This is a genomic window from Devosia sp., from assembly GCF_036406155.1.
Taxonomy (GTDB): domain Bacteria; phylum Pseudomonadota; class Alphaproteobacteria; order Rhizobiales; family Devosiaceae; genus Devosia_A.
The window spans coordinates 1-100,780 of record NZ_DASWVV010000202.1; the positions used below are offsets into that span (position 1 = coordinate 1).

A 100,780-nucleotide genomic window follows, 5' to 3' on the forward strand; every position below is an offset into this window, starting at 1 on the left:
CGACGCCGTCAAGTCGGCCAGCCAGGCGCACCACTTCCTCGCCGTCACCAAAAGCGGCAAGTCTGCCATCGCCTCGACCACCGGCAACGACGATTGCCACATCATCCTGCGCGGCGGAAAGTCGACCAACTATGACGCGTCGAGCATCGAGGCCGCCTGCGCCGAAGCGACGAAATCGGGATCACGGCCGGTCGTGATGGTCGATGCCAGCCACGCCAACTCGTCGAAGCAGCCGGAGAATCAGCCGCTCGTGGCCGAGGCGATCGCCGCGCAAATGGAGGCCGGCGACCGGCGCATCATCGGCGTCATGATCGAGAGCAACCTGGTGGCCGGCCGGCAGGACTTGGTCCCCGGCCGCCCCCTGACCTATGGCCAGTCGATCACCGACGGCTGCATCGACTGGGAAACATCCGTCGCCGTCCTCGACCGGCTGGCGGCCGCGGTCGCCGGCCGCCGTCGCGCGACCGGCCAACTCGTCGCCTGAGAGGTCAGTCGAAGCGGTTGGCGGCCGGGGGATCGCTGGCCGGGAACGACTCGTCCGCGGCCTCGTCGACCTTGTCCCAGTGGCGCGGCTTCTTGCGCTGCGCACTGGGCCCCGCCGGCCGGACCTGCACATCGGCCTCGGGCGGACCGGCCGGCTCGCCGTTCTTGAAGGCGGCCGCCCCTGCCCGCCGCGGCGGCTGTTTCGGATTTGCCTGATGCTGGGCATTACGGATCATGGGAATCCTCCTGTCGAAGCGGAGAAACCCCCGCGCCCCCCGAGTGGTTCCGCTTGACCTGTCGGTGCGGTTCCTGTTCCCTCGCTGCATGCCCGCCTCCACCGTCACATCGCTGCCCAATCTCATCACGATCGGCCGCATCCTGCTGATTCCGGTGATCTGCTGGCTGCTCGCCGGCGACGACCCATCGCTGCGCGCCACAGCCCTCGGGCTCTACGCCCTCGCTGCAGTCAGCGACTGGCTGGATGGCTACCTCGCCCGCCGGCTCAAGCTGGGTTCGCCGCTCGGCCGCATGCTCGATCCTATCGCCGACAAGCTCCTGGTCGGCGCCCTCCTCATCATGCTGGCGTGGAATGGCAGCTTCTCCGGGCTCGACCTCATCCCGGCGGTGGCCATCCTGCTGCGCGAGGTCTTCGTTTCCGGCCTGCGCGAGTTCCTCGGGCCGCGCAATGTGATCGTGCACGTCACCAGGCTGGCGAAATGGAAGACCACGGTGCAACTCGTGGCTCTCGCCATCGTGATGCTCGAAACCCTGGCTCCGGGCTGGCAACTGGTGAGCGATGCCGTGCTGTGGCTGGCCGGCCTGCTGACGGTGTGGACCGGCATCCAGTATTTCCGGGGCGCATGGCCCCACCTCAAGGGTGACGCGACGTGAAGATCCTGTATTTCGCCTGGCTGCGGGAACGCCTCAACCTCAGCGAGGAGGAGGTGGCGCCGCCCCCCGAAATCGTGACGGTGGGCGACCTGATTCAGTGGCTGAGGAGCCGCAACGAAGCGGCTGAACTGGCAATGGAAAAGCCGGAACTCGTGCGCGCCGCCGTCGACGCGCGGATCGTCGATCATGACGCGGCCCTGGCAGGCGCTGCGGTCGTCGCGCTCTTCCCGCCGATGACCGGCGGCTGACATGTCGATCCGGCTGCAGCAGGCCCCCTTCGATCCGGGCGGCGAGACCAACGCCTTCCTCGCCGGCTCCGATGGCGCCGGTGCGGCGGTGACCTTCACCGGCCTCGTCCGCTCCGCGCCGGATGATCCGATAGAGACGCTGACGCTCGAGTGCTACGAGGACCTGGCACAGGCCCAGATTTCACGGATGGTGGCGGAGGCGACCGCGCGCTTCGGGCTGATCAAGGTGACCGTGATCCACCGTTTCGGCACTTTGCGGCGGGGCGAGCCGATCGTCCAGGTGATGACCCTCGCACCGCACCGCGAGGCCGCCTTCGCGGGCGCCGAATACCTCATGGACTACCTGAAGACGGACGCCCCCTTCTGGAAGCGCGAGACGACGCCCGCGGGCGCGCGCTGGGTCGCCGCCAAGCCGGAGGACGACCGCGCGCGAGACCGCTGGACGAGGCAAGGCTGACGCTGGCCGCTCCCGCCCTCACGGAGGGCGGGCCGCCAGCGTTGCCGCCGCTACTCCGCCGCCACCTGCTGGGGCGTCACCGCCGCGCTGTAGGCCTCGATCAGGGTCTGGCAGGCCTTGCCCGGGGTGAAACGGAAATCGCCGACCTGGGAGACCGGGGTCACTTCCGCGGCGGTGCCGGTGAGGAAGCACTCCTCGAAGTCCGCCAGTTCCTCCGGCCGGATGTGGCGCTCGACCACGCGATAGCCGTTCTCCTTGGCCAGCCCGACGAGGGTCTGGCGGGTGATGCCGTTGAGGAAGCAGTCGGGCGTCGGGGTGTGGACCTCGTCGCCCTTGACGAAGAAGACGTTCGCCCCGGTCGCCTCGGCCACGTAGCCGCGGTAGTCGAGCATCAGGGCGTCGGCATAACCCTCAGCCATGGCTGCATCTTTCGAGAGAGTGCAGATCATGTAGAGGCCGGCGGCCTTGGCCTTGCAGGGGATGGTTTCGGGGCTCGGGCGCTTCCACTTGCTCCACTGCAGCCGGATGCCCTTGAGCTTCTCCTCGACCGAGAAGTAGCTGGGCCAGACCCAGGCGGCGATCGCCAGGTGCACCGTGTTGTTGCGTGCCGGCACGCTCAGTTCCTCCGAACCGCGCCAGGCGATGGGCCGCATATAGGCATCGACCAAGTTGTTGCTGGCCAGCACCTGCCGGCAGGCCGCGTCGATCTCGTCGGCGGAATACGGAATGGTGAAGTCGAGGGTCTTGCCGCTCTCGATCAGCCGGTTGGTGTGCTCGCGCAGCTTGAACACCTCGCCGCCATAGGCCCGCTGCCCCTCGAACACGGCGCTCGCATAGTGCAGCCCGTGCGTCAGCACGTGGATCTTGGCTTCACGCCAGGGTTTGAGTTCACCGTCGAACCAGATCCAGCCATCACGCTGGTCCATCGGCACTGCCATTTCGTTCTCCCATTCTCTTCGCGACGGTCCGCCCGGGCCGCTGTCCTTAGGGCGATCTTGCCTCACCCGCATGCGCGTGGCAAACCGGAACGGCGCTGCGGCGAGACGTTCGTGATCAACGGTAGGACAATGGCACCGAGCAAAATAAATGTCAACAAGACTGACATAAATACGCCTCCGGAAAACCCTTCGGCCATGCCCCTCGACGTCATGGGGTTGTTCTTCTTCGCCTATCGCGACTTCGTCGGCGACGCCGACGCCCTGCTCGAGCGCCAGGGTTTCGGCAGGGCGCACCACCGCGTGCTGTACTTCGTCAACCTCAAGCCGGGAATGCCGGTGGCCGACATCCTCGACATCCTCAAGATCACCAAGCAGAGCCTGGCCCGCGTGCTGCGCCAACTGATCGACAACGGCTATATCGAGCAGAAGACCGGGCGGGCCGACCGCCGCCAACGCCTGCTCTACGCCACGGCCAAGGGCCGGGAGCTCTTCGAAACGCTCTCGGCGACACAGACGAGTCGCATCGACGCCGCCATCGCCGCCCTGCCGCCGGCCGGGCGCAGAACCGTGCTCAAATTCTTCGTCGGCATGGTCGAGCCGGCGGACCGGCCGCTCCTCGACCGCCTCAAGCTCACCGAGAATCTCTAGCCTAGATCAGCCGCTTGCCGTTCGGCACCGGGACGTCGACGCCGGCAAGGACGATGGCCCCCGCGGCATCCTCGAATCCCAGCGTCAGCACCTCGGACCGCATCGGCCCGATCTGGCGCGGCGGGAAGTTGACCACCGCCATCACCTGCCTGCCGACCAGCGCGTCCGGCTGATAGTGCGTCGTGATCTGGGCCGACGATTTCCGGACGCCGAGCTCCGGCCCGAAATCGACCACGAGGATGATCGCCGGCTTGCGCGCCTCGGGAAACGGCCGGGCCTCGATGACGGTCCCTACCCTGATGTCGACCTTGAGGAAGTCGTCGTAGCTGATCGTTTCAGTCACGCCCCAGTTCCTCGCTGCGCAGGCGCGCCGCCATGACGGCGCGATCCAGCAGCCGTTCGAGGCCGTCCGGGGCCATCAGCACCTGCAGCGCCGCCGCCGTCGTGCCCTTGGGCGAGGTGACGTTCTCACGCAGGACCGAGGCGGGCTGCGGATCGGCCTCCAGCAGCGCCGCGGCGCCGATCACCGTCTGGCGGGCGAGTTGCATCGCCTGCCCGGCCTCGAGCCCCTGGCGCACGCCCGCGAGGGCGAGCGCCTCGACGAGATAGAAGACGTAGGCGGGGCCCGATCCCGACACTGCGGTGACGGCGTCCAGCTGGGTCTCCGCGTCGAACCACAGCACCTCGCCCGCCGCACCCAGCAGCGTGTTGGCCACCTCCCGGTCGGCATCGGAGATCTGCAGGCCGACGGCCCCGGAGATGCCCTTGCCGATCTGGGCAGGCGTGTTGGGCATGGCGCGCACGATCCGCCGGGTCTGCAGCCCGGCAGCGAGTGTGGCGAGAGAGACGCCCGCGGCGATCGACACGACCAGGGTATGGGCCCCGACCGCGGGCTGGATCTCGGCCATGACCGGCTTCATCACCTGGGGCTTGACGGCCAGCACCATGACATGCGTCAGCACGCCCAGTGGCGACTGCAACATCCGGATGCCATGTTCCTGCGCGAATGCGCGCGCCGCTGCGCCGGGCTCCGGATCGACAAGCACCAGGTCGCTGCCCGCAAGCCCGCCTGCCACCCAGCCGCGGGCCAGGGCCAACCCCATCTTGCCGGCGCCGACAACGACGACCGGCCCGATACCCGCGAACGTCACGCTTCCCCCACCGTCTCGAACATCACCTGGCTCAGCGCCTCGCCCGCATTCTTGCCGGCCCACACCACGAACTGGAAGGCCTGGTAGTAGAGATCGCAGCTGTCCGTCGCCGAGCGCAGCAGCGCTTCGCATTGCTGCGGGGAGACTTCCGCCCCGCCCGAGAGCAGATGCGAGTTGCGGAACAGCACGACGCCCTCGTGGTTCCACATGTCGAAATGGCCAATCCACAGCTGCTCGTTGATGAGCGCCACAAGTTGCCTCACTTCGCTGCGCCGGGCCTCCGGCACCCTCAGGTCGAACGCACAGGCGATGTGCAGGGACTCGAGGTCCGACATCCAGTTGAACGAGACATGGTAGTCGCTCCAGGACCCACGCACCGAGATGGAAATCTCATCATCGTCCTGGCGTTCGAAACTCCAGTCGTTGATGGAAGCGATGTGCTCGATGATATCGACCGGATGAACCGTACGGTCCGCTTCGATCTGCAGAAGTGCCATGGAATCGGAATCCTGCTTTGGCAACATGTGGGAGTCCGGGCGACAGTGAGGCTGTGCCGCGAACGCTATACTCTTGAGAACTTGCCGCACGCAGAAAAGCCTACGAATCGTCCCGTGGCGGCGACCCTACACCGGGTCTTCGATTCCGGGGACCGCGCCGCCGCCGCATCCAAGGCTTTCTTCTGTGGATGATCGGTCTTGTAGAGTTAACAAGTCCTTAACCTGCCGAGTCTGTCCACCGCCACATTGGCCGATTGTGGCACAACTCGGCGCGTGCTCAGGACGCCGGCTTCTTCTTGTCCTGCGCCGCCGCGAGCTCGCGGCGCAACTGGGCGATTTCCTCGCCCTGCGCCTGCACCAGTTCGCGCAGGGCATCGAAATCCTCGCGCTTCACCAGGTCCATGTCGGCGACAAGCCGCTCGGCCTGGGACTTTACCGCGGTTTCGACCTCGCGCCGCACACCGTCGGCCACGCCGGCCGCGTCGTTCATCAGGCGGCCGATATCGTCGAAAATCCTGCTGGTGGTGCTCATCGCGCGGTCCTCGCAATCTCCTGGCCGGTTGCCGGCACTGCTGCGACTATGTAGGAGCTTGCGACTGGCTTGACCAGAGCCGGACCGTGCCTACATGGTCGCGGAACTTCCCGCCGGAGCGTCACCGCGTGCCTTTCCCCGACATCGATCCCGTCGCCTTCGCCATCGGCCCCTTCGTCGTGCGCTGGTACGCGCTGGCCTATCTGGGCGGGGTCGTGCTCGGCGCCGCCTACGGCAGGACGCTGCTCGCCCAGAACGCCCTGTGGAAGGACGGCAAGCCGCCGTTCGAGGCCGCCGCGATCTGGGATTTCGCCTTCTGGGCGGTCATCGGCATCGTCCTGGGGGGACGCCTCGGCTACGTGCTGTTCTACAACCTGCCCCATTACGCCGCGAACCCCGGCGAGATCCTTGCCCTGTGGGACGGCGGCATGGCCTATCACGGCGGCATGGTCGGCCTCATGACGGCGATGGCGCTGTTCACGCGCTCCAAGGGCGGCAACATCCTGTCCGCGCTGGACCTGCTGGGCGCCATCGCCACGATCGGCCTGTTCCTCGGGCGGCTGGCCAACTTCGTCAACGCCGAACTGTACGGCGCTCCGACCAGCCTGCCATGGGGTGTCGTGTTCCCCACCGACCCCGAACAATTGCCGCGCCACCCGAGCCAGCTCTACGAGGCGGCGCTCGAGGGGTTGCTGCTGTTCATCATCATTCGCTACGTGACCCACGTCGCCCATGGCCTGCGGCGGCCGGGACTGACCGCCGGCATTTTCGGCATCGGCTATGCCGTGAGCCGGATCGCCGTCGAGTTCGTGCGCCTGCCCGATCCACAACTGGGCTATCTGTGGGGCGGCTGGCTGACCATGGGCATGGTGCTCAGCCTGCCGATCCTGGTCGCCGGCATCGCCCTCGTCTTCTATGCCGGCAGGCGTGCACCGTGACCGGGGACCCGGGCCTGCCTGAGTTGATCGACGCTCAGATCCGCGCCAACGGCCCCATGTCCATCGCCAGCTACATGGCGCTCTGCCTCACCCATCCGCGCCGCGGCTACTACAAGCAGGACGACCCGCTCGGCGCCGGGGGCGACTTCATCACCGCCCCCGAGATCAGCCAGATGTTCGGCGAACTCATCGGTTTCTTCTTCGTCAACCTCTGGCAGCAGAAGGGCGAGCCGCGCTCCTTCACCCTGCTCGAACTGGGCCCGGGCCGCGGCACGCTCATGCAGGACGCGCTGCGCGTCGCGACGCGCGCCCCCGGCTTCGGCGACGCGCTGCACCTGCAACTCTACGAGACCAACGAGGACCTGAAACGGCAGCAGGCGGCCCGCCTCCGCCAGTACCACCCCTACTGGGCCGAGGAGATCGACGCCGTCGGCGACGGCCCGCTGCTCGTCGTCGCCAACGAGTTCTTCGATGCCATGCCCATCCGGCAGTTCGTCAGGGGTACAGCGGGCTGGCACGAGCGGCTGGTCGGCCTGCGCGACGGCAAACGCATTTTCGGACTGTCGCCCACGCCGATCCCCGACGGCGCCGTGCCCGAAACGCTGCGCGGGGCCGGGCCGGGCGCGGTCTACGAAATGTCCCTCGCGGCGCGCGACGTCATGCAACGCCTCGGCCAGGCCGTCGCGCGGCTGGGCGGCGCCATCCTCGCCATCGACTACGGCCACGGCGAGACGCAGGCCGGCGAGACGCTGCAGGCCGTGCGCCGGCACGCCTACGCCGACCCGCTGGATGCGCCCGGGCAGGCCGATCTCTCCGCCCATGTCGATTTCGGCGCCTTGGCCACTGCCGCCACGGATGCCGGGCTGATCGCGCAGCCCCTCGCAACGCAGGGCGACTTCCTGCGCCGGCTGGGTATCGGCGAGCGCGCGCGGATGCTGGCCGATGCCAATCCCGGCGAAGCGGCGACGATCGCGGCCGCGCTCGAGCGCCTGACGGGGGCGGAGCAGATGGGCAGGCTGTTCAAGGTCTTCTGCGCGACCAGCCCTGGCCTCGTCCCCGCGGGGTTCTCGTGATGCCCGTCCCTTTCGAGCAGAGCGACGCGCTCGCCGGCCTGGCCGGCCTGCGGCACGGATTCTTCGGCCGGCAGGGGGGAAGCTCTGCGGGGGTCTTTGCCACCCTCAACATGTCGGAAAGCACCGGGGACAGCCGGGAAGCCGTCGCCGGGAACCGGGCCCGTGCCATGGCGACACTGGGCTTCGCCTCCCCCGCGCTGGCGCTTGCGAGGCAGGTGCATTCCGCCACGGTCGTCACCCTGGCCGGGCCGCCCGACTGGCGGACGCCGCCGGAAGCGGACGCGCTCGTCACCAGCGTGCCCGGCGTCGTGCTCGGCGTCCTCACCGCCGACTGCGCCCCGATCCTGCTGGCCGATCCCGCGGCCGGCGTCGTCGGCGCCGCCCATGCGGGCTGGAAAGGCGCCGTGGGTGGCATTGTCGGCGCAACCGTCGACGCCATGGTGGCGCTCGGTGCCAAGCCGCCGAGGATCGTCGCCGCCGTCGGGCCGACCATATCGTCCGCCAACTACGAGGTCGGCCCCGAGTTTGCCGCCGACCTCATTGCCAGGCACGGCGACGCGGCGCGGCACGTGGTCCGCCCGCCAGGCGGGCGCGAGCACTTCGACCTGCCCGGCTTCGTGGTCGGGCAATTGCGGCGAGCCGGGGTGGGCTCGGTGTTTGATCTCGGCCTTTGCACCTATGCCGATCCCGCACGCTATTTCTCGCATCGCCGCGCCACCCACGAGGGCACGACGACCGGGCGGCAGATCGCGCTGATCGGGCGCACCTGAGGCCGGTCGATTCTTTGCACCCTTTGGCGGATTGCGCCGCAGGGGCGCGCGCTATAAACGTGCGCGCCAACGGGCCACCGGCGCGCACGCGGCACACTATCGGGATAGCGAAATGAAACTGGTCACTGGCAATTCCAACGTCGCCTTGGCCGAAGCCGTGTCCAGCTATCTCGAGATCCCGCTCACCGACTGTACGGTGAAACGCTTCGCCGACCACGAGGTCTATGTCGAGGTCCACGAGAACGTGCGCGGCGAGGATGTGTTCATCCTGCAGTCGACCTCGTTCCCGGCCAACGACCATCTGATGGAACTGCTCATCCTGACCGATGCCTTGCGCCGTTCCTCCGCGCGCCGCATCACCGCGGTGGTTCCGTATTTCGGCTACGCCCGCCAGGACCGGCGCTCGGCCGGCCGCACGCCGATCTCCGCCAAGCTGGTGTCCAACCTCATCACCGAAGCCGGCGTCAACCGGGTCATCACCCTCGACCTGCACGCGGCCCAGATCCAGGGCTTCTTCGACATCCCCACGGACAACCTCTACTCCGCCCCGGTCATGACCCGGGACATCAGTGAACACTACGACACCTCAGAACTGATGATCGTCTCGCCCGACGTCGGCGGCGTCGCCCGCGCCCGCGCCATTGCGCAGCGGATCGGCGCCGACCTCGCCATCGTCGACAAGCGTCGCCCCCGTGCCGGCGTGTCCGAGGTGATGAACATCATCGGCGACGTCGCGGGCCACGCCTGCGTCATGATCGACGACATCGTCGATTCCGGCGGCACCCTCGTCAACGCCGCCGAGGCGCTGCTGAAATCCGGCGCGCGGGAAGTGTCGGCCTATATCACCCATGGCGTGCTCTCGGCCGGGGCGGCGGAGCGCATCGCCGCCTCCAAGCTCAAGGAACTGGTGATCACCGATTCCATCGCCGAGACCGACGGCGTCCGCTCCGCCCCGAACATCCGCCGTATCTCCATCGCTCCGCTGATCGGCGAGGCCATCGCCCGCACGGCCAGCGAACAGAGCGTCTCGAGCCTGTTCGACTGACGCTTCGGCTGTCGCCATCCAGGCCGGGAAGCGCACTTGCCCGGCACCGGCCTTTCCTCTATATCCCGGCGCCATGAAGCGCCTGTCACCCCTGGAGGACGGGCGCGCGAGCTATGATGAACATGGTTCGCACCAACCCATGAATGGAACATTGCATGGCTGCTACCGAGCTCAAGGCTCAGGCGCGGACCGGAGTGGGCAAGGGGGCCGCTCGGGCACTGCGTCGCGAAGGTCTCATCCCCGCCGTCATCTACGGTGACAAGAAGCCCCCGCTTCCCGTCTCCATTTCCTATAACGAAGCGCTGAAGCGCATCTATGCCGGCGGCTTCCTGTCGCACGTCATCACGCTCGACGTCGACGGCGAGAAGCACAAGGTCATCCCGCGCGACTACCAGCTCGATCCGGTCAAGGACAAGCCGCTGCACGTCGACTTCCTGCGCGTCGGCGCAGGGGCACGCATCAATGTGCAGGTCGCTGTCCACTTCGTCGGCGAGGACAAGAGCCCCGGCATCAAGCGCGGCGGCGTGCTCAACATCGTGCACCACACGCTGGAACTCAGCTGCCCTGCCGACGCCATCCCCGAGCAAGTGACGGTCGATCTCGCCGGCCTCGATATCGGCGATCCCATCCACCTCGATGCGGTGCAGCTGCCGACGGGCGTGCAGTTGCATGGCCATGAGATCGATCCCACCGTGGCCACCATCGTCGCTCCCTCCGGCATGCGCGCCGAAGAGGCCGAGGCCGGCGCCGCCGAGAGCGCGGCTCCCGCGGGCGAGACCAAGGAGTAACCTTTGGTCGGGGCGGCCAACAGGTCGCCCCCGCCATCGGAGTCATCGCCATGCAGCTGCTGGTCGGCCTCGGCAATCCCGGGGACAAATATCGCAACAACCGGCACAATATCGGCTTCATGGCGATCGACGCGATCGCCCGCCGGCATGGATTCGCCCCGTTCCGCAACAAGTTCGCCGGACTCCTCTCCGAGGGGACCATCGCCGGCGAGAAGCTGCTGCTGCTCAAGCCGCAGACCTTCATGAACAACTCCGGCGAAAGCGTGCTGGCGGCGATGAGCTTTTACAAGCTCGCGCCGGAGGCGATCACCGTCATCTATGACGAGATCGACCTGGCGGCGGGCAAGGTCAGGATCAAGCGCGGCGGCGGCAATGGCGGTCACAACGGACTGCGCTCGATCGACCCCAGGATCGGCACCGCCTACCGCCGGGTGCGGCTCGGCATCGGCCATCCAGGCAACAAGGATCTGGTGATGCCGCACGTCCTCGGCGATTTCTCCAAGGCCGAGATGGGCTGGCTCACCCCGTTGCTCGAGGCCCTCGCCGAGAATGCCGGCCTGCTGGTCGGCGGCGACGACAACACGTTGATGAACCGTCTCGCCATTGCCGTCGGCGGCGATGGCGCCGAGCGGCCGCAGCGCCCGGAATCGGCGGACCCGGCGCGGCCCAAGGCGCAAAGCCACGTCCGCGCTGCCCGGCGCCCGCCCGCGCCGGCCGAGGTCCCGGAGACGGGCCCGATGGCGGCGATGCTCAGGAAGCTCCTCGGCGGCAAGGACGGCTGAGACGGCAGCAACGCGATTGACATCGTCCCCCTTCCGCACGATGTGGGGACCAGCATTCTTCCGGAGACGGTCATGAGTTTGAAGATGGGCATCGTCGGCCTGCCCAACGTGGGCAAATCGACGCTTTTCAATGCCCTCACCCGCACCGCCGCCGCGCAGGCCGCGAACTTCCCGTTCTGCACCATCGAGCCGAATGTGGGCGAGGTCGCCGTGCCCGACGAGCGCCTCGAGGCCATCGCCAGGATCGGCAAGTCCGCAACCACCATTCCGGCACGCATGAGCTTCGTCGACATTGCCGGGCTGGTGAAGGGTGCCAGCAAGGGCGAGGGATTGGGCAACCAGTTCCTAGCCAATATCCGCGAATGCGACGCCGTGGTCTACGTGCTGCGCTGCTTCGAGGACGACAACATCGTGCACGTCGCCGGTCGCGTCGACCCCATCGCCGATGCCGAGGTGGTCGAGACCGAACTCATGCTGGCCGACCTCGAGAGCCTCGAAAAGCGCGCGCCCAACCTCGAAAAGCGTGCCAAGCAGGGCGACAAGGACGCCAAACTGGCCTTCGACCTGGTCGAGCGGGCCCGCCGTCTGCTTTACGAGGGCAAGCCGGCACGCCACCTCGCACTTGGCTCGCCCGATGAGGAGAAGGCCTTCCAGCAGCTGCAACTGCTGACCGCCAAGCCGGTGCTGTATGTGTGCAACGTCGACGAGGCGCACGCCGCGACCGGCAATGCCTGGACGGAAAAGGTGGCCGAGTACGCCAAGGGCCACAATGCCGGGACGGTGGTCATCTCGGCGGAGATCGAGAGCCAGCTGGCACAACTGCCCAACGCGGAGCAGCGCGAGTTCCTCGCCGCCCTCGGGCTCGAAGAAGCCGGGCTCAACCGGCTGATCCGGGAAGGCTACCAGCTGCTCGGCCTGCAGACCTATTTCACCGTCGGGCCGAAGGAGGCGCGCGCCTGGACCATCCACAAGGGCGACAAGGCTCCCCAGGCTGCCGGCGTCATCCATTCGGACTTCGAGCGCGGCTTCATCCGGGCCCAGACCATCGCCTATGACGACTTCGTCGCCCTGGGCGGCGAAGTGGCTGCCCGCGAAGCGGGCAAGGCGCGCGACGAAGGCAAGGACTACGTCGTCAAGGACGGCGACATCATGCTGTTCAAGTTCAATACCTAGCTCATGCCCAACAATCCCGTCACCGCCGATCGCCGCCATTTTGAAGACCTCGCCGTCGGGGAGGTCATCGCGCTCGGCCGCATCACGGTGACGAAAGAGATGATCTTCACCTTCGCCCGCGAATTCGATCCGTTTCCCTTCCATCTCGACGAAAGAGCCGCCAAGGCGTCGCTCCTGGGCGGTCTCGCCGCCAGCGGCTGGCAAACGGCCGGGCTGAGCCTGAGGATGCTGGCCGACGCCTTCCTCACCACCATCGCCTCCATGGGGGGCCTCGGCTTTTCCGACCTCAAGTGGAAGCGGCCGGTCATGGTTGGCGACAGCATCGGCGGCACCGTCACCATCTCCGCCCTGAGGCGTTCCCGCGGCCATCCCGAGCGCGGCATCGTGACCCTCGACTTCGACATCCGCAATCAGCGCGCCGAGCCGGTGATGTCGATGCGGCTGGCCAACCTCATCGAGTTGCGCGACCCCACCCTGCCCATCACCGAGGCCGCCGAATGACGCGCTGGTTCGAGGACATCGTGGTGGGCGACAGCTTTCCCCTCGGCAGCCACACCTTTTCGGCCGAGGAGATCATCCGCTTCGGCCAGCTCTACGACCCGCAATACTTCCACACCGATCCCGAGGCCGCCCGGCACAGCCATTTCGGCGGGCTGATCGCCTCGGGCTGGCACACGGTCAGCGTCGGCCAGCGCAAGATGGTGGACGCGCTCTTCGCCGAGGAGGAGCAGTTGCGCCGCGACGGCCGCAAGCCTGGCGTCTCCGGCCCCTCCCCCGGGGTCAACCGCATGGATTTCAAGGCGCCGGTGCGCCCCGGCGACACCGTTGCCTACACCCTTACGGTCACCGGCAAGCGCCCGTCCAGGTCCTTCCCCGGCTGGGGCCTGCTGTTCAACACGCTCGAGGCGGTGAACCAGGACGGGGCGCTGGTCTATCATGCCGAGCTGGTCGGCTTTTCCAAGCTGCGCGACTATCGCATGCCGTTGCGGCAGAGGACGCTTCTGGCGTTGACCCGACTCCCCGTATTGGGGAGATTGCTGCTGTCTTCGCGCTGACCAGACACGGGACGTTCCGCCGATGCGCTCGCTTCCAATTGCCGCCCTGCTGCTGCTTGCCGCCACCGGCGGCGGCCTTGCCCAGGTCAGCCCGGCCGAGGGCAACTGGGCCTGCATCGCCAATATCGACGGCGCCAGGGCCGGCATGCTGACCATCTTTTCGGGGAGCTACGGCTACGCCTCGGCAACGTTCGGCTCGACCGCCTCCGGCACGGGCAACGTCCAGCTGGCGACCGACGGCGCCACCTTCCTCGACGGCAATCTGCTGACCAATGCCGGCATCACCGTGGCGCTGCTCAGCTTCGACGACCAGGGGCGCGACGTGCTCACGCTCCACACGCCCGAAAAGCCGGTCCTCACCTGCCGGCCGCGCTGACCGCGCCGCCGCGCGCCGGGCTGGAGCGCCGGTGCGGGCAGTCGGGCCTCAATGCCCTTCGAAATCGATGAGCTTGAACACCTCGACGCCGGCGTGGCGCAGTTTTTCCGCGCCGCCCAGATCGAACAGGTCGATGACGACGCCGGCGTGCTCGACCTCCGCGCCCGTGCGGCGCAGCAGGCTGACGGCGGCCAACGCGGTGCCGCCGGTGGCGATTAGATCGTCGATCAGCAGCACCTTGTCGCCCGGCCCCAGCACGTCGGCGTGGATTTCGATAGTGTCGGCCCCGTATTCGAGGGCGTAGTTCTGCCCGATGGTCTCGCCCGGCAGCTTGCCGCTCTTGCGGATCGGCACGAACCCCACGCCCATGGCGATGGCGACGCCCGCTCCGAAGATGAAACCGCGGGCCTCGATGCCGGCGACATGGGTGATGCCGAGCCCGCCATGCGCCTTGGCGAGGCGTTCCACGCTCTCGCGGAAACCGGCCGGATCCTCGATCAGCGTGGTGATGTCCCGGAACAGGATGCCCTTGCGGGGATAGTCGGGGATCGAGCGGACAAGGGCTTTGAGATCGAGCGGCATGAGTGATGCCCGGCTGTTGCTGGGGGAGAAAGGCGGGGGGACGGAAATGGCGTCAGGCGCTGCCGTCGCTCTCCTCGTCGTGCCTGCGGGGCACGAGGCGCCGCGCCGCCACGCCGGCCTTGTAGGCCGTCGACAGCACCGCCTCGGTCGCCGTTTCCCGCATCCTGGGCGTGATCAGCAGTGGCGCCGCCCGGATGCCGGCGCGCACGGCGGGGTGGCGGGCGATCGTCGCGGCAACGCCGACGGCGGTGACGGCGATACGAAGCACTGACATCCCTGCCCTCCATTCTCTTGCCGATATTGGCGGCTTTGCCGCCAAAGGCAAGCGCCGCGCCGCCGCCCGGAAACGGAAAGTGATGGGCAGCGATGGCGAGAAGACCCTATGGTCCCCCGACGCGCCTCAGGTGTCCGCCGGGACGGCACAGGCGCCGTCCCGGGAAGGGTCCTAGTGCTCGACCTTGCTCCACAGGCGCCGCTTCACCGCCCACATCAGTCCCGCGAACAGGAACAGGAAGACGATGACCTTGAAGCCGGTCTCCTTGCGGTCGACCAGGTGCGGCTCGGCGACCCACATCAGGAAGGCGGAGACGTCACGGGCATACTGCTCGACGGTCATCGGCGGCGTCACCCCGTTGGCGTCGGCCTCGTAGGTGATCGACTCGTCCGCCAGCGGCGGCGCCATGCCGATGGCGTTACCCGGGAAGTAGTGGTTGTAGTACTTGTCGGCCGGGAAGTCGGCAACGCCTTCGGGCGCCGCCTCCTCGTAGCCCGTGAGCAGGGCGTAGATGTAGTCCGGGCCACCTTCCGAGTAGGCCGTGAAATAGTTGAGGATCCACCACGGGAAGGGCTGCGTGGTGCCGCGCGCCTTGGCGATCACCGAGAAATCCGGGGGCAGCGCACCGCCATTGGCGTCGCGGGCCTCCTGCTCGCTGGCGAACGGCGACGGCCAGCGGTCGGCCGCGACGCCCGGTCGCGTGCCGCCCTCGACCTCGGCGTCGGCGATCTCATACTCGGCCGCCAGCGCCTTGACCTGCTCTTCCGAATAGCCCGGCCCGCCGGGCTCGGACAGGTTGCGGAAGGCCATGAGCCGCGCCGAATGGCAGCTCGCGCAGATTTCGCGGAATACCTGGAAGCCGCGCTGCAACTGGTTCTGGTCGTAGGTGCCGAAGATACCCGCAAACGTCCAGGGCTGCTTCTCGATCGTCGGCGCGTGGGTGGCGTCCTGCGCGAGCGCGGGGGAGGCCACCAGTGCAATGGCCATCAGGGCGGCAGCAAGAATGCTCTTGTTCTTGATCATCTCAGCGGTCCCGATGGCTCAATGCGATTTGGAGAGTACGGCTTCCGAAATGGATGCCGGCAGTGGCCGGGGGCTTTCGATGCGCCCGAGCAGCGGCAGGACCACGAGGAAGTAGATGAAGTAGTAGGCGGTGGCGATCTTGGCCAGCAGCACGTAGATGCCTTCGGCCGGAGCCGCGCCGAGATAGGCGAGGAACACGAAGTTGGCGACGAACAGCCAGTAGAACCACTTGAACATCGGCCGGAAATTGCCCGAACGCACCTTCGAGCTGTCGAGCCACGGCACGAAGAACAGGATCAGGATCGACCCGGCGAAGGCGATGACGCCGCCCAGCTTGCTGTCGATGAACAGCACGTTGAAATCGATGGCCCGGAGGATCGCGTAGAACGGCAGGAAGTACCATTCGGGAACGATATGGGCCGGGGTCACCTGGCTGTTGGCCTGGATGTAGTTGTCGGGGTGCCCGAGAATGTCAGGGGCAAAGAACACGAACCAGGCGAACGGGATCAGGAACACCACGATCGCGAAGGCGTCCTTCATCGTGTAGTACGGATGGAACGGCACCGTATCGCGGCTGGCCTTCACCTCCACACCGATCGGGTTGTTGTTGCCCGGCACGTGCAGCGCCCAGATGTGCAGCGCCACGACCGCCGCGATCACGAAGGGCAGCAGGTAGTGCAGCGAGAAGAAGCGGTTGAGCGTGGCGTTGTCCACGGTGAAGCCGCCGCGCAGCAGCAGCAGGATGGGGTCGCCCACCACCGGCACCGCGCCCAGGATGTTGGTGATCACCTGCGCCGCCCAGAAGCTCATCTGGCCCCACGGCAGCACGTAGCCCATAAAGGCGGTGGCCATCATCAGGGCGAAGATCAGCACGCCCAGGATCCACAGCACCTCGCGCGGCGCCTTGTAGGAGCCGTAATAGAGGCCGCGGAAGATGTGCATGTACACCGCAGCGAAGAACATCGACGCGCCGACCGCGTGCACCGCCTGGATGATGCGGCCGCCGTTGACGTCGCGGCGGATGTGCTCGACCGAGTCGAACGCCAGCGCCACGTTGGGCGCATAGTGCATGGCCAGCACGATGCCGGTGACGATCTGTACGGCCAGCATGAGCGCGAGGATGGCGCCGCCCGTCCACCAGTAGTTGAGGTTCTTCGGGGTCGGGTAGTCCATCAGGTGTTCCTTGGACCACCGGATGATCGGCAGGCGATCGTCGAGCCATTTCTCGAGCGCCGAACCGGGGGTGTAGCTGGAAGCGTGACTGGCCATGTAGAAGGTTCCCCCTTAACCGATCTGCACGAGCGAATCGGAAATGAACTCATAGGGCGGCAGCACCAGGTTCTTGGGCGCCGGGCCTTTGCGGATGCGTCCCGCCGTGTCGTAGTGCGAGCCGTGGCACGGGCAGAACCAGCCGTCGAAATCCCCTGCCTCGCCGACCGGGACGCACCCCAGATGCGTGCAGTTGGCGATCATGATCAGCCACTGCTCATGGCCGGGCTTGGTACGCTGCTCGTCGGTCTCGGGATCCTTGAGGTCGCTCAGCGGCACCGCCTTGGCCTCCTCGATCTCGGCCGCCGTGCGGTGGCGCACGAAGACCGGCATGCCGCGCCACTTGATGGTGACCGACTGGCCTTCCTCGATCGAGGACAGGTCGAACTCGATGGAGGCGAGGGCGAGCACCGAGGCGTCCGGGTTCATCTGGTCGATCAGCGGCCAGACGGCCCCGGCGACGCCGACCGCGGCGACCGCCCCCGTCGCGACGTAAAGGAAATCCCGTCTCGTGGACTGGGGGGCGGCCGGATGTGACAGATTGGATTGCGTCGCCAAGGTTAAGCTTCCGTGTCTCGAGCCCTGATCCGCGCCCCATCGCCGGAACTGCCTCGCCAAAGGCACCCGGCACCGTCTTCAACGGCGCGTGATTTTGCGGTTCTTTTTGCACTCTCCTCCGCGCTTGTCCAGCCTACCAAAAGGTGACTCCGGAAAGTTGCGACACTATACCCACAACCAATGCCCCCAATTCGCCGCGCGGAGCCGCAAATCCCTGTAGAACTCGCCCTCTACCAGCCCGAGATCGCGCCCAACGCGGGCGCCATGCTGCGGCTGGGCGCCTGTCTGGGGGTGCCCGTCCATATCATCCACCCCACCGGATTCGCCTTCTCCCGGCGCGCGCTGCGGCGCGGCGGGCTCGATTATGTCGAGCACGCCGACATCATCGAGCACGACAGCTACGCGCACTTCGCCGACTGGCTGCGCGCCGGCAGCAGGCGGCTCGTGCTGCTCAGCACCAAGGCCGGCACGTCGGCCTATGTCTGCCGCTACGCGCCCGGCGACGTGCTGCTGGTAGGGCGCGAAAGCGCCGGCGTCCCCGCCGCCATTGCCGCCGCCGCCGATCTCGCGGTGCGCATCCCCATGCGGCAAGATCGCCGCTCGCTGAACGTCGCCACGGCGGCCAGCCTCGTGCTAGGGGAAGCGCTGAGACAGACCGGAGGCTTCCTGACGCTGAAATGACCCTGCCCGCCGATATCGCCCACAAGCAAGACAAGGCCAGCGCCTGGTTCCGTCAGCTGCGCGACGGCATCTGCGCCGAGTTCGAGACCCTGGAGCGCCAGGTGAAGGGCCCCCTGGCCGACCGGGCGCCGGGCAAATTCGTGCGCGAGCCGTGGCGGCGTGCCGACCACGGCGGCGGCGAAGGCGGCGGCGGCGAGATGTCGATGCTGCACGGCCGGGTTTTCGAGAAGGTGGGCGTCCATATCTCCACAGTGCACGGCCAGCTCTCCCCCGAGTTCGCGCGGCAGATCCCGGGGACGGAGGAGCATGCCGGCTTCTGGGCCTCGGGCATCTCGCTCATCGCCCACCCGTGGAACCCCAACGTGCCGGCCGTGCACATGAATACCCGCATGGTGGTGACGTCGAAGTGGTGGTTCGGCGGCGGCGCCGACCTGACCCCGGTGCTCGACCGGCGGCGCACCCAGGACGACCCCGATTCGGTGGATTTCCACGCCGCCATGCGCGCCGCCTGCGCGGCGCATGGGCAGGTCGACTACCAGCGCTACAAGACCTGGTGCGACGAATATTTCTACCTCGCCCACCGCAAGGAGCCGCGCGGCATCGGCGGCATTTTCTACGACCATCACAATTCGGGCGACTGGGAGGCGGATTTCGCCTTCACGCAGGACGTCGGCCGCGCCTTCCGCGACATCTACCCGACGCTGGTACGGCGCAATTTCGAGACGCCGTGGACCGAGGCCGACCGCAACGAACAACTCATCCGCCGCGGCCGCTATGTCGAGTTCAACCTGCTCTACGACCGCGGCACCACCTTCGGGCTCAAGACCGGCGGCAATGTCGACTCGATCCTGTCCTCGATGCCGCCGGAGGTCCGCTGGCCGTAGCTGGCACTACTCGGCGGCCGGCCGCGAGGGAGAAGCGCCCTGCGGTTCGGCGGCGTGGGTGAGATTGGGCGCCCTGGCACCGACCAGCGGATGAAAGAACCGCCCCCCGGCGACCAGCAGCGCGGGCAGGATGAAGACGTCGCCGATCAGCGCCAGGCCGAGCGTGATCACGAACAGCGTGCCGAACAGGGCGACCTGTGGCAGGTCCGAGGTCATCACGATGCCGGTGCCCGTGCACAGGATGATCGTGGTCGCGACGATGGCGCCGCCGATGCGGCTCATGGTGTGGCGGATGGCGTCGAGATGCGGCCGCCCTTCGGCACGCCGCGAATGCAGGTAGTGCGACAGGAAGTGCGTCGTGTCGTCGACCGCGATGCCGAAGGCGATGGTGAGCGAGATCACCGTGGTCAATTGCAGCCCCTGCCCGGTGAAATACAGGTACGCTTCCGTCCCCAGCACGGGGAACAGATTGGGGATGGCCGTCGCCAGCGCCACGCGGATGGAGGAAAAGGCGAAGCCGATCAGGAACAAATTGACCAGCACCGAGACCGTGAGATCGAGCTGCAGGCTGCGCACGATGTCGTCGGTGGCAAAGGTGGTGAGGATGCGGAAGCCGCCGATCTCGGCGTTGGTGATCCCCGCCGCATTGAGATCCGCCTGCGTTTCGGTGACGAAGGCCTTGAGGCTGTCCGAGTCGATCACCGTCGGCATGAAGCCGGTGACCAGCGCCTGGCTGGCGTCGTCCGTGATGAAGCGGCGCCTCAGGAAGGAGCCGACCGCCTCGAAGATCTGCTCGCGGCTGAAGCCGGAGTCGGCATAGTGGGTGAAGCTCGCCGCCGAGATCACCTTGTTCTCGCCCAGGTGCTTCTCGAGGATCTCGTGCACGGTCTTGATGGTGGCGAAATCGGCGTCGGTGACGTCGGCGACCTTGTCCTTGAGCGGCACGCGGATGTAGAGCGGCGCCACGCCGCCCACGCCCTGGTCGATCTGCTCCGCGGCCGTCAGCGCCGTCGAATCCTTGGCCACCATCTCCTCGAAGGAAAAGTGCGGCTGGATCAGCGCATAGGGGATGAACAGCAGGATGGTGATCGCGATGGCGCCGCCCGCCAGCAGACGGCTGAAGCGGGTCGCGAGGAACCACGACAGCTTCATCGGCGAGGTGAGGACGATGCCCGACGGCTTGGGCAGCCTGAAGCCGAAACGCACGGCCGCCTTGAGCAGCAGCGGCAGGAACGTCATCAGGCAGGTGAAATTGAGCAGCGAGGCCAGCGTGCCGGCCATCGAGAATTCCTGGATGCCCTGGCCGGGGGTCATGCTCAGCGAGGCGAACGAAACCAGCGTCGTCAGCATGGTCAGCGCGGAGGCGGGACCGACCACCTTCACGGTTTCGTCCACCGCCCGGTAGGGGTCCATGCCGTCCCGCCAGTAGGCGAGCCAGTTGAACACGAAGAACAGGCTCTCGGCAAACGCGATCACCAGCACCAGGGTGGTGACGATGATGGTGAGGAAGCTGAACGAGCCGAAGAACAGCAGCACGCCGCCCATCGTCCACATCACGGCAACGAACGGCGTCGCCGCCACGATCAGCGCCCCCCAGAACGAGCGCAGGCTGAACAGGGCGATCAGGGCGCCCAGGGCGAAGCCGTAGACCGTGAATTTCACCTGGTCGCCGACGGCGGCGTTGAGCATCTCCGACGTCCAGATCGGCGGCCCGGTAAGTTCGACGTGCAGGTCCGCGCTCTCGTAGGAGGCGGCGAGTTCCCTGAGTTGGGCGATCATGGTCTTGACCCCGGCGCCACGGGTCAGCTCGGGATTGGGGAACATGATCATCACGATCCCGGACAGGTCGGGATTGATGAGGTTCCGCATCATGGGGTCGTTCTGCTGCAGGTCGGACAGCGCGGCGGCTACCTGCGCAGGCTCGGTCATGCCCTCGGGCACGGCGGGCACCGTGCCGCCGTCGCCGGAGGGCTTGCGCAGCGAGAATGGCGACAGCGTGCCGGCGGCGAAGTCGCTGAGCTCGAGGTCGAATGCCAGTTCGCGCATGCGCTCCAGCACCTGCGGATCGGTCAGCCGCGGCGAGGTGACCAGCAGGTAGATGTCGTTCTCGAAGGTGCCGAAGGTATCGGCCAGACGCTTGTAGGCTTCGTACTCGTGGCCGGAATCGGCATAGACGCGCAGCAGGTCGCCGTCGACATTGGCGCGCGGCACCTGCGACGCGGCCAGGACGCTGAGCGCGATGACCAGGATCGCGACGGCCTTGGGAAATCTGAGGGTGAGGTAACCGAGACGTTCGAGGCCGAAACCGATGGACCGCTTGTGGGTAAGCCATTCCCAGAATCGCTTACCTGCTGACGCACCTCTCATGCGGCACTTCCCTCATTGCGCGCCCGTTGCCATGGCGGCCGGGCCCTCACCACAGCGCCCGGCGTCCCACCCCGTTGCGCCCTCCTATGAACCGGAACAGGGCTTTTGCCAAGTCATTCCCCATCCGGTTGCCCTTGCCTGGCCCCAATGTCATGGTCCGATAAGGACCCGCTGCGGAAGGAGGAAACCATGAAGCAGTTCGAGTGTGGATCTCTCGTTCCCGGCTGCACCTGGCACACCGAGGCAGAGGAGGAGGCCGAGGTCGTGCGCCGCGCCACCGAACATCTGCGCGAGGCTCATGGCGAAACCGTGATCCGCCCCTCGATCGTCGAACAGATCAAGGCCCGCATGCACGACGCGCCGCGTCGCGGTCAGGCCCCCTCCTGACCGGCCGCCGGGCGCTGCGCCTGGGCCAGCAGACCGGCGCGGTCGAGGCTGAAGCGGCTCCCGATCCACAGCTGCTCGAGGCGTTCGAGTTCCGCGCCCAGGGCCGGGCCCGGCTGCATGCCGAGACGCAACAGGTCGCCCCCGGTGACCGGGAATCGCGGCACGTCGAGCTGGTGCAACTGCTCGGTGACGGCGGCCCTGCCGGCGTCGGACCAATCCGCCAGCACCGTCGCCACCTCGACGCCGTCGGCCAGCGCCGCGGGATGGCGGTAGGCGGCCTCGCACAGCTGGTAGTCGCGCAACAGCTCGGCCACGGTCAACACCGCGCGGGCGGTGGCAACGTCATCGTTGGACAGGCGCCACATGGCCTGCACCTGCCGGTCGCCGGCCTCGGCGATGATGAGGGCCAGCCGCGCGGCCAAGTCCGGCCGGCGGGCCCGGCGCTCGTAGGCGTGCAGCAGCCGCAGGCTGGCCGGACCCAGGCCGAGGATGCCCGCCTCAACCATCGCCTTGAGCGTTGCGGCGATGCGCGGCAGCGCCAGCATCTTCTTGATTTCCGCGCCGATGCGCTCGGCCGAAACGGTCCCGAGCGTCCCGGCCGCGGCGCGGCAGGCCGCGAGCCCCGCGGGGTCGAGTACCTGGCCCCCATGGCTCGCCGAGAAGCGGAAGAACCGGTACACGCGCAGCCGGTCTTCGACGATGCGCTGGCCGGGGTCGCCAATGAACCGCACGCGACCGGCGAGGCAGTCGTCGAGCCCGCCGAGGGGATCGAACAGCTCGCCATCGATTGTGGCGTAAAGCGCGTTGAGCGTGAAGTCGCGGCGTCCGGCGTCGCGAGCCCAGTCGGTGCCGAACCGGACGACGGCACGCCGGCCGTCGGTCTCGACGTCCTCGCGCAACGTCGTCACTTCCGCCACGAGGTCGCCCAGCCGCAACGTCACCGTGCCGTGGTCGATGCCGGTGGGGTAAAGGGTAACGCCCCCCTGCCCGGCCCTGCGGCCGATTTCTTCCGGCAGCAGTTCGGTGGCGAAATCGATGTCGGTGCGCTCGCGCGGCCGGCCCAGCAGCGTATCGCGCACGATCCCGCCCACCGCCCTCGTGCGCCCCTCCCGGCCGCCGAGCAGCGCCCAGAGCGCCTGCGTGTCCTCGCGCCGCAGCCAGTCGGCGGTGCTGAGGCGCGCCACGTAATCCGCCGGCTTCACCAGACCGACTCCCCGATCAGCGCCATGTCGTGGAACCGGCGCGTCAGGTTGGCGGTGATGCCCCAGATGGTGAGCTCGCCGTGTTCGATCTTCCAGCTCGAATGCTGCCGCTCGCCGCGCATGACGCTGAACGTACCATAGCTTTCGTCGCGCATCAGCCGCTCCAGCGGCACCTCGAACACGGACCGCACCTCCTGCGGGTTGGGAATGAACGGCCGGCTCGGGGCGATCACCGCCACCACCGGCGTGATGAGGTAGTTGGTGCCGGTATAGTAGCGCGGCATGTAGCCCAGGACGCGCGCGTCGTGCCGGTCCAGCGCCACCTCCTCGCCGGCCTCGCGCAGTGCCGCGTCGGCGGCGCCGGCGTCACCGGGATCGATGCGCCCGCCCGGAAAGGACACCTGCCCCGAATGCGCCCGCAGCGCCGGCGACCGTTCGGTATAGAGAACGCTGAACCCCGCGGGCCGCTGCACCAGCGCGATGAGCACCGCAGCCGGTACCGGCGGCCCGCCCACCGGCTCCGACGGCAGCCAGTCGGGGACCAGCTCGCTCTCTGTCGGGGCCGGCTGGGGTTCCGGCAGCAGCCGTCCGGCTATGCGTTCGATCAGTGCGTCGTCGGTGGCCAAACGACCTCTCTCTAGACCCGCTTGCGCGCTCCGAACGCGGCGATGGGTCCGGAGAGCCGCAGCGCCAGCGTCGGATCCGCAGAGTGCAGGAGCACCCGGTTCGGATCAACTGGGCCGGGAAACTGGACGGCGCCGGGGGTGGTCGCGGCGAAGCCGAGCGGCCCATAATAGGGCGCATCGCCGACCAGCATCACGAAGCTGCCCTCGCCGCGCGCCAGGGCCCGCCGCGTCACCTCCCTGACGAGAAGCTTGCCGGCACCGCGGCCGCGATAGGCCGGATCGGTCGCCAGCGGGCCAAGCAGGTAGCCGTCGATGCCGCCGACGCTGATCGGGGTCATCCACACCGACGCCACCCGCTGCCCGTCGATCTCGGCGATGAGGCTCAGGCTCTTGTCGATGGGAAAGCGCTCGCGCACGCGGAACGCCGTGCGCGCAAAGCGCCCGGGCCCGAAGGCAAGCGCTTGCAGCTCTTCGACAAAGGCATCATCGGCGGCGGTCGCCGGGCGGACCGAAGGCTGGCCGGGTTGCGGAGGCGCAGCCGGTTCGGCCGGGTGAACAGACGAGGCTATCATGTGACGGGTCCCAGAAGCGTACCAAGGACTAACGCACCAACCGCCAAAGGGTTGGGCCACGACCGGCTAGGGTCGTCGGGTCACGTGATATACCTTCTCCATCCTGGACGCCTCCTGACGCCTGTGTGCGCCATTAGCACCGTGCGAAAGGCGCGTCCATTGCGATTCGTGCACATGCCGAGTTTTTCGCGTAAGGAGCGTGCATTCCCCCGGCACGCATGGAAGGATCCGCATCTTGGGACGATTGATCGACGGGCGCTGGTCTACTGACTGGTATGACACGCGCAGTACGGGCGGACGCTTCGTGCGCTCCGACGCGAGCTTCCGCAACTGGGTGACGCCCGATGGCAGCCCCGGCCCCACCGGCGAGGGCGGCTTTCCGGCCGAGGCCGGACGCTATCACCTCATCGTCTCCTATGCCTGCCCCTGGGCCCACCGAACCCTGCTCTTCCGCCTCCTCAAGGGCCTTGAGCAGTTGATTTCGGTCGCCGTCGTTGCCCCGCAGATGCCCGCCGAAACCGGCTGGACCTTCACGCTCGAGGGCGCCGAGCCCGACCCAGCGGAAGCCGCTGAACATCTGTGGCAGATCTATACCGAGGTCGTACCGGACTATACCGGCCGCGTCACCGTGCCGGTGCTGTGGGATCGCAAGCTGCGAACCATCGTGTCGAACGAGAGCGCCGACATCATCCGCATGCTCAATTCCGCCTTCGACGACCTGACCGGCAATGGCGAAGACTTCTATCCCGAGGCCTTGCGGGAGCGTATCGACGCCGTCAACAAGCGCGTCTACCGCAGCATCAACAACGGCGTCTACCGCGCCGGCTTCGCGACCACGCAGGAAGCCTACGACGAGGCGGTGGTGGACCTGTTCGAGGCCCTCGACTGGGTCGAAGGGCTGTTGGGCGAATCGGCATATCTCTGTGGCGAGGCGGCGACGGAGGCCGACTGGCGCCTGTTCACCACGCTGGCCCGGTTCGACGCCGTGTACTATTCCCACTTCAAGTGTAACCTGAAGCAGATCGCCGACTACCCAAATATCTCACACTATCTCAAGGGGCTGTATCACGTGCCCGGCGTCGCGGAGACGTTCCACCTCGATCACGTCAAGACGCACTACTACTGGAGCCACGACCAGATCAATCCGACCCGCATCGTGCCGCGGGGGCCCATTCCCGCCTTCATGCGTTGACGCTGTCGCACAATCTTGCACGCTCGCCGTATGGCGCCGGTAACCACGCGCCCGATGGTACCGGTTTTTTCCATTTCCCTGCCGCGCTCGCCGTGGCAAGAGGCTCGCGATGATCACCCTTGCCCATATGTCCGATGTGCACCTGGCGCCCCTGCCGCCGGTCCGGGCCAGGGACCTGCTCAACAAGCGGCTCATCGGCTTCATCAACTGGAAGCTGAAGCGCCAGCACACGCTCGGCGGCGAGGGGCTGGCGTCGCTGGTGCAGCACATGCACGAGCAGGCCCCCGACTTCGTCGCCATCACGGGCGACCTCGTCAACCTCGCCCTCGATGCCGAGATCAGCGCGGCCCATGACTGGCTGCAAACGGTGGGCGGACCGGAGCGGGTCTGCATCTGCCCGGGCAATCACGACGCCTACGTGCCGGGCCAGCTGGAGAAGGCGCTGGCACACTGGCATACCTACGCGCTCGGCGAGACTCTGGATACGTGCCGGTTTCCCTTCGTTCGGCGCATCGGCGAAGTGGCCGTCGTCTCGTGCAACAGTGCCGTTCCCACGCCGCCCTTCCTCGCCGCCGGACGCTTCGACGAGCAGCAGCAGGCACGGCTTACGCGCGTGCTGCACATGCTCGGCGAGGCCGGCTATTTCCGGGTGGTCATGATCCACCACCCGCCCAACCAGGAGGCCTCGCACCCGCGCTACGGGCTGTGGGGGGCGCGCAATTTCCGCAGGGCGGTGGCGGCGGCCGGGGCCGAACTGATCCTCCACGGGCACACGCACAAATCCACGATCTACGCCATCCCCGGCAAGGGCGGCGACGTCCCGGTCATCGGCGTCGCGGCGGCTGGCACGGCGCAATCCGATACCGGCGGGCACGATCCCGCCCGCTACAATCTGTTCCGGATCGAGCGGCTGGGCAGTCGCTGGGAATGCACCCTGCGCGAGTACGGATTCCAGCGACTCAGCCCGGACATCGTGCTGCGGCTGAGCGTGCGCATTTACTAGGCGCCGCCGGTCGCCTATCTACAGCGTCGTCCGCCGCGCTGGAAAGAATCGGTCCTTGCGTCCAGAATTCCTCATCGACAAGCCGCACTTCGATGCGGCCAGCGGAACCGCAAGGTTCAGCTACGGCCTCGATGGCAGGCGCTTCACCGAGACCCTGCAGTTCCCCCCCGGCTGGGAGGGGCGCATCCTGGGCACGGACGTCTTCGACAAGCTGCTCGACCTCGCCGCGATGGTGCTGGGGGTAAGCTACTACAAGCTGCAGGCGCCGTTCGTCATCGCGGCTCCCGACATCGCGCTGCGCGACGCCGAGAAAGCCTTCGTGCTCGACGTCTACGAGAACGGCATGGGCGAGTTCTTCGCCCGCAACGATCTGAAGCGTTTCGGCCGGCTCAGCATCGAGACGCCCGTCGATGCGCGGCCGTCACTGCCCGCGCCGGTGCTGCGCGGGCGGACGCTGCTGCCCATCGGCGGCGGCAAGGACTCGCTGGTGAGCGTGCAACTGCTGGAGGCCGCCGGCGTTCAGTTCACGCCCTTCGCGGTCAACCCCAGGGGCCCGATCCTGTCTTCCATTGGCGAGATCGGGCGCGAACCGCTCTATGTCACGCGCACCCTCGATCCCGAGATGCTGCGCCTGGGCAAGGAACCCGGCTACTACAACGGCCACGTGCCCATGACCGCCATCAATTCGCTGATCGCGGCGCTTTGCGCCCTGCTCTACTCCTACGACCGCATCGTACTCTCCAACGAGCGCTCCGCCAGCGAGGGCAATGTCAGCTACGACGGCCGCGAGGTGAACCACCAATACTCGAAGTCGCTCGCCTTCGAGGCGCTGCTGGCCGATACGCTTGCCGGCGCGACCGGCGGGGCGCTGGGCTATTTCTCGCTGCTGCGGCCGTTCTCGGAGGCGAAGATCGCGCGCCTGTTCGCGCGCCAGACCCGCTTCGACCACGTCTTCTCGAGCTGCAACCGCAATTTCCGGTACGATGGCCACACCGGCCCGCTGTGGTGCGGCGAGTGCCCCAAGTGCCACTTCGTCTTCCTGATCCTCGCCCCGGAGATGGAAAAGGCGCGCCTGGTTAGCATCTTCGGCCGGAATCTTCTCGCGATCATTGAGAATGAGGCCTCGTTCCGCGAACTCACCGGTCTCGCCGGGCAGAAGCCGTGGGAGTGCGTGGGGGAGATCCTCGAGGCAGCCGCCTGCCTCTACGCGCTGACGGAGCGCCCCGAATGGGCGGAAGACGCAATCGTTGCAAGGCTCAAGGGCGATCTGGTGACTCAATATGGCAGCGGCCGGCTGGTAGCGGCGCTGGAGGACTTGATGGCCGACGACGACCACCACCGCATCCCGCCCGACATCGCCGAAAGGGTCATGAACCATGCAGTTTGAGGAACCGGTCCTGCTCTACGGTGCCGGCCGCGAGGCCCGCTCGACACGCGCCTATATCAAGGCGCAATCGCCCGCGACCCCGGTCTATGTGACCGTCGACAGCGGCGAGGCGGCGATCGAAGACACCGAGATCATCGCCCCGGTCGACCTGCCGGCCGCGGTCGCGCAGCGCCGCTTCGGCACCATCGTCAAGAGCCCGGGCGTATCGCGCTATCGCCCGATCTTCGCGGTGGCGCGCGAGGCCGGCATCGCCGTCACCTCCAACCTCAATCTGTGGGGCGAGGCCTATCGCGCCGGCCGCACCGTCATCGCCATCTCCGGCACCAAGGGCAAGTCGACGACGGCGACGCTGGTCCACCTGATGCTGGTCGAGTCCGGGCTCGATGCCGGGCTCGCCGGCAATGTCGGGCTCGCGCCACTGGACATCGCCGACCGCAATGCCATCGTGGTGTTCGAGCTGTCGAGCTACCAGACCGCCGACATGGCGTTCTCGCCCGACATCGCGGCCATCACCAACCTGACGCCCGAGCACACGGACTGGCACCGCGACGTCGAGCACTACTACGCCGACAAGCTCAACCTCATCGATCGCGACCAGCCCTTCCCGGTGGCGCTGGGCGCCCGGGCCGCCGACAACCCGCTGGTGCTGGCGGCGGTGCGCGACCGCAGCCGGCTGATCCCGCCGCTGGCCCCCTTCATCGAGGACCGCATCACCGCGGCGGTAGCCCGCTCGCGGCTCAAGGGCGAGCACAATCTCGACAATGCCATCCTCGCCGCGCAGATCGCCCTCAAGGCCGGCGCCGACCTCGAGGCGGTGGTCCGCGGCATCGCGAAATTCGTGCCGCTGCCGCACCGGCTCGAGGAGCACAGCTTCGGCGCGACGGTCTTCGTCGACGACTCCATTTCGACGACGCCGGAGGCGACCAAGGCGGCGCTCAATGCCTACAATGGGCAGCGCATCGCGCTGATCGCCGGCGGCCACGAGCGCCAGCAGGACTATGCCGAGCTGGCGACCCTGCTCGCGCCCTCGGGGGTCACCATCCTCGTCTGCCTGCCGGTCACGGGCGACCGCCTGGCGACCGCCACCTATGCCGCCGCCCCCGATATCGAGGTGCTGGAGGCGGCGACGCTGGAGGCCGCGATGCAGGCCCTGGCCACCCGTACCGCCCGCTTCGATACCGTCATCCTGTCGCCCGGGGCCCCGAGCTACGGTCAGCTCGAGCGCCCGGGCAAGGTGTTCCACAATTTCGAGGAACGCGGCGCCGCCTTCGTCCGGCTCGCCGGGGAACTGTTCGCGCCGCCCGCGGCGTGACGCGCCGTCAGCCCGCCGCGGCGGGATTGATGACGACGCGGCCCGCCACCTGGCCCTTGAGCATGCCGGCCGCGATGGCCGGCACCTCGTCGAGCCGCGCCTCGGTGACCAGCGGCTCGTAGGTGGCGGCGTCGTAGAGGTCGGTCAGCCTGTCCCAGGCGGCCAGTCGTGCCTCGTAGGGCGTCATGACGCTGTCGATGCCGAGCAGCGACACGCCGCGCAGGATGAACGGAATGACGCTGGCTTCCCAGGTGATGCCGCCGGCATTGCCGATCACGGCCACGGCCCCGCCATACCTGATCTTCTTGAGCACCTCGCCCAGCAGCGGGCCGCCCACGGCATCGACGGCCGCCGCCCACTGCTCCTTGTCCAGCGCCTTGCCGGACGGCCTGAGCAGCTCTTCGCGCGGCACAATCCGGCTGGCCCCGAGACGGGTCAGTTGCTGCTCGAGTTGCGGCCGGCCGGTAACGGCGGCCACGGTGTAGCCCAGGCGCGCCAGCAGCAGCACGGCCATGGTGCCGACGCCGCCGCCGGCCCCGGTGACCAGCACCTCGCCCCGGTCGGGCGCCGCCCCCTCCGCCTTCAGCCGGTTGGCGGCGAGCATGGCGGTGAGGCCGGCCGTGCCGATCACCATGGCGTCCCGCGTGGTCAGCTTCCTGGGCAGCGGCACCAGCCAATCGGCCTTGACCCGGGCGCGCTGCGCGAAGCCGCCCCAATGGATTTCGCCCACGCGCCAGCCGGTGAGGACCACCGCCTGGCCCGGATGGTAGCGCGCATCGCTGCTGTCGAGAACGCGGCCGGCGAAGTCGACGCCGCCGACATGGGGATAGACGCGCACCAGGTTGCCGAGGCCGTTGAGGCACAGGGCATCCTTGTAGTTGAGGCCGCTCCATTCGATCTCGACCAGCACCTCGCCGGGCGGCAGGCGCTCGTCGGCAAGCGTCTCGAGCCGATTGGCAACCGCGCCGGAATCATCTTTGCTGGTAACGAGCGCTTGGAACGGCATGGCGGCCTCGGGCTTGAGAAGTTTGCCCATGGCTACGTGCGCCGGACGGCTGCGTCAACGCCTTCCATGGTCGGAGCGCGGACCCGGGGTTGGGCGCGCAACCCTTCCTGCCGCCCGGCGTTGTTGCAGGATGTGCGCTGGGTCCCGGCCGGACGCGGCTTGCCGGCCCATGGAAGGGCAAACCCTGCGGCATCGCCGATCCTCCCTGCGGCGATGCGGCAGCGTGGTTGTCACCGCACCGGTGCGGCACAACCGCGGGGCCGGTCGCCGCACCCTCCGGCGGCGACCGGCCTGCCGGATCGGCCGCGGTGCGCATCGGCGTCAGCCGCCGACGATCTCGCCACCATTGGGATGCAGCACCTGCCCGGTCATGTACGAGCTGTCGTCGCTGGCGAGGAAGAGGTGGCACGGCGCCACCTCGTTGGGCTGGCCCGGTCGCCCCAGCGGCTGGCTGGTGCCGAATTCTCCCACCTTCCCGGCATCGAACGAGGCGGGGATCAGGGGTGTCCAGATGGGACCGGGGGCGACGGCGTTCACCCGGATCTGCCGTTCGGCCAGGGCCTGCGACAGCGAGCGGGTAAAGGCCACGATGGCGCCGCGCGTCGATGAATAGTCGATCAGCTCGGGCGAGCCGCGATAGGCGGTCACCGACGTAGTGTTGACGATCGAGGCGCCGGCCTCGAGGTGGGGCAACACCGCCTGCGTCAGGTAGAAATAGCCGAAGACGTTGGTCCTGAACGTCTGCTCGAGCTGTTCGGGGGAGATGCCGGTGAGATCCTCCTGCGGATGTTGCTCGGCGGCATTGTTGACGAGCACGTCGATCCTGCCGAAACGGGCCAGCGTCTCCGTCACCGCGTCCTCGCAGAAACTCTTGCTGCCGATGTCGCCGCGCAGCAACACCGCCTCGCTGCCTTCGGCCTCGACCCGCTCGGCGGTCGCCTCGGCGTCGCTATCCTCCTCGAGATAGATGATGGCGACGCGCGCGCCCTCACGGGCGAACAGCACCGAGCAGGCGCGGCCGATGCCGCTGTCGCCGCCGGAGATGATTGCGACCTTGTCCCGGAGCCGTCCGGAACCGGGGAAGCGCGGCTGGTAGAGCGGCGCCGGGAACATCTCGTCTTCGCTGCCGGGCTGGTGGTCCTGCTGCTGCGGGGGCAGGCGTTCGGGGCGCTCGTCCGGCATCAGCGCGAGTCCTTGTGCTCGGGCTTGCCCTTGTGGCTGGTGGCCGCGAAGTCCTCGAGCTGCTTCTCGGACATCGATTCGTACATGCTCTTCGAGGCGCCCTTGAGTTCGCTGACCTTGGTGTCGCCGCGCTTGGCGGAGAGCGCCGCGCCGGCGGCCTTCTGCTGGGCTTTGGATTTGGCTGGCATGGGAACCTCCCGTTCTGGGTTCCTGCCTCAACGTGGGGTGCGCCGATGCGTTCCGCCCCGCCGCCGCTTGTGATCGCGGGCGCTACCTGTCCTTGCCCACGACGCGATGGGCGAAGGCGCGGAGCGCCCCCAGGACGACGACGGCGAAAATCGCCACCACCGCACCGATCAGGTAGTAACCCAGCGCCGCGGTCACCCCCGCCGCCCCGGCCAGCCACATGCCGGCACCGGTGGTCAGGCCCTGGACGTTGCCGCGCTGCTGGAAGATGGCGCCGGCCCCGAGGAACGCAATGCCGGCCGTCACGGCTTCGACCGCGCGGATCGGGTCGCCCACGGTCGTGCCGGCAATGCCGGGGAGATGGAAAATCTCGAACGCCATGGTGGTGAACAGCGCCGCTGCGGCCGCTATCAAGATGTGCGTGCGCAGCCCTGCCGCCCCGGCGCTCAGTTCGCGCTCAAAGCCGATGACGGCGCCCAGGACGGCGGCGATGGCCAGCCGGATCAGGATGACGTGCTGCGGCGTGTGGGTCTCGATGTATCCTATGCTTTCGGCCCAATCCATGACGCTTCCCGTTGCCGTACGGGCATCAACGGGGGACCGCCGGCGAGGTTCCGCGCGTCGCAGGATGCACCCGGCTACACCGACCTCAGCCAGCCTCCATCGACGAAATAGGTCGACCCGGTGGAATAGGTGGCCTTGTCCGAGCACAGGAAGACAAAGAAATGCGCCAGCTCCTCGGGGCTGGCGAACCGCTTCATGCCGCCCGCCTCGTCGGCGACACCCTGCAGGTGCCCCTCCCAGTCGCCGCCGGTATCGGCGGTGAGCTGGCGCGCGGTCTTGATCCAGTCGGGGGTGAGCACGAGGCCCGGATTGACGCAGTTGACGCGGATATTGTCGCCGACCACCTCGTTGGCGAGGGTCTTGGAGAACATCATCAGCGCCGCCTTGGTGACGTTGTAGATCGGCTCGTACCAGAGCGGCTGCACGGCGCAGATGGAGGCGTTGTGCAGCACCACGCCGCCGCCCCTCGCCCGCATCTGCGGCACCAGCCCGCGCGCCAGGCGCACCGCCGCCATGACGTGCAGGTCCCAGTAATACTGCCACTTGTCGTCGCCGGCCTCTGCGATGGTCTCGTTGGAGCCGGTGCCGGCATTGTTGATGAGGATGTCGGCGCCGCCGAAGGCATCGGTGGATTCGACCAGGTCGCGGCAGCCATCCGCCGTTGCGACGTCGCAGGAGACCGGCAGCGTGCGCGCGCCGTATGCGTTCGCCACGCGCGTTGCTTCCTCGCTCAAGCGCTCGCCGCCACGCGCGGCCATCACGATGTTGGCCCCCTCCGCGGCCAGCCCCTCGGCCACGGCCAGACCGATGCCGACGCTGGCGCCGGTGATGACGGCGGTCTTGCCGGCAAGTCCCAGGTCCATCTAGGCCTCCACCCTGATCTGCAGCTTCACGTCCGCTGGCCGCCCTTCGGCGGCCCGGTCGAAGGCCTCGACGGCGCGCTCGAAGGGGAAAGTTGCCGAGATGAGCGGCTTGAGGTCCACCTTGCCCGAGGCGAGGAGCGCGATGGCCCGCTCGTACTGGTGCGCATAGCGGAACACCGAGGCGATGGTGAGTTCCTTCGTCGAGAGGCTGGAGATGTCGACCGCGACCGGGTCGACCGGCAGGCCGACGGCAACGATGGTGCCGCCCGGCCGCGCCAGCGCGGCGATCCCCTCCCACGCCCGCGGCGAGCCGGAGCATTCGAAGACGACGTCGGCGCCCCAGTCGCCGGTGAGCCGGTTCACCTCGTCCACGAGCGCCTTATCCCGGACGTTGACCGGGATGATCCCCTGGTAGCGCGCGGCGATGTCGAGCTTGGGCTGCGCCAGGTCGGCGACGATCACCCGCGCGCAGCCGCCCGCCAGCGCCGCCAGCGCCACCATGGTGCCGATGGGGCCGGCGCCGATGACGACGGCCGTGTCACCCGGCGCGATCCGCGCCTTGCTCGCCGCCTGCATGCCGACGGCGAAGGGCTCGACCATGGCGCCTTCGGCAAAGCTCACGTTGTCGGGCAGCCTGAACGTGTAGGTGGCGGGGTGCACCACGTAGGGCGTCAGCACCCCGTGCACCGGCGGCGTCGCCCAGAACGTCACCGCCGGGTCGACGTTGTACAGCCCGAGCCGAGCTGCCCGGGAATTCGGGTCCGGCACGCCCGGCTCCATGCACACCCGGTCGCTGACCGCGAGGTCGGTGACCCCCTCCCCGACCTCGATCACAGTGCCGGCCGCCTCATGCCCCAGCACCATCGGGGCGTCCACGACGAACGGTCCGATCCTGCCGTGGGTGTAGTAGTGCACATCGGAGCCGCAGACGCCGACGGTGTGGACCTTGATCTTCACCATGCCGGGGCCGACTTCGGTCGGCAATTCGATCTCCCGCAGCTTCAGTTCGTGCTGTTTTTCGAGCACGAGGGCACGCATTTTCGTCATTGCACCTGAGAGCTTTCCTCGCCGACCTTGTAGTGATGCGTCGGCCCGGTGGCGCCCTCGACCGGCGGCTTCATCGCCCCGGTCATGATCGCCACTGCGTCCGACATCGAGAATTCCTTGGGGTCGATGATCGCGATGCGCTTGCCGAGCCGATGGATGTGGATGCGGTCGGCCACCTCGAACACATGCGGCATGTTGTGCGAAATGAGGACGATCGGCAGGCCGCGTTTCTTCACATCGAGCATCAGCTCTAGCACGCGGCGGCTTTCCTTGACGCCGAGCGCCGCCGTCGGCTCGTCCATGATGACGACCCGGCTGCCGAACGCGGCGGCGCGCGCCACGGCCACGCCCTGGCGCTGCCCGCCGGACAGCGTTTCCACCGACTGGTGGATGTTCTGGATGGTGAGCAGGCCGAGTTCGCTCAGCTTGTCGCGGGCGATCCTGGCCATCCTGGTCCGGTCGATACGGCGGAACAGCGTGCCGGTCCAGCCCGGCTTGCGGAGTTCGCGCCCCAGAAACATGTTGTCGGCAATGGACAGCGCCGGGCTCAGAGCCAGGTTCTGGTAGACCGTCTCGATGCCGGCGCTGCGCGCGTCCATCGGCGAGCGGAAGTGGACCGGTTGGCCCTCGAGCAGGATCTCGCCCGCATCCGGAATCACCGCGCCGCAGAGCGCCTTGATCAGCGTCGACTTGCCGGCGCCGTTGTCGCCGATCACCGCGAGGATCTCGTTGCGGCGGAGATCGAAATCGGCATTGTCCAGCGCCACGACGCGGCCGTAGCGCTTGTTGAGCCCCCTGCCTTGAAGGACGATGTCGCTGCCGCTCATGCTGAAATCTTCCTGATCCACTGGTCGATGGTCACCGCCACGATGATCAGCACCCCAACCGCGAAATCTTGCCACAACAGGGCGAGGCCCGAGAGTGCGAGCCCGTTGCGGAACACGCCGACGATCAACGCGCCGAACAGCGTGCCCACGATCGAGCCACGGCCGCCGAACAGGCTCGTGCCGCCGATCACCACGGCGGTGATGGAATCGAGGTTGGCGGTCTGCCCGGCTTGCGGGCTGACGCCGCCGATGCGGCCGATCAGCACCCAGGCGGCGATGGCGCAGATCAACCCGGCGAGCGCGTAGACGGCAATCAGCACCCGGTTGGTGTCGATGCCCGAGAGCCGCGCCGCATCGGGATCGTCGCCGGTCGCATAGACGTGCCGGCCGAAGGCCGTACGCGACAGGATATAGGACAGGATCACCGCCACCACGATCATCAGCAGCGAGCCGTAGGTCACCACCCAGCCCCTGAGGAACGGCAGGTCGAAGCCGAAGAACAGCCCGATGTCGTGCAGCTTGAACAGCTTGCCCAGCCACAGGAGGAACGGCGCCGCCGCCTCCATGTCCTGCGAGCGGATAGTTTCGCTGTTGGAATAGAAGGTGTTGAGCGCTCCGAAGATGCTCCAGGTGCCCAGCGTCACGATGAACGGGGGTAGCCGCAGCATGGTGATGATGAGCCCGTTCAGCAGGCCGCAGGCAATGCCCGCCAGCAGCCCCAATGGGAAGGCGATGGCCACCGGCACGCCGTAGACCACGGCGGTGCGCCCCATGACCACCGAGCACAGGATCATGATCAGCCCGACACTGAGGTCGATGCCCGCCGTCAGGATGATCAGGGTCTGGGCCATGGCGAGGATGGCGACGATCGTCACCTGCTGCAGCACCACCGACAGATTGAGCGGCGAGAGGAACTTGCCGGGGGCTGCGACGGCGAAGATCACCACGCCGACCAGCAGCACGATCAGCGGGATGGACGTCGGGTACTGGTGCAGGAAGCCCTGCACGCGCCGCACGAACCCCCGGTCCGCCTCCTCGAAACTGACGACTTCCCCCGCCCCGCCCCTCAGTCCCCGTTCGGCTGCCGCCGAGCCGGCCGCGTCATCGCTCATCGTGTCCCCACTCCCCTCAGGAACCGCTCAGGATCGTCGGCCCCCGCGCCACGCGGAGCGCGGCGCGAAGACCGTGGTGGCTTCCGGGCCCGGTCAGCCCCAGCAGAGCTCGGCGCCCTTGGTGGTGTCGATCGACTCGACGCCGGCCACCGGCTTGTCGGTCACCAGCGTCGCGCCGGTGTCGAGGAAGCCCATCGCCGGGTCGATCGGGGGGATATTGCCGGAGGCGATCGCCTCAAGTGCCATCGACGCCATCTTCAGCGGGTACTGCTGGCTGGTCGCGCCGATGACGCCCGCCTTGACGTTGGCGACGCCCGGGCAGCCGCCGTCGACCGAGACGATCAGCACGCTGCCGTCATCCTTGCCGACGGCCTTCAAGGCCTCCCACGCACCGGCCGCTGCCGGCTCGTTGATGGTGTAGACCACGTTGACGTTCGGGCACTTCTGCAGCGCGTTCTCCATCGCCGTGCGCCCCTTTTCCTGGTCGCCCTGGCTGATTTCGTGCGTGCAGATGCGCGGATCATCCTCGTCGCCGTATTTGTTGGGGTCCTTCACGTCGATGCCGAAGCCTTGCATGAACCCCTGGTCGCGCAAGTAATCGACGGTGGGTTGGTTGGTGGCGAGGTCGAGGAACACGATCGAAGCGTCCTTGGCCTTGTCGCCCAGCGTTCCGGCGGCCCACTGGCCGATCAGCATGCCGGCCTTGCGGTTGTCGGTCGCGAAAGTCGCCGTTGCCGCATCCATCGGATCAAGCGGGGTATCGAGCACGATCACCATGAGGCCGGCATCCTTGGCCTTCTGGATGGTCGGCACGATCGCCTTGCTGTCCGACGGCACGATGGCGAAGCCCTTGGCGCCGGCCGAGATCAGGTTCTCGATGGCGGCGACCTGCGCGTCATTGTCGCCGTCGAACTTGCCTGCCGCGGTGATCAGCTTGAGCCCGAGCTCCTTGGCCTTGGCTTCGGCGCCTTCGCGCATCTTGACGAAGAACGGATTGGTCTCGGTCTTGGTGATGAGACCGACGGTGACCTCTTGCGCGTAGGCCGTTGTGGCCATCGCCGCGGCCACGACGGCACCCGCCAGCGCGACCTTCACAAAGTCGAGTCTTCCCATGTTGTCCTCCCTTGGAGTTGCACGACGTTGCCCGCCGGCCGACGCCGGACGCGAGCGCGCGGCAGTCCGGGGCGAACGAGGCCTTGCCCGTCCGTTCTCCCCGACCGCACCGGAGACTTCAGCGCATCGCCTGCGTCCTGTCAATAAATTAATCCAGTTGATTTATTAATTGACAGGGGGAAGGCATGGACGCAGGATGCTTCAAGCGAAATTACCAACCTGATGATTGTATTTCGCTTTTGTCGCAGGCAACGCAGATGGTGCGGCCGTCCGAAGCGTGCTTCATGCACAAAGGTAAAGATTTGGGGAGGAAGCGTCGGTGGCGATGGACGCGGGCGGCAAGGAGTTGAGCGCCAGGCCGGGAGCCTCGAGCCGGGGCACCAACCAGCTCGGCGTACGCCTCTATAACGAGAGGCTGGTGCTGTCGCTCATCCGCCTCCACGGCGGGCTGCCCAAGGCCGACATCGCGCGGCTCACCCGGCTCTCACCGCAGACCATCTCGATCATCATGAACCAGCTGACGGCCGACGGGCTTTTGCTCAAGGGCAGCCCGCAGCGCGGCCGCATCGGTCAGCCATCGGTGCCCTACTCCCTCAACCCCGAGGGGGCCCTCGCCTTCGGCCTGAAGATCGGCCGGCGCAGCGCCGATCTCTACCTCATCAACTTCACCGGCGAGGTGCTGCAGCTGCTGCACGAGACCTACGCCTATCCCAAGCCGGAGCGGGTCCTGGCCTTCGCCCGGGACGGGATCGAGCGCATGCTCGCGCAGCTGCCCGAGCGGCTGACCCGCCGCATCGCCGGGCTCGGCATCGCCATGCCCTACGAGATGTGGACCTGGCACGAGGAAATCGGCGCCCCCAAGGCCGAAATCGACGCCTGGCGCACCATCGACATCCGCGCCGACATCGCCGGGTTCTGCCCCTGGCCGGTGTATTTCGCCAACGACATCACGGCGGCCTGTGCCGCCGAGCTCATGTTCGGCGGCGGCGGCGACCACAGCGACTATCTCTACGTCTTCATCGGTTCGTTCATCGGCGGCGGCCTCGTGCTCGACGGCCACCTGTTCCCCGGACGCACGCAGAACGCCGCCGCTCTCGGCTCGATGCCGGCGCCGGGGGCGAGGCTGGGCGGCAGTGCCAAGACGCCGCAGTTGATGAACGTCGCCTCCATCTACGTGCTCGAGCGCAAGCTGCACGCCCGGGGCCGCAATGCCGACGTCCTCTGGCAGTCGCCCGACGACTGGGGCGACGCGCTGGGCCCGGTCCTCGACGAATGGATCGATGAGGTCGCCGAGAGCGTCGCCTTCGCCGTCGTCGCCGCCATTGCCGTGATCGACGTCGAGACGGTCATCATCGACGGCGCCTTCCCCATCGCGGTCCGCCGGCGCATCATCGCCCGCACGGAGGAGGCGATTTCCCGGGTCAACCGGCAGGGCCTGTCGCCTTTCCGGCTGGTCGAGGGCTCGATCGGCAACGCCGCCCGCGCCATGGGGGGCGCCAGCCTGCCGCTATTGGCCAATTTCACCCAGGACCGCGAGGTGCTGTTCAAGGAGGGCAGCTAGCCCGCCGCCGACAGGACCACGCCGAGCCGCATCTCGCGCTGCCGCAGGCCGTCGCGGCGCGGCGCGCCCTCCTGCCACAGCGGCGCCAGCCTGCCGCCCTCGAACAGGCGGAACAGGCACGGCGCGATGTAGCTCTGCCGGGTGATGGCTGGCGTGTTCTGCAGGAAGCCCGCCACCTGGCGCACCACGGCCGCCACCTGCCGCTTGCGTGCGGCGGGCGACGCCTCCGGCTCGAGCCGCGACAAGGCCTCCGCCGCCAGCGCGCTGGCATGGAGCGTGCGGAAATCCTTGGCCGTCACGGCGGCCCCGGAAATCTCGCGCAGATAGGCATTGAGGTCCTCGGCTCGCAGGCGGCGAGGCGCGCCGTCGGCACCGTGATAGGCCAGCAGGCGCCGGCCCGGCACCGACTTGAGCCGCTCGATGGCGCGGGCGAGCCGGGCATCGGAGACGACATAGGAGGCCCGCTTGCCGCTCTTGGCGGGAAAACGCAGGACCACGGTGTCGCCGGTCACGGCGACGTCGCGCGCGAACAGCGTACCGGCGCCGCGCGTGCCGTTGCTTTCGAGATACCGCTCGCGCCCCACCCGCATCGCCGTCCGGTCGATCAGCGCCACGCCGACCGCAAGCGCCAGTTCCTTGCTGCCCGATGGCGCCTCGAGGTCGCGCCGGACGCGACGGCGGATCCGCGGCAGCGCCGCGCTCAACGCCGCCAGTTGGCGCTGCTTGCGGCGCGTCCGCCTCGCTTCCCAGTCCGGATGGTAGATGTACTGGACGCGGCCGGCCTGATCGATGCCGCAGGCCTGGATGTGGGCGTTCGCTTGCGCTGCGATGCGCACCTGCTGCCACGCCGGCGGAATGGCCAGCGCCCGCACGCGCGCCCTGAATTCCGCATCGCCCACCGGCGCTCCCTCGGCGTCGAGGAAGGTGAACCCCCTGCCGCTGCGCCGCCGCGCGATCGTCAGATCGTCCCGGCGGACGCGTCGCAACCGTGCCATCCGTGTCCCCCCTCGCGCGCCGCAGGCGTCACAGCGCCGTGGGATTGGGCTGCAGGAAGTAGACGAGATAGATCAGCGCGAAGATGGCTACCACCAGCACCGTCGAGATCACCAGCACGCGCGTGTTCATCATCCGGCGGCTGCCCTGGCGGACCTCGGTCGTGCTCTTCTTGGCGTCATAGGTCTGCATCACAGGCTCCGTTCCGCATTGCTTGCCCGACTCAACGTGGCGTTTCCTTATGGGTTCCCGGGCGCTCTTGACCGCGACGCGCCGACGAACGACGCTGTGCCCAAAGGTTTCATGCGGTGGTGCAATGGTTTCCCCCCAGCTGCTTTCCAGGATGATCAAGGCCGGGACCGGGGCGGTGCCCGCCGACACCGTGATCAAGAACGTGCGGCTGCTCGACGTCATCACTGGCGCGGTGACCCATTCGGACATCGCCATCGTCGGCGACCGCATCGTGGGCACGCACGGCTATTACAGCGGCAACCGCATCGTCGATGGCGACGGCCGCTTCGCCGTGCCCGGCTTCATCGACACCCATCTGCATATCGAATCCTCGCTGATCACGCCCTTCGAGTTCGACCGCTGCGTGCTGCCGCACGGCATCACCACCGCCATCTGCGATCCGCACGAGATTGCCAACGTGCTCGGCGCCGACGGCATCCGCTACTTCCTCGAGTGCGCGGAACGCACGGTGATGGATATCCGCGTCAACCTCTCGTCCTGCGTGCCGGCGACCAGCCACGAGACGTCGGGTGCCCGTCTCGAAATCGCCGACCTGCTGCCGTTCCTCGCCCACCCCAAGGTCCTCGGCCTGGCCGAGGTCATGAATTTTCCCGGCGTGCTGGCGGCCGACGCCGATCTCCTCGCCAAGCTCGCCGCCTTCCAGGACCGCCATATCGACGGCCACGCGCCGCTGCTGTCCGACATGGCGCTCAACGGCTATCTCGCCGCCGGCATCCGCACCGACCACGAATGCACCACCGCACGGGAAGCGCGCGAGAAGCTGGCCAAGGGCATGGCCATCCTCATCCGCGAGGGCTCCTCGGCCAAGGACCTCGACGCCCTGGCCGAGATCCTCGACCACGACACCTCGAGCTTCGTCGCCCTGTGCACGGACGACATCAATCCGCTCGATATCGCCCATGAGGGCCATATCGAGGCCTCGATCCGCCGCCTGATCGCCAAGGGGCGCCCGCTCCACCACGTCTACCGCGCTGCCAGCCATTCGGCCGCGCGCATCTTCGGGCTCAGGGACCGGGGCCTCGTCGCCCCCGGATGGCGCGCCGACATCGTGCTGCTCGACGATTTGCAGGCCTGCTCCGTATCCGGCGTGTTCAGCGCGGGGCGCCTCGTCGACGACGAACTCTTCGCGATGCGCGACACCGTCGCGCCGGTGGGCCTCGCCTCGATGAAGGCACGGCCGGTGGCGGCAGCCGACTTCGCGGTCCCGGTGCGTGCGGGCCGCAACGCCACGCCGGTCATCGGGGTGACGCAGGGCCGGATCATCACCGAGCATCTCACGGCGACCCTGCCGGTCGCCGACGACCTGCTGCTGCCCGACACGGACGCCGACGTCGTCAAGGTCGCCGTCATCGAACGCCACGGCAGGAACGGCAATATCGGCCGCGCCTTCGTTTCCGGGTTCGGGGTCAAGGCCGGGGCGATGGCCACCTCGGTCGGCCACGACAGCCACAACATCACCGTCGTCGGCGTCTCCGACGATGACATGGCCGTGGCCGTCAACCGGCTGATCCAGCTCGGCGGCGGCTTCGCCGTGGTGCGCGACGGGGCCGTGCTGGCCGAACTGGCGCTGCCGCTCGCCGGCCTCATGAGCCTGCAGTCGTTCGAGACCGTGGCCGACAAGCTGCAGCGGCTGCGCGAGGCCGCGGCCGCGCTCGGCTGCACGCTGCCCGAACCGTTCCTGACCGCGGCCTTCCTCGCCCTGCCGGTCATTCCCCATCTCAAGCTCACCGACCGCGGGCTGTTCGATGTCGACGCCTTCACCTTCGTTGCCTAGCCGATGAGCCTGAGCAGCCGCCTCCTCGCCGAGTCCTGCGGGCTGCCCAAGCGCCAGTGCGCCGCCATCCGCCACCGCGGCCTGCGCGTGCCGATGCGCGACGGCGTGATGCTCGATACCGTCCACTACGCGCCCAAGGCGCCCGGCCGCCACCCCACCATCCTGATGCGGGTGCCGTATGGCCTGCGGGGCTTCAGCACCGTTGCCGAGGTCTATGCCGAGCGCGGCTTCAATGCCGTGCTGCAATCCTGCCGCGGCACCGGCGGTTCCGAAGGGGAACTCGATCCGCTGACCCACGAGCGCGAGGATGGCCTCGACACGCTCGACTGGATCAGTCGGCAACCCTGGTTCGACGGACGCCTCGGCACCTCCGGCCCAAGCTATCTGGGCTACGCGCAATGGGCCATCTGCGACGCCCTGCCCAAGGTTTCGGCGATGTCGACGAAGGTGACCAGCGCCGAGTTCCGCAGCGTGCTGTTTCCCGGCGGCGCGCCCGATCTCGGCCTGTGGCTGGGCTGGCTGCAGGTGGTGGAGGGGCTGAAGTCCAGCCCCGTGCTGCTCAGCCAGCGCATGTGGAGCGGCAGTATCGAGCGGCGCTCGCTGCGCGCCTCCATGAAGCTGCCGCTGCGCGATGCCGACAAGCGCGTCGTCGGCAAGCACATGGGTTTCTGGAAGCGCTGGCTGGACGGCGCCATCGGCAACGAGGCGTTCTGGGAGGCCATCGACCACACCCACCGGCTGGGGGTACGGACGCCGCCCAACCTGTTCATCTCCGGCTGGTACGATTTCATGATCGACCAGTTGCTGCGGGACTACCAGAGCCTGGTGGAAGCCGGGCACACCCCCTACCTGACGGTGGGCCCGTGGGTGCATGTCAGCGCCGAATTGCAGTGGCAGAGCATCCGCGACACGCTGACCTGGATGCGCGCCCACCTGCTGGACGATCGCTCGGGGCTGCGCGACAAGCCGGTGCGCCTGCATATTTCCGGGCTCGGGGAATGGCGCGAGTTCGAAACCTACCCCCCCGCCGTGCCCGATACGCAGATCTGGCACCTGCACCCCGACGGCGTACTGTCGCCGCGGCCGGTGAAGAATGCCGACCCTGATACCTACCGCTACGACCCGCGGCGTCCTACTCCCAATCTGGGTGGCGCCGTGTTCGCCTTCACCGGGGCCGGTCCGGTGGACAACGCCAAACTTGAGGGCCGCAACGACGTCCTCACCTTCACGTCCGAACCGCTGTTCACCCCGATCACCATCATCGGCAACGTCACGGTCACGCTCTACGCCCGCGCCAGCCTGCCCAATGCCGATTTCTTCGTCCGGCTGAGCGACGTCGACGAGAAGGGGGTCTCGACCAATATCTGCGACGGTTTCATCCGTATGACCTCAGCCTCGCCCGCAGTTCCCGACGATATCTGGAAGCTCAACATGAAGCTGCACGCCACCGCGCATTGCTTCAAGGAGAACCACCGGCTACGGCTGCTCGTGGCCAGCGGCGCCCATCCGCGCTACGCCCGTAACACCGGCACCGATGAGGCTTTCGGCGAGGCGACGACGCTGCTGCCGTGCGACATCGAGATCTTTCACGATCCGCAACGGCCCACGGCCATCCACCTGCCGGTGCAGGACATTCACTAGGCCGGGACGGATCGCGCCCGCCCCGGCGAGGATACGGCTCTCAGGCGATATCAGAGGAAGCCGGCTTCCCGGCACTGCTCGACGGTCAGGCTGGCGAGGATCTCGAGTTCGTGTTCCCTCGCAGCGAAGTCGCCCGAGGACTCGCCGGGCTCATCGATCGAGCCGGTTACGGTCTGGTCGGCGTCCTCGCTCAGGCTGCGGTTCTGCGCGACCTGCAGGGCCTGGCACTTCTGCGCGAACGTCGTCATGCTTTCTTCGGGCACCCGGTAGTTGTTGATCACGGCCTGGGCGGTCGCAGCCCCGGATACGGAAAGGAAAGCAGCCGCAGCCAGCGGAAATATCAGATTGCGAACGTGCATGATGGTCTCCTTGGATCAGGCCGGGAGTTCGTGGCCTGCCTGGAAAACGCGTTCGCGCCGGTGCGGGTTTCTTCGCGATATCGTGAACGCCGCGGCAGCGCATGCGAGCCGCCGCGGCATGAGAACCGGGATCCGGAGGTTCAGGCGTGCGCCTTGGCCTCGGCGCGGGCGGCGTGCAGGATCGGCTCGGTATAGCCGCTGGGCTGCGCCGCGCCCTCGACGGCCAATGCCAGGGCGGCGCGGAAGGCGACCGAATCCGGCCTGCCGGCCATGGGCACGTAGAGCGGGTCGCCGGCGTTCTGGGCATCCACCACCGCGGCCATGCGGCCGAAGATCTCGCTCACCTGCTCGCGGGTGACGACGCCATGGCGCAGCCAGTTGGCGATCGCCTGGGACGAGATGCGGCAGGTGGCGCGGTCTTCCATCAGCCCCACGTCGTTGATGTCCGGCACCTTCGAGCAGCCGACGCCCTGGTCGACCCAGCGCACGACGTAGCCGAGAATCCCCTGCGCGTTGTTCTCGACCTCGCGCGTGATCTCGTCCGCATCGAGCGTGGCGGGGTCGAGCACGGGCATCGAGAACAACTCGGCGAGCGGCGGCGTCGGCTGGTTGTGGCGGCGTTTCTGGGCCTCGAACACGTCCACCTGGTGGTAGTGCAGCGCGTGCAGCGTCGCCGCCGTCGGCGACGGCACCCAGGCCGTATTGGCGCCGGCGCTCGGATGGCCGATCTTGGCTTCGAGCATGGCCGCCATGTCGTCCGGCCGCGCCCACATGCCCTTGCCGATCTGCGCCCGTCCGGGCAGGCCGCAGGCAATGCCGATGAGGACGTTGCGGTCCTCGTAGGCCTGCAGCCAACGCTCCGACTTGATCTCGTCCTTGCGCAGCACCGGCCCCGCCTCCATGGAGGTGTGGATTTCGTCGCCGGTGCGGTCGAGGAAGCCGGTGTTGATGAAGAACAGGCGTTGCCGGGCGGCGTGGATGCAGGCCTTGAGATTGGCGGAGGTCCGCCGCTCCTCGTCCATGATGCCGATCTTGATGGTCAGCGGCGCCATGCCGAGCATCCGCTCCACGGCCGCGAAGATCTCGCAGGCGAAGGCCACCTCGGCCGGCCCATGCATCTTGGGCTTGACCACGTACAGGGCGCCGGTCGCCGAGTTGCCGGTGTCGTGCAGCGCGCACAGTGCCGTGACCGCGGCGTCGAGCAGGCCCTCCCCGATGGGCGCGCCCTCGGCGTCGCGCACGGCGTCGGTGGTCATCAGGTGGCCCACGTTGCGCACCAGTTGCAGCGCGCGGCCCTTGAGCACCAGCGGCTTGCCGTCGGCGCCGGTATAGGTCCTGTCGGCATTGAGCCGGCGGCGGACGGTCCGCCCGCCCTTCTCGAACGTCTCCTCGAGCGTGCCGTCCATGAGCCCGAGCCAGTTGCGGTAGACCCCGACCTTGTCCTCGGCGTCGACGGCCGCCACCGAATCCTCGCAATCCTGGATGGTGGTCAGCGCCGCCTCGATGATGACGTCGGCGAGCTTGGCCGGGTGGGTGCTGCCCACCGGATGGCTCGGATCGATGACCAGTTCGGCGTGCAGGCCATGGTGCCGCAGCAGGATGACGGCGCGCCCGCCGGCGCCGGAATGGCCGACGAACTGCGTCTTGTCCCTGAGCGCTGCCGGGCCGTTGACCGTCTCCATGGCCAGCGCGGCGCCGCCGGCCGTCTCGACCACCTCGTAGGAGATGACGGCCGCGTGGCTGGCCCCGGCAAGCGGGAACGCCTCGTCGAGGAAGGCCGCGACGCGGGCGAACACCGCCTCGCCGCGCCGGGGGTTGTAGGCCTTGCCCGGCGCCAGTTCGCCCTCCTGCGGGATGGCGTCGGTGCCGTAGAAGGCATCGTAGAGGCTGCCCCAGCGGGCATTGGCGGCGTTGAGCGCATAGCGGGCGTTGGAGACCGGCACCACCAGCTGCGGGCCGCACAAGGTCGCGATTTCCGGGTCGAGGCCGGTCGTCTCCACGGTAAAGTCGGCCGGCTCGTCGACGACATAGCCGATCCGGCGGAGGAAGGACTCGTAGCCCGCCGGGTCGGCCGCGACCGGCCCGTGCTGGCGGTGCCAGTCGTCGATCTGCCGCTGCAACCGCTCGCGGGTGGCCAGCAGTTGCCGGTTCTTCGGCATCAGCTCCCTGGCCACGCCGGCAAGCCCGGACCAGAACTGCGCCGCCGACACGCCGGTCCCGGGCAGCGCTTCGTCCTCGACAAACGCCGCCAGGACTGCAGCCACCTCGAGACCCGACCTGTCTACATAGTTGGACATCCCACCGCCTTTCTAGGTTCCGGACTGCGGCAGCGCCGATTTCATCGGCCTGCCCGCGACATAGGTTTCGACAACCGCCCGATCGTCGCCGCACGTCTGCAACAGGAACAGCTCCTGGGCAAGTGCTGAAATGGTCTCATGGCGCAGCGCCATCTGCGGCGTCGCCCGCGCATCCAGCACGACGAGGTCGGCCGCGGCCCCGGGAACCAGCGCGCCGATGCTGCCTTCGAGCCCGAGCGCCCGGGCATTGCCCAGCGTCGCGTGGTAGAAGGAGCGCAGCGGATTGAGGCGCTGCCCCCGCAACTGCAGCACCTTGTAGCCCTCGTCGAGCGTTCGCAGCAGCGAATAGCTGCTGCCGCCGCCGACGTCGGTCGCAACCGCGATGCGGGCGCCGCGGGCATGCAGCCTGTCGTAGTCGAATAGGCCCGAGCCGATGAACAGGTTCGAGGTGGGGCAGAACACCGCCACCGACCGCGTCCCGGCCACCACCTCGACCTCGCGGTGGGTGAGGTGGATGCAGTGTCCGAGGAGGGTGCGCGGGCCGAGCAGGCCGTACCGCTCGTAGATGCCCATGTAGTCGGGCGCGTCGGGATAGAGTTCGCGCGCGTATTCGATCTCGGCGAGGTTCTCAGAGACATGGGTCTGGATGTGGCAGTCCGGAAACTCGGCGGCGAGCGCCGCGGCCGCCTCGAGTTGCGCGGGCGAGGAGGTGATGGCAAAGCGCGGCGTGATGGCGTAGCGCGCCCGGCCCTTGCCGTGCCAGGTGTCGATCAGCCGCTTGCTGTCGTCGTAGCCCGCCTGCGCCGTGTCGAGCAACCCGGGTGGGGCGTTGCGGTCCATCATCACCTTGCCGCCGAGCACCAGCATGTCGCGCTTCGCCGCCTCGGTGAAGAAGGCGTCGACCGATTGCGCGTGCACCGAGCAATAGGCGGCGGCCGTCGTCGTGCCGTGCCGGATCAACTCGTCGAAGAAGCGCGAGGCGATCCGGGCGCAATGCCTCGCGTCGCCGAATTTCTGTTCTTCCACGAAGGTGTAGGTATTGAGCCATTCGAGCAGCGCGGCCGCGTAGGAGCCGATGACCTGCATCTGCGGGAAATGGATGTGCGGATCGATGAAGCCCGCCATGATCAGGTGCGGGCGGTGGTCGATGATGCGGGTGCCGGCATCCTGCGCGCCGTCGAACGGCCCGATGCTGACGACGCGACCGTCTGCGATCTCGACCTCGCCATCCTCGAAGTAGGCGTAACTGCTTGTATCGTCGAGGCTTTGCGGCTCGTCGAGGAAGCTGAGGACCCTGCCGCGCAGCAGCAGCCGCGTCATTCGCCCGATCCCTCGCGGTACCAGGCGACCAGCAGCGCCCGCTCCTCGTCGCTTATCTCGGTGATGTTGCCGGGCGGCATGGCATGGCTGTAGCCGGCCTGCAGGGCAATCTCCCGCGCCTGGTTGGCGATCACGACGTCGCCATCCAGATGCACGTTCTTTGGCGCTTGCTGGACGCCCTCCCACACCGGTTCGGCGGTGTGGCACATCGAGCAGCGCATCAGCACCGTATCGCGGGCTGCGGTAAAATGCTCGGCGGCGAGGAACGGCGCGGCGGCGGCCGAGGCCACGGCGTCGCGCGCGTCGCCCGGTTTTGGTGCCGACGACAGCCAGGCGATGACGAGGACGATGGCGACCGCCGCGGCCCAGGTCCAGTGCGGGTTGCCCTTGCGGGCGTGGCGGGTGTTGAACCAGTGCCGGATGATGGCGCCCTCGAGGAAGATGAGCGCGGCGATGACCCAGTTCCACTCCGTCGCGAAGGCGAGCGGATAGTGGATGGACAGCATGAAGAAGATGACCGGCAGCGTCAGGTAGTTGTTGTGCAGCGAGCGCTGCTTGGCGATGCGGCCATATCTGGCATCGGGCGTGCGTCCGGCCTTGAGGTCGGCGACCACCACCTTCTGGTTGGGAATGATGACGGCGACGACGTTGGCCGTCATGATGGTTGCGGTGAAGGCGCCCATGTGCAACAGCGCCGCCCGGCCGGTGAACACCTGGGTGTAGGCCCAGCCCATCGCCGTCAGCACCACGAACAGCGCCGCCATCAGACCGCCCGTCGAACGGCCGAGCGGCGAGCGGCACAGGGCGTCGTAGACGACCCAGCCGAGGCCGATCGACCCCATCGAGATGAGGATCGCCACCCAGTTGGGCACGTCCAGCACGTGCCGGTCGATGAGGAACAGGTCGGCGCCGAAATAGTAGACGATGACCAGCAGGACGAAGCCGGACAGCCAGGTGAAGTAGCTCTCCCACTTAAACCAGGTCAGGTGCTCGGGCAGGAAATCCGGGGCCACGAGATATTTCTGGATGTGGTAGAAGCCGCCGCCATGCACCTGCCACTCCTCGCCATGGGCGAGCGGCGGCAGGCTCGGCGTCTGGCGCAGGCCGAGGTCGAGCGCGATGAAGTAGAAGCTGGAGCCGATCCACGCGATGGCGGTGACCACGTGCGTCCAGCGCACCGCAAAGCTCAGCCATTCCCAGAAGATTGCGTAGTCGGTCATTCGGTGCCTCGGGCTCCCCTCACCCGCCCTTCGGGCGCCCTCTCCCACGAGGGGAGAGGGCGACAGAGCGGCGATATCTCACTTGGCGCCTTCTCCCGGTGGGAGAAGGTGGGCGAAGCCCGGATGAGGGTGGGGCCACGCCCACGACGGGAGGCAGGCCGGGCCTGCCCCCGGCGTAGTACGGGCCCCTATGCCTGCACGCCTTCGACGTAGGTCTGCAGGCCGAGGAGGAACCCGTCGTCCGGCGTCTGGCCGGCGGCGACCATCTCGTTGCCGTCCTTGTCCTTGATCGGGCCGGTGAAGATGTGCAGCGAACCGTCGATCTGGCCCTGCTTGACCGCGTCGGCCGCCGCCGCCACCTCGGCCGGCACCTTGGCGTTGTACGGGGTGACGAGGACGACGCCCTCCTTGAGCCCTTCCCACGGCTGCGCCGACACCCACGTGCCATCGAGCACGGCCTGGGTGGCGCGAATGTAGTGCGGGCCCCAGTTGTCCACGATCGAGGTCAGGCACGCGTTCGGCCCGAACGAAGCCATGTCGGAGGCCTGGCCGAAGCAGATGGCGCCGCGCTCCTCGCACACCTGCACGGGGGCCGGGCTGTCGGTGTGCTGGGTGATGACGTCGACGCCCTGGTCGAGCAAGGCACGGGCGGCGTCGGCTTCCTTGGCCGGGTCGAACCAGGTGTTGAGCCAGATCACCTTGAGCGTGAAGTTCGGGTTGACCTTGCGGGCGGCGAGGCAGAAGGCGTCTATGCCCATCACTACTTCGGGGATCGGGAACGAGGCGAGATAGCCGCCGACGCCGGCCTTCGACATGTGCCCGGCGATGGTGCCGATGACGGCGCGGCCTTCGTAGAAGCGGGCATTGTAGGTGCCGAGATTGGGGGCGGTCTTGAAGCCGGTGCAGTGCTCGAAGATCACGTCGGGGAACTCGGCCGAAACCTTCACCGCCGCTTCCATGTGGCCGAACGTGGTGGCGAAGATCAGCTTGTTGCCCTGCTGCGCCAGTTCGCGCAGCACGCGCTCGACGTTCGGGCCGCTCTCGCCGACATTCTCGACCTTGGTGACCTCGATCTTGTCGCCGAGCGCCTTGATGAGGTCGTTGGCGCCCTGGTCGTGGGCGTAGGTCCAGCCGTAGTCGCCGGGGACGGCCAGGTAGGCGAAGCCGACCTTGAGCTTTTCCTGGCCCAGCGCGATGCCGCTGAGGGCGGGCATGGCGGCAAGCGCAATGCCGCCCTTCAGGATCGTGCGACGGGGTAGCATGGTCATGATGGTTCTCCCTGAGACCGGTTATGCCGTTGGTAGGAAGGGCTTGCCGAGGCAAGCCGGTGCACTCGTGCTGCCGCTGCGCCGCATGGAAATGGCCACCAGCACGAAGATTGTCGCGAGGTATGGCAGCGCCGCCCATGCCTCCGGGGGGACGACCGAGAACCAGCCACCCGCCGCCTTGGCATGCAGCTCCAGCGTCATCACCGCCCCGAAGAGATAGGCCCCGGCCAGCAGCCGGTACGGCCGCCAGGCGGCGAACACCACCAGCGCCAGCGCGATCCAGCCGCGCCCCGCGGTGAGGTTCTCCGCCCACATCGGCGTGCCGACCATGGAAAAATAGGCGCCGGCAACGCCGGCCATGGCGCCGCCGAAGGCCACCGCGCCGTAGCGCACCCCGACCACCGAATAGCCGATGGAATGGGCCGAGGCGTCGTTCTCGCCCACGGCCCTCAGGATCAGGCCGGCGCGCGTGCGGGTGAGGAACCACCAGACCGCCACCACCATGAACAGCGAGAAATAGACGATCGGCGAGTAGCCGAAGAACACGCGCCCGAACGGGTGCTGCGCCAGTTCCGGTGGAAACACGGCGCCGAACACGGGGATCGTCTTGCCCAGGAAGGCCTTGCCGGCGAGCGCGGAGAAGCCGGTGCCGAAAATGGTGAGCGCGAGGCCGGTGGCCACCTGGTTGGCTGACAGGCTGAGCGTGAGGAAGCCGAAGATCAGGGCGCCCAGCGCCGCCGCGACGGCGGCCGCGAGCACGCCGAGCCAGGGGTTGCCGGTGCTGGCGGCCATGGCGAAGCCGATGACCGCCCCCATCAGCATCATGCCCTCGACGCCGAGGTTGAGGACGCCCGCCTTCTCCACCACCAGTTCGCCCAGCGCCGCCAGCAGGATGGGGGTGGAGACGCCGACGATGGCAACGACGATGGCGACGGCCAGGTCCGGGCTCATGCCGCTTCTCCCGCGGGGCGCGGGGCCACGGCCTTGAGGCGGTAGCGCACGAAGATGTCGCCGGCCAGCAGCAGGAACAGCATCAGCGCCTGGAAGATGCCGGTGGCGGCGCTGGGCAGGCCGATGGTGGTCTGCGCGATCTCGCCGCCGACATAGGTGATGGCGAGCACGAGGCCGGCAGCGATGGCGCCGAGCGGGTTCAGCCGCCCGAGAAAGGCGACGATGATGGCGGTGAAGCCGTAGCCGGTGTTGAAGCCGGGTACGAGCTGGCGGAACGGCCCGGCCGCCTCGAGGATGCCGGCGAGCCCCGCCAGCCCGCCCGAGACCAGCAGCGCCAGCCAGATCGTGCGCTTGGCCGAGAAGCCGCCATAGCGCGCGGCGTTGGGCGCGCTGCCCACCACCTTGACCTGGAAGCCGAAGACCGAACGGCTCATCACGAACCAGGCGAGCAGCGCGACGACCAGCGCGATGGGCACGCCCCAGTGCATGATCGTGCCGCGCCACAGATAGGGCAGCGACTGGCTGGCGGTGAACAGCGGCGTCTGCGGAAAGGAAAAGCCCATCGGGTCGCGCCACGGCCCGCGCAGCAGATAGCCCAGCAGCTGGATGATGGCGTAGTTGAGCATCAGGCTGGTGAGGATCTCGTTGACGTCGAGCTGCGTCTTGAGCAGCGCCGGTATGGCGCCCCACAGCATGCCGCCGAGCACCCCGGCGACGATCATCGCCGGCAGGATCCACGGCCCCTCCATGCCCATGGTGAGCAGCGCCACGGCCGTGCCCGCCATGGCGCCGGCGACGTACTGGCCCTCGGCGCCGATGTTCCACACATTCGCCCGGTAGGCGATGGCGAGCCCCACCCCGATGATGATGAGCGGCGCCGCCTTGATGCCGAGGTCCTGCCACTTGAGCGGATTGGTAATCGGCCGGGTGAATATCTCGATGACCGCGCCGACGCCGTTATAGCCCATCAGGCTGAAGATGACCGCGCCCAGCACCATGGTGAGCAGCACCGCCGCGACCGGCGCGGCGTAGAGCATGAGCCGGCTCGGCTCGGCCCGCCTCTCAAGCCGGAACTGCATGCTCGCCCCCCGGCGCGATGTGCGTTTCCTGCGCGGTGCCGTGCACCCCGCCCATCAGCAGCCCGATCTCCTCGATCGAGACCTCCCCCACGTTCATCTTGGCACTCAGCCGCCCCTCGTTGATCACCGCCAGCGTGTCGCAGAGCTTCAGAAGTTCATCAAGGTCCTGGCTGATGACGACGATGGCCGAGCCCGCCGCGGCGAGGTCGACCAGCGCCTGGTGGATGGCCGCCGCGGCGCCGGCATCGACGCCCCAGGTCGGCTGGTTGACGACCAGCACCTCCGGCTTCTGCAGGATCTCGCGCCCCATGATGTATTTCTGCAGATTGCCGCCCGACAGCGACCCAGCCGTGGCCCCCGGGCCGAGCGCCTTGACGGCGAAGGCCGCAATCACCTCGCCGGTGAAGGTCTTCGCCGCCCCGGCCCGGATCAGCCCGGCGCTCACCATGCCGAGCCGGTCGCGGGCGGTCAGCACGCTGTTCTCGCTGAGCGTGAAATCCCCCACCGCCGCATGGCCGTTGCGTTCCTCTGGCACCGCGCACAGGCCGCGCTTGCGCCGGCCGGTGGCATGCAGTTGCCCGACCGGCCGCCCGGCCATCTCGATGGCGCCCGGCGCGCTCGCGACCTCGCCGTCGAGGGCAAGCAGCAATTCGTTCTGGCCGTTGCCGGCGACCCCGGCGACGCCAAAGATCTCACCCTTGCGCACGGTGAAGCTGATATCCTCGAGCGAGGTGCCGAACGGGCCCACCGCCGGCAGCGACAAGTTGCGCACCGCGAAGGCCGGCTCGCCGAATTCGCGCGCCGGTTGCTTGACGATGTCCTTGAGATTGCCGCCGATCATCTTCTCGGCCATCGAGCGCGACGTTTCCGCCTTGGGATCGCAGGTATCCACCACCCTGCCGCCGCGCAGGATCGTCGCCGTGTCGCACAGCGCCTTGATCTCGTCGAGCTTGTGCGAAATGTAGAGGATCGAGCAGCCCTCCGAGGCCAGCTGGCGCAGCACCACGAACAGCTGCTCCACCTCCTGCGGGGTGAGCACCGAAGTCGGTTCGTCCATGATCAGCAGGCGCGGATCGAGCAGCAGCGCCCGCACGATCTCGATGCGCTGGCGCTCGCCCACCGACAGGGTTGAAACGATGCGGCGCGGCTCGAGCGCCAGCCCGTACTGCGCCATCACCTCGCGGATCTTGGCCTCCAGCTGGCGCGCCGGGATCTTCGCGTCCATGCCGAGCGCGATGTTCTCGAGCACGGTCAGCGCCTCGAACAGCGAGAAGTGCTGGAACACCATGCCGATGCCCAGCCGGCGCGCGGCCCTGGGATTGGGGATGCCGACCACGGCGCCGTCCCAGCGGATTTCGCCGGCGTCGGGCTGCATGATGCCGTAGATCATCTTGACCAGCGTCGACTTGCCGGCGCCGTTCTCGCCCAGCAGCGCATGGATTTCGCCGGGGCGCACCGAAAAGCTGACACGATCGTTGGCAAGTACGCCGGGAAACTGCTTGGTGATCCCGGTAAGCTCAAGCCGAGGCGGCACGTTAGCGTCCATCGAGGGTTCCGACACTGACGACCGGCCGGCGCTGTTCCGAAGCGGTCCGTTGCGCAATCTGCACCATGATCTCGGCCGCGGCCAGCGCCGCGATCACCTCCGGCCGCTTGTCCCCAAGCCCGTGCGGAAACGCCCGGCCGCCGATGGGCAGCACGAGCCGCTCCACTGCCGCCCGGCCGCCGCCTTCGCTGGCATACCAGCTCGCGAACCGGGCGCGTTTCGTCTTCGAGCCGACCATGCCGACATAGGGCGCGTCCAGGCGCTTGAGAGCCTCGCCGGCAATGAGGAAATCGAGGGCGTGATCGTGGGTGAGGATGACGTAGGAACTGCCCGCGGGCGCCGAGCGCACCACCGCCTCCGGCAGCGCCACCGCCCTGGCGTCGACGTTGTCGGGCAGCCCCGCCAGTTCCTCGGGGCGCGTGTCGACGACGTGCACCTGCAGCGGCAACGGCGACAGCGCCCGGGCCAGCGCCCGGCCGACATGGCCGGCGCCGAACACGTAGACATGCGGCTGGACGGCCTGTGCCGCCGCGAGCCGCGCCGCCAGGCGCCGGGCGATGGCCTCGTCCACGACCCTGAGGGCGACCTCGACCCGCCCGCCGCAGCACTGGCCGATCTCGGGGCCGAGCGGAATGTCGAGCGCGGCGTCGGGCAGGCCGTCACGCAGCACCTGCCGGGCCCGGTCGATGACCAGGTATTCGAGCGCTCCCCCGCCGATGGTACCGAGCAGCGTCTCCGCGGCGATCAGCATGAACGCCCCCTGCTCGCGCGGGCTCGAGCCGCGTACGGCCGTGAGTTCGGCCACGATGGCGGCGCGATGCTCGGAAAGGAAGGCCTCGAGTTCGGCGCCCGCGAGAGTCATCGTGGTGTCACCCCCCTCCCATCCGCCCCCACAAGGGGGGAGGTGCAGGATCGTGCTCGTGGCCCCTTGTTGCCCAGCCCACCGGCAGACACCCTCCCCCTTGTGGGGAGGGGTGGGGAGGGGGTGGCAACAACCACCGAATTCACGGCTGTTGCTCCCGCCGCAACTCTTCCACCCGCATCAGCACGCGCTCCGGCGTCGCCGGGGCGTCGAGGCGGGGGGCGATCCTGTAGTCGGCGACCGACGCCACCGCCATGCCCAGCGCCTCGAGCACCGAAATGGCCAGCATGAAGGGCGGCTCGCCCACCGCCTTGGAGCGGCCCACATTGGTCTCCTTGTTGACCGACCAGTCGGCCAGCCGCACGTTGAAGACCGGCGGCGCGTCGGAGGCGAGCGGGATCTTGTAGGTCGAGGGCGCGTGCGTGCGCAGCTGGCCCTTGCCGTCCCACACCAGCTCCTCGGTGGTCAGCCAGCCCATGCCCTGGACGAAGCCGCCCTCCACCTGGCCCATGTCGATGGCCGGGTTCAGCGAGCGGCCGACGTCGTGCAGGATGTCGACGCGGTCGGTGTGGTGCTCGCCGGTCAGCGTGTCGATGGTCACCTCCGACACCGCCGCCCCGTAGGCGAAGTAGTAGAACGGCCGGCCGCGGCCGGTGCTGCGATCCCAGTGGATCTTGGGGGTCTTGTAGAAGCCGGCGGCGGACAGCTGCACCCGCGCCGCATAGGCGGATTCCACCAGTTCGGCGAATGGCACGAAACGCTGCCCGCAGCGCACGCCGCCCGGCTCGAAGGCAATGTCGCCCGCGGGGACGCCGTACAGCCCGGCCGCGTGGGCCACCAGCCTCTCCTTGATCTGCCGCGCCGCGTCGGCGGCCGCGGCGCCGTTGAGGTCGGAGCCCGAGGAGGCGGCGGTCGCCGAGGTGTTGGGAACCTTGCCGGTGGTGGCGGCCATGATCTTGATGCGCTCAAGCCCGACCTGGAAGGCGTCGGCGAGCACCTGGGCCACCTTGATGTTGACCCCCTGCCCCATCTCGGTGCCGCCATGGCTCAGGTGGATGGAGCCGTCGCGGTAGACATGCACCAGCGCCCCGGCCTGGTTGAACAGGGTGGCCGTGAACGAAATCCCGAATTTCACCGGCGTCAGCGCGATCCCCTTCCTGAGGACCGGGCTGGTGCGGTTGAAGGCGACGATGGCGCGCCGCCGCGCCTGGTAGTCCGACGAGGCCTCGAGTTCCTCGACGATTCGGTGGATGACGTTGTCCTCCACCGTCTGGTGGTAGGGCGTGACGTTGCGCTCGCCGATGCCGTAGAAATTGGCCTTGCGGATGTCGAGCGGGTCCTTGCCGAGGGCGTAGGCGATGTCCTCGATCCAGCGCTCGCAGCCGACCATGCCCTGCGGGCCGCCGAAGCCGCGGAAGGCGGTGTTGGACTGGGTGTTGGTGAACAGCGGCTCCGACCGCACCCGCACCGCCGGGAAGAAATAGGCGTTGTCGGCGTGGAACAGCGCGCGGTCGGTCACCGGCCCGGTGAGATCGGCCGAGAAGCCCGAGCGCGCGGCGTAGACCGCGTCCACCGCCTCGATCCTGCCGTCGTCGTGGTAGCCGACCTCGTAGTCGACGCAGAAATCGTGGCGCTTGCCGGTGATGAGGAAATCATCGTCGCGGTCGGGCCGGATCTTCACCGCGCGGCGGAAGCGCCGGGCAGCGAGCGCCGCCACCGCGGCGAACAGGTTGGCCTGCGTTTCCTTGCCGCCGAAGCCGCCCCCCATGCGCCGCACGTTGACGGTCACGGCGTGGTAGCTGACGCCGAGCACATGGGCGATCATCAGCTGCACTTCCGAGGGGTGCTGCGTCGAGGAATGGACGACGACGTCCTCGTCCTCCCCCGGCACGGCCAGCGCCACCTGCCCCTCCAGGTAGAAATGCTCCTGCCCGCCAATCCGCATCGTACCCTTGAGCCGGCGCGGCGCGCGCGCGAGGCCGCCGGCGACGTCGCCGCGCTCGAGCGTGAGCGGTTCGGTCACGAGCCGCCCGCCGGCGGACCGGGCGGCGTCGATGTCCAGCAGCGCCGGCAGGTCGCGGTACTCGATCTTCGCCAGCCGCGCGGCACGGCGGGCGGCGGCACGCGTCGTGCCGATGACGGCGAACACCGGCTGGCCCACATACAGCACGCGGCCGGTGGCGAACACGGGCTCGTCGTGCTTGTGCGGCGAGGACACGTCGTTCTCGCCGGGGATGTCCTCGGCGGTAAGGACGCCGACCACGCCCGGCGCCTGGCGCACGGCGGCGAGGTCGATGGCGACGATCTCGGCGTGGGCACGCTGGGAGAGGCCGAGATAGGCGTGCAACGTGCCCTCGGGCTCGACCATGTCGTCGATATATTCGGCGCGGCCGCTGACATGCTTGGCGGCACTGTCGTGCGGCATCGCCACGTTCATGAAGGCGGTCGGAATGACGGGTTGCTTGTTCATTGCAGCTGCTCCCGGCACGAATTGCGCGACCCCCACCCCCAACCCCTCCCCTCACGGGGGAGGGGAGGCAGACCGAGAGGCCTCGGTTCTGTGGCATCCCTCCCCCTTGAGGGGAGGGACCGAGGGTGGGGGTCCATCAGTGTAGCGAACATCAAGCCACCTCCCGCACCAGCCGGGCCGGCGCGCCCGTGGTCTCGAGATGGAACCGTCGCAACAGGTTGCGCGCCACCAGCAGGCGGTATTCGGCCGAGGCCCGCATGTCGGTGATCGGCTGGTAGTCCTCGGCGAAGGCCGCCGCTGCCGCCTCGACCGACGCGGCCGTCCACGGCCTGCCCACGAGGGCGGCTTCCACCGCGCCGGCTCGTTTCGGCGTCGCCGCCATGCCGCCGAAGGCGATGCGGGCCGCCTCCACCGTGCCGCCGGCATCGAGGGCAATGCGGAAGGCGCCGCACAGCGCCGAGATATCCTCGTCGCGGCGCTTCGACACCTTGTAGCAGGCGAAATGCTCGCCCGCCGGCAGCAGCGGGATGGTCACCGTCTCCACGAACTCGCCCGGCTGCCGGTCCTGCTTGCCGTAGGCAATGAAATAGTCCTCCAGCGGCACCTCGCGGCGCGCCGCGCCCCGGCGCAGGACGATGCGCGCGCCCAGCGCGATCAGCGGCGGCGGCGTATCCCCGATCGGCGAGCCGTTGGCGATATTGCCGCCGACCGTGCCCATGTTGCGCACCTGCTCGCCGCCGATGCGTCCCCACAATTCGCCGAGCTGCGGAAAATGCGCCACGACGACCGGGGCCGCCCGCGTGTAGGTGACGCCGGCCCCGAGCGTCACTTGCGTCCCGGTGACGGCGATGCGGTGCAGTTCGGGAACCTCGCCGATGAACACCATCGGCCCGATGTCGCGCATGAACTTGGTGACCCACAGCCCCACGTCGGTCGCCCCCGACACCAGCGTCGCCCCCGGCTCCGCCGCGTAGATTTCGGCGAGATCGTCGACGCTTGCCGGCACGACCAGCCGGTCGCGCCCGTGGCCGATCTCCACCCGCCGGCCGTCGTGCAACTCCGACAGGCGCGCCTTGACCTGTTCGCGATGCTTGACCAGCCGGTCGTCGCCGGCGTCGGCGTAGCCCGACACCGCCTGGGCGGCGCGCACGATCGGCGCATAGCCCGTGCAGCGGCACAGATTGCCCTGCAGCGCCCGCTCGACCGCCGCGGTCGAGGGCTGCGGCTCGCGCATCCACAGCGCATAGAGCGACATGACGATGCCCGGCGTGCAGAAGCCGCACTGGCTGCCGTGGAAATCCAGCATCGCCTGTTGTACCGGGTGCAGCGGACCGTCCGGCGTCGACAGGTGTTCGATGGTCACGACGTGGGCGCCGTCCAGGGCGCCGACGAACGTTATGCAGGCCGTGACGCTCTCATAGACGAGTTCCCCGTCGCGCAGCCGGCCGACCAGCACCGTGCAGGCGCCGCAATCCCCTTCGGCGCAGCCTTCCTTGGAGCCGCTGAGTCGGCGCTCGAGCCGCAGGAAGTCCAGCAGCGTCTCCGTCGCCGGGACGTCGCCGAGTTCGACGGTCTCGTCGTTGAGCAGGAAGCGGAGGGTATTGCGGACTTCGGTCATGGTTCAACTTCCCCGGTAGGTGGTGTAGCCGAACGGGGAGACCAGCAGCGGCACGTGGTAATGCGCCATTTCGCTGATGGTGAAGCGCACCGGCACGACGTCGAGGAAGGCGTGCTCGAGCCCGAGCCGGGAAAAGTAGCGCCCCACGTGGAAATCCAGCTCGAACGTGCCGCTGTCGAACTCCTCGCCCTCGAGCAGGGCGCGGTCGAGGCGCCCGTCGGCATTGGTGTGCGTCGTCAGCAGGTGGTGAGTGTGGTCGCCATGCACCATCAGCAGGTCGATGGCCATGCCGGCGGCCGGCCGGCCGTGCGCCGTATCGAGCACGTGCGTGGTCAATCGTCCTGGGCCCGCCATCGAACCTCCCTTTCCGTCGGCGCCTGTATGTCTGCGTGTTTGTTGCACGCGGGTCCCGACTATCGACAAAAACCCACCGGGTTCCAAGGGGTGTACGCCAGATTTTTACCAAGTGGTCGATTTTTGGCACCCGCTTGTGCCGCCGCGCGCGCCTCGGCATATAGGAGAAAAAGGAAAGGGCTCCACTCCTATGCGCTACCCCCGCGACTTGCACGGTTACGGCCAGAACCCGCCGGCTCCCCATTGGCCCGGCGACGCCCGCATCGCCGTTCAATTCGTGCTCAACTACGAAGAAGGCGGGGAAAACAACATCCTGCATGGCGATGCCGCCTCCGAAGCCTTCCTCAGCGACGTGATCGGGGCCGTGCCGTGGCCGGGCAAGCGCCACTGGAACGTCGAGTCGATGTATGAATACGGCGCCCGGGCCGGGTTCTGGCGCCTGCATCGGCTGTTCACCGGGCTTGGCCTGCCGGTGACCGTCTACGGCGTTGCCACGGCGCTGCAGCGCTCCCCGGCGCAGGTCCGGGCCATGCTCGACGCCAACTGGGAAATCGCGACTCACGGGCTCAAGTGGATCGACTACCGCGACCACGACATCGAGCTCGAGCGCGCCGACCTGCACGAAGCCATCCGCATCCACACCGAGGTGACCGGCAGCCGCCCGACCGGATGGTATTGCGGCCGCACGTCGGTGAACACCGTCGACCTCGCCAGCGAGGAGGGCGGCTTCCTCTACGTCTCCGACACCTATGACGACGACCTGCCCTATTGGCGCGAGCACAAGGGGGTGCCGCAGCTCGTCATCCCCTATTCGCTGGCCACCAACGACATGCGCTTCACCACCGCATCGGGCTTCGCCAACGGCGAGGAGTTCTACCAGATGCTCAAGGACACCTTCGACGTCCTCTACGAGGAGGGTGAGGCCGGCGCGCCCAAGATGATGACCGTCGGGCTGCACTGCCGGCTGGCCGGCATGCCCGGGCGCTTCGCCGGGCTCAAGCGCTTCGTCGAGCACGTCCGCAGCCGGGACAAGGTGTGGATCGCGAAGCGCATCGACATCGCCCGGCACTGGCATGAGCATCACCCCTACGTCGCCCCCGCGGTGCGCCCGTCGACATTGGCGCTCGACGACTTCATGGCCCTCTGCGGCAGCGTGTTCGAGCACTCCCAGTGGGTGGTGGAGCGCGCCTTCGGGCGCGAACTGGGGCCCGCCAACGACACCGCCATCGGCCTGCATGCCGCCCTGTGCCAGGCGTTCCGCGGCGCCACCCACGACGAGAAGCTCGGCGTGCTGCGGGCACATCCGGATCTGGCCGGGCGGCTGGCCGCGGCGCGGCGTCTTACCGAGGAGTCGGCCGCCGAGCAGGCCTCGGCGGGGCTCGACGCGCTCACGGACGCGGAGCGGCAGGAATTCACGCGGCTCAACGCCGCCTACCGGGAGAAATTCGGTTTCCCCTTCATCATTGCCGTGCGCGACCACACCAAGGCCGAGATCCTCGCGGCCTTCCGCCGCCGTCTCGACAACGACGCCGACGCCGAGTTCAGGACCGCTTGCGGGCAGGTCGAACGTATTGTCGAATGGCGCCTGAGGGCGCTGCTGCCGGGCTGAGGAGACGTCCCATGTACACGCTCTACATCGCCAACAAGAATTACTCATCGTGGTCGCTGCGCCCGTGGGCGCTGATGCGCATGCTGGGCATCCCCTTCGAGGAAAAGCTGGTGCCCCTGCCGGACGGCGGGGCCTGGGAGAAGTATCGGGAGTTCTCGCCCTCGGGGCGCGTGCCGGCCCTCAAGGACGGCAACGTCACCGTCTGGGACTCGCTCGCCATCGTCGAATATCTCGCCGAGCGCCATCCCGGCGTCTGGCCGGCCGACGCCGGGGTGCGCGCCTGGGCGCGCTCGGCGGCGGCCGAGATGCATTCCGGCTTCGTGGGGCTGCGCAGCAACTGCACCATGAACTGCGGCATCCGGGTAACGCTCCGGGAGCGCACGCCGGCCATGCAGGCGGACCTCGCCCGCGTCGCCGAACTGTGGGCCGAGGGCCTCACCCGCTGGGGCGGCCCCTTCCTTACCGGCGGCAGGTTCACGGCCGTCGATGCGTTCTACACGCCGATCGCCTTCCGCATCCAGACCTACGGCCTCGAGCTCGATCCGGCAGCCGCCGGGTACAGCGCCCTGCTGCTGCGCCAGGCGCCGATGCAGGAGTGGTACGAAGCCGCGTTGCGCGAGACCCTTCGCGTGCCGAAATACGACGCCGATGCGCACGCCCTCGGCGTGTGGACGGCAGATCTGCGGGCCACGGCCTAGACTGTGGCGAGGCTCACCGGCCGCGTGCCGTCCCGCTCATGCGGGGCGGCCGAATGCGGGTTCGGGCTCGCCGTCTTCCCACTCGATGTCGGTGCTCCCGCGGGCAGCGTCCGGCAACAGCCTGGCGAGCCAGGCGCGGGCCGCGTGCACGAGATCGCCGCGCCGGGCCTCGCCCCGCCACATTTCCCCCAGCCCGTGCTTGCGCTCGCTCATGCGATTGACCCTGCCCCTGATTCTTCAACGGATGGTTAACCATATCGCCCGGCACCGTCACCCGGCGGGCGCAGGCCGGATCAACGCCCCACTGTCCGATCCGTTGCTTCTGCGCTAAGAGCAGGCAACGACCACAACCGCAGAAACCCCATGGCCCCCACTTCCTATGCCGGCCCCGCGGCCGGCCTGCCCGATCAGTCAAGTCTTCATACCGGCCGTGCCGTGTTCACGGAGGCCTACGCCGTCATCCCGCGCGGGGTGATGAGCGACATCGTCACCAGTTGCCTGCCGCATTGGCAGCAGACCCGCGCCTGGGTCATCGCCCGGCCCATGACGGGGTTCTCCGAGACGTTCTCCCAGTATGTCGTGGAAGTACTGCCGGGCGGCGGCAGCGACCGGCCGGAGCCGGACGCTGGGGCCGAGGGCGTGCTGTTCGTGACCGAGGGTGAGGCGACCCTGACCGTCGAGGGCGCAGTGCACCGGCTCACGCCGGGCGGCTACGCCTTCCTGCCCCCGGGCTGCCGCTGGACCCTCTCGAATGGCGGCGCCACCCCCCTGCGCTTCCATTGGGTGCGCAAGCTCTACGAGGCCGTCGAGGGCATCCCGGTGCCCGAAGCCTTCGTTGCCAACGAGCGGGAGGTGCCGATCCGGTGGATGCCCGGGACGAACGAGCGCTGGGGCACGACGCGGTTTGTCGATCCGACGGACGTGCGCCACGACATGCACGTCAACATCGTCACGCTCGAGTCCGGCGCGGTGATTCCGTTCGAGGAGACGCATGTCATGGAGCACGGCCTCTACGTGCTCGAGGGCAAGGCCGTCTACCGGCTCAACCGCGACTGGGTCGAGGTCGAGGCGGGGGACTTCATGTGGCTGCGCGCCTTCTGCCCGCAGTCGTGCTATGCCGGCCCCGACCGCTTCCGTTACCTGCTGTACAAGGACGTGAACCGGCACGCCAGCCTGGGCCTGCCCTGGCGGAACCGGCGATGAAGCGCGGCCTCGCGCTCGCCCTGGCCTGTGCCTGCGCCGCAACGGCGGTACAGGCCCAGGAGCAGGCCTCGCAGCAATACCGGAGCCTGCTGACGCCGCTGCTCGAGAGCGCCACCGACATCCTCGGGACGCCGCTCGACTATCCCGACGGCCCGGCGAAGGTGACGGCGGCCGTCGTCACCCTGCCCCCCGGCGGCGAGACCGGCTGGCACGAGCACGAGGTGCCGCTGTTCGGCTACATCCTCGAAGGCGAACTGACCATCGACTACGCCAGCAAGGGGACGAAGACCTACCGCGCCGGCGACAGCTTCCTCGAGGCCGTCGACTGGCCGCACAACGGCAGCAATACCGGCGAGACCCCCGTACGGCTGATCGCCGTCTACATGGGCGGCGGCGGCGAGGCCAATTCCGTTGCCGTGGAGGCGCCGTGAGACCCATTTACATCGAGCCGCTCACCCGCGCGGCCTTCGCCCCGTTCGGCGACGTGATCGAGACCGCGGGCGCCACGCATTTTGCGATCAATGGCGGCATGACCGAGCGCTTCCACGACCTGGCGCGCATCGAGCTTGCCGGGGCCGGGGCGCGGCCGTTGCTGTCCATCTTCCGCGGCCGGCCCTATGAACTGCCGCTGCGGCTGGCCATGGTGGAGCGCCACCCGCTCGGCAGCCAGGCCTTCTACCCGCTGTCCGGGCGACCGTTCCTCGCCATCGTTGCTCCCGACGAAGACGGCGTGCCCGGCACTCCCCGTGCCTTCCGCACCGGCCCCGGCCAGGGCATCAACGTGGCGCGTAATGGGTGGCACGGCGTGCTGACGCCGCTCGAGGCCGTTTCCGATTTCCTCGTCGTCGATCGCGGCGGGGAGGGCAACAACCTCGAGGAACACCATTTCGACGAACCGTTCCTGGTCCTCGACGCACCGTAATTCGCCGCGCCGGTCGCATGCCGCCATCGGAATGATGCAATTCTTCCACATCCTTGACGCAACCGTCCGGGGAGGAGCAGGAGGTGGACTTGGGGACACTGCGCACGATCGGCCGACTGGCGCTGGCACTTCTCGCCGCGGCCGCCATGGCTGCCCCGGCCGTGGCCGACCCGGTGACGCTCAGCGGCCAGGTGACCTACCGCGAACGCATCGCCCTGCCACCGAACGCAGTGCTGAGGGTGCAGCTCATCGATGTCGACGCCACCGGCGCCGCGCCGATCCGCGCCGAAGCCCCGATCGCGCCGGGTGGGCAGGTGCCGCTCACCTTCACGCTCAGTTTCGACGACCGCGCCATCAACACCGCCCATTCCTACGCGCTGCTGGCGGAGATCGCCTCCGGCACGGCGGTGTGGTTCCGCAACACCGAGCCCTACGCCCTCGACCCGATCCTGCCCGATCCCATACTCATCGTCACCAGCTTCGCCGGCTCGGCGGCCGCGACGCCGCCGCCGCCAAGTCGCGCGGACGCGGTCGACCCGGCGCCCATCCTGGATGTCACCTGGCAGGCCGAAAGCATCGGCGGCACGCCCCTGCTCGCCAATTCCGCGGCTACGCTGTCGATCGCAGGCGACATGCGCACCGGCGGGCGCGGCGGCTGCAACAGCTATTTCACCCAGGCCGAGCTTGCCGGCGAGAACCTGCGTTTCAGCGCCGTGGCGGCGACGCAGATGGCCTGCGCCGCCGACGCGGTCACGACGCAGGAGCAGGCCTTCTTCGCCGCCCTCGCCGCGACGCGCTTCTGGCGCCTGCGCGACGGCAAGCTGGTGCTGCTCGACGGCGGCGGCCGCGAACTCGCGGTACTGGCCGCGGCGGCCCGGTGACGGGCGGCTACGGCCGCGTGCCGGCCCGCTAGGCCAGTACGAGCCCGGCAGCGACGAAGGCGAGCGCTGCGGCGCCCAGCACCGCCAGCAGGACCTGCATGGAAATCGACAGCTTCATGGCTTGACCGGAGGCAGCGGGGGCACAGGCACAGGCGAAACGCCCGTGGTTCAGCCGATGCCGCCCCCCGCCATGGTCGCCGGCTGGCCGAACGCGGCGGGCGCCGGGATAGCCGAGGCGGCGACGGTCAGCGTAGCCATAGACATGGCAAAGAGCGCGAGCAGGGAGAGTTTGAGCATTGGGCTGCCCTCGGGGACGTGTTTGTCCGATGCCTCCAACCCTGCCCGACCGCCGTTGAATGGTGCCCCAATGCGGCGTTTATCCCCCGTTCAGCAACGGCGATGCCGGATCGCCTGACAAAAAAGGCGACCCGGTGGGGTCGCCTTTCGCAACGTGGCATACGCCGGATTCAGACGACGGCGCGTTCGCCGCGCGGCCGGCCGGCCGGCTGCGTCCGGCGGGCGCGGCCGGCGTCCTTCTGGGTCTTGCTCCAGCGCTGCTTGGGCTTGTTCGCCTTGGGCGGCGGGCTGCCCTCGCCGGTGGGGCGCTCCCACCAGGCCGGGCCGTTCGCCGTCTGGCGCGGTGCCGCCGGCGGCAGCGAACGGTCACGCCCCTCGCGGGCGTCCATGATCGCCGCCTTCTTGGCGCCGGAGAAGTGCTTGCCGGCCTTGGCCTGCGGCCGCTGGGCGTTCGGCCGCGCCGGTTGTGCCGCCCGCGGCGGGCGCGGGGCACGCTCCTCGACGCCGCCGGCGACGACGCCGGTGAGGTTTTCCGCCTTGAGATCGCCGGAGACCGGCAGCGTCCGCCGGATCAGCCGCTCGACGTCACGCAGCTTGCCGCGCTCGGTGCCGTCGCACAGGGTGATGGCGATGCCGGAGGCGCCGTTGCGGCCGGTGCGGCCGATGCGGTGCACGTAGTTCTCGGCGTCGTCGGGCAACTCGTAGTTGATGACGTGGGTGATGCCGGGCACGTCGATGCCGCGCGCCGCGATGTCGGTGGCAACGAGGATGCGCACCTGCCCCGAGGCGAAGCCCTTGAGCGCGGCCTGCCGCGCGTTCTGGCTCTTGTTGCCGTGGATGGCCGCGGCCTGGTGGCCGTCGATGGTGAGGTTCTTGGTGACGCGATCGGCGCCGTGCTTGGTGCGCGAGAAGATGATGACGCGCTCGAGCGCCGGATCGGCGAGCAGCGCGTTCAGTTCGCCGCGCTTGGCTTTCGAGCCGGCGAGGATCACCCGCTGCTCGATGGTGCCGACGGTGGTTGCCGGCGGCGTCGCCTCGACGCGCACGGGGTCGTTGAGCAGGGCCTTGGTGAGTTCGGCCACCTCCGGGGCCATGGTCGCGGAGAACAACGCCGTCTGCCGGCGCGGGCCGATCGCGGCGGCGATCTTCTTCACCGGATGGATGAAGCCCATGTCGAGCATGCGGTCGGCCTCGTCGAGGACGAACCAGCGCGTCTCGTTGAGCCTGACCTTGCGGTCCTCGAGCAGGTCGGTCAGCCGGCCGGGAGTGGCGATGATGACGTCGACGCCCTTGGCCAGCTTCTGGACCTGGGAGTGCCGCGACACGCCGCCGAGCACCAGCACGGTGGACAGCCGCATGCCGTCGGAAAGCTTGCGCAGCACCTCATCGATCTGCACCGCGAGCTCGCGCGTGGGCGCAAGGATCAGCGCCCGCGTGGTCAGCGGGCTGGGCCGGCCCGTGAGGCCCGCGATGCCGGCAAGGATCGGCAGGCCGAAGGCCGCGGTCTTGCCCGAGCCGGTCTGGGCGATGCCCATGATGTCGCGGCCGGCGAGTTGCTGCGGGATGGCTTTGGCCTGGATGGGAGTCGGGGTGGTGAAACCGGCTTTGGTCAGCGCTGCGACGAGCGGCGCCGGAAGGCCGAGTTCGGAGAAGTTCTGTGTCAAACGAATGTCTCGTGTTGGCGTGCGCCGGACCAATCGGCGCGCGCATCGCCCCGGCGCATCTTGCGCGGGCGGGTCAAAATCATGCAGCGGCGTGATCGGGAGGACCATCGCGCGGTTGCGTTCACGCCCGGCCTCGATTTGCCGGGCCACTTCGCCGCTCACCGCATTGGTCGATAAGAAGAGAAGCAGGTCGCATTGTGAAGGCGCAAGTCCCGAGCGGGGATATCTCTTGCGCCGGCGACTGGACGGCATATGGAGCATGCGCGCGGAAATAGCAAGGCCGCTCGTCAATCTGAATTGATCGAGTGCCTGGCGCCACCTTGCTCCCGTTTTGGGACCATGTTAGACGTTTTCCATGAGAATTGTCGCCCGCCGAACGCTGCGCGAGTACGTCGACAGTCTCGCCGGGGATGCCGGGCAGGTGGCGGTCAAGAACGCACTGGACGCGTGGTTCGACGAGGTCAGCAGGGCCCACTGGGCGAACATGAACGAAGTGAAGCGACACTACCGCAACGCCAGCGTTGTGAACGCGGAACGGATCGTCTTCAACATAAAGGGCAATGACCATCGGCTCGTAGTTGCCGTGGATTTTGAGAAGGCGGCCGTCTGGATCAAGTGGCTCGGATCGCACAAGGCATACGACCGCATCAACGCAGGGACGATCGAGCATGGCCGCTGAACTCAAGCCCATCCGCACCGAGGCCGACCATGAGGCGGCCCTGCTGGAGATCGAGCGTCTTTGGGGAGCCAGGTCAGGCACCCGGGAGGGCGATCGGCTCGAAGTGCTTGTCACGCTCGTTGATGCCTACGAGGCACAGGCCTGGCCGATGGACCCGCCGGACCCAATTGCTGCCATTGAATTCCGCATGGAACAGTTGGGGCTTACCCGAAAGGACCTCGAGCCGCTGATCGGGACGCGCGCGCGGGTTGCCGAAGTGATGAACCGCAAGCGCTCTCTGTCCATCGACATGATCCGTCGCCTGCACGAGGAACTCGGCATCTCCGCGGAAGTGCTCATCCGCCCGAGTCGCCTCGGTGAAGCCGCCTGAAGGGTCAGATCCCCCCGTACCAGTCGTAACCGTGGTCCTCCCAGTAGCCGCCCTGGCCGCGGCCGAAGCGGGCGAAGCTGTCGACGAGCTCGATCGTGTGGACGTATTTGGCCTGCTTGTAGCCCAGCGCCCGCTCGATGCGCACGCGCACCGGCGCGCCGTTCTGGATCGGCAGCGTCGCGCCATTGAGGCCGTAGGCGAGGATGGTCTGCGGGTGGTAGGCGTCGATCAGGTCCGAGCTCTCGTAATAGGGCTCGGGCGGCGCCAGCCCGCCGCCCATGACGTCGTAGCAGTGATAGACGAGGAAGCGCGCCGCCGGCTTCGGCCGCGCCTCGTCGAGCACCAGCGACAGCGGCGTCCCGGTCCATTTGGCGATGCAGCTCCACCCCTCGACGCAGTCATGCCGCGTGATCTGGGTCCGCGCCGGCATGTTGCGCAACTCATCGAGGCTGTATTCCTTCTGCTGCTCGACCAGCCCCGTGATTTTCAGCCTGTACCCGGTGAACCCGTTGAGCTGCATCACGGCGTATTCGGCGTTGGTCTGGCGCGGATCGGTTGAGCCGTTGGGGCGCTGGCCCTGGCGGATTTCGCTTTCGGCATATTCGCGCGCCAGCGCCTCGTGGGGGACCAGCGCCCGCTGGGCCGCGTAGGTGAGCTGGTTGGCGCGCTCGAGGAAATCGCGGACCGGGTCGTTGCGGCGGCCGAGGAAATCGAACTGGTCGCAGCCGGCGACGAGGAGCGACGACGCCGAAGCGGCGCCGAGGCGCAGCAGGCGCCGGCGGTTGAGGATGAGGTCAGCCATCGCTTTGCTCCTCTGCCGCGCCGGGACGCGCGCGATAGTAGCCGGTGATCATCGAGCGCAACGCGTTGAACGGCCCCACCAGCACGACCATCACCATGTGCACGACAAAGAACAGCACCAGCAGCGCCATGACGATGAAATGGATGGTGCGGGCCGTCTGCCGGCCGCCGAAGATGTCGACGAGCCACGGCCACGCCGCGTCCATGCCCGGCGACATGGTCAGCCCGGTGAGCACGATCAGCGGGAACAGCACGCAGAGCACGACGAAATAGGCCGCCTTCTGCAGCGGTGAGTAGCTGCGCCCATGGGCGAAGCGGAACCGCAGATGCGCCAGGATGTCCCGCGGCAGGCCCCGCAGGTCGCGCGGCCTGAGGACGACATCGCGCCACAGATGTCCGTTCACGAGGCTCGCGATCAGCCAAACGGCGAGCGTCCCCACCAGCACCCAGGCGAAGAAGAAGTGCACGACCCGGCCGGTCGCGAGGTCCTGGAAGGACGGGATCGTGGCCCAGGCGGGAAAACCGCGGAAGGCGGGGCGCTCGGGCGGGCCGCTCATGGCGAACAGCCCGGTGGTATCGAACTTCTGCCCGAACACGGTGGTAAAGCCGCGCGGCCCGTCCGGCGTGTTCTCCGCCTGCATCCTGAGGATGGCATTGTCGTATTCGAAGCCGGATTCGTGGCCGACATAGAGCGCCGGATGGGCGTTGAAGATCTGCAATCCCGACAGCAGCAGGAAGAACAGCGCCACCGCCCAGGTCCAGTGCGTCACCCGCGTCACGATCGCCTGCCGGTAGACGAGCGGCCCCTTGGTCGCTCGTCCGCCGCCATGTGTAACGGTCCCCCCCGCGTCGATGCTGGCCATGGTCCGTGCTCCCTGCACCCGAAGAGACGACACCCGCCCGTACAAAGTTTCGGGCACGGCGCTCGCGCCCCCTCCGCCGGTCGTCGTCCGGCATATTCGCAGGACCGGCGCGCCCGCTACACGGGCTCACGCCGAAGTGAGAAGATGCTCCCCTATTCCGGCCGGGCCGCCCAGTTGATGCCGCGGCGCAAGATCGTCGCCATCTCCGGCACCTCGAACTCGCTCGCCCGGTGGCCGAGCGTCGAATGGAATACCCGGCCCTTGTCGTAATTGGTTTTCCACACCACCGGCATCACCGTGCCTGCGATCCAGGGAGCGTGCTCGCCGGAGAAGGTGGTCGTCGCCAGCACCTCGATGCGCGGGTCGACATGCATGTAGTATTGCTGCGACGTGTAGGCGAAGCCCTTGATGCCCTGCATGATCGGATCGTCCGGCCTGGCGATGTCGACCCGGTAGTCGATGATGTCGCCCGGATGCGCGACCCATTGGCCGCCGACCATGAACTGGTACTCGACCGATTCGCGGAAGGCGTCGCTCATGCCGCCATGGTGCCCGGCCAGGCCGACGCCGCCCGCCACCGCCTTGGTGAGGTTCTCCACCTGCTCCTGCTCGATCCGGCCCGTCGTGTAGATCGGGATGATGAGGCTGAGATCGGCGATGGCCGGGTCGGCCAGCACCTTGAGGTCGGTCTCGACGCGCACCGAAAACCCGTCTTCGTGCAGCCAACGCCGATAGATCGCGGCGCATTCCTCCGGATCGTGCCCCTGCCATCCGCCCCAAACAATGAGTGCACTGCGCATGAAGCAACTCCTCTGACAAAAGCGCGCGGAGCTTAACGGAAAGCATTCTGCTTGCCAGCCCAAAAGGGCCGCGCGGCGGCCGCCGGCGGGTCGCGCGCAGCGGGGCCACCCTTTTCGGCGGCGGGCTTCTGATGTTTAGTAGCCGTTCCGCGGCCGCTGGCGACGCTCGAAATCTGGGGAAAATCGTGACTGCAACCGCAGTGTCGCAACAGGGTGGGAGAAGGGTCCGGTTCAGGCACCCGACAATCAGATGAGGGACAACGACATGAAGAAGGTCTTGCTAGGCGCCTCGGCGCTCGCTCTATCGGCCGGCCTTGCCGGCCCGGTTCAAGCCGAATACGTCCTCAACATCCTGCACATCAACGATTTCCACTCCCGCTTCGAATCGATCACGGGGACGGATTCCAACTGCAACGCCGAGGGTGAGAGCAAGGGCGAGTGCTTCGGCGGCATCGGCCGGCTGCGGACCGCCATCGACCAGCGCCGCGACGCGCTCAAGGCCGGCGGCGAGAACGTCGTGCTGCTGTCGGCCGGCGACAACTTCCAGGGCTCCCTCTACTACACGCAGTACAAGTCCCAGGTCGTCACCGACTTCTTCAACCAGATGGGCTTCGACGTGGTCGCCACCGGCAACCACGAGTTCGACGACGGCCCCGAGGAATACGCCAAGTTCATCGAGAACGCGCAGTTCCCGGTGATCGGGGGCAATTTCGACACCAGCAAGGACCCGACCCTTGCCGGCCGGCCCGCGGGCGTGATCGTGCTCACCGTCGGCGGCGAGCAGGTCGCCTTCGTCGGCGCCACCACCGAGGACACCCCCGAGATCTCCGCCTCCGGGCCGACGATCGAGTTCGAGAACGTGGCCGCCTATGTGCGCGGCGCCATCGGCGTGCTCGAGCAGGCGGGCATCAACAAGATCGTGGTGCTGAGCCATATCGGCTATGCCGAGGATCAGGCGCTGGCGGCGGCCGTTCCCGGCATCGACCTCATCGTCGGCGGCCACAGCCATACGCTGCTGTCCGACACCGACGCGAAGGCCGCGGGCCCCTACCCCACCATGGTCAAGGGTCCGGACGGCGTTGACGTTCCGGTGGTGCAGGCCCACCAGTACGGCAAGTATCTGGGCGAGCTCAAGGTCACCTGGGACGACAGCGGCAAGGTCGTTGCCGCCGATGGCGAGCCGCTGCTGCTCGACGCCTCGGTGACGCCCGACGAGGTCTTCGTGGCCGAGGTCGCCGAACTCGGCGTGCCGCTCGAGGAACTGAAGGCCGAAGTCATCGGCACCGCCGCGGCCGCCATCGACGGCTCCCGCGAGGTGTGCCGCGTCATGGAATGCCCCATGGGCAACCTGGTTGCGGATGCCATGCTCGACCGCGTCAGGGACCAGGGCATCCAGATCGCCGTCCAGAACGGTGGCGGCCTGCGCGCCTCCATCGACGCCGGCGAGATCACCATGGGCGAGGCGCTCACCGTGCTGCCCTTCTCCAACACGCTGTCGACCTTCCAGCTCAAGGGTGCCGACATCGTTGCCTCGCTCGAGAACGGGCTCAGCCAGATCGAGGAGGTGGCCGGCCGCTTCCCGCAGGTGGCGGGGCTGAAGTTCAGCTTCGACAAGACCAGGCCCGCCGGCGAGCGCGTCGTCGGCGACGTGCTGGTGCAGGAGGGCGGCGCCTGGGTACCGATCGACCCCGAAAAGACCTACGGCGTGGTCACCAACAACTTCGTGCGCAACGGCGGCGACGGCTACACCCTGTTCGCGGAAAACGGCCTGAACGCCTATGATTTCGGCCCGCCGCTCGAGCGCGTGCTCGCCGATTTCATCGCCAAGCAGGGTGGCGAGTACACCCCCTACACCGACGGCCGCATCACCGACGCCTCGCCCGCGGCGCCGGCGGAAGCGGCCCCGGCAGCCGAGCCCGCTACACCCGCGCCTCCTGCCGCGACCGCGACACCTCCTGCCACCGAAGCCCCCGCCATGCAGGCTCCGGCCATGGAAGCCCCGGCGATGGAGGCCCCGGCAATGGAGGCAACGCCTCCGGCCAGCGAAACCGCACCCGCCGCTCCGGCCAACTGAGCCGGGGCCGACCGACCTGCCGGTGGGAGGGGCGCCCGTGCGGCGCCCCTTCTGCTTTTCAGCGGGGGCGCGCCAGCTGCCGCCAGGCGATGAGGACGATCACCGCGCCGACGATGGCGCCGAGGAACCCGGCGGTCTCTCCCGGCCGGTAGAGGCCGATCGCCTGTCCCAGGTAGGTGGCGAGCAGCGCGCCGACGATGCCCAATACCGTGGTGAGGATGAAGCCCTGCGGCTTCGGCTGCCCCGGCGTTACCAGCTTGGCGATGATACCCGTGAGGAACCCGATGACGATGGCACCCAGCACGTCCATGGCGCGTCTCCGTTCTGTTCCGCACCGCGCTCGGTTGCGGCCTACTCAGGCGGTCGCCATCTCCCGCCGCTCGCGGTCGGTGACGGTGGCGAGGTCGAGGATCTTCTGCAGGTTGGCGGCGTGGCGGAACGAGGGTTCGAGCGTCCTGCCGCTGCGCACCGCCGCGGCGAAGCGCTCGTAGTTGGTTGCGACCGGCGGCGCCTGCACTTCCCGCCAGGTTCCGGTTTCGACGTCCTCGCCCAGGCAGACGCGCAGCCGGCTGCCGTTGTGCAGATGCTGCACCTCGACGCCCCCCTTCTCGCCGTAGACGCGCAGCCGCAATTCGTTGAAGTGCCCGGTGGCCCAGCGCGTGGCGTGCACCACGCCGAGCGCGCCGTTGTCGAAATCGACCGCCATGGTGAAGCTGTCGTTGGCGTCGAGTTCGTACTCGCCGATGCGGTTGCCCTCGGCCTTGTCGAAGGTCTTGAGCCGGCAGAACACGTGCGCGATATCGCGCCCGGCCCCGTAGGAGGCGAAATCGAGGATGTGGATGCCGATGTCGCCCAGCGTGCCGTTGGAGCCGTGCTTCTTGGACAGCCGCCACAGCCACTGGCTCTCGGTGCGCCAGTCGCCCCAGGCCTTGGACACCAGCCAGCTCTGCAGGTAGCTCGCCTCGACGTGCTTGACGGCGCCGATCTGCCCCGCGGTGACGATGGAGCGCGCCTGCTGCAGTTCGGCGACGTTGCGGTAGGTGAGGTTGACCATGTTGACGAGCCCGGCCTGCTCCGCCGCCTCGGTCATCTCCAGCGCCTTGGCGTAGTCGGTCGCCAGCGGTTTCTCGCAGAACACGTGCTTGCCCGCAGCGAGTGCCGCCATGGTCGTCGGGTGGTGGATGGGGTCGGGCGTGACATTGGCCACCGCGTCGAACTCTCCCCAGGCCAGCGCGGCATCGAGCGAGGCGAAGCCGTTGGGGATGGCGTGCTTGGCATTGAACGCCGCCAGCCGGTTGGGATCGACGTCGACGCCGGCGACGACTTCCACCCCCTCGACGGCGGCGAAGTGCTTGGCGTGCTGGGCGGCCATGCCGCCCGTGCCCAGGATAAGAAGGCGCATATGAATCATTCCTCGTCGTGGACCGCCCCCGGGCGGTCCCTGCAAATCCCCCCGCGGCCGCGGCCGGCGCTTCACCCCGGATGGTGGGTGAGCTTGGCGCCGCGCTCGACGATCGGCTCGAGCGCCTTGTCGACCGGCGTGTTCGGCGCGCTCAGCAGTTCGGCGTGCGCCTCGGGGCTGTAGGCCCAGTTGACCGCGTTGCGCAGCACTTGGCCGACCGTCCTATCGTGATAGGTCGGATAGGTCTCGTGGCCGGGGCGGAAATAGAAGATGTTGCCGGCGCCGCGCCGGTAGGTGAGGCCGGAGCGGAACACCTCCCCGCCCTGGAACCACGAGACGAACACCGTCTCCAGCGGCTCCGGAACCGAGAACGGCTCGCCGTACATCTCCTCGTTCTCGAGCTCGAAATAGCGCGGCAGCCCCCGCGCGATGGGATGGCCGGGATTGACCACCCACAGCCGTTCGCGCTCTCCCGCCTCGCGCCAGTGCAGGGCGCAGGGCGCCCCCATCAGCCGCTTGAAGATCTTCGAGAAATGGCCCGAATGCAGCACGATCAGGCCCATGCCTTCCCACACCCGCCGGGCGATGCGCTCGACGATGGCATCGTCGACCTTGTCGTGGGCCGCATGGCCCCACCACAGCAAGACGTCGGTCTCGGCGAGGCGCGCCTCCGTGCAGCCGTGCTCGGGCTCCTGCAACGTCGCCGTCGAGGCGAGGATGTTGGGATCCGCGGCGAGCAGGGCCGCAATCTGGCCATGCATGCCTTTGGGGTAGGTCCGGGCGACGAATTCGTTCTCCTGCTCGTGGACGTTTTCGCCCCAGACCAGTGCTCTGATGGGCATGCGATTGCCTCCTGCCAGACGTGAACAAGGGCGGGCTCGGGCCCCGCCCATGACTCGAAAAACGCTTCCAAAACGTTTTAGTTCTGCACGCCGATTCACTGCACCGCGCCGCTGCAAAAGGCAAGATGGCACGCGTCGGCCGGCGTCGCCGCGGCGGCCCCGGCCGCTCCGCAACCCGCCGGCCGGCCAGCGCCTTTCCGTTCGATCCCCGCTCGACTCCGTTGCGCAAAACGGGCACTCTCAGGCGTCACAAGCGCGTCGGATCAACAGGGAGTACGAGCGCGCGGGGCCTCGCAAGACGGCCCCGAGGCAAACAGCAGCACGACGTGTCATGCGGCCGTCATCGGCCGGCATTAGCAAGCGCCCGGCCGGTTCGCGGCCGGGCTACACAAAGAGCTACAGGGGAGACGACTATGCAGATGAGGAAAGCCTTTACCGCTTCGGTATCGGTCGTGGCACTGATGGCGACGAGCTTCGCCGCCACGGCGCAGCAGGACATCAACGCCCTTTACGAGGCGGCCAAGGCCGAGGGCATGCTGTCCACCATCGCGCTGCCGCACGACTGGTGCGGCTGGGGCGACATCATTGCCGCGTTCAAGGCCAAGTACCCGGGCATCGAGGTCAACGAACTGAACCCGGATGCCGGTTCGGCCGACGAGATCGAGGCCATCAAGGCCAACAAGGACAACAAGGGCCCGCAGGCCCCCGACGTCATCGACGTCGGCCTCGCCTTCGGCCCCTCCTCGACCGCCGAGGGGCTGCTCCTGCCCTACAAGGTCTCGACCTTCGACGGCATCGCGGTCAAGGACCCCGACGGCCACTGGTACGGCGGCTATTACGGCGTCATGTCCTTCGAGGTGAACACCGACATCGTCCAGAACGTGCCGGCCGACTGGACCGACCTGCTCAAGGACGAGTATGCCAATTCCGTGGCGCTCGCCGGCGACCCGCGCGCCTCGGCCCAGGCCATCCTCGCCGTCTATGCCGCCGGCCTCGCGGCCGCTGGCGGCGACGCCGCCAAGGCGCCGGAAGCAGGCCTCGATTTCTTCAAGCAACTCAACGACAAGGGCAACTTCGTCCCCGTCATCGGCAAGGCGGCCTCCGTTGCCCAGGGCACGACGCCGATCATCATCCGCTGGGACTACAACGCCCTCGCCGACCGCGACACGCTGGCCGGCAATCCGCCGATCGAGGTCGTCGTGCCGCAGAGCGGCGTCCTCGCCGGCGTCTATGCCCAGGCGATCAGCGCCTACGCGCCGCACCCCAACGCGGCAAAGCTCTGGCTCGAATACATCTACTCCGACGAGGGCCAGCTCGGCTTCCTCAACGGCTACTGCCACCCGGCCCGCTTCAACCAGCTGGTGAGCGAGGGCAAGGTGCCGCAGGAGGTGCTGGACAAGCTGCCGCCGGCCGAGGCCTACGCCAAGGCCGTGTTCCCCTCGCTGGCCGAGCAGGACGCGAACAAGGAAGTCGTCACCAAGCAGTGGGACAGCGTCGTCGGCGCGAATGTCCAATAGCCAGGTCTCTTCGGAGCCCGCATTGACAAGAGCCGGCCCGGCAGCCACCGGGCCGGCTCGTTCGGTTGCGCGCCGCTTCCCGTTTCCGGCCGGGCTGCTCGGCGTCGCGCCCTTTCTCGTGTTCGCGCTGATGTTCCTCATCGCGCCGACCGTCTATCTCGTCGCCGCCGCCTTCGTGGACGGGGCCGGCAACTTCACCTTCGACAACATCCTCGCGCTCTCCGATCCGCAGATCGTCAGCGCCTACGACATCTCGCTGCGCGTCTCGCTCACCACGGCCGGGCTGGGGGCGGCAATCGGGCTCGTCATCGCCCTCGCCGTCATCCGCGGCGGCCTGCCGCCGGCCATCCGTTCCACCATCATGACCTTTTCCGGCGTCGCCTCGAACTTCGCCGGCATCCCGCTGGCCTTCGCCTTTCTGGCCACCCTCGGCCGGCTCGGGCTGGTGACCGTCATCCTCAAGACCGTGTTCGGCTTCGACATCTACCGCGCCGGCTTCAACGTCCTGAGCTTCTGGGGCCTCAGCATCACCTATCTCTACTTCCAGATTCCGCTGATGATCCTCATCATCGCCCCGGCCATCGACGGGCTGAAGCGGGAGTGGAGCGAAGCCGCGGCGACGCTGGGGGCGACGCCCTGGCAGTTCTGGCGCCATGTCGGGCTGCCGGTGCTGTGGCCCAACCTGCTCGGCACGCTGTCGCTGCTGTTCGCCAACGCCTTCGGCGCCGTCGCCACCGCTTACGCGCTGACCGGCTCCTCGCTCAACATCGTGCCGATCCTGCTCTACGCCCAGATCCGCGGCGACGTGCTGCACAACCCGGGCCTCGGTGCCGCGCTGGCGGTGGGCATGATCGTCATCACCGCGCTCGCCAACGTCATCTACCTCGTGGTCCGCACCCGCGCCGAGAGGTGGCTCAAGTGAACGGCAAGCGCATCTGGGCCTGGTTCATCTTCGCGCTTGGCGCCGCCTATTTCCTGTTGCCGCTCATCGCTACCTTCGAGTTCTCGCTCAAGATGCGGCGCGGCGCCTACACCTGGGACGCCTACCTGGTGGTGTTCGCCGACCCGCGCTTCCAGGCGACCTTCACCTATTCGCTGGTCATCGCGCTGTTCACCATCGTCGCCGGCATCCTGATCATCGTGCCCGCCGCCTACCTCGTCCGCCTGCGCTTCCAGAAGCTCAGGCCGGTGGTCGAGTTCGTCACCCTGCTGCCGCTGATCATCCCGCCGATCATCCTCGTGTTCAGCTATATCCGCATGTACAACACGTCCTCGCTGCTGCCCTTCACTGGCAGCGCCTTCGGCACCGACCTGCTGCTGACCTTCGCCTATGTCACCCTGTCCCTGCCCTTCATGTACCGCGCCGTCGACACCGGGCTCAGGACCATCGACGTCGCCACCCTCACCGAGGCGGCGACCAGCCTCGGCGCCAGCCAGTTCACCATCCTCGCGCGGGTCATCCTGCCCAACATCCTCGTCGCCGTGCTGTCGGGCGCCTTCCTGACCTTTGCCATCGTCATGGGCGAGTTCGTCGTGGCCAGCCTGCTCAACCGGCCGGCTTTCGGCCCCTATCTGCAGCTGATCGGGGCCAACCGCGCCTACGAGCCGGCAGCGCTCGCCATCATCGCCTTCATCATCACCTGGGGCGCCATGGGCATGATCCAGCTGCTCGCGCGCTTCGCTCCCAAGACCGCCATACGGACCGACTGACCATGGCCGAGGAATTCCTGCGCATCGACCGCCTCGTCAAGACTTTCGACGGCAACACCGTCGTCAGGAACGTCGACCTCGCGTTCAACGAGGGCGAGTTCGTCTCGCTGCTCGGCCCCTCAGGCTGCGGCAAGACCACCATCCTCAGGATGATCGCCGGCTTCGAGCGGCCGAGCGCGGGACGCATCCTCGTGCAGGGCAGGGACATCACCGGCCAGCCCGCCAACCAGCGCAAGATCGGCATGGTATTCCAGGCCTATGCGCTGTTCCCCAACATGAATGTCGCCGGCAATATCGGCTTCGGCCTCAAGGTTGCCGGCACGCCGCGCGAGGAGGCGCGCGCCCGGATCGCCGAGATGCTGAAACTGATCGGGCTTTCCGGCCTCGAGAAGCGCTTCCCCTTCGAGCTGTCGGGCGGCCAGCAGCAGCGCGTGGCGCTGGCCCGGGCGCTGGCGCCGAGGCCGCGCATGCTGCTGCTCGACGAGCCGCTTTCGGCGCTCGATGCCAAGATCCGGGTGGCGCTGCGCGAACAGATCCGCGCCATCCAGCGCGAACTGGGGATCACCACCGTCTTCGTCACCCACGACCAGGAGGAGGCGCTTTCCATCTCCGACCGCATCGTGGTGCTCAATGCCGGCAAGGTCGAGCAGTTCGGCAGCCCGTTCGACGTCTACAACAAGCCGGCGAGCCGGTTCGTCGCCACCTTCGTGGGCACGCTCAACACGCTTACGGCCACCGTCGCCGACCCGGCCGCGAGGACCGTGGCCATCGACGGCCAGGTCGTCACCATCCCCGCCCTGCCCGCCACTGCCAGGAGCGGGGAGGCCGTGGCCCTGACGATGCGGCCCGAAGCGGTGTCGCTCGCCGCCGACACGCCGCGCGACATCGTCCTCGACGGCACCGTCTCCGAGGTCAGTTTCCTCGGCTCGGTGATCCGGCTCAAGCTCGACCTGGGGACGAACGCCATCCACCTCGACACCTTCAACGACCAGCGTACGCCGCCGCCCGCGTTCAACCAGAAGGTGAAGGTGACGATCGCCTCGAGCGACGTTCTGGTGCTGGAGCAATAGCGGCCGGCCCCGCAACCGGCTATCACACCCGTATTCCATCCGCCATCGGATGCCTGTCATGCACAATCCCCTCGTCACCACCGACTGGCTCGCCGAGCACCTGCGCGATCCCGAACTCGTCCTGATCGATGCCAGCTGGCACATGCCGGGGTCCGGGCGCGACCCGCGCGCCGAGTATCTCGCCGGCCACCTGCCGGGGGCGGTGTTCTTCGACATCGACGAGATCGCCGACAAGACCACGACGCTGCCGCACATGCTGCCGACGCCCGCGGAGTTCGCTCGCGCCGTCGGCGCGCTCGGCATCGCCGACACCGATACCATTGTCGTCTACGACGAGATCGGCGTGTTTTCCTCGCCGCGCGTGTGGTGGGAATTCTGCACCATGGGAGCGCGGCACGTGCGGGTCCTCGACGGCGGTGCCCCGCGCTGGCGCGCCGAAGGCCGGCCCACCGAAGCGGGCGAGGTCATCCGGCCGCGCATGGCCTTCCATGCCCACCTGCATCCCCATCTGGTCGCGGATTTCTTCGAGGTGCTCAACCTCACGCAGTCGCGCGACCGCCTGGTGGTCGACGCCCGCTCTGCCGCGCGCTTCCGCGGCGAGGCGCCGGAGCCGCGGCCCGGCCTGCCTTCGGGGCACATCCCGGGCAGCGTCAACGTGCCGGCCGGCAACCTCACCACCGACGGCCGCCTCAAGCCCGCCGCCGAGCTGCAGGCCATCTTCGCCGCGGCCGGGGTGGATCTCGGCCGGCCGATCGTCACCAGTTGCGGCTCGGGCATCACTGCCTCGACCGTCGCCCTGGCCCTTGCCGTCGCCGGGGCCCGGGACGTGGCCGTCTACGACGGCTCGTGGACGGAGTGGGGCGGCCGCCCGGGCGCTCCCATCGCGACCGGATCGGCCTGACCAGGGCGGCGTCCTTGATTCCGCCGCGTTGAACGCCCATATGCACGATCATACGTTTCAGCCGTCACGGCTATCTGATTGCCGGTCCCCCCGGCACTCTTGACGACCCCGGACATTGCGAACGTCCATGCTCCCCCATTCCCGGGAGGAGCGCTTTCCGCCAACGCGAAGTTTGGCTGGCAACATTCACTGAACACAGGAGGCCCGGCCATCTGAGCCGGGCTCGAACAGAGACGCATATGACAACCACTGACTACATGGCGCGCGCCGAGCTCTATCTCGGGCGCGACTGGGACAGCGCCGCGGCCGCGGGCCCCAGAGCCTTCCGAACGGCCGCCCAGGCCATCCGCTTTGCCCTCGAGGAAGCGGCGCCGGTCAGCCTGCGCGGCGCCCGGCTGCGGATCGGCAACAAGGAGTTCGCGGGCGATCAGTTCGCCCGGCTGTACCGCAGCCCCGACTATCCCTTGCCACGCAAGCCCTATCTGCGCCCGCACCGGCCGCAGGCCTCTCCAACCACGAAGGAACCGAAATGGACAAGTTCAACTACAATGCATCGGCCGAACTCTACCCCAGCCGGCGCTATGCCAAATCGCAACAGGCCAAGTATCGGCGCTTCGGCAGCGCGGCCGATGCCATCCGCTACGCCGTAGAGGAAATGCCCGGCAAGTGGCTCGTCGGCACCATTCTCGAGGTGAACGAGCGGCGCTACGAGGGCGAGGCCATCCGGGCGCTGTACGATTCCGCCGACTATCCGCTGGAGCGGCAGGCCCTCGCCGCCTGAGGCCGCCTCACCGCGGCTTGTGGATGGGGTCGGTCCAGTACACCGCCTCCGGCGCCTCGACCGGCTCGATCGTATCGATGTTGACCACCACCGCCTCGTTGTCGGAGCGCACCAGCACGCATTCGAGCGGCTGGTCGGGGTCGGCGTTGATCTCCTGGTGCGGCACGTAGGGCGGCACATAGATGAAATCGCCGGGATACGCCTCGGCGACGAACTCGAGCCGGTCGCCCCAGCGCATACGTGCGTGCCCCTTGACCACGAAGATCACGCTTTCGAGCGGGCCGTGATGATGCACCCCGGTCTTGGCATTGGGCTGGATGTCGACCTTGCCGGCCCAGATCTTCTGCGCCCCGACGCGGGCATGGTTGATCGCTGCCTGGCGGTACATGCCCGGAGTCTGGGCCGTGTTGGCATCGAGCTGGTCGCCGCGAATGACCTGGACGCCGTCATGTTTCCAGCGCGGTTCGCCGTGCTCGTGCTCGCTCACTCCGCTTCGCCCTCCGCTGCCCAAGATCGGCACCCTACGCTTCCGGCGCGGGCGGCGGCAAGCGCCGCCCTGCCGGCGCGCAGGCTCAGCCGTGATTGATCATCACGTGCCGGACGGCGGTATAGTCCTCGAGCGCGTAGATCGACATGTCCTTGCCGTAGCCGGACTGCTTCAGCCCGCCATGCGGCATCTCGTTGACCAGCATGAAATGGGTGTTGATCCAGGTGCACCCGTATTGCAGCCGCGCCGCCGTCTGCATGGCCTTGGAAATGTCCTTCGTCCACACCGACGAGGCGAGCCCGTAGTCGCTGTCGTTGGCCCAGGCGATGGCCTCCTCCGGGTCGGTGAAGCGGGTGACCGAGACCACTGGCCCGAACACCTCGCGGCGGACGATCTCGTCGTCCTGACGCGCCCCCGCCACCACCGTGGGCTCGAAGAAGAAGCCCTTCTCGCTTGCGGTGTGGCCGCCGGTGGCGATCGAGATGTGCGGCAGTTCCGCCGCCCGCTCGACGAAGCTCGAGACGCGCTCGCGCTGCCGCCGCGAGATCAGCGGGCCGATCTCGTTCTGGGTATCGTCCTGCTGGTTGAAGCGGATCGAACTCGCCGCGGCGCTCAGGTCGGCGACCAGCCGGTCGTGGATCTTCGGCCCGGCATAGATGCGGCAGGCGGCAGTGCAGTCCTGCCCGGCATTGTAGAAGCCGTAGGTGCGGATGCCGGCCACCACGGCGTCGAGGTCGGCGTCGTCATAGACGATGACCGGCGCCTTGCCGCCCAGTTCGAGATGCGTGCGCTTCACCGAGCGCGCCGCCGCCTGCATGATCTTCTTGCCCGTCGCGATGTCGCCGGTGATCGAGATCATGTTGATCTTGGGGTGATTGATGAGCGCGTTGCCGACGCTCTCGCCGCGCCCCAGGATGACGTTGACGACACCCTCGGGCAGGATTTCGGCCATCACCCGCGCCAGCTTGAGCGCGGTGAGCGGAGTCTGCTCGGAGGGCTTGAACACCACCGTGTTGCCGCCCGCCAGCGCCGGCGCCAGCTTCCAGGCCATCATCATCAGCGGGTAGTTCCACGGCGCGATGGAGGCGATGATGCCGATGGGATCGCGCCGCACGATCGAGGTGTGGCCGGGCAGGTATTCCCCCGCGGCCGGGGCATGCATGTTGCGCACCGCACCGGCAAAGAAGCGCCAGCAATCGACGATCGCCGGAATCTCGTCATTGAGCACGAGGTTGACCGGCTTGCCGCAGTTGAGCGCCTCGAGCGCGGCAAAGCCTTCCGCATCCGCCTCGATGGCGGCGGCGATCTGCAGCAGGTAGCCCGAGCGCTGGTTCGGCGTCATCCGCGACCAGGTGGTGAAGGCCGCCTCGGCCGCAGAGACCGCCGCGTCGATCTGCAGCCCCGAGGCCTCGGGGATGGCCTCGATCAGTTCCCCCGTCTTGGGATTGAGCACCATCTCCTCGGCTTCCGCGCCGATCTCGAAGTGCGCGCCGATCAGCATTTCAGTGTCCATTGGTGTCTCTCCGGTAAATCAGACAATGCGCATTGTGCACCCCCTCCCCGACCCTCCCCGCGAGGGGGAGGGTGTGGGCCGGTGCCTGTGGCTCGATCATGCCGGTGCCACCGCCCGGCACCTCCCCCCTTGCGGGGGAGGTTGGGAGGGGGGTGGACGTAGCGCCGCGGTCCATCGTCATTTCCCCATCCCCGCGACGCTCTGCTCGCCGCCGCGCGTCACGTAGAAGGCGACGAGGATGGGCAGCAGGGTGACCACGACGACGACCATGGCCACCACGTTGGTGACCGGGCGCTGCCGCGGCCGCACCAGTTCCTCCAGCATCCACAGCGGCAACGTCTGCTGCTGGCCGGCGGTGAAGGTGGTGACGATGACCTCGTCGAAGCTGAGCGCGAAGGCGAGCATGCCGCCGGCCAGCAGCGCCGTGCCGATATTGGGCAGGATGACGTAGCGGAAGGTCTGGAAGCCGTCGGCGCCCAGGTCCATCGAGGCCTCGATGAGCGAGCCGGAAGTACGCCGGAAGCGGGCCACGGCATTGTTGTAGACGACGACGATGCAGAAGGTGGCGTGGCCGAGCACGATGGTCCAGAACGAGAACGGGATCTCGGCGAGCGAAAAGGCCGAGCGCAGCGCGATGCCGGTGATGATGCCGGGCAGCGCGATCGGCAGGATGACGAGCAGCGAGATCACCTCACGGCCGAAGAAGCGCGACCCCGACACGGCCGCGGCCACCAGCGTTCCCAGCACCAGCGCGATGGCGGTGGAGATCGTCGCCACCTGCACCGACAGCGTCAGCGCCTGCCACACGTCCGGCCGGTTCCACGTCACCGCGAACCACTCGAGCGTCAGCCCCGGCGGCGGCCACTGGTAGGACCGTTCCTCCGACGAGAAGGCGTAAAGGAAGATCAGCGCGATCGGCGCCAGCATGAAGAACAGGCCGAAGCCGGCGGCAAAGGCGAGCGGCAGCGGCGCGCGATTGCGGTCAGAGCGCATGGCGATCTCCCCGGCGTCCGGGCGTGGGACTCACCCCCTCACGACCTCCCCCTTCGAGGGGGAGGTGTGGCCCCGTGTGTTTGGTACGGCCCTGCCCCACGCTCCGGCGCGCACCCTCCCCCTTGCGGGGAGGGTTGGGGAGGGGGGCGAGCAGCCATGACGCCGACAGCAACTCACAGCGCATCGAAGGCCCCCTGTCGCTTGGCCATCCACAGGTAGAACCCCATGATGACGATGGGCACCACGGTGAAGGCGGCGGCCAGCGGGATGTTGCCGGCCGTGCCCTGGTGCGAGTACACCGCCTGGCCGATGAAGAAGGCCGAGGTGCCGATGATGTTGGGGATGATGTAGTCCCCCAGCGTCAGCGAGAAGGTGAAGATCGAGCCGGCAACGATCCCCGGCAGAGCCAGCGGGAAGATCACCTTCCAGAAGGTCTGCAGCGGCGTCGCGCCGAGGTCGGCCGAGGCGTCCAGCAGGTTGGTCGGCACCCGCTCGACCGCCGCCTGGATCGGCAGCACCATGTAGGGCAGCCAGATATAGACGAACACGAGGAACGTGCCGATGTAGCTGATGGAGAGCGAATTCCCGCCCACCACCGGCAGCGCGAGCAGCGCATCGAGCACGAAGGTCAGGTGCAGCTGCGCGAACACCCAGTTGAGGATGCCCTCCTTGGCGAGGATCAGCTTCCAGGCATAGACCTTGACCAGGTAGCTCGACCACAGCGGCAGCATCACCCCGAGATAGAACAGCGCCTTCCATTTGCCGCGCGCATAGCGGGCCGCGACATAGGCGATGGGAAAGGCAACCACCGCCGAGGCGATGGTCACCGACGCCGCCATCACCACGGTGCGCACGATGATGTCGAGGTTCTGCGGCTTCAGCAGCTCGGCATAGGTCTTGAGCGTGAGCTCGCTGCGGTCGACCACGCCGGAGAACTCGTCGATGGCAAAGAAGCTCTGCAGCAGCAGCGCGAACAGCGAGCCCAGATAGACGATACCGAGCCACAGCGCCGCCGGCAGCAGCAGCAGGAAGACGAAGATCCGTGGCTGGCGCCAGAAGAAATCCGACAGCCCGCCGAGCCAGCCGCGGCGGTTGGCGAGCACGGCGCCGGCGCTGGCCTCGGCCATGCTCATCCCTCGTTCTCCATGAGATGCAGCGCGTCCCGGTCGAATTCCAGGCTCACCCGCGCGCCCTCGGCGGGAACGTTGTCGCCCGAGGGCACCGCGGCATGGATGCGGGTGCCGTCGAGGTCGATGGCGAGACGCGTGGTCGACCCGAGATAACTCTTCGCCACCACGGTGCCGGTGAGCGCCGCCGCCGCGCCACCGGCGGCGCTGACGCGGACGGCCTCGGGGCGCAGGCTGGCCCAGCGCTTCTCCCCGACGATGCGCTCGACGAAGGCCGGCGCCATGACGTTGGAGGAGCCGACGAAATCGGCGACGAAGCGCGATTGCGGCCGCCGGTAGATTTCCTCCGGCGTGCCCACCTGCATGACCCTGCCCTGGTCGAACACGGCGATGCGGTCGGCCATGGACAGCGCCTCGCCCTGGTCGTGCGTGACGAAGATGAAGGTGATGCCCAACGTCTTCTGCAGGGCCTTGAGCTCCTCCTGCATCTGCTCGCGCAGCTTCAGGTCGAGCGCGCCCAGCGGCTCGTCGAGCAGCAGCACCTTGGGTTTGTTGATGATGGCGCGGGCGAGCGCCACGCGCTGGCGCTGGCCGCCCGACAATTCGCCGGGGCGGCGCCCGCCATAGCCGCCGAGCTTGACCAGTTCGAGCGCCGCTTCGGCCTCGCGCCGCTGCGTCGCCTTGTCGAGCTTCTTCAGCATCAGCGGGTAGCACACGTTCTCCAGCACGTTCATGTGCGGGAACAGCGCGTAGTCCTGGAACACCGTGTTGACGTTGCGCCGATAGGGCGGCACGCCCTCGACGCCTTCGCCGAAGATCTCGATGCGGCCCGACGTCGGCTGCTCGAAGCCGGCGATCAGCCTGAGGCAGGTGGTCTTGCCCGAGCCCGACGGGCCCAGCATGGCGAAGAACTCGCCCGGCCCAACCTCGAGATCGATGTTGTCGAGCGCCTTGATCAGCCCGAAATGGCGCGACACCTGCTTGAGCAGAACGGCGGTGGTCATGTCGTCGTCGTTTCCCCTTCCCCGCCTCGTCGCCTTATGCCGGGACAAGGGGGATGGCTCAGTACCGGAAGCCCCTATCGGGAGCGTCGCCCTCCCCGTGCGGCGGGAGGGGTGAGGGGGGCACGTGACTGCCCCCCGAAACCGTCAGCGTCCGCCGATCACGCCGATATAGTCCGAGACCCAGCGATAGTAGGGCACGCATTCGCCCTGCTCGCACTGGGCGACCGGGGTCTTCCAGAAGCGGATCTTGTCGAAGTCGTTGAAGCCGTTGGTGGCGCAGCCTTCGTCCGTCAGCAGTTCGTTGCCCGTGCAGGCGGCCGGCACCGACGGCACGGCGCCGAACCAGGCGGCGGCGTCGCCCTGCACCTTGGGCGAGAGCGAATGCTCCATCCACATATAGGCGCAGTTCGGATGCGGGCTGTCGGCATGCAGCATGGTCGTGTCCGACCAGCCGGTCACTCCCTCCTCCGGGAACACCGAGGCGATCGGCTGGCCCTCGGCCTTGAGCAGGTTGACCTGGAAGGGCCACGAGCCGGAGGCGACGACGCCCTCGTTCTTGAAGTCGTCGATCTGGATGAAGGCGTCGTGCCAGTAGCGGCCGACCAGGGCGCGCTGCGCCCGCAGCAGGTCGAGCGCCGCCTTGTACTGGTCTTCATTGAGCTGGTACGGGTCCTTGATCCCCAGTTCCGGCTTGTGCGCCATCAGGTAGAGCGCCGCGTCGGCAATGTAGATCGGCCCGTCATAGGCCTGCACCCTGCCTTCGTTGGACTTGCCGTCCGGCAGGTCCATCTTCTCGAACACCACGTTCCAGCTGGTGGGCGGCGTGCCGCCGAAGGCCTCGGTATTGTACATGAGCACGTTCGGCCCCCACAGGTACGGCGTGCCGTAGTGCACGTCGCCGACCGTGTGCCACGGCGCGCTCTGCAGCCGCTCGTCGATCGTCGACCACGACGGGATGAGGGCGGTGTTGATCGGCTGCACGCGCTTGCCGGCGATCAGCCGCAGCGAGGCGTCGCCCGAGGCGGTGACGAGGTCGAAGCCGCCCTCGTTCATCAGCGCCACCATCTCGTCGGAGGTGGCGGCTGTCTTCACCGACACCTTGCAGCCGGTGTCGGCCTCGAACTTGGTCACCCAGTCATACGCCGCGTCGGTCTCGCCGCGCTCGATATAGCCGGCCCAGGCGACGATCGACACCTCACCCTCGCCGGCGCCCAGCGCCTGCAGCATGTCCTGCGCCGTGGCCTGGCCCATGAAGGTCGCCACCATGGTCAGCGCAGTACAGGTCCTAAGCAATGATTTCATGAGCGTTCTCCCTGCTCGGGGGCCGGAATCCCCGCCCGGCATGCCCCTTGATGGAAGCTTATCCTTCCCCGCAACAATCGCAATTTTATTCGGCAGATGGGTAATATCGGATTTTCCGATATCACTTCCTGACATGCTGCGACTGCGCCAGCCCGATGAAATCGCGCGCCGCCTGCGTCAGGCGCGAACCGCGGCGCCACACCATGCCCACCTGCACCACGGGCAGCGCCCCGGAGATGTCGCGGCTCTCGATGCGGTCGCCTTCCAGCGACCACGGCCGGTAGACGAGGTCGGGCAGCAGCGCGATGCCAGCCCCGGTGGCCACGAGGCTGCGCACCGCCTCGACCGAGCGGGTGCGGAAGGCGACGTGCGGCTTGGCCCCGAGCGCCGAGAGCAGCTTGCCGGTGTTCTCCTCGGTCTCGTCGACGGTGAGCATGATCAGTGGCTCCGTCGCGATGTCGGCCACCGAGATGATGTCGGCCCCGCCGAGGCGGTGGCCGAGCGGCAGCCACAGCCGGTAGGGCGAGGTCTCGAAGATCTCGGCCTGCAGCGCCACGCGGTCCCGGAGGTTGGAGATGACCATGACCGCGACGTCGAGTTCGCCGCCGATCAACAGGTGCTCGAGATAATCGCCATTGTCCTCGATGGCGCTGACGGTGACGCCGGGATAGGCCCGCCGGTAGCGCGCCAGCAGGTCGGAAAGCACGTAGCCGGCCACCAGCGACGTCACCCCCAGCTGCAGCGCCCCCGGCGGCGCCTGCTCCTCCTCGGAAAAGCTGCGGCGCGCGTCCGAGACATTGGCGAGGATGCGGTTGGCATGGCGGTAGAACTGGTGGCCCTTGTGGGTGATCGACAGGCCGCGCCGGTGCCGTTCGAACAGCGCCACCCCGAGGTCGGCCTCCAGTTCCTTGATCGCGTCGGTCACCGCCGACTGGCTGATCGACAGGCTCTGGGCCGCGCCCGACACGGTGCCGTTCTCGGCGACGGCGATGAAATACTGGAGCTGGCGGAGGGTGAAGGCCATGCCGGCCAGATAACCATTTGCCACCACCGTTTGAAAGCCGCCGCTACCGCGCCGGGAACCAAAGCCGGGCAATGCCGTTGTCAGGACAACGAAATCTGCTTCCGCGGCAGCACCGCCGCAGGCTCCGGACGAGGAGGAACAACCCATGCAGGGCACCCGGATCGCCGGCCTCGACACGTCGGGACCGTCCGCCATTTCCTGGGGATCCGTCAGCCGGCAGGACGCGCGCCCTGCCCCCGTGACGCTCCTCATCGCCACCCTCCCCGCCGCCGGCATCATCGGGCTGGCCGCCGCCTGGCTGCTGGCCGTGCTTTAGGACGAACGCGAAGCGTCAACACAAGGAGTCGCCTATGTCCCTCGGTACCATCCTCATCATCCTGCTCATCCTGCTGCTGATCGGCGCCGTGCCCGCCTGGCCCTATTCACGCTCCTGGGGCATCTACCCGTCCGGCATCCTCGGGGTCGTGCTGGTGATCGTGATCATCCTGGTCCTGATGCGCGCGATCTAGAGTTGGGAGCGCCCCGCGTCTGACGCCGGGGCGCCGTACAGGGCCGAAGGCCGCCCCCCCTTCCGGCCCTCCCCGGGCACTCCGGTCCGCCACCAGCGGGCCGGAGTGTTCTCTTGATCCAGCGCAAATCCGTGCGCCCGCACAGTGACAAGCTGGAACCCATCATGCGCACAAGGCGTTGTCGCCTCGACGAAACAGGGAGTTACGCACCATGGCTGCGACACCGGAAATGGCCCCGTCCCGCAAGCGTCGGCCAGCCACCGCATCACGCACGACCGAGGCACCGGCGAAGGACGAAAGCCTCGAGGCGCAGGTGGCCCGCCTTCAGGAGGACATCAAGGGGATCGCGGCAAGCATTGCCGGTATCGCCGAGGACAGGCTCGCCGACGCGCGCGGCATGGCGCGGCGCGAAACCCGCAATTTGGTCCGCAGCGGCCAGCAGGCCGTCGAGGGCATGACCGACGAAGTCGGGCAACTGGAGAAGCAGCTCAAGGACGCCATTCGCGAAAAGCCGCTGACGGCCGTTGCCGGGGCGGTGGCGGTGGGGTTCCTGCTCGCCATGATCACGCGCTAGCGAGCCGGCGATGCAGCTGCTGACCGCCCTCGCCTCGATCCTCGGGATCGAGGTCACCGTGCTCATCGACAGGCTGCGCAAGAACGCCGTCGCATGGGCGGCGATCGGGGTGTTCGGCATCATCGCGCTTACCTTCCTGCTGGTCGCCGCGCACACCGCCCTGGTCGACCAGGTCGGCCCGCTCTGGGCCCCCCTCATCATCGCCGGCGCGGCACTCCTCGTCGCGCTCGTCATCTTCATCGTCATGCGTGTCCGGGAGGGCATGGCGCGGCGCGAGCAGGCCCAGCGCCGGCGCGCGACCGAGACGACGGCACTGGCTACCACCGCCGCCATCACCGCGCTGCCCATGCTGCTCAAGTCCCCGCTGGTGCGCAATATCGGCCTGCCGCTGGGTGGGGCGCTGGCCGTGCTGTATTTCCTCAGTCGCGCCGACCGCGCCGACGACACCGGGCCGAAAGAATAGCCGGCGGCGTCAGCCGAGCGGCAGCTTGACGCGCACCTCGACGCCGCTCGCCGGGTACTCGATGCGCACCCGGCTGTCGACGATCTTGTCGAGGCTGCGCTGGATCAGGCGCGTCCCGAAGCCCGCCTCGACCGGCGGGCGGACCGCCGGCCCGCCGCTCTCCCGCCAGCTCAGGTTGAGCAGCGGCCGGGGGCCAGCCTCGCGCCGCCAGGCAATGTCGACATGCCCCTGCGGCGTCGACAATGCGCCGAACTTCATGGCGTTGGTCAGGAGCTCGTGCACGATGAGGCCGAGGCCGAGCGCCTGGTCGGGCGGCAGCGGCACGTCCTCTCCCTGCAGCGACAGCCGCGCCGGCTCGGCGATGAGGTCGGGGCCGAGCTGTGCAGTGATCAGTTCGACCAGCCCGATGCTGCCCCAATCGCGGTCGGCGAGCAGCACGTGCGCTTCCGACAGCGTCCGCAGGCGCCCCGAGAACGCCTCGATGAAGCTTTGCGGGTCCGCCGCGTGGCTGAGCGTCTGGCGCGCCAGCGACTGGATCATCGCCAGCGTGTTCTTCACGCGGTGGTTGAGTTCGCGCAGCAGGAGGCGCGTGTGATCGGCGGCCTCCCGCGCCTCGGTGATGTCGATGCATACGCCCATCATGACCAGCGGCCGGCCGGCCGCGTCGCGCTGGTAGACCCGGCCGCGGCCGGCCAGCCAGCGCCCCGAGGCAACGCTGAACTCGCTCACATAGTCGACGCCCTGCTCGAACGACGCCTCGAGGGCGGCCCGGACCGCTTCCCGCTCGCCGGGAACGATGGCCGCGAAGAAATCGTCGATGCTCACTGGCCGGGCCGGCGGCAGCGAGAACATGCGCCGCATGATGTCGTTGGCGACGACGTCGTCGCTGCGCAGGTCCCACACCCAGCTGCCGACGCGGCCGGCTTCGAGCGTCAGCGCGTGCCGCCATTCCTCCTTCATCAGGTCGGCGGCCGTGCGCGCCCGGATGCGCGCCTCGTCCTTGAGCACGAAGAGGGAGGCCGCCGTGTCGGCCAGGGCGATGAGCTGCTCGGTCAGCGTTGCTTCGGCGGCAAGGCGCGGCTCGGGGGAAGCCACCGCGAGCGCCCCGATCCGCTGCCCCCTGACCGTGATGGGCGCGGCGGCGAAGAAGCGGATGTTGGGCGGCGCCACGACCAGGATGCTGGCGGCGAAGCGGCTGTCGGCCCCGGCGTCGCCGATCACCAGGGCGGGGCTGCCCACGTCGGCGATGGCATGGGCGCACAGGGACGAGGCGATCGGGGTCTCGCGCAGCTGCAGCCCGTGCCGGGCCTTGTACCATTCGCGGTCGGCGTCGACGAGCGACACCATCCCCACCGGGGCGCCGGCCATGGTGGCGGTGAGCCGCACCAGCCGGTCGAAATCCGCGTCGTCCTCGGTATCCAGCACGTTCAGCCCGGCCAGCACGTCACGGCGTGAAGTATTGGCGATACTTGCCTGTACGGCGGCGACAAAAGATCCTGCAATGTCTGTCACGGCATCCCTGAAATCTACCCGGCGAGGGTCGAAAAACCCCGCGCCGCTACGCGAACGTCGCCGGCCGCGACTTGGTTCCGCCGCGCCTCGCATAGCCGCCGGGCGTCAGCCCGGGACCGTCTCGAGCGACGGCGCGGGCGTAACGACCTTGAGCGCCTGGGGGTGGATGCGGATGTCGACGCGGTCCTCGAGGGCGACGAGCTCGCCGTCGATCAGGGCCCGCGCCGATGCCTTGCGCCGTCGGAAGCGCAGGGTGACCGAGGTCACCTCCTTCTCCGAGACCTGCGGATTGGCCCGCCACGCGCCGACCATCGCCTGCAGCCACAGCCGCACCAGCCCGAGCGCCGACATCGGCGCCGCCACGTAAACGCCGAGGACGCCGTGGTCGAGGCCGTCGGCGTGGGGAATGTGGCCCTCGCCCAGCGGATTGTTGGAGACGACGATCCCCGACGCCTGCCGGGTCTCGCTGCCTCTCGGCGTATGGATGTCGACGTCGAAGCGTGGCGGCCGGCTCACCGCCAGGCGGAGGGCGCGCAGCGTGGCGATGATCTTGCCCCAGCGGCCGTGGTAGCGCATCGTCTCGCGGATGCGCACCAGGCGGGCATGGATGCCGACGGAGTACTGGTGCACGAAGAGCCGCCCGTTGGCGGTAGCGACATCCACCCCGGTCACGCTCCCCGTCGCCAGCGCACGCACCGCCTCTTCCGGCGCCAGCGGCATGCCGAGGGCCCGCGCGAACAGGTTCATGGTCCCCGCCGGCACGACCGCCAACGGCATGCCGGTGCGGTAGCAGGCCTGCGCCGCCGCCGACACCGTGCCGTCGCCGCCCCCGGCGAGCAGGGCCTGGCAGGCTGCCTCGCCCGCGGCCCGTTCCAGTTCGGCAAGCAGGTTGTCGCCGGCAACGATGCGCGCATCGAGGCCGTGCCCGTGTTCGGCCAGGATCTGCCGGCAGGTTTCGGCGAACTGCGGCACGTCCATGGTCCGGAAGGTGCCGCCGTCGCGGTTGAACACGGCAACGAAACGCATCTCCGCCCCCCCCGCCGGGACTATTCGCGCAGCGCCTGCCGGCCCAGTGCCGGCAGGGCCACGGTGACCGTGGCTCCGCCCCCCGGCCGCGCCGCGAAGGAAGGTTCGCCGCCGAACTGGCGGGCCAGTTGCCGGATGATCATGGACCCGAGCCCGCCCTCGGCCCGGTCGATCTCCGGCGGCAACCCGCATCCGTCGTCCTCGACGATGAGCCGCACGCTCTCGCCCTCCTGCTTGAGCCGCGCCCAGATGCGGCCGGGCCGGTCGTCCGGGAAGGCGTGCTTCATGGCGTTGGTGAGCAATTCGCCCATGACGATGCCCAGCGTCGTGGCGTCGCGGGCGCTGATGACCAGCGGGTCGAAGTCGGTCTCGACGCTGATCTGCCGCTCGCTCGGCTGCGTCTGGCGCAGGTCGTCGACCACGGATTCGAGGAACTCGGCGGCGTCCGTGGTCTCGAGATCGTCGCCGAGCCGCAGCCGCCGATGCGCCGATGCGATGGCCTGCACGCGGCTCTGCGCCGCTTCGAGCGCCGAGCGCACCGCCGGCGAAGTGGTGCGGGACTGCTGCAGGCCGAGCAGCGACGACACGGTCGCGAGCGAATTGCCGATGCGGTGGTTGGTGTCCTGCAGCAGGGTCTCGACACGGGCGCGCTCGCGCTCGGCATGCGCCCGCGCCTCCTCCGCTTCCGCCGTCCGCTCCCTGACGTGCTCCTCCAGTTCCTCCTTCTGCAGCAGCAGCGTCGTGCGGTTGCGCGCCAGTTCCGACACCTGGTGCTGGGTGCGGGTGAACAGCGCATAGGTCAGCGTCACCGCGCCCGCCAGCGCCGCCAGGATGGCGACGACCAGCAATTGCCGTGTGCGTTCCACCTCGGCATTCCGTTCGACCAGCCGGCCGTCCTCCTCGAGGATGAAGCGGCGGATGGCGGCGCGCAGTCCCTCCATCAGCGTTTGCCCGGTATCGGAGCGCAGGATTTCCATGGCCTCCGGCAGCCGCCCGCTCGAGGCCAGGGCAATGGTGTTGGCCATTTCCACCTGCTTCTGCTTGACCTGGTCGGCGATCAGCCCGAGCAGCAGCTTCTGCGCGGGCGTGTCCGCCACCATGGTGACGAGGTCCTGGTAGGCGCGGTCGATGGTGGCGACCGCATCCCGGTACGGTCCGAGATATTGCGGATCCAGCGTCAGCAGGTAGCCGCGCTGGCCGGTTTCGGCGTCGACCAGGGCGAGGATCAGTTCGCGCGCCTGCCGGCGCACCTCGAACGTCTTGACCACGTCGGACAACTGGGAGTCGACGCCGCGCACCAGGAACAGCGCCGACCCGGCGGCACCGACGATGAGGGCTAGGGAAATGACGATGGCCAGCAACCGGCCGGACTGTTTCCGGACGGCAGTTGCAAGACCGAGGTCGCTCGTGGCATCGGTCATTGGCGCCGCCTGAGGTTTCGGATCTGTTGAATCGCCCCCGGCCCGCCATGCGGACAGGGGCTGTGGTTGTGACGCGGGCAGACCCTAGGGGCGATCAATGGCGGTATTTTGGCGGGCCCGGCGGGCGGGCGGCTCTATGGCTGCGTTGCCACCTGGGTGGAGACGGCATCCGGGCCGAAATCCGCCTCCCCGCTGATCTGCAGCACCTGCTGCAGCCGCGTGCGGGCCCGGCTCACCCGGCTCTTCATCGTACCCACGGCGCAATTGCAGATTGCCGCCGCCTCCTCGTAGGAAAAGCCGGAGGCGCCGATCAGGATGATCGCCTCGCGCTGGTCGGCGGGCAGCCCGTCCAGCGCCTTCTTGAAATCGGCGAGGTCCATGATGCCGTATTGCGACGGATGCACCGCCAGCCGCTCGGTAAAGGCCCCGTCGCTGTCCTGCACCTCACGCCCGCGCTTGCGCATCTGGCTGTAGAACTCGTTGCGCAGGATGGTGAACAGCCACGCCTTGATGTTCGTCCCCATCTCGAAGCTGGATTGCTTCGCCCAGGCCTTCATCACCGTGTCCTGCACCAGGTCGTCCGCCTTGTCGTGCTTGCCCGACAGGGACACGGCGAAGGCCCTGAGGCTGGGCAGGGTGGCGAGCAGTTCCCGCTTGAAGGACGGCGCTTCGGTGCCCATCGGCTCACTCGCTCTTGTCGGCTGCGTTGGCCTTCTGCTCGGCCTGGTCCAGCTTCTCCAGCAGGTCTAGCAGCCGCTCCGGAATGCCCTCGTTCTGTACCGCGCCGTACAGGGCGCGCAGCTTGGCGCCGATATCGGACGTCGGCCCCAGGCCGTCGTCCGCTCGTCTCGGGCGCGGGTTGGTCATGTCATTCATCTTCGTCTTGTCTCGCATGGGCCACCCCGAAAAACACCTGGCCCCATCCTGATGTGCAACCCTAAATGCCGCCAAGGAAAAAAACGTTCCGCACCGCCGGAACTTTTTTTCGCACACCCCGTTCTAGTGGCTGCTAAGCTCACCCAAGAGCGTCTCAGGGAGTATGCTTTCATGACATTGTCCGTGCGGATCGCTCCGCATCTTCCCTACTTGCGCCGCTTCTCGCGCGCCGCGACGGGGTCGCAAACCTCCGGCGATGCCTACGTGGCGGCCACCCTCGAGGCCCTGATCGCCGACGTGTCGATCTTTCCCGAGGCCTCGAGCGACCGGATCGCCCTGTACAAGCTGTTCTCCCGCCTGTTCACCTCGGCCGCCGTGACGGTTCCGCCCCCGGCCTCGACCTTCGCCTGGGAACAGCGCGCCGCCGCCAACCTCGCCAATCTCGCCCCGAGGCCGCGGCAGGCCTTCCTGCTGGTGGCGGTAGAGGGGTTCACCGACGAGCAGGGGGCCGAGATCCTCGACGTCACGCCCGAGGAGTTCGCCGCGCTGCTCGACGACGCGGCCACGGAGATTTCGCGCCAGGTGGCGACCGAGATCATGATCATCGAGGACGAGCCGCTGATCGCCATGGACATCGAGCAATTGGTCGAGAGCCTCGGCCACAAGGTCGTCGCCGTGGCGCGCACGCACAAGGAAGCGGTGGCGCTCTACCACAAAACCCGCCCCCGGATGATCCTGGCCGACATCCAGCTTGCCGACGGCAGTTCCGGCATCGACGCGGTCAACGACATCCTGCACGAGCATCCGATCCCGGTGATCTTCATCACCGCCTTCCCCGAGCGCCTGCTCACCGGCGAACGGCCGGAGCCGACGTTCCTCGTCACCAAGCCGTTCAACCCCGACATGGTGAAGGCGCTGATCAGCCAAGCGTTGTTCTTCGACGAAGGCTCGCGCGCCGCCGCCTGAGCGGCGGGAACGCGGCCCCCATAGAAAAAGGCCCCGCCGAGCGGGGCCTTTTCGCACTGGAGCGGGCGCTCCGTCAGTGCATGCGCAGCCAATCGTCGACTTCCTTTTCGACCTCGGCCTCGGCCTTGCCGTAACGCTCCTGGATCTTGCCGGCCAGTTCCTTGCGGCGACCGTGGATCATCTGCAGGTCGTCGTCGGTGAGCTTGCCCCACTGCTGCTGGATCTTGCCCTTGAACTGCTCCCAATTGCCTTCGATCTGATTCCAGTTCATCGATATCTCCTCGAGTGTTTCCGGCCCGCCCGCGTGGCGGGACCCTGCAGGCAAAACGCCGCAACGCCGCGCCCGTTCCGCGATCAAATCTCCTTGCTATCTTCGTCAACTTCGGCTTGTTGGCTGCCATGCAAGGCTCGGCAGCAAGGTTTGAAGCACGGCCCGGAGGGGCGCCCGTCATCGAGGTCGAGGATGTTCACAAGTCCTTCGGCGCCCTCGAAGTGCTCAAGGGCGTCTCGCTGGTGGCGCGCGAGGGCGAGGTCGTTGCCCTGATCGGGTCGTCCGGCTCCGGCAAGTCGACGCTGCTGCGCTGCATCAACATGCTGGAGGTGCCCGAGCGCGGCACCGTCACCATCGCCGGCGAGACGGTGCGGCTGGCCGGCACGCCCCCGCACCGGCACGTCGCCGACGAGCGCCAGGTCCGCCGTCTGCGTTCCGGCCTCGGCATGGTGTTCCAGTCGTTCAACCTGTGGAGCCATATGTCCATCCTCGACAACGTCATGGAAGCGCCCCTGCACGTGCAGAAGCGCGACCGCGGCGAGGTCCGGGAGGAAGCGCTGGCGATGCTCGACAAGGTCGGCATCGCGGCCAAGGCGGACGCCTACCCGGCCCAGTTGTCGGGCGGCCAGCAGCAACGCGCCGCCATTGCCCGGGCGCTGTGCATCAACCCCAAGGTGATGCTGTTCGACGAACCGACCTCGGCGCTCGATCCCGAGCTCGAGGTCGAGGTGCTGCGCGTCATCCAGCTGCTCGCCGAGGAAGGCCGCACCATGATGCTCGTCACCCACGACATGAAATTCGCGCGCACCGTCGCCGACCGCGTCATCTTCCTGCACCTGGGCCAGATCGAGGAAGAAGGCACGGTCGACGAGGTTTTCCGGGCCACTCGCTCCGCCCGTCTCCGGCAGTTCCTCGGCGCCGCCGGGCACGGCTGAATTTGACCGGACGGTAAAATGCGCTAGCGTGCGCGCCGGACAACCTCCCGCGGGGGCGGGCGGAGGACCAGGGGCAATAATTGACCGAAAAGGTCATCACAGACAGCAGGAGTGACGTATGAAGAGACTCATCTTGGCGGCCGCCGCCGTGGTGGTGCTGACCGGCGCAGCCAGTGCCGCGACCGTCAGGCTCGGCACCGAAGGGGCCTATGCGCCGTGGAACTTCCTCGACGACAGCGGCAAGGTCGCCGGCTTCGAGATCGATCTGGGCAACGAACTGTGCCGCCGCGCCACGCTCGAATGCGAGTGGGTGGTCAACGAGTGGGACACCATCATCCCCAACCTGATCGCCGGCAACTACGACGCCATCATGGCCGGCATGTCGATCACCGACGAGCGCAAGCAGTCCATCGACTTCTCGGAGAACTACTTCCCGCCCGATCCGTCCAAGTACATGACGACCGCCGGCAGGAGCTTCGATTTCGATAAGCTGCAGGGCGTCCGCATCGGCGTGCAGGGCGCGACCATCCAGGCCGCCTATGCCGAGCAGAACCTGGCGGCCGGCAACACCATTCTGTCGTTCGAGACCGCCGACCAGGCGCTGGCCGATCTCAATGCCGGCAATGTCGACGTCATCCTCGCCGACGGCTCCTATCTCGCCGAAGTGGTCACCGGCTCGGCGGGCGCGCTCACCTTCGTCGGCCCCGACGTCATCATCGGCGGCGGCGTCGGCATCGGCCTGCGCAAGGCCGACGACGAGCTGGAAAACACCTTCAATGCCGCCATCGGCGAAATGAAGAAGGATGGCAGCCTCGACGCGCTGATCACCAAGTGGTTCCCCGAAAAGGGCACCGGCCCGTTCTTCGACTGACGGCACGTTCCGGGGCGGGCTCGATGCCCGCCCCGTGATCCGGCGAAATCACCCGCATGCTCGACCTTCTTCCCGAGTGGCTGCGCAACGGGATCGGCGACGATCTGGCGTTCTGGCTCGGCTATTTCACCAACGGCAAGCACCTTGCCTGGTACGCCAGCGTGCAGTTCACGCTCGTCGCGGCCGTGCTCGGGGCGGTGTTCGCCCTGTGGTTCGGGCTGCTCGGCGCGGCGCTCAAGTCCTCCTCGTTCGTGCCGCTCCGGCTCATCGGCAGCGCCTACACCAACATGGTGCGCGGCATCCCGGACGTCTTGTTCTTCCTGTTTTTCCCGCTCGCCTTCGAGCAACTGGCCGAGCTGATCCGGGCGCAGGCCGTGTGCACGCCCGCCGAACTCGCCGCCGACGCCACGCGCTGGCCGCCCTGCGACGCCGCCAATTGGTACCTCGACACCTTCCAGTACCTGATGCTCGCCTGCGTTTCGCTCGGCATCGTCTACGGCGCCTTCGCCGCCAACGTCATCCACGGCGCCATGCTGTCGGTGCCGCGCGGCCAGCTCGAGGCCGCCCGCGCCTTCGGCATGAGCCCGGTGCAGGTCGCCTGGCGCATCCATATAAGGCAGATGTGGATCTACGCTTTGCCCGGCCTGTCCAACTGCTGGATGCTGCTGATCAAGTCGACCTCGCTGCTGTCGCTGCTGCAGATCGCCGACATCGTGCTGTGGGCCGACCGGCTGGGCGCCCCCAATTTCACGCGTACGGCCGGGCTCGTGCACCCGGACTGGCGCTGGTACTACTACGCCGTCCTGCTCGTCTTCTACATCCTGCTGACCTTCGTGTCGGAGAAGGCCTTCGCCGCCCTGATGCGCTGGGCCGGTCGCGGCATGACGGTGGCGGACGCCAGATGAACGAACTGCTCGCCCTGGTCCTGAGCGACCTGCAGCTGCTGGCCAAGCCGTCGCTGTTCAACCTTTATTTCGCCGTGGCCTCGATCCCGGCCGGCTTCGTCTTCGCCGTGTTCATGGCGCTCGGCAAGGCGTCGCGCAACCGCCTGGTTGCCGCCCTGTGCCGGGGCTACGTCTACGCCTTTCGCGGTTCGCCCTTCTTCATCCAGCTGTTCATGTTCTACTCCCTCGCCCTGGCGTTCAACATGACGCTGTGGAAGCCGCTCGGCATCGACTGGTTGGTGCTGCACCCGCTGTTCCTGGGGCCGGCCATCCTGACCCTCAACACCACGGCCTATACGGCCGAGATCTTCCACGGCGCGCTGATGGCCGTGCCGAGGGGCGAACTCGAGGCCGCCCGCGCCTATGGCATGACGCCGTTGCAGCAGTTCCGCTCGGTGACCTGGCCGCACCTCATCCGCATCGCCTGGCCGGCCTATACCAACGAGGTGGTGTTCCTGTTCCACGCCACCGCCCTCATCTATTTCACGCTGCCGGTGATCGACGACCAGAAGGACCTGATGAACAAGGCCGGGGAGCTGTTCGAGCGCGACTACAACGCCTTTGTGCACTTCTCGGTGGCGGCGCTGTATTTCCTCGCGATCTCGGTGGTCATCTTCTTCGTCTTCGGCCTCGTCTACCGCCGCCTGATGCGGCACATGCCGCAGGCGCAGAGGCTGCGCTTCCTGCCGCGCTGGCTTGGCTAAGGAGCAGTGATGCCATTCGAACGCAAGACCATCTTGATCCCGGGCGACGCCCCCGGCCTCGCCACCGAGTTCACCTGCTTGCGCATCGGTCCCGCCGACGCCCCGCGCAAGGTGCACCTGCAGGCGGCGCTGCATGCCGACGAGCACCCCGGCACCATGCTGCTGCACCACCTGCTGCCCCTGCTGCGCGGGGCCGACGAACAGGGCCTGCTGCGGGCCCGCTTCAGCGTCCTGCCGCTGGTCAATCCCCTCGGCCTCGCCAACCTCAGCCTGCGCCACCATATCGGCCGCTACGACCCCAACTCGGGCATCAATTTCAACCGGCGCTGGCCCGACCTGTTCGCCGCCGTCGGCAGCCTTGTGGCCGGCCGCCTCGGCGACGACGAAGCCGCCAACGTCGCCCTCATCCGCCGCACGGTGGCCGAGTGGATCGACCGCCAGCAGCCGCGCACCGCGGTCGAGCAACTGCGCCTGCTGGTGCTGCGCGAGGCCCACGACGCCGACTTCGTCCTCGACCTGCACTGCGACAGCGACTCCCTCATCCATATCTTCACCTCGCCCGAACTGATGCCGGGGCTGCAGGACCTGGCCGACTGGATCGGGGCGACGGCGACGCTCACCGCCGCCGACAGCGGCGGCGGCTCGTTCGACGAGGTGCTGCCCCTGCTCTATCGCCGGCTGGCCGCCGCCAATCCCGGCAGGCCGGTGCCGCTGGCGAGCGCGACCGCGACGCTCGAGTATCGTGGCCAGTACGACGTCTTCGACAGCCACGGCGCCGACGACGCACGGCGGCTGTTCGGCTTTCTGTGCGGCCGCGGGCTGATCGCCGCCGACCCCGGCCCGAAGCCGGCGCCGGCCCCCGCGGCGACGCCGTTCGAAGCCACCGAGATCGTGCGCGTTCCGGGCCCCGGCCTCGTTGCCTATCGCGTCGAACTCGGCGAGCGGGTCACGCAGGGCCAGCCGATTGCCGACCTCATCGCGCTTCACGGTCCCGACGCCTTCACGGCGCGCACGCCCATCCGCGCCGGCACCGACGGCTTCGTCCTCTCCCGCTCGCTGGCCAAATACGCGCCGCGCGGCACCATGATCGCCAAGATCGTCGGCACCGAGCCGCTCCCCGGCCGCACCGGCGGCTACCTGCTGGAGGACTGAGCGCGCCTCCGTACCCCTCCATCGGGAAGCGCCGACCGCCGCCCCGCGGCGCAGGCCTGGAGGCTCACGCGCCATCCCTCCCCGAAGGGGAGGGGGGACCGGCCGCAGGCCGGTGGGTGGGGTTGCACACAAACACAGACAGGACGGCCTGCGCCCTACCCCTGGCGCGCGCCGATCCCGTACGTGCCATGCTCGAGCGCCGTCATCACCCCGCGCAGTTCGGCCAGGCCCTTGAGCCGGCCGATGGTGGGGTAGCCCGGCTGGGCGCGCCGGCCGAGATCGTCGAGGATGTCCTGGCCGTGGTCCGGGCGCATCGGAATCTGGTGGTCGACGCGGCCCTCGGCCCGTCGCCGCGCCTCCTCCCTGAGGATCGCGGCGATCAGCGCCACCATGTCGGTATCCCCGCCCAGGTGCTCGGCCTCGTAGAACGAGCCGGCGAGCGCGTCGGTGTCGCGCTTGACGTTGCGCAGGTGGACGAAGTGCACCTTGGGCCCGAGCCGCGCCATCATCCCCGGCAGGTCGTTGTCCGGGCGCGCGCCGAGCGAGCCCGAGCACAGCGTCGCCCCGTTGGCCGGGCTGTCGACCGCGTCGAGGATCGCCCGGTAGTCGGCCTCGGTCGACATGATGCGCGGCAGCCCGAGCAGCGGAAAGGGCGGGTCGTCCGGATGGCAGCACAGCCGCATGCCCAGTTCCTCGGCCACCGGCACCACCTCCGACAGGAAGTCGATGAAATGCCGGCGCAACTGCTCGGGCGAGATGCGGCCGTATTCGCCCAGATGCGCCCGCACGTCCTCGAGCGACATGTGCTCGGTGGCCCCGGGAAGCCCCATGGTCACGTTGCGGGCCAGCTGCTTTCTGTCCTCCTCGTCCATCGCCGCGAAGCGCCGCGCCGCCGCGTCGGTAATCTGGTTGGTGTAGTCGCCCTCGGCCCCCGGCCGTTCGAGGATATGGATGTCGAAGGCGGCGAAATCGTTGATGTCGAAGCGCATGCACGAGCCGCCGCTGGGCAGCCTCCAGCGCAACTCGGTACGGGTCCAGTCGAGCACCGGCATGAAATTGTAGCACACCACCTCGAGCCCGGCCGCCGCCAGGTGCCTGAGGCTCTGCTTGTAGTTGGCGATATGCGCGCGCCAGTCGCCCTGCTGCTTCTTGATGTCCTCGGACACCGGCAGGCTCTCGACCACCTCCCAGGCGATGCCGGAGGGCGAGCCGTCCTTGCGCACGCCTACCTCGGCCTGGCGCCGCGCGATCTCCTCGGGCGTCCACACCACCCCGTTGGGCACGTGATGCAGCGCCGTCACCACGCCGGCGGCGCCGGCCTGCACGATGTCGTCGATGCTGGCCAAATCGTGCGGCCCGAACCACCGCCACGTCTGCCTCATGCCCATGCTCC

The 100,780-nt window shown here is 68.2% G+C and carries 111 protein-coding genes; 50 read left to right on the top strand and 61 right to left on the bottom strand.

Going from position 1 to position 100,780, the window contains the following annotated elements; genetic code table 11:
- Positions 1-484, top strand: a 484-nt coding sequence (locus VGD93_RS13770; RefSeq protein WP_395012731.1) for a 3-deoxy-7-phosphoheptulonate synthase, incomplete at its 5' end; no start/stop codon positions are given.
- 4 nt (positions 485-488) lie between these two features.
- Here VGD93_RS13770 and VGD93_RS13775 read toward each other — a convergent pair.
- Positions 489-719 carry a hypothetical protein gene (locus VGD93_RS13775; RefSeq protein ID WP_395012732.1) on the bottom strand — a complete coding sequence of 77 codons (231 nt, stop codon included), beginning with the start codon at positions 717-719 and terminating at the stop codon, positions 489-491.
- A gap of 43 nt (positions 720-762) precedes the next feature.
- Here VGD93_RS13775 and pgsA point away from each other — a divergent pair, with 43 nt between their 5' ends.
- Genes pgsA through VGD93_RS13790 form a run of 3 tightly spaced genes read left to right on the top strand, consistent with a single transcriptional unit; the run spans position 763 to position 2,079 of the window.
- A complete protein-coding gene (gene pgsA / locus VGD93_RS13780) occupies positions 763-1,374 on the top strand; it encodes a CDP-diacylglycerol--glycerol-3-phosphate 3-phosphatidyltransferase (protein ID WP_395012733.1) in 612 nt (203 codons plus the stop codon).
- Positions 1,371-1,622: a molybdopterin converting factor subunit 1 gene (moaD, locus tag VGD93_RS13785; protein ID WP_395012734.1), complete on the top strand. Its 252-nt coding sequence runs from the start codon at positions 1,371-1,373 to the stop codon at positions 1,620-1,622. The genes pgsA and moaD overlap by 4 nt, the downstream gene beginning before the upstream one ends.
- Before the next feature lies 1 nt (position 1,623).
- Positions 1,624-2,079 (top strand): molybdenum cofactor biosynthesis protein MoaE, encoded by a 456-nt coding sequence (locus VGD93_RS13790; protein WP_395012735.1) that lies wholly within the window; start codon positions 1,624-1,626, stop codon positions 2,077-2,079.
- Positions 2,080-2,129: 50 nt separating this feature from the next.
- On the opposite strand, the gene VGD93_RS13795 is transcribed toward VGD93_RS13790, so the two are convergent.
- Positions 2,130-3,017 carry a branched-chain amino acid aminotransferase gene (locus VGD93_RS13795; RefSeq protein WP_395012736.1) on the bottom strand — a complete coding sequence of 296 codons (888 nt, stop codon included), beginning with the start codon at positions 3,015-3,017 and terminating at the stop codon, positions 2,130-2,132.
- A 195-nt stretch (positions 3,018-3,212) separates the two neighbouring features.
- Between VGD93_RS13795 and VGD93_RS13800 the strand changes: the two genes are divergently transcribed.
- Entirely contained in the window at positions 3,213-3,665 is a 453-nt protein-coding gene (locus VGD93_RS13800; protein ID WP_395012737.1) for a MarR family winged helix-turn-helix transcriptional regulator, read from the top strand.
- 1 nt (position 3,666) lies between these two features.
- Here the strand turns inward: VGD93_RS13800 and VGD93_RS13805 are convergent, their stop codons facing one another.
- The 4 genes from VGD93_RS13805 to VGD93_RS13820 form a co-directional block, all read right to left on the bottom strand.
- Entirely contained in the window at positions 3,667-4,008 is a 342-nt protein-coding gene (locus VGD93_RS13805) for a tRNA-binding protein (RefSeq protein WP_395012738.1), read from the bottom strand.
- Positions 4,001-4,816, bottom strand: a complete 816-nt coding sequence (proC, locus tag VGD93_RS13810) for a pyrroline-5-carboxylate reductase (RefSeq protein ID WP_395012739.1) — start codon at positions 4,814-4,816, stop codon at positions 4,001-4,003. The genes VGD93_RS13805 and proC overlap by 8 nt, the downstream gene beginning before the upstream one ends.
- Positions 4,813-5,313, bottom strand: coding sequence for a YbjN domain-containing protein (locus tag VGD93_RS13815; protein ID WP_395012740.1), 501 nt, complete (start codon positions 5,311-5,313; stop codon positions 4,813-4,815). The genes proC and VGD93_RS13815 overlap by 4 nt, the downstream gene beginning before the upstream one ends.
- Before the next feature lie 277 nt (positions 5,314-5,590).
- Complete coding sequence (locus VGD93_RS13820) at positions 5,591-5,845, bottom strand: accessory factor UbiK family protein (protein ID WP_395012741.1); 255 nt, start codon at positions 5,843-5,845, stop codon at positions 5,591-5,593.
- A gap of 128 nt (positions 5,846-5,973) precedes the next feature.
- On the opposite strand from VGD93_RS13820, the gene lgt reads away from it, so the two are divergent.
- The 10 genes from lgt (at position 5,974) to VGD93_RS13870 (ending at position 13,845) form a co-directional block, all read left to right on the top strand.
- The gene (lgt, locus tag VGD93_RS13825; RefSeq protein ID WP_395012742.1) at positions 5,974-6,783 is read left to right on the top strand and encodes a prolipoprotein diacylglyceryl transferase; all 810 of its coding nucleotides are present in this window, start codon (positions 5,974-5,976) and stop codon (positions 6,781-6,783) included.
- Positions 6,780-7,856, top strand: coding sequence for a class I SAM-dependent methyltransferase (locus VGD93_RS13830; protein ID WP_395012743.1), 1,077 nt, complete (start codon positions 6,780-6,782; stop codon positions 7,854-7,856). Before lgt ends, VGD93_RS13830 begins: the two co-directional genes overlap by 4 nt.
- Positions 7,856-8,626, top strand: coding sequence for a peptidoglycan editing factor PgeF (pgeF, locus tag VGD93_RS13835; RefSeq protein ID WP_395012744.1), 771 nt, complete (start codon positions 7,856-7,858; stop codon positions 8,624-8,626). The genes VGD93_RS13830 and pgeF overlap by 1 nt, the downstream gene beginning before the upstream one ends.
- 112 nt (positions 8,627-8,738) lie before the next feature.
- Positions 8,739-9,671 (top strand): ribose-phosphate pyrophosphokinase, encoded by a 933-nt coding sequence (locus tag VGD93_RS13840; RefSeq protein ID WP_395012745.1) that lies wholly within the window; start codon positions 8,739-8,741, stop codon positions 9,669-9,671.
- 155 nt (positions 9,672-9,826) lie between these two features.
- Entirely contained in the window at positions 9,827-10,459 is a 633-nt protein-coding gene (locus VGD93_RS13845; protein ID WP_395012746.1) for a 50S ribosomal protein L25/general stress protein Ctc, read from the top strand.
- A gap of 50 nt (positions 10,460-10,509) precedes the next feature.
- Positions 10,510-11,241 carry an aminoacyl-tRNA hydrolase gene (gene pth / locus VGD93_RS13850; protein ID WP_395012747.1) on the top strand — a complete coding sequence of 244 codons (732 nt, stop codon included), beginning with the start codon at positions 10,510-10,512 and terminating at the stop codon, positions 11,239-11,241.
- Between the two features lie 72 nt (positions 11,242-11,313).
- Positions 11,314-12,414 carry a redox-regulated ATPase YchF gene (gene ychF, locus VGD93_RS13855; protein WP_395012748.1) on the top strand — a complete coding sequence of 367 codons (1,101 nt, stop codon included), beginning with the start codon at positions 11,314-11,316 and terminating at the stop codon, positions 12,412-12,414.
- A 3-nt stretch (positions 12,415-12,417) separates the two neighbouring features.
- Positions 12,418-12,915 (top strand): MaoC family dehydratase, encoded by a 498-nt coding sequence (locus VGD93_RS13860; protein ID WP_395012749.1) that lies wholly within the window; start codon positions 12,418-12,420, stop codon positions 12,913-12,915.
- Positions 12,912-13,469 carry a MaoC family dehydratase gene (locus tag VGD93_RS13865; RefSeq protein WP_395012750.1) on the top strand — a complete coding sequence of 186 codons (558 nt, stop codon included), beginning with the start codon at positions 12,912-12,914 and terminating at the stop codon, positions 13,467-13,469. The genes VGD93_RS13860 and VGD93_RS13865 overlap by 4 nt, the downstream gene beginning before the upstream one ends.
- Positions 13,470-13,491: 22 nt before the next feature.
- On the top strand, positions 13,492-13,845 hold the full coding sequence (locus VGD93_RS13870) for a hypothetical protein (protein ID WP_395012751.1): 354 nt from the start codon (positions 13,492-13,494) through the stop codon (positions 13,843-13,845).
- A gap of 48 nt (positions 13,846-13,893) precedes the next feature.
- Here VGD93_RS13870 and VGD93_RS13875 read toward each other — a convergent pair whose 3' ends face one another.
- The 5 genes from VGD93_RS13875 to petA all read right to left on the bottom strand — a co-directional run bounded on the left by VGD93_RS13875 (position 13,894) and on the right by petA (position 17,533).
- Positions 13,894-14,427, bottom strand: coding sequence for an adenine phosphoribosyltransferase (locus VGD93_RS13875; protein WP_395012752.1), 534 nt, complete (start codon positions 14,425-14,427; stop codon positions 13,894-13,896).
- Between the two features lie 52 nt (positions 14,428-14,479).
- Positions 14,480-14,701: a hypothetical protein gene (locus VGD93_RS13880; RefSeq protein WP_395012753.1), complete on the bottom strand. Its 222-nt coding sequence runs from the start codon at positions 14,699-14,701 to the stop codon at positions 14,480-14,482.
- A gap of 171 nt (positions 14,702-14,872) precedes the next feature.
- The gene (locus VGD93_RS13885) at positions 14,873-15,724 is read right to left on the bottom strand and encodes a cytochrome c1 (protein WP_395012754.1); all 852 of its coding nucleotides are present in this window, start codon (positions 15,722-15,724) and stop codon (positions 14,873-14,875) included.
- Between the two features lie 18 nt (positions 15,725-15,742).
- Entirely contained in the window at positions 15,743-16,993 is a 1,251-nt protein-coding gene (locus VGD93_RS13890) for a cytochrome b (protein WP_395012755.1), read from the bottom strand.
- Positions 16,994-17,008: 15 nt separating this feature from the next.
- On the bottom strand, positions 17,009-17,533 hold the full coding sequence (gene petA / locus VGD93_RS13895; RefSeq protein ID WP_395012837.1) for a ubiquinol-cytochrome c reductase iron-sulfur subunit: 525 nt from the start codon (positions 17,531-17,533) through the stop codon (positions 17,009-17,011).
- A gap of 198 nt (positions 17,534-17,731) precedes the next feature.
- On the opposite strand from petA, the gene VGD93_RS13900 reads away from it, so the two are divergent.
- Positions 17,732-18,232: a tRNA (cytidine(34)-2'-O)-methyltransferase gene (locus tag VGD93_RS13900; RefSeq protein WP_395012756.1), complete on the top strand. Its 501-nt coding sequence runs from the start codon at positions 17,732-17,734 to the stop codon at positions 18,230-18,232.
- Positions 18,229-19,116: an oxygen-dependent coproporphyrinogen oxidase gene (gene hemF, locus VGD93_RS13905; protein ID WP_395012757.1), complete on the top strand. Its 888-nt coding sequence runs from the start codon at positions 18,229-18,231 to the stop codon at positions 19,114-19,116. The genes VGD93_RS13900 and hemF overlap by 4 nt, the downstream gene beginning before the upstream one ends.
- A 6-nt stretch (positions 19,117-19,122) precedes the next feature.
- On the opposite strand, the gene VGD93_RS13910 is transcribed toward hemF, so the two are convergent.
- Positions 19,123-21,483, bottom strand: coding sequence for an efflux RND transporter permease subunit (locus VGD93_RS13910; RefSeq protein ID WP_395012758.1), 2,361 nt, complete (start codon positions 21,481-21,483; stop codon positions 19,123-19,125).
- Between the two features lie 189 nt (positions 21,484-21,672).
- Between VGD93_RS13910 and VGD93_RS13915 the strand changes: the two genes are divergently transcribed.
- Positions 21,673-21,870 carry a DUF1059 domain-containing protein gene (locus tag VGD93_RS13915; RefSeq protein ID WP_395012759.1) on the top strand — a complete coding sequence of 66 codons (198 nt, stop codon included), beginning with the start codon at positions 21,673-21,675 and terminating at the stop codon, positions 21,868-21,870.
- Here VGD93_RS13915 and VGD93_RS13920 read toward each other — a convergent pair.
- The 3 genes from VGD93_RS13920 to VGD93_RS13930 are packed head-to-tail and all read right to left on the bottom strand — an operon-like array spanning position 21,855 to position 24,114.
- Positions 21,855-23,072 carry a CCA tRNA nucleotidyltransferase gene (locus tag VGD93_RS13920; RefSeq protein ID WP_395012760.1) on the bottom strand — a complete coding sequence of 406 codons (1,218 nt, stop codon included), beginning with the start codon at positions 23,070-23,072 and terminating at the stop codon, positions 21,855-21,857. The two genes, VGD93_RS13915 and VGD93_RS13920, sit on opposite strands and share 16 nt — an antisense overlap.
- Entirely contained in the window at positions 23,069-23,698 is a 630-nt protein-coding gene (locus tag VGD93_RS13925; protein WP_395012761.1) for a CoA pyrophosphatase, read from the bottom strand. The genes VGD93_RS13920 and VGD93_RS13925 overlap by 4 nt, the downstream gene beginning before the upstream one ends.
- Positions 23,699-23,709: 11 nt before the next feature.
- Complete coding sequence (locus VGD93_RS13930; protein WP_395012762.1) at positions 23,710-24,114, bottom strand: GNAT family N-acetyltransferase; 405 nt, start codon at positions 24,112-24,114, stop codon at positions 23,710-23,712.
- A gap of 391 nt (positions 24,115-24,505) precedes the next feature.
- Between VGD93_RS13930 and VGD93_RS13935 the strand changes: the two genes are divergently transcribed.
- The 4 genes from VGD93_RS13935 to murD all read left to right on the top strand — a co-directional run bounded on the left by VGD93_RS13935 (position 24,506) and on the right by murD (position 29,164).
- Positions 24,506-25,462: a glutathione S-transferase family protein gene (locus tag VGD93_RS13935; RefSeq protein ID WP_395012763.1), complete on the top strand. Its 957-nt coding sequence runs from the start codon at positions 24,506-24,508 to the stop codon at positions 25,460-25,462.
- A 109-nt stretch (positions 25,463-25,571) separates the two neighbouring features.
- Positions 25,572-26,465 carry a metallophosphoesterase family protein gene (locus VGD93_RS13940; RefSeq protein ID WP_395012764.1) on the top strand — a complete coding sequence of 298 codons (894 nt, stop codon included), beginning with the start codon at positions 25,572-25,574 and terminating at the stop codon, positions 26,463-26,465.
- A gap of 55 nt (positions 26,466-26,520) precedes the next feature.
- Complete coding sequence (locus VGD93_RS13945) at positions 26,521-27,852, top strand: hypothetical protein (RefSeq protein ID WP_395012765.1); 1,332 nt, start codon at positions 26,521-26,523, stop codon at positions 27,850-27,852.
- Positions 27,842-29,164: a UDP-N-acetylmuramoyl-L-alanine--D-glutamate ligase gene (murD, locus tag VGD93_RS13950; protein WP_395012766.1), complete on the top strand. Its 1,323-nt coding sequence runs from the start codon at positions 27,842-27,844 to the stop codon at positions 29,162-29,164. Before VGD93_RS13945 ends, murD begins: the two co-directional genes overlap by 11 nt.
- Positions 29,165-29,171: 7 nt before the next feature.
- Here the strand turns inward: murD and VGD93_RS13955 are convergent, their stop codons facing one another.
- From VGD93_RS13955 to VGD93_RS13995, 9 genes are all read right to left on the bottom strand, one after another.
- Entirely contained in the window at positions 29,172-30,200 is a 1,029-nt protein-coding gene (locus tag VGD93_RS13955; RefSeq protein WP_395012767.1) for an acryloyl-CoA reductase, read from the bottom strand.
- Positions 30,201-30,491: 291 nt separating this feature from the next.
- The gene (locus VGD93_RS13960) at positions 30,492-31,352 is read right to left on the bottom strand and encodes an SDR family oxidoreductase (protein ID WP_395012768.1); all 861 of its coding nucleotides are present in this window, start codon (positions 31,350-31,352) and stop codon (positions 30,492-30,494) included.
- Positions 31,352-31,540, bottom strand: a complete 189-nt coding sequence (locus VGD93_RS13965; RefSeq protein ID WP_395012769.1) for a DUF3008 family protein — start codon at positions 31,538-31,540, stop codon at positions 31,352-31,354. The genes VGD93_RS13960 and VGD93_RS13965 overlap by 1 nt, the downstream gene beginning before the upstream one ends.
- Before the next feature lie 82 nt (positions 31,541-31,622).
- Complete coding sequence (locus tag VGD93_RS13970) at positions 31,623-32,102, bottom strand: MgtC/SapB family protein (RefSeq protein WP_395012770.1); 480 nt, start codon at positions 32,100-32,102, stop codon at positions 31,623-31,625.
- A gap of 74 nt (positions 32,103-32,176) precedes the next feature.
- Complete coding sequence (locus VGD93_RS13975) at positions 32,177-32,965, bottom strand: SDR family NAD(P)-dependent oxidoreductase (protein ID WP_395012771.1); 789 nt, start codon at positions 32,963-32,965, stop codon at positions 32,177-32,179.
- The gene (locus tag VGD93_RS13980) at positions 32,966-34,012 is read right to left on the bottom strand and encodes an NAD(P)-dependent alcohol dehydrogenase (protein WP_395012772.1); all 1,047 of its coding nucleotides are present in this window, start codon (positions 34,010-34,012) and stop codon (positions 32,966-32,968) included. It lies immediately after the preceding gene.
- Positions 34,009-34,839, bottom strand: a complete 831-nt coding sequence (locus VGD93_RS13985; RefSeq protein ID WP_395012773.1) for an ATP-binding cassette domain-containing protein — start codon at positions 34,837-34,839, stop codon at positions 34,009-34,011. The genes VGD93_RS13980 and VGD93_RS13985 overlap by 4 nt, the downstream gene beginning before the upstream one ends.
- Positions 34,836-35,951, bottom strand: a complete 1,116-nt coding sequence (locus VGD93_RS13990) for an ABC transporter permease (protein ID WP_395012774.1) — start codon at positions 35,949-35,951, stop codon at positions 34,836-34,838. Before VGD93_RS13990 ends, VGD93_RS13985 begins: the two co-directional genes overlap by 4 nt.
- A gap of 93 nt (positions 35,952-36,044) precedes the next feature.
- The gene (locus tag VGD93_RS13995; protein WP_395012775.1) at positions 36,045-37,064 is read right to left on the bottom strand and encodes a sugar ABC transporter substrate-binding protein; all 1,020 of its coding nucleotides are present in this window, start codon (positions 37,062-37,064) and stop codon (positions 36,045-36,047) included.
- A gap of 325 nt (positions 37,065-37,389) precedes the next feature.
- Here VGD93_RS13995 and VGD93_RS14000 point away from each other — a divergent pair, with 325 nt between their 5' ends.
- Positions 37,390-38,625, top strand: coding sequence for an ROK family transcriptional regulator (locus VGD93_RS14000; RefSeq protein ID WP_395012838.1), 1,236 nt, complete (start codon positions 37,390-37,392; stop codon positions 38,623-38,625).
- Here VGD93_RS14000 and VGD93_RS14005 read toward each other — a convergent pair.
- Complete coding sequence (locus VGD93_RS14005; protein ID WP_395012776.1) at positions 38,622-39,620, bottom strand: DNA topoisomerase IB; 999 nt, start codon at positions 39,618-39,620, stop codon at positions 38,622-38,624. The genes VGD93_RS14000 and VGD93_RS14005 overlap by 4 nt on opposite strands.
- 28 nt (positions 39,621-39,648) lie before the next feature.
- Positions 39,649-39,810: a hypothetical protein gene (locus tag VGD93_RS14010; protein WP_395012777.1), complete on the bottom strand. Its 162-nt coding sequence runs from the start codon at positions 39,808-39,810 to the stop codon at positions 39,649-39,651.
- Between the two features lie 124 nt (positions 39,811-39,934).
- Between VGD93_RS14010 and ade the strand changes: the two genes are divergently transcribed.
- Positions 39,935-41,644: an adenine deaminase gene (gene ade / locus VGD93_RS14015; protein WP_395012778.1), complete on the top strand. Its 1,710-nt coding sequence runs from the start codon at positions 39,935-39,937 to the stop codon at positions 41,642-41,644.
- Between the two features lie 3 nt (positions 41,645-41,647).
- Entirely contained in the window at positions 41,648-43,285 is a 1,638-nt protein-coding gene (locus VGD93_RS14020; protein WP_395012779.1) for a CocE/NonD family hydrolase, read from the top strand.
- 50 nt (positions 43,286-43,335) lie between these two features.
- Here the strand turns inward: VGD93_RS14020 and VGD93_RS14025 are convergent, their stop codons facing one another.
- From VGD93_RS14025 to uraH, 12 genes are all read right to left on the bottom strand, one after another.
- The gene (locus VGD93_RS14025) at positions 43,336-43,644 is read right to left on the bottom strand and encodes a hypothetical protein (protein ID WP_395012780.1); all 309 of its coding nucleotides are present in this window, start codon (positions 43,642-43,644) and stop codon (positions 43,336-43,338) included.
- A 140-nt stretch (positions 43,645-43,784) separates the two neighbouring features.
- Entirely contained in the window at positions 43,785-45,941 is a 2,157-nt protein-coding gene (locus VGD93_RS14030; RefSeq protein WP_395012781.1) for a malate synthase G, read from the bottom strand.
- Positions 45,942-45,953: 12 nt separating this feature from the next.
- Entirely contained in the window at positions 45,954-47,261 is a 1,308-nt protein-coding gene (gene guaD, locus VGD93_RS14035; RefSeq protein ID WP_395012782.1) for a guanine deaminase, read from the bottom strand.
- Positions 47,258-48,481, bottom strand: coding sequence for a urate hydroxylase PuuD (locus tag VGD93_RS14040; RefSeq protein WP_395012783.1), 1,224 nt, complete (start codon positions 48,479-48,481; stop codon positions 47,258-47,260). The genes guaD and VGD93_RS14040 overlap by 4 nt, the downstream gene beginning before the upstream one ends.
- Before the next feature lie 188 nt (positions 48,482-48,669).
- On the bottom strand, positions 48,670-49,749 hold the full coding sequence (locus VGD93_RS14045; RefSeq protein WP_395012784.1) for a BMP family ABC transporter substrate-binding protein: 1,080 nt from the start codon (positions 49,747-49,749) through the stop codon (positions 48,670-48,672).
- A 21-nt stretch (positions 49,750-49,770) separates the two neighbouring features.
- Positions 49,771-50,700, bottom strand: coding sequence for an ABC transporter permease (locus VGD93_RS14050; RefSeq protein ID WP_395012785.1), 930 nt, complete (start codon positions 50,698-50,700; stop codon positions 49,771-49,773).
- The gene (locus tag VGD93_RS14055) at positions 50,697-51,779 is read right to left on the bottom strand and encodes an ABC transporter permease (RefSeq protein WP_395012786.1); all 1,083 of its coding nucleotides are present in this window, start codon (positions 51,777-51,779) and stop codon (positions 50,697-50,699) included. The genes VGD93_RS14050 and VGD93_RS14055 overlap by 4 nt, the downstream gene beginning before the upstream one ends.
- The gene (locus VGD93_RS14060) at positions 51,763-53,325 is read right to left on the bottom strand and encodes an ABC transporter ATP-binding protein (protein WP_395012787.1); all 1,563 of its coding nucleotides are present in this window, start codon (positions 53,323-53,325) and stop codon (positions 51,763-51,765) included. Before VGD93_RS14060 ends, VGD93_RS14055 begins: the two co-directional genes overlap by 17 nt.
- Positions 53,315-54,187 carry a xanthine dehydrogenase accessory protein XdhC gene (gene xdhC / locus VGD93_RS14065; protein ID WP_395012788.1) on the bottom strand — a complete coding sequence of 291 codons (873 nt, stop codon included), beginning with the start codon at positions 54,185-54,187 and terminating at the stop codon, positions 53,315-53,317. The genes VGD93_RS14060 and xdhC overlap by 11 nt, the downstream gene beginning before the upstream one ends.
- Before the next feature lie 142 nt (positions 54,188-54,329).
- The gene (xdhB, locus tag VGD93_RS14070) at positions 54,330-56,657 is read right to left on the bottom strand and encodes a xanthine dehydrogenase molybdopterin binding subunit (RefSeq protein ID WP_395012789.1); all 2,328 of its coding nucleotides are present in this window, start codon (positions 56,655-56,657) and stop codon (positions 54,330-54,332) included.
- Between the two features lie 151 nt (positions 56,658-56,808).
- Entirely contained in the window at positions 56,809-58,275 is a 1,467-nt protein-coding gene (gene xdhA / locus VGD93_RS14075) for a xanthine dehydrogenase small subunit (RefSeq protein ID WP_395012790.1), read from the bottom strand.
- A 3-nt stretch (positions 58,276-58,278) separates the two neighbouring features.
- Positions 58,279-58,629: a hydroxyisourate hydrolase gene (gene uraH, locus VGD93_RS14080; RefSeq protein WP_395012791.1), complete on the bottom strand. Its 351-nt coding sequence runs from the start codon at positions 58,627-58,629 to the stop codon at positions 58,279-58,281.
- Between the two features lie 190 nt (positions 58,630-58,819).
- Here uraH and puuE point away from each other — a divergent pair, with 190 nt between their 5' ends.
- Positions 58,820-60,238, top strand: coding sequence for an allantoinase PuuE (gene puuE, locus VGD93_RS14085; RefSeq protein ID WP_395012792.1), 1,419 nt, complete (start codon positions 58,820-58,822; stop codon positions 60,236-60,238).
- 11 nt (positions 60,239-60,249) lie between these two features.
- Positions 60,250-60,936: a glutathione S-transferase family protein gene (locus VGD93_RS14090; protein WP_395012793.1), complete on the top strand. Its 687-nt coding sequence runs from the start codon at positions 60,250-60,252 to the stop codon at positions 60,934-60,936.
- A gap of 36 nt (positions 60,937-60,972) precedes the next feature.
- Here VGD93_RS14090 and VGD93_RS14095 read toward each other — a convergent pair whose 3' ends face one another.
- A complete protein-coding gene (locus VGD93_RS14095; protein WP_395012794.1) occupies positions 60,973-61,149 on the bottom strand; it encodes a hypothetical protein in 177 nt (58 codons plus the stop codon).
- Positions 61,150-61,299: 150 nt separating this feature from the next.
- Between VGD93_RS14095 and VGD93_RS14100 the strand changes: the two genes are divergently transcribed.
- The 4 genes from VGD93_RS14100 (at position 61,300) to VGD93_RS14115 (ending at position 63,942) form a co-directional block, all read left to right on the top strand.
- Positions 61,300-62,139 carry a bifunctional allantoicase/(S)-ureidoglycine aminohydrolase gene (locus tag VGD93_RS14100; RefSeq protein ID WP_395012795.1) on the top strand — a complete coding sequence of 280 codons (840 nt, stop codon included), beginning with the start codon at positions 61,300-61,302 and terminating at the stop codon, positions 62,137-62,139.
- A complete protein-coding gene (locus tag VGD93_RS14105; RefSeq protein ID WP_395012796.1) occupies positions 62,136-62,570 on the top strand; it encodes a cupin domain-containing protein in 435 nt (144 codons plus the stop codon). Before VGD93_RS14100 ends, VGD93_RS14105 begins: the two co-directional genes overlap by 4 nt.
- Positions 62,567-63,061 (top strand): ureidoglycolate lyase, encoded by a 495-nt coding sequence (locus VGD93_RS14110; protein WP_395012797.1) that lies wholly within the window; start codon positions 62,567-62,569, stop codon positions 63,059-63,061. Before VGD93_RS14105 ends, VGD93_RS14110 begins: the two co-directional genes overlap by 4 nt.
- Before the next feature lie 83 nt (positions 63,062-63,144).
- Positions 63,145-63,942 carry an META domain-containing protein gene (locus VGD93_RS14115; RefSeq protein ID WP_395012798.1) on the top strand — a complete coding sequence of 266 codons (798 nt, stop codon included), beginning with the start codon at positions 63,145-63,147 and terminating at the stop codon, positions 63,940-63,942.
- A gap of 168 nt (positions 63,943-64,110) precedes the next feature.
- Here the strand turns inward: VGD93_RS14115 and VGD93_RS14120 are convergent, their stop codons facing one another.
- Positions 64,111-64,239, bottom strand: a complete 129-nt coding sequence (locus VGD93_RS14120) for a hypothetical protein (RefSeq protein ID WP_395012799.1) — start codon at positions 64,237-64,239, stop codon at positions 64,111-64,113.
- A gap of 170 nt (positions 64,240-64,409) precedes the next feature.
- The gene (locus VGD93_RS14125; RefSeq protein ID WP_395012800.1) at positions 64,410-65,903 is read right to left on the bottom strand and encodes a DEAD/DEAH box helicase; all 1,494 of its coding nucleotides are present in this window, start codon (positions 65,901-65,903) and stop codon (positions 64,410-64,412) included.
- Positions 65,904-66,258: 355 nt separating this feature from the next.
- Here VGD93_RS14125 and VGD93_RS14130 point away from each other — a divergent pair, with 355 nt between their 5' ends.
- Positions 66,259-66,582 (top strand): type II toxin-antitoxin system HigB family toxin, encoded by a 324-nt coding sequence (locus VGD93_RS14130; protein ID WP_395012801.1) that lies wholly within the window; start codon positions 66,259-66,261, stop codon positions 66,580-66,582.
- A complete protein-coding gene (locus tag VGD93_RS14135) occupies positions 66,572-66,952 on the top strand; it encodes a helix-turn-helix domain-containing protein (protein ID WP_395012802.1) in 381 nt (126 codons plus the stop codon). The genes VGD93_RS14130 and VGD93_RS14135 overlap by 11 nt, the downstream gene beginning before the upstream one ends.
- A 4-nt stretch (positions 66,953-66,956) precedes the next feature.
- Here VGD93_RS14135 and VGD93_RS14140 read toward each other — a convergent pair whose 3' ends face one another.
- From VGD93_RS14140 to VGD93_RS14150, 3 genes are all read right to left on the bottom strand, one after another.
- Complete coding sequence (locus VGD93_RS14140) at positions 66,957-67,754, bottom strand: molybdopterin-dependent oxidoreductase (RefSeq protein WP_395012803.1); 798 nt, start codon at positions 67,752-67,754, stop codon at positions 66,957-66,959.
- A complete protein-coding gene (locus tag VGD93_RS14145) occupies positions 67,747-68,616 on the bottom strand; it encodes a cytochrome b/b6 domain-containing protein (protein WP_395012804.1) in 870 nt (289 codons plus the stop codon). The genes VGD93_RS14140 and VGD93_RS14145 overlap by 8 nt, the downstream gene beginning before the upstream one ends.
- A gap of 152 nt (positions 68,617-68,768) precedes the next feature.
- Positions 68,769-69,416 (bottom strand): ThuA domain-containing protein, encoded by a 648-nt coding sequence (locus tag VGD93_RS14150; protein ID WP_395012805.1) that lies wholly within the window; start codon positions 69,414-69,416, stop codon positions 68,769-68,771.
- A 265-nt stretch (positions 69,417-69,681) separates the two neighbouring features.
- Between VGD93_RS14150 and VGD93_RS14155 the strand changes: the two genes are divergently transcribed.
- The gene (locus VGD93_RS14155; RefSeq protein ID WP_395012806.1) at positions 69,682-71,490 is read left to right on the top strand and encodes a bifunctional metallophosphatase/5'-nucleotidase; all 1,809 of its coding nucleotides are present in this window, start codon (positions 69,682-69,684) and stop codon (positions 71,488-71,490) included.
- 58 nt (positions 71,491-71,548) lie between these two features.
- Here the strand turns inward: VGD93_RS14155 and VGD93_RS14160 are convergent, their stop codons facing one another.
- From VGD93_RS14160 to VGD93_RS14170, 3 genes are all read right to left on the bottom strand, one after another.
- Complete coding sequence (locus tag VGD93_RS14160; RefSeq protein WP_395012807.1) at positions 71,549-71,800, bottom strand: GlsB/YeaQ/YmgE family stress response membrane protein; 252 nt, start codon at positions 71,798-71,800, stop codon at positions 71,549-71,551.
- Positions 71,801-71,845: 45 nt separating this feature from the next.
- The gene (locus tag VGD93_RS14165) at positions 71,846-72,892 is read right to left on the bottom strand and encodes a Gfo/Idh/MocA family protein (protein ID WP_395012808.1); all 1,047 of its coding nucleotides are present in this window, start codon (positions 72,890-72,892) and stop codon (positions 71,846-71,848) included.
- 71 nt (positions 72,893-72,963) lie between these two features.
- Entirely contained in the window at positions 72,964-73,734 is a 771-nt protein-coding gene (locus tag VGD93_RS14170; RefSeq protein ID WP_395012809.1) for a ThuA domain-containing protein, read from the bottom strand.
- Between the two features lie 413 nt (positions 73,735-74,147).
- On the opposite strand from VGD93_RS14170, the gene VGD93_RS14175 reads away from it, so the two are divergent.
- The 6 genes from VGD93_RS14175 (at position 74,148) to VGD93_RS14200 (ending at position 79,713) form a co-directional block, all read left to right on the top strand.
- Positions 74,148-75,251, top strand: coding sequence for an ABC transporter substrate-binding protein (locus VGD93_RS14175; protein ID WP_395012810.1), 1,104 nt, complete (start codon positions 74,148-74,150; stop codon positions 75,249-75,251).
- Entirely contained in the window at positions 75,241-76,173 is a 933-nt protein-coding gene (locus VGD93_RS14180) for an ABC transporter permease (RefSeq protein WP_395012811.1), read from the top strand. The genes VGD93_RS14175 and VGD93_RS14180 overlap by 11 nt, the downstream gene beginning before the upstream one ends.
- Positions 76,170-76,961, top strand: a complete 792-nt coding sequence (locus tag VGD93_RS14185) for an ABC transporter permease (protein ID WP_395012812.1) — start codon at positions 76,170-76,172, stop codon at positions 76,959-76,961. Before VGD93_RS14180 ends, VGD93_RS14185 begins: the two co-directional genes overlap by 4 nt.
- A gap of 2 nt (positions 76,962-76,963) precedes the next feature.
- Positions 76,964-78,031 (top strand): ABC transporter ATP-binding protein, encoded by a 1,068-nt coding sequence (locus tag VGD93_RS14190; RefSeq protein ID WP_395012813.1) that lies wholly within the window; start codon positions 76,964-76,966, stop codon positions 78,029-78,031.
- A 58-nt stretch (positions 78,032-78,089) separates the two neighbouring features.
- Positions 78,090-78,932 carry a 3-mercaptopyruvate sulfurtransferase gene (sseA, locus tag VGD93_RS14195; RefSeq protein WP_395012814.1) on the top strand — a complete coding sequence of 281 codons (843 nt, stop codon included), beginning with the start codon at positions 78,090-78,092 and terminating at the stop codon, positions 78,930-78,932.
- 529 nt (positions 78,933-79,461) lie between these two features.
- Positions 79,462-79,713, top strand: coding sequence for a hypothetical protein (locus VGD93_RS14200; RefSeq protein WP_395012815.1), 252 nt, complete (start codon positions 79,462-79,464; stop codon positions 79,711-79,713).
- A gap of 7 nt (positions 79,714-79,720) precedes the next feature.
- On the opposite strand, the gene VGD93_RS14205 is transcribed toward VGD93_RS14200, so the two are convergent.
- The 7 genes from VGD93_RS14205 to VGD93_RS14235 form a co-directional block, all read right to left on the bottom strand.
- Positions 79,721-80,200 (bottom strand): cupin domain-containing protein, encoded by a 480-nt coding sequence (locus VGD93_RS14205; RefSeq protein ID WP_395012816.1) that lies wholly within the window; start codon positions 80,198-80,200, stop codon positions 79,721-79,723.
- Between the two features lie 85 nt (positions 80,201-80,285).
- Positions 80,286-81,713 carry a gamma-aminobutyraldehyde dehydrogenase gene (locus tag VGD93_RS14210; RefSeq protein ID WP_395012817.1) on the bottom strand — a complete coding sequence of 476 codons (1,428 nt, stop codon included), beginning with the start codon at positions 81,711-81,713 and terminating at the stop codon, positions 80,286-80,288.
- 177 nt (positions 81,714-81,890) lie between these two features.
- Positions 81,891-82,706 (bottom strand): ABC transporter permease, encoded by an 816-nt coding sequence (locus tag VGD93_RS14215; RefSeq protein WP_395012818.1) that lies wholly within the window; start codon positions 82,704-82,706, stop codon positions 81,891-81,893.
- A gap of 173 nt (positions 82,707-82,879) precedes the next feature.
- Complete coding sequence (locus tag VGD93_RS14220; protein ID WP_395012839.1) at positions 82,880-83,833, bottom strand: ABC transporter permease; 954 nt, start codon at positions 83,831-83,833, stop codon at positions 82,880-82,882.
- Between the two features lie 2 nt (positions 83,834-83,835).
- Positions 83,836-84,837 (bottom strand): ABC transporter ATP-binding protein, encoded by a 1,002-nt coding sequence (locus VGD93_RS14225; RefSeq protein WP_395012819.1) that lies wholly within the window; start codon positions 84,835-84,837, stop codon positions 83,836-83,838.
- A gap of 144 nt (positions 84,838-84,981) precedes the next feature.
- Complete coding sequence (locus VGD93_RS14230; RefSeq protein ID WP_395012820.1) at positions 84,982-86,139, bottom strand: ABC transporter substrate-binding protein; 1,158 nt, start codon at positions 86,137-86,139, stop codon at positions 84,982-84,984.
- A 121-nt stretch (positions 86,140-86,260) separates the two neighbouring features.
- Positions 86,261-87,163, bottom strand: a complete 903-nt coding sequence (locus VGD93_RS14235) for a LysR substrate-binding domain-containing protein (RefSeq protein ID WP_395012821.1) — start codon at positions 87,161-87,163, stop codon at positions 86,261-86,263.
- Positions 87,164-87,308: 145 nt separating this feature from the next.
- Here VGD93_RS14235 and VGD93_RS14240 point away from each other — a divergent pair, with 145 nt between their 5' ends.
- From VGD93_RS14240 to VGD93_RS14255, 4 genes are all read left to right on the top strand, one after another.
- Complete coding sequence (locus VGD93_RS14240; RefSeq protein ID WP_395012822.1) at positions 87,309-87,479, top strand: hypothetical protein; 171 nt, start codon at positions 87,309-87,311, stop codon at positions 87,477-87,479.
- Positions 87,480-87,513: 34 nt separating this feature from the next.
- Complete coding sequence (locus VGD93_RS14245; RefSeq protein WP_395012823.1) at positions 87,514-87,672, top strand: DUF3309 family protein; 159 nt, start codon at positions 87,514-87,516, stop codon at positions 87,670-87,672.
- 211 nt (positions 87,673-87,883) lie between these two features.
- On the top strand, positions 87,884-88,246 hold the full coding sequence (locus VGD93_RS14250; RefSeq protein WP_395012824.1) for a DUF883 family protein: 363 nt from the start codon (positions 87,884-87,886) through the stop codon (positions 88,244-88,246).
- Between the two features lie 10 nt (positions 88,247-88,256).
- Positions 88,257-88,709: a hypothetical protein gene (locus tag VGD93_RS14255; protein WP_395012825.1), complete on the top strand. Its 453-nt coding sequence runs from the start codon at positions 88,257-88,259 to the stop codon at positions 88,707-88,709.
- A gap of 9 nt (positions 88,710-88,718) precedes the next feature.
- Here the strand turns inward: VGD93_RS14255 and VGD93_RS14260 are convergent, their stop codons facing one another.
- The 5 genes from VGD93_RS14260 to VGD93_RS14280 form a co-directional block, all read right to left on the bottom strand.
- Complete coding sequence (locus tag VGD93_RS14260; protein WP_395012826.1) at positions 88,719-90,221, bottom strand: sensor histidine kinase; 1,503 nt, start codon at positions 90,219-90,221, stop codon at positions 88,719-88,721.
- A 105-nt stretch (positions 90,222-90,326) separates the two neighbouring features.
- Positions 90,327-91,247: a diacylglycerol/lipid kinase family protein gene (locus VGD93_RS14265; protein ID WP_395012827.1), complete on the bottom strand. Its 921-nt coding sequence runs from the start codon at positions 91,245-91,247 to the stop codon at positions 90,327-90,329.
- Between the two features lie 20 nt (positions 91,248-91,267).
- Positions 91,268-92,668 carry a sensor histidine kinase gene (locus tag VGD93_RS14270; protein ID WP_395012828.1) on the bottom strand — a complete coding sequence of 467 codons (1,401 nt, stop codon included), beginning with the start codon at positions 92,666-92,668 and terminating at the stop codon, positions 91,268-91,270.
- A gap of 134 nt (positions 92,669-92,802) precedes the next feature.
- A complete protein-coding gene (locus tag VGD93_RS14275; protein ID WP_395012829.1) occupies positions 92,803-93,348 on the bottom strand; it encodes an RNA polymerase sigma factor in 546 nt (181 codons plus the stop codon).
- A gap of 4 nt (positions 93,349-93,352) precedes the next feature.
- A complete protein-coding gene (locus VGD93_RS14280) occupies positions 93,353-93,544 on the bottom strand; it encodes a NepR family anti-sigma factor (protein WP_395012840.1) in 192 nt (63 codons plus the stop codon).
- A gap of 171 nt (positions 93,545-93,715) precedes the next feature.
- On the opposite strand from VGD93_RS14280, the gene VGD93_RS14285 reads away from it, so the two are divergent.
- Positions 93,716-94,510, top strand: a complete 795-nt coding sequence (locus tag VGD93_RS14285) for a response regulator (RefSeq protein ID WP_395012830.1) — start codon at positions 93,716-93,718, stop codon at positions 94,508-94,510.
- A 73-nt stretch (positions 94,511-94,583) separates the two neighbouring features.
- On the opposite strand, the gene VGD93_RS14290 is transcribed toward VGD93_RS14285, so the two are convergent.
- Complete coding sequence (locus VGD93_RS14290; RefSeq protein WP_395012831.1) at positions 94,584-94,781, bottom strand: CsbD family protein; 198 nt, start codon at positions 94,779-94,781, stop codon at positions 94,584-94,586.
- 128 nt (positions 94,782-94,909) lie between these two features.
- On the opposite strand from VGD93_RS14290, the gene VGD93_RS14295 reads away from it, so the two are divergent.
- The 5 genes from VGD93_RS14295 (at position 94,910) to VGD93_RS14315 (ending at position 99,387) form a co-directional block, all read left to right on the top strand.
- Positions 94,910-95,716 (top strand): ABC transporter ATP-binding protein, encoded by an 807-nt coding sequence (locus VGD93_RS14295; protein ID WP_395012832.1) that lies wholly within the window; start codon positions 94,910-94,912, stop codon positions 95,714-95,716.
- Positions 95,717-95,834: 118 nt separating this feature from the next.
- Positions 95,835-96,587: a transporter substrate-binding domain-containing protein gene (locus VGD93_RS14300; protein ID WP_395012833.1), complete on the top strand. Its 753-nt coding sequence runs from the start codon at positions 95,835-95,837 to the stop codon at positions 96,585-96,587.
- A 56-nt stretch (positions 96,588-96,643) separates the two neighbouring features.
- Positions 96,644-97,492: an ABC transporter permease subunit gene (locus VGD93_RS14305; protein ID WP_395012834.1), complete on the top strand. Its 849-nt coding sequence runs from the start codon at positions 96,644-96,646 to the stop codon at positions 97,490-97,492.
- Entirely contained in the window at positions 97,489-98,235 is a 747-nt protein-coding gene (locus VGD93_RS14310; RefSeq protein WP_395012835.1) for an ABC transporter permease subunit, read from the top strand. The genes VGD93_RS14305 and VGD93_RS14310 overlap by 4 nt, the downstream gene beginning before the upstream one ends.
- 9 nt (positions 98,236-98,244) lie before the next feature.
- On the top strand, positions 98,245-99,387 hold the full coding sequence (locus VGD93_RS14315; RefSeq protein WP_395012836.1) for a succinylglutamate desuccinylase/aspartoacylase family protein: 1,143 nt from the start codon (positions 98,245-98,247) through the stop codon (positions 99,385-99,387).
- A 155-nt stretch (positions 99,388-99,542) separates the two neighbouring features.
- On the opposite strand, the gene uxuA is transcribed toward VGD93_RS14315, so the two are convergent.
- A complete protein-coding gene (uxuA, locus tag VGD93_RS14320) occupies positions 99,543-100,769 on the bottom strand; it encodes a mannonate dehydratase (RefSeq protein WP_395012841.1) in 1,227 nt (408 codons plus the stop codon).
- Positions 100,770-100,780 lie beyond the last annotated feature (11 nt).

Coding starts and splice junctions, on each gene's coding strand:
- VGD93_RS13985 (WP_395012773.1), bottom strand. CDS start 34,839: ATGAGCGGCAGCGACATCGTCCTTCAAGGCAGGGGGCTCAACAAGCGC.
- murD (WP_395012766.1), top strand. CDS start 27,842: ATGCAGTTTGAGGAACCGGTCCTGCTCTACGGTGCCGGCCGCGAGGCC.
- VGD93_RS14130 (WP_395012801.1), top strand. CDS start 66,259: ATGAGAATTGTCGCCCGCCGAACGCTGCGCGAGTACGTCGACAGTCTC.
- VGD93_RS14170 (WP_395012809.1), bottom strand. CDS start 73,734: ATGCCCATCAGAGCACTGGTCTGGGGCGAAAACGTCCACGAGCAGGAG.
- ade (WP_395012778.1), top strand. CDS start 39,935: ATGGTTTCCCCCCAGCTGCTTTCCAGGATGATCAAGGCCGGGACCGGG.
- VGD93_RS13795 (WP_395012736.1), bottom strand. CDS start 3,017: ATGGCAGTGCCGATGGACCAGCGTGATGGCTGGATCTGGTTCGACGGT.
- VGD93_RS14245 (WP_395012823.1), top strand. CDS start 87,514: ATGTCCCTCGGTACCATCCTCATCATCCTGCTCATCCTGCTGCTGATC.
- VGD93_RS14190 (WP_395012813.1), top strand. CDS start 76,964: ATGGCCGAGGAATTCCTGCGCATCGACCGCCTCGTCAAGACTTTCGAC.
- VGD93_RS13940 (WP_395012764.1), top strand. CDS start 25,572: ATGATCACCCTTGCCCATATGTCCGATGTGCACCTGGCGCCCCTGCCG.
- VGD93_RS13815 (WP_395012740.1), bottom strand. CDS start 5,313: ATGGCACTTCTGCAGATCGAAGCGGACCGTACGGTTCATCCGGTCGAT.
- VGD93_RS14235 (WP_395012821.1), bottom strand. CDS start 87,163: ATGGCCTTCACCCTCCGCCAGCTCCAGTATTTCATCGCCGTCGCCGAG.
- VGD93_RS14225 (WP_395012819.1), bottom strand. CDS start 84,837: ATGACCACCGCCGTTCTGCTCAAGCAGGTGTCGCGCCATTTCGGGCTG.
- VGD93_RS14140 (WP_395012803.1), bottom strand. CDS start 67,754: ATGGCTGACCTCATCCTCAACCGCCGGCGCCTGCTGCGCCTCGGCGCC.
- VGD93_RS14050 (WP_395012785.1), bottom strand. CDS start 50,700: ATGAGCCCGGACCTGGCCGTCGCCATCGTCGTTGCCATCGTCGGCGTC.
- VGD93_RS13845 (WP_395012746.1), top strand. CDS start 9,827: ATGGCTGCTACCGAGCTCAAGGCTCAGGCGCGGACCGGAGTGGGCAAG.
- VGD93_RS14055 (WP_395012786.1), bottom strand. CDS start 51,779: ATGCAGTTCCGGCTTGAGAGGCGGGCCGAGCCGAGCCGGCTCATGCTC.
- VGD93_RS14175 (WP_395012810.1), top strand. CDS start 74,148: ATGCAGATGAGGAAAGCCTTTACCGCTTCGGTATCGGTCGTGGCACTG.
- VGD93_RS13875 (WP_395012752.1), bottom strand. CDS start 14,427: ATGCCGCTCGATCTCAAAGCCCTTGTCCGCTCGATCCCCGACTATCCC.
- VGD93_RS13980 (WP_395012772.1), bottom strand. CDS start 34,012: ATGACGAAAATGCGTGCCCTCGTGCTCGAAAAACAGCACGAACTGAAG.
- ychF (WP_395012748.1), top strand. CDS start 11,314: ATGAGTTTGAAGATGGGCATCGTCGGCCTGCCCAACGTGGGCAAATCG.
- xdhA (WP_395012790.1), bottom strand. CDS start 58,275: ATGACCGAAGTCCGCAATACCCTCCGCTTCCTGCTCAACGACGAGACC.
- VGD93_RS13860 (WP_395012749.1), top strand. CDS start 12,418: ATGCCCAACAATCCCGTCACCGCCGATCGCCGCCATTTTGAAGACCTC.
- VGD93_RS14250 (WP_395012824.1), top strand. CDS start 87,884: ATGGCTGCGACACCGGAAATGGCCCCGTCCCGCAAGCGTCGGCCAGCC.
- VGD93_RS13840 (WP_395012745.1), top strand. CDS start 8,739: ATGAAACTGGTCACTGGCAATTCCAACGTCGCCTTGGCCGAAGCCGTG.
- VGD93_RS14150 (WP_395012805.1), bottom strand. CDS start 69,416: ATGCGCAGTGCACTCATTGTTTGGGGCGGATGGCAGGGGCACGATCCG.
- VGD93_RS14210 (WP_395012817.1), bottom strand. CDS start 81,713: ATGGACACTGAAATGCTGATCGGCGCGCACTTCGAGATCGGCGCGGAA.
- hemF (WP_395012757.1), top strand. CDS start 18,229: ATGACCCTGCCCGCCGATATCGCCCACAAGCAAGACAAGGCCAGCGCC.
- uraH (WP_395012791.1), bottom strand. CDS start 58,629: ATGGCGGGCCCAGGACGATTGACCACGCACGTGCTCGATACGGCGCAC.
- VGD93_RS14280 (WP_395012840.1), bottom strand. CDS start 93,544: ATGAATGACATGACCAACCCGCGCCCGAGACGAGCGGACGACGGCCTG.
- VGD93_RS13870 (WP_395012751.1), top strand. CDS start 13,492: ATGCGCTCGCTTCCAATTGCCGCCCTGCTGCTGCTTGCCGCCACCGGC.
- VGD93_RS14285 (WP_395012830.1), top strand. CDS start 93,716: ATGACATTGTCCGTGCGGATCGCTCCGCATCTTCCCTACTTGCGCCGC.
- puuE (WP_395012792.1), top strand. CDS start 58,820: ATGCGCTACCCCCGCGACTTGCACGGTTACGGCCAGAACCCGCCGGCT.
- VGD93_RS14180 (WP_395012811.1), top strand. CDS start 75,241: ATGTCCAATAGCCAGGTCTCTTCGGAGCCCGCATTGACAAGAGCCGGC.
- VGD93_RS14005 (WP_395012776.1), bottom strand. CDS start 39,620: ATGGCACGGTTGCGACGCGTCCGCCGGGACGATCTGACGATCGCGCGG.
- VGD93_RS14100 (WP_395012795.1), top strand. CDS start 61,300: ATGGCCCCCACTTCCTATGCCGGCCCCGCGGCCGGCCTGCCCGATCAG.
- VGD93_RS13890 (WP_395012755.1), bottom strand. CDS start 16,993: ATGGCCAGTCACGCTTCCAGCTACACCCCCGGTTCGGCGCTCGAGAAA.
- VGD93_RS14000 (WP_395012838.1), top strand. CDS start 37,390: ATGGACGCGGGCGGCAAGGAGTTGAGCGCCAGGCCGGGAGCCTCGAGC.
- VGD93_RS13865 (WP_395012750.1), top strand. CDS start 12,912: ATGACGCGCTGGTTCGAGGACATCGTGGTGGGCGACAGCTTTCCCCTC.
- VGD93_RS14220 (WP_395012839.1), bottom strand. CDS start 83,833: ATGGCCGAGGCCAGCGCCGGCGCCGTGCTCGCCAACCGCCGCGGCTGG.
- VGD93_RS14255 (WP_395012825.1), top strand. CDS start 88,257: ATGCAGCTGCTGACCGCCCTCGCCTCGATCCTCGGGATCGAGGTCACC.
- VGD93_RS14200 (WP_395012815.1), top strand. CDS start 79,462: ATGGACAAGTTCAACTACAATGCATCGGCCGAACTCTACCCCAGCCGG.
- guaD (WP_395012782.1), bottom strand. CDS start 47,261: ATGACGCGGCTGCTGCTGCGCGGCAGGGTCCTCAGCTTCCTCGACGAG.
- VGD93_RS13880 (WP_395012753.1), bottom strand. CDS start 14,701: ATGTCAGTGCTTCGTATCGCCGTCACCGCCGTCGGCGTTGCCGCGACG.
- VGD93_RS14105 (WP_395012796.1), top strand. CDS start 62,136: ATGAAGCGCGGCCTCGCGCTCGCCCTGGCCTGTGCCTGCGCCGCAACG.
- VGD93_RS14265 (WP_395012827.1), bottom strand. CDS start 91,247: ATGCGTTTCGTTGCCGTGTTCAACCGCGACGGCGGCACCTTCCGGACC.
- pgeF (WP_395012744.1), top strand. CDS start 7,856: ATGCCCGTCCCTTTCGAGCAGAGCGACGCGCTCGCCGGCCTGGCCGGC.
- VGD93_RS14165 (WP_395012808.1), bottom strand. CDS start 72,892: ATGCGCCTTCTTATCCTGGGCACGGGCGGCATGGCCGCCCAGCACGCC.
- VGD93_RS13790 (WP_395012735.1), top strand. CDS start 1,624: ATGTCGATCCGGCTGCAGCAGGCCCCCTTCGATCCGGGCGGCGAGACC.
- VGD93_RS14160 (WP_395012807.1), bottom strand. CDS start 71,800: ATGGACGTGCTGGGTGCCATCGTCATCGGGTTCCTCACGGGTATCATC.
- VGD93_RS13960 (WP_395012768.1), bottom strand. CDS start 31,352: ATGCCGGACGAGCGCCCCGAACGCCTGCCCCCGCAGCAGCAGGACCAC.
- VGD93_RS14025 (WP_395012780.1), bottom strand. CDS start 43,644: ATGCACGTTCGCAATCTGATATTTCCGCTGGCTGCGGCTGCTTTCCTT.
- VGD93_RS14310 (WP_395012835.1), top strand. CDS start 97,489: ATGAACGAACTGCTCGCCCTGGTCCTGAGCGACCTGCAGCTGCTGGCC.
- VGD93_RS14215 (WP_395012818.1), bottom strand. CDS start 82,706: ATGCGCTCTGACCGCAATCGCGCGCCGCTGCCGCTCGCCTTTGCCGCC.
- pth (WP_395012747.1), top strand. CDS start 10,510: ATGCAGCTGCTGGTCGGCCTCGGCAATCCCGGGGACAAATATCGCAAC.
- VGD93_RS14315 (WP_395012836.1), top strand. CDS start 98,245: ATGCCATTCGAACGCAAGACCATCTTGATCCCGGGCGACGCCCCCGGC.
- uxuA (WP_395012841.1), bottom strand. CDS start 100,769: ATGAGGCAGACGTGGCGGTGGTTCGGGCCGCACGATTTGGCCAGCATC.
- VGD93_RS14270 (WP_395012828.1), bottom strand. CDS start 92,668: ATGACCGATGCCACGAGCGACCTCGGTCTTGCAACTGCCGTCCGGAAA.
- VGD93_RS14300 (WP_395012833.1), top strand. CDS start 95,835: ATGAAGAGACTCATCTTGGCGGCCGCCGCCGTGGTGGTGCTGACCGGC.
- VGD93_RS14145 (WP_395012804.1), bottom strand. CDS start 68,616: ATGGCCAGCATCGACGCGGGGGGGACCGTTACACATGGCGGCGGACGA.
- VGD93_RS13885 (WP_395012754.1), bottom strand. CDS start 15,724: ATGATCAAGAACAAGAGCATTCTTGCTGCCGCCCTGATGGCCATTGCA.
- VGD93_RS14135 (WP_395012802.1), top strand. CDS start 66,572: ATGGCCGCTGAACTCAAGCCCATCCGCACCGAGGCCGACCATGAGGCG.
- VGD93_RS14295 (WP_395012832.1), top strand. CDS start 94,910: ATGCAAGGCTCGGCAGCAAGGTTTGAAGCACGGCCCGGAGGGGCGCCC.
- VGD93_RS14090 (WP_395012793.1), top strand. CDS start 60,250: ATGTACACGCTCTACATCGCCAACAAGAATTACTCATCGTGGTCGCTG.
- VGD93_RS14060 (WP_395012787.1), bottom strand. CDS start 53,325: ATGGACGCTAACGTGCCGCCTCGGCTTGAGCTTACCGGGATCACCAAG.
- VGD93_RS13900 (WP_395012756.1), top strand. CDS start 17,732: ATGCCCCCAATTCGCCGCGCGGAGCCGCAAATCCCTGTAGAACTCGCC.
- VGD93_RS13775 (WP_395012732.1), bottom strand. CDS start 719: ATGATCCGTAATGCCCAGCATCAGGCAAATCCGAAACAGCCGCCGCGG.
- xdhB (WP_395012789.1), bottom strand. CDS start 56,657: ATGAACAAGCAACCCGTCATTCCGACCGCCTTCATGAACGTGGCGATG.
- VGD93_RS13970 (WP_395012770.1), bottom strand. CDS start 32,102: ATGGATTGGGCCGAAAGCATAGGATACATCGAGACCCACACGCCGCAG.
- VGD93_RS13975 (WP_395012771.1), bottom strand. CDS start 32,965: ATGGACCTGGGACTTGCCGGCAAGACCGCCGTCATCACCGGCGCCAGC.
- VGD93_RS14240 (WP_395012822.1), top strand. CDS start 87,309: ATGCAGGGCACCCGGATCGCCGGCCTCGACACGTCGGGACCGTCCGCC.
- VGD93_RS13955 (WP_395012767.1), bottom strand. CDS start 30,200: ATGGGCAAACTTCTCAAGCCCGAGGCCGCCATGCCGTTCCAAGCGCTC.
- VGD93_RS13800 (WP_395012737.1), top strand. CDS start 3,213: ATGCCCCTCGACGTCATGGGGTTGTTCTTCTTCGCCTATCGCGACTTC.
- VGD93_RS14030 (WP_395012781.1), bottom strand. CDS start 45,941: ATGTCCAACTATGTAGACAGGTCGGGTCTCGAGGTGGCTGCAGTCCTG.
- VGD93_RS13820 (WP_395012741.1), bottom strand. CDS start 5,845: ATGAGCACCACCAGCAGGATTTTCGACGATATCGGCCGCCTGATGAAC.
- VGD93_RS14155 (WP_395012806.1), top strand. CDS start 69,682: ATGAAGAAGGTCTTGCTAGGCGCCTCGGCGCTCGCTCTATCGGCCGGC.
- VGD93_RS14230 (WP_395012820.1), bottom strand. CDS start 86,139: ATGAAATCATTGCTTAGGACCTGTACTGCGCTGACCATGGTGGCGACC.
- VGD93_RS13965 (WP_395012769.1), bottom strand. CDS start 31,540: ATGCCAGCCAAATCCAAAGCCCAGCAGAAGGCCGCCGGCGCGGCGCTC.
- VGD93_RS14120 (WP_395012799.1), bottom strand. CDS start 64,239: ATGCTCAAACTCTCCCTGCTCGCGCTCTTTGCCATGTCTATGGCTACG.
- VGD93_RS13990 (WP_395012774.1), bottom strand. CDS start 35,951: ATGAGCGATGACGCGGCCGGCTCGGCGGCAGCCGAACGGGGACTGAGG.
- VGD93_RS14290 (WP_395012831.1), bottom strand. CDS start 94,781: ATGAACTGGAATCAGATCGAAGGCAATTGGGAGCAGTTCAAGGGCAAG.
- VGD93_RS14040 (WP_395012783.1), bottom strand. CDS start 48,481: ATGACCGACTACGCAATCTTCTGGGAATGGCTGAGCTTTGCGGTGCGC.
- VGD93_RS14045 (WP_395012784.1), bottom strand. CDS start 49,749: ATGACCATGCTACCCCGTCGCACGATCCTGAAGGGCGGCATTGCGCTT.
- VGD93_RS13995 (WP_395012775.1), bottom strand. CDS start 37,064: ATGGGAAGACTCGACTTTGTGAAGGTCGCGCTGGCGGGTGCCGTCGTG.
- sseA (WP_395012814.1), top strand. CDS start 78,090: ATGCACAATCCCCTCGTCACCACCGACTGGCTCGCCGAGCACCTGCGC.
- xdhC (WP_395012788.1), bottom strand. CDS start 54,187: ATGACTCTCGCGGGCGCCGAACTCGAGGCCTTCCTTTCCGAGCATCGC.
- VGD93_RS14020 (WP_395012779.1), top strand. CDS start 41,648: ATGAGCCTGAGCAGCCGCCTCCTCGCCGAGTCCTGCGGGCTGCCCAAG.
- VGD93_RS14275 (WP_395012829.1), bottom strand. CDS start 93,348: ATGGGCACCGAAGCGCCGTCCTTCAAGCGGGAACTGCTCGCCACCCTG.
- VGD93_RS13915 (WP_395012759.1), top strand. CDS start 21,673: ATGAAGCAGTTCGAGTGTGGATCTCTCGTTCCCGGCTGCACCTGGCAC.
- VGD93_RS14305 (WP_395012834.1), top strand. CDS start 96,644: ATGCTCGACCTTCTTCCCGAGTGGCTGCGCAACGGGATCGGCGACGAT.
- VGD93_RS13910 (WP_395012758.1), bottom strand. CDS start 21,483: ATGAGAGGTGCGTCAGCAGGTAAGCGATTCTGGGAATGGCTTACCCAC.
- VGD93_RS14010 (WP_395012777.1), bottom strand. CDS start 39,810: ATGCAGACCTATGACGCCAAGAAGAGCACGACCGAGGTCCGCCAGGGC.
- VGD93_RS14095 (WP_395012794.1), bottom strand. CDS start 61,149: ATGAGCGAGCGCAAGCACGGGCTGGGGGAAATGTGGCGGGGCGAGGCC.